The organism is Nocardia sp. CC227C (genome assembly GCF_030767025.1).
Lineage (GTDB): Bacteria > Actinomycetota > Actinomycetes > Mycobacteriales > Mycobacteriaceae > Nocardia.
Map to the genome: position 1 here is coordinate 1 of NZ_JASITE010000021.1, position 105,803 is coordinate 105,803.

The 105,803-nt window shown below is 69.7% G+C and carries 100 protein-coding genes, 2 pseudogenes and 1 riboswitch; of the genes and pseudogenes, 57 read left to right on the forward strand and 45 right to left on the reverse strand.

What is annotated here, in order from left to right:
* Window positions 1–29: 29 nt before the first annotated feature.
* Genes QMO76_RS30840 through QMO76_RS30905 form a run of 14 tightly spaced genes read right to left on the reverse strand, consistent with a single transcriptional unit; the run spans window position 30 to window position 13,554 of the window.
* A complete protein-coding gene (locus QMO76_RS30840; protein WP_306364968.1) occupies window positions 30–998 on the reverse strand; it encodes a carbohydrate kinase family protein in 969 nt (322 codons plus the stop codon).
* 35 nt (window positions 999–1,033) lie between these two features.
* Entirely contained in the window at window positions 1,034–2,248 is a 1,215-nt protein-coding gene (gene metK, locus QMO76_RS30845) for a methionine adenosyltransferase (protein ID WP_306364878.1), read from the reverse strand.
* Window positions 2,249–2,257: 9 nt separating this feature from the next.
* Window positions 2,258–3,346: a 3-oxoacyl-ACP synthase III family protein gene (locus QMO76_RS30850; protein ID WP_306364879.1), complete on the reverse strand. Its 1,089-nt coding sequence runs from the start codon at window positions 3,344–3,346 to the stop codon at window positions 2,258–2,260.
* On the reverse strand, window positions 3,343–5,682 hold the full coding sequence (locus tag QMO76_RS30855) for a beta-ketoacyl-[acyl-carrier-protein] synthase family protein (protein WP_306364880.1): 2,340 nt from the start codon (window positions 5,680–5,682) through the stop codon (window positions 3,343–3,345). Before QMO76_RS30855 ends, QMO76_RS30850 begins: the two co-directional genes overlap by 4 nt.
* Complete coding sequence (locus QMO76_RS30860; protein ID WP_306364881.1) at window positions 5,679–6,974, reverse strand: beta-ketoacyl synthase; 1,296 nt, start codon at window positions 6,972–6,974, stop codon at window positions 5,679–5,681. The genes QMO76_RS30855 and QMO76_RS30860 overlap by 4 nt, the downstream gene beginning before the upstream one ends.
* Entirely contained in the window at window positions 6,967–7,368 is a 402-nt protein-coding gene (locus QMO76_RS30865; protein WP_306364882.1) for a hypothetical protein, read from the reverse strand. Before QMO76_RS30865 ends, QMO76_RS30860 begins: the two co-directional genes overlap by 8 nt.
* On the reverse strand, window positions 7,365–8,624 hold the full coding sequence (locus tag QMO76_RS30870) for a beta-ketoacyl synthase (protein ID WP_306364883.1): 1,260 nt from the start codon (window positions 8,622–8,624) through the stop codon (window positions 7,365–7,367). Before QMO76_RS30870 ends, QMO76_RS30865 begins: the two co-directional genes overlap by 4 nt.
* Window positions 8,621–9,076, reverse strand: a complete 456-nt coding sequence (locus QMO76_RS30875) for a 3-hydroxyacyl-ACP dehydratase FabZ family protein (protein WP_306364884.1) — start codon at window positions 9,074–9,076, stop codon at window positions 8,621–8,623. Before QMO76_RS30875 ends, QMO76_RS30870 begins: the two co-directional genes overlap by 4 nt.
* Window positions 9,077–9,100: 24 nt before the next feature.
* Window positions 9,101–9,871 (reverse strand): SDR family NAD(P)-dependent oxidoreductase, encoded by a 771-nt coding sequence (locus QMO76_RS30880; protein WP_306364885.1) that lies wholly within the window; start codon window positions 9,869–9,871, stop codon window positions 9,101–9,103.
* Complete coding sequence (locus QMO76_RS30885) at window positions 9,868–10,287, reverse strand: holo-ACP synthase (RefSeq protein WP_306364886.1); 420 nt, start codon at window positions 10,285–10,287, stop codon at window positions 9,868–9,870. The genes QMO76_RS30880 and QMO76_RS30885 overlap by 4 nt, the downstream gene beginning before the upstream one ends.
* Window positions 10,288–10,704 carry an acyl carrier protein gene (locus QMO76_RS30890; RefSeq protein WP_306364887.1) on the reverse strand — a complete coding sequence of 139 codons (417 nt, stop codon included), beginning with the start codon at window positions 10,702–10,704 and terminating at the stop codon, window positions 10,288–10,290.
* Window positions 10,701–11,702, reverse strand: a complete 1,002-nt coding sequence (fabD, locus tag QMO76_RS30895) for an ACP S-malonyltransferase (protein ID WP_306364888.1) — start codon at window positions 11,700–11,702, stop codon at window positions 10,701–10,703. The genes QMO76_RS30890 and fabD overlap by 4 nt, the downstream gene beginning before the upstream one ends.
* Window positions 11,699–11,953, reverse strand: coding sequence for an acyl-CoA carboxylase epsilon subunit (locus QMO76_RS30900; protein WP_306364889.1), 255 nt, complete (start codon window positions 11,951–11,953; stop codon window positions 11,699–11,701). The genes fabD and QMO76_RS30900 overlap by 4 nt, the downstream gene beginning before the upstream one ends.
* Window positions 11,950–13,554 (reverse strand): acyl-CoA carboxylase subunit beta, encoded by a 1,605-nt coding sequence (locus QMO76_RS30905; protein WP_306364890.1) that lies wholly within the window; start codon window positions 13,552–13,554, stop codon window positions 11,950–11,952. The genes QMO76_RS30900 and QMO76_RS30905 overlap by 4 nt, the downstream gene beginning before the upstream one ends.
* 280 nt (window positions 13,555–13,834) lie before the next feature.
* Between QMO76_RS30905 and QMO76_RS30910 the strand changes: the two genes are divergently transcribed.
* Window positions 13,835–15,847: a BTAD domain-containing putative transcriptional regulator gene (locus QMO76_RS30910; protein ID WP_306364891.1), complete on the forward strand. Its 2,013-nt coding sequence runs from the start codon at window positions 13,835–13,837 to the stop codon at window positions 15,845–15,847.
* A gap of 40 nt (window positions 15,848–15,887) precedes the next feature.
* On the opposite strand, the gene QMO76_RS30915 is transcribed toward QMO76_RS30910, so the two are convergent.
* Together QMO76_RS30915 and QMO76_RS30920 are read right to left on the reverse strand one after the other, a co-directional pair.
* Window positions 15,888–17,498 carry a GMC family oxidoreductase gene (locus QMO76_RS30915; RefSeq protein WP_306364892.1) on the reverse strand — a complete coding sequence of 537 codons (1,611 nt, stop codon included), beginning with the start codon at window positions 17,496–17,498 and terminating at the stop codon, window positions 15,888–15,890.
* A gap of 28 nt (window positions 17,499–17,526) precedes the next feature.
* Window positions 17,527–18,396 (reverse strand): NAD-dependent epimerase/dehydratase family protein, encoded by an 870-nt coding sequence (locus QMO76_RS30920; RefSeq protein WP_306364893.1) that lies wholly within the window; start codon window positions 18,394–18,396, stop codon window positions 17,527–17,529.
* Between the two features lie 113 nt (window positions 18,397–18,509).
* Here QMO76_RS30920 and QMO76_RS30925 point away from each other — a divergent pair, with 113 nt between their 5' ends.
* Window positions 18,510–19,163, forward strand: coding sequence for a TetR/AcrR family transcriptional regulator (locus QMO76_RS30925; RefSeq protein WP_306364894.1), 654 nt, complete (start codon window positions 18,510–18,512; stop codon window positions 19,161–19,163).
* On the opposite strand, the gene QMO76_RS30930 is transcribed toward QMO76_RS30925, so the two are convergent.
* Window positions 19,123–19,725: a TetR/AcrR family transcriptional regulator gene (locus QMO76_RS30930; protein WP_306364895.1), complete on the reverse strand. Its 603-nt coding sequence runs from the start codon at window positions 19,723–19,725 to the stop codon at window positions 19,123–19,125. The two genes, QMO76_RS30925 and QMO76_RS30930, sit on opposite strands and share 41 nt — an antisense overlap.
* A gap of 121 nt (window positions 19,726–19,846) precedes the next feature.
* Between QMO76_RS30930 and QMO76_RS30935 the strand changes: the two genes are divergently transcribed.
* The 4 genes from QMO76_RS30935 (at window position 19,847) to QMO76_RS30950 (ending at window position 23,481) form a co-directional block, all read left to right on the forward strand.
* Window positions 19,847–20,317, forward strand: coding sequence for a DUF1772 domain-containing protein (locus QMO76_RS30935; RefSeq protein WP_306364896.1), 471 nt, complete (start codon window positions 19,847–19,849; stop codon window positions 20,315–20,317).
* 62 nt (window positions 20,318–20,379) lie between these two features.
* On the forward strand, window positions 20,380–21,372 hold the full coding sequence (locus tag QMO76_RS30940) for an aldo/keto reductase (protein ID WP_306364897.1): 993 nt from the start codon (window positions 20,380–20,382) through the stop codon (window positions 21,370–21,372).
* A gap of 28 nt (window positions 21,373–21,400) precedes the next feature.
* Entirely contained in the window at window positions 21,401–22,834 is a 1,434-nt protein-coding gene (locus QMO76_RS30945; protein WP_306364898.1) for a carotenoid oxygenase family protein, read from the forward strand.
* The gene (locus QMO76_RS30950; RefSeq protein ID WP_306364899.1) at window positions 22,831–23,481 is read left to right on the forward strand and encodes an O-methyltransferase; all 651 of its coding nucleotides are present in this window, start codon (window positions 22,831–22,833) and stop codon (window positions 23,479–23,481) included. The genes QMO76_RS30945 and QMO76_RS30950 overlap by 4 nt, the downstream gene beginning before the upstream one ends.
* A 79-nt stretch (window positions 23,482–23,560) precedes the next feature.
* On the opposite strand, the gene QMO76_RS30955 is transcribed toward QMO76_RS30950, so the two are convergent.
* The gene (locus QMO76_RS30955) at window positions 23,561–24,034 is read right to left on the reverse strand and encodes a DUF1772 domain-containing protein (protein WP_306364900.1); all 474 of its coding nucleotides are present in this window, start codon (window positions 24,032–24,034) and stop codon (window positions 23,561–23,563) included.
* A 211-nt stretch (window positions 24,035–24,245) separates the two neighbouring features.
* Between QMO76_RS30955 and QMO76_RS30960 the strand changes: the two genes are divergently transcribed.
* A complete protein-coding gene (locus tag QMO76_RS30960) occupies window positions 24,246–25,472 on the forward strand; it encodes an FAD-dependent monooxygenase (RefSeq protein ID WP_306364901.1) in 1,227 nt (408 codons plus the stop codon).
* The gene (ubiG, locus tag QMO76_RS30965) at window positions 25,469–26,179 is read left to right on the forward strand and encodes a bifunctional 2-polyprenyl-6-hydroxyphenol methylase/3-demethylubiquinol 3-O-methyltransferase UbiG (RefSeq protein WP_306364902.1); all 711 of its coding nucleotides are present in this window, start codon (window positions 25,469–25,471) and stop codon (window positions 26,177–26,179) included. The genes QMO76_RS30960 and ubiG overlap by 4 nt, the downstream gene beginning before the upstream one ends.
* 64 nt (window positions 26,180–26,243) lie before the next feature.
* Here the strand turns inward: ubiG and QMO76_RS30970 are convergent, their stop codons facing one another.
* Window positions 26,244–27,038: an ester cyclase gene (locus QMO76_RS30970; RefSeq protein WP_306364903.1), complete on the reverse strand. Its 795-nt coding sequence runs from the start codon at window positions 27,036–27,038 to the stop codon at window positions 26,244–26,246.
* 128 nt (window positions 27,039–27,166) lie between these two features.
* A complete protein-coding gene (locus QMO76_RS30975; protein WP_306364904.1) occupies window positions 27,167–27,874 on the reverse strand; it encodes a hypothetical protein in 708 nt (235 codons plus the stop codon).
* 218 nt (window positions 27,875–28,092) lie between these two features.
* Between QMO76_RS30975 and QMO76_RS30980 the strand changes: the two genes are divergently transcribed.
* The 15 genes and pseudogenes from QMO76_RS30980 (at window position 28,093) to QMO76_RS31045 (ending at window position 43,575) form a co-directional block, all read left to right on the forward strand.
* Window positions 28,093–29,130: an iron ABC transporter permease gene (locus tag QMO76_RS30980; RefSeq protein WP_306364905.1), complete on the forward strand. Its 1,038-nt coding sequence runs from the start codon at window positions 28,093–28,095 to the stop codon at window positions 29,128–29,130.
* Window positions 29,127–30,230, forward strand: coding sequence for an iron chelate uptake ABC transporter family permease subunit (locus QMO76_RS30985; protein ID WP_306364906.1), 1,104 nt, complete (start codon window positions 29,127–29,129; stop codon window positions 30,228–30,230). The genes QMO76_RS30980 and QMO76_RS30985 overlap by 4 nt, the downstream gene beginning before the upstream one ends.
* Entirely contained in the window at window positions 30,227–31,060 is an 834-nt protein-coding gene (locus QMO76_RS30990; protein WP_306364907.1) for an ABC transporter ATP-binding protein, read from the forward strand. Before QMO76_RS30985 ends, QMO76_RS30990 begins: the two co-directional genes overlap by 4 nt.
* Window positions 31,061–31,138: 78 nt before the next feature.
* Window positions 31,139–31,546 (forward strand): BlaI/MecI/CopY family transcriptional regulator, encoded by a 408-nt coding sequence (locus tag QMO76_RS30995; protein ID WP_306364908.1) that lies wholly within the window; start codon window positions 31,139–31,141, stop codon window positions 31,544–31,546.
* A 51-nt stretch (window positions 31,547–31,597) separates the two neighbouring features.
* Window positions 31,598–32,539, forward strand: coding sequence for a M56 family metallopeptidase (locus tag QMO76_RS31000; protein WP_306364909.1), 942 nt, complete (start codon window positions 31,598–31,600; stop codon window positions 32,537–32,539).
* A 49-nt stretch (window positions 32,540–32,588) separates the two neighbouring features.
* Window positions 32,589–33,320: pseudogene (locus tag QMO76_RS35465) on the forward strand (DEAD/DEAH box helicase); the annotation flags it as partial.
* A gap of 567 nt (window positions 33,321–33,887) precedes the next feature.
* On the forward strand, window positions 33,888–34,463 hold the full coding sequence (locus QMO76_RS35470) for a helicase-related protein (protein ID WP_372342126.1): 576 nt from the start codon (window positions 33,888–33,890) through the stop codon (window positions 34,461–34,463).
* A 359-nt stretch (window positions 34,464–34,822) separates the two neighbouring features.
* A complete protein-coding gene (locus tag QMO76_RS31010) occupies window positions 34,823–36,259 on the forward strand; it encodes a GuaB1 family IMP dehydrogenase-related protein (protein ID WP_306364910.1) in 1,437 nt (478 codons plus the stop codon).
* 295 nt (window positions 36,260–36,554) lie between these two features.
* Window positions 36,555–37,925, forward strand: a complete 1,371-nt coding sequence (locus tag QMO76_RS31015; protein ID WP_306364911.1) for a hemolysin family protein — start codon at window positions 36,555–36,557, stop codon at window positions 37,923–37,925.
* Entirely contained in the window at window positions 37,918–38,982 is a 1,065-nt protein-coding gene (locus QMO76_RS31020) for a hemolysin family protein (RefSeq protein WP_306364912.1), read from the forward strand. The genes QMO76_RS31015 and QMO76_RS31020 overlap by 8 nt, the downstream gene beginning before the upstream one ends.
* On the forward strand, window positions 38,979–39,899 hold the full coding sequence (locus tag QMO76_RS31025) for a 3-methyladenine DNA glycosylase (RefSeq protein ID WP_306364913.1): 921 nt from the start codon (window positions 38,979–38,981) through the stop codon (window positions 39,897–39,899). Before QMO76_RS31020 ends, QMO76_RS31025 begins: the two co-directional genes overlap by 4 nt.
* A 213-nt stretch (window positions 39,900–40,112) precedes the next feature.
* Window positions 40,113–41,690 (forward strand): LVIVD repeat-containing protein, encoded by a 1,578-nt coding sequence (locus tag QMO76_RS31030; protein ID WP_306364970.1) that lies wholly within the window; start codon window positions 40,113–40,115, stop codon window positions 41,688–41,690.
* 56 nt (window positions 41,691–41,746) lie between these two features.
* Complete coding sequence (locus QMO76_RS31035; RefSeq protein WP_306364971.1) at window positions 41,747–42,340, forward strand: DUF305 domain-containing protein; 594 nt, start codon at window positions 41,747–41,749, stop codon at window positions 42,338–42,340.
* A 78-nt stretch (window positions 42,341–42,418) separates the two neighbouring features.
* Window positions 42,419–43,141 carry a hypothetical protein gene (locus QMO76_RS31040; RefSeq protein ID WP_306364914.1) on the forward strand — a complete coding sequence of 241 codons (723 nt, stop codon included), beginning with the start codon at window positions 42,419–42,421 and terminating at the stop codon, window positions 43,139–43,141.
* 170 nt (window positions 43,142–43,311) lie between these two features.
* Window positions 43,312–43,575 carry a helix-turn-helix domain-containing protein gene (locus QMO76_RS31045; RefSeq protein ID WP_306364915.1) on the forward strand — a complete coding sequence of 88 codons (264 nt, stop codon included), beginning with the start codon at window positions 43,312–43,314 and terminating at the stop codon, window positions 43,573–43,575.
* Here QMO76_RS31045 and QMO76_RS31050 read toward each other — a convergent pair.
* Together QMO76_RS31050 and QMO76_RS31055 are read right to left on the reverse strand one after the other, a co-directional pair.
* Entirely contained in the window at window positions 43,572–44,108 is a 537-nt protein-coding gene (locus QMO76_RS31050) for a DM13 domain-containing protein (protein WP_306364916.1), read from the reverse strand. The genes QMO76_RS31045 and QMO76_RS31050 overlap by 4 nt on opposite strands.
* Before the next feature lie 140 nt (window positions 44,109–44,248).
* Window positions 44,249–44,800, reverse strand: coding sequence for a hypothetical protein (locus tag QMO76_RS31055; RefSeq protein ID WP_306364917.1), 552 nt, complete (start codon window positions 44,798–44,800; stop codon window positions 44,249–44,251).
* Between the two features lie 236 nt (window positions 44,801–45,036).
* Here QMO76_RS31055 and QMO76_RS31060 point away from each other — a divergent pair, with 236 nt between their 5' ends.
* The 4 genes from QMO76_RS31060 to QMO76_RS31075 all read left to right on the forward strand — a co-directional run bounded on the left by QMO76_RS31060 (window position 45,037) and on the right by QMO76_RS31075 (window position 47,370).
* Window positions 45,037–45,186, forward strand: coding sequence for a hypothetical protein (locus QMO76_RS31060; RefSeq protein WP_306364918.1), 150 nt, complete (start codon window positions 45,037–45,039; stop codon window positions 45,184–45,186).
* Window positions 45,187–45,220: 34 nt separating this feature from the next.
* A complete protein-coding gene (locus tag QMO76_RS31065) occupies window positions 45,221–45,679 on the forward strand; it encodes a MerR family transcriptional regulator (protein WP_306364919.1) in 459 nt (152 codons plus the stop codon).
* Between the two features lie 11 nt (window positions 45,680–45,690).
* Window positions 45,691–45,852: a tryptophan-rich sensory protein gene (locus QMO76_RS31070; RefSeq protein WP_372342125.1), complete on the forward strand. Its 162-nt coding sequence runs from the start codon at window positions 45,691–45,693 to the stop codon at window positions 45,850–45,852.
* A gap of 63 nt (window positions 45,853–45,915) precedes the next feature.
* Entirely contained in the window at window positions 45,916–47,370 is a 1,455-nt protein-coding gene (locus tag QMO76_RS31075) for an SDR family oxidoreductase (protein ID WP_306364920.1), read from the forward strand.
* A 112-nt stretch (window positions 47,371–47,482) separates the two neighbouring features.
* Here the strand turns inward: QMO76_RS31075 and QMO76_RS31080 are convergent, their stop codons facing one another.
* From QMO76_RS31080 to QMO76_RS31090, 3 genes are read right to left on the reverse strand one after another with little or no spacing between them, the layout of a single operon-like run.
* Window positions 47,483–48,772: an acyl-CoA dehydrogenase family protein gene (locus tag QMO76_RS31080; protein WP_306364921.1), complete on the reverse strand. Its 1,290-nt coding sequence runs from the start codon at window positions 48,770–48,772 to the stop codon at window positions 47,483–47,485.
* A gap of 10 nt (window positions 48,773–48,782) precedes the next feature.
* A complete protein-coding gene (locus QMO76_RS31085) occupies window positions 48,783–49,415 on the reverse strand; it encodes a TetR/AcrR family transcriptional regulator (protein WP_306364922.1) in 633 nt (210 codons plus the stop codon).
* Window positions 49,412–50,158 (reverse strand): SDR family NAD(P)-dependent oxidoreductase, encoded by a 747-nt coding sequence (locus QMO76_RS31090; protein ID WP_306364923.1) that lies wholly within the window; start codon window positions 50,156–50,158, stop codon window positions 49,412–49,414. Before QMO76_RS31090 ends, QMO76_RS31085 begins: the two co-directional genes overlap by 4 nt.
* A 182-nt stretch (window positions 50,159–50,340) precedes the next feature.
* On the opposite strand from QMO76_RS31090, the gene QMO76_RS31095 reads away from it, so the two are divergent.
* From QMO76_RS31095 to QMO76_RS31105, 3 genes are all read left to right on the forward strand, one after another.
* A complete protein-coding gene (locus tag QMO76_RS31095) occupies window positions 50,341–52,554 on the forward strand; it encodes a malate synthase G (RefSeq protein WP_306364924.1) in 2,214 nt (737 codons plus the stop codon).
* A gap of 378 nt (window positions 52,555–52,932) precedes the next feature.
* Entirely contained in the window at window positions 52,933–53,589 is a 657-nt protein-coding gene (gene sigK, locus QMO76_RS31100) for an ECF RNA polymerase sigma factor SigK (protein WP_306364925.1), read from the forward strand.
* Window positions 53,582–54,301 (forward strand): anti-sigma factor, encoded by a 720-nt coding sequence (locus tag QMO76_RS31105; RefSeq protein ID WP_306364926.1) that lies wholly within the window; start codon window positions 53,582–53,584, stop codon window positions 54,299–54,301. The genes sigK and QMO76_RS31105 overlap by 8 nt, the downstream gene beginning before the upstream one ends.
* Before the next feature lie 194 nt (window positions 54,302–54,495).
* Here the strand turns inward: QMO76_RS31105 and QMO76_RS31110 are convergent, their stop codons facing one another.
* Window positions 54,496–55,509: a fused (3R)-hydroxyacyl-ACP dehydratase subunits HadA/HadB gene (locus QMO76_RS31110; protein WP_306364927.1), complete on the reverse strand. Its 1,014-nt coding sequence runs from the start codon at window positions 55,507–55,509 to the stop codon at window positions 54,496–54,498.
* A gap of 289 nt (window positions 55,510–55,798) precedes the next feature.
* On the opposite strand from QMO76_RS31110, the gene QMO76_RS31115 reads away from it, so the two are divergent.
* The 5 genes from QMO76_RS31115 (at window position 55,799) to QMO76_RS31135 (ending at window position 59,205) form a co-directional block, all read left to right on the forward strand.
* Window positions 55,799–55,945 carry a hypothetical protein gene (locus tag QMO76_RS31115; RefSeq protein WP_306364928.1) on the forward strand — a complete coding sequence of 49 codons (147 nt, stop codon included), beginning with the start codon at window positions 55,799–55,801 and terminating at the stop codon, window positions 55,943–55,945.
* Window positions 55,946–55,997: 52 nt separating this feature from the next.
* Window positions 55,998–56,543, forward strand: coding sequence for an HNH endonuclease (locus QMO76_RS31120; protein WP_306364929.1), 546 nt, complete (start codon window positions 55,998–56,000; stop codon window positions 56,541–56,543).
* A 33-nt stretch (window positions 56,544–56,576) separates the two neighbouring features.
* Entirely contained in the window at window positions 56,577–56,843 is a 267-nt protein-coding gene (locus QMO76_RS31125) for a WhiB family transcriptional regulator (protein WP_306364930.1), read from the forward strand.
* Window positions 56,844–57,024: 181 nt separating this feature from the next.
* Window positions 57,025–58,701, forward strand: a complete 1,677-nt coding sequence (locus QMO76_RS31130; RefSeq protein ID WP_306364931.1) for a substrate-binding domain-containing protein — start codon at window positions 57,025–57,027, stop codon at window positions 58,699–58,701.
* Window positions 58,702–58,791: 90 nt separating this feature from the next.
* Window positions 58,792–59,205: a hypothetical protein gene (locus tag QMO76_RS31135; protein WP_306364932.1), complete on the forward strand. Its 414-nt coding sequence runs from the start codon at window positions 58,792–58,794 to the stop codon at window positions 59,203–59,205.
* A gap of 132 nt (window positions 59,206–59,337) precedes the next feature.
* Here the strand turns inward: QMO76_RS31135 and gcvP are convergent, their stop codons facing one another.
* The 7 genes from gcvP to QMO76_RS31170 form a co-directional block, all read right to left on the reverse strand.
* Window positions 59,338–62,175 (reverse strand): aminomethyl-transferring glycine dehydrogenase, encoded by a 2,838-nt coding sequence (gene gcvP, locus QMO76_RS31140; protein ID WP_306364933.1) that lies wholly within the window; start codon window positions 62,173–62,175, stop codon window positions 59,338–59,340.
* Between the two features lie 153 nt (window positions 62,176–62,328).
* Window positions 62,329–62,421, reverse strand: a riboswitch (glycine riboswitch).
* Window positions 62,422–62,628: 207 nt separating this feature from the next.
* The gene (locus tag QMO76_RS31145; RefSeq protein WP_306364934.1) at window positions 62,629–63,192 is read right to left on the reverse strand and encodes a MerR family transcriptional regulator; all 564 of its coding nucleotides are present in this window, start codon (window positions 63,190–63,192) and stop codon (window positions 62,629–62,631) included.
* A gap of 181 nt (window positions 63,193–63,373) precedes the next feature.
* Window positions 63,374–63,847 (reverse strand): bifunctional nuclease family protein, encoded by a 474-nt coding sequence (locus QMO76_RS31150; RefSeq protein WP_306364935.1) that lies wholly within the window; start codon window positions 63,845–63,847, stop codon window positions 63,374–63,376.
* Window positions 63,848–64,153: 306 nt separating this feature from the next.
* Complete coding sequence (locus QMO76_RS31155) at window positions 64,154–64,915, reverse strand: MerR family transcriptional regulator (RefSeq protein WP_306364936.1); 762 nt, start codon at window positions 64,913–64,915, stop codon at window positions 64,154–64,156.
* A gap of 44 nt (window positions 64,916–64,959) precedes the next feature.
* A complete protein-coding gene (locus QMO76_RS31160) occupies window positions 64,960–65,424 on the reverse strand; it encodes an FHA domain-containing protein (protein WP_029930637.1) in 465 nt (154 codons plus the stop codon).
* Window positions 65,425–65,614: 190 nt separating this feature from the next.
* A complete protein-coding gene (gene gcvH / locus QMO76_RS31165) occupies window positions 65,615–66,013 on the reverse strand; it encodes a glycine cleavage system protein GcvH (protein WP_306364937.1) in 399 nt (132 codons plus the stop codon).
* A gap of 59 nt (window positions 66,014–66,072) precedes the next feature.
* Complete coding sequence (locus QMO76_RS31170; RefSeq protein WP_306364938.1) at window positions 66,073–66,684, reverse strand: CDP-alcohol phosphatidyltransferase family protein; 612 nt, start codon at window positions 66,682–66,684, stop codon at window positions 66,073–66,075.
* A gap of 156 nt (window positions 66,685–66,840) precedes the next feature.
* Here QMO76_RS31170 and QMO76_RS31175 point away from each other — a divergent pair, with 156 nt between their 5' ends.
* From QMO76_RS31175 to QMO76_RS31185, 3 genes and pseudogenes are all read left to right on the forward strand, one after another.
* Window positions 66,841–68,535, forward strand: a complete 1,695-nt coding sequence (locus QMO76_RS31175; protein ID WP_306364939.1) for a GMC oxidoreductase — start codon at window positions 66,841–66,843, stop codon at window positions 68,533–68,535.
* Between the two features lie 147 nt (window positions 68,536–68,682).
* A pseudogene (locus QMO76_RS31180) lies at window positions 68,683–69,219 on the forward strand (DUF2252 family protein); the annotation flags it as partial.
* 134 nt (window positions 69,220–69,353) lie between these two features.
* Window positions 69,354–70,241 (forward strand): NERD domain-containing protein, encoded by an 888-nt coding sequence (locus tag QMO76_RS31185; protein WP_306364940.1) that lies wholly within the window; start codon window positions 69,354–69,356, stop codon window positions 70,239–70,241.
* On the opposite strand, the gene QMO76_RS31190 is transcribed toward QMO76_RS31185, so the two are convergent.
* Window positions 70,216–70,896, reverse strand: a complete 681-nt coding sequence (locus tag QMO76_RS31190; protein ID WP_306364941.1) for a phosphatase PAP2 family protein — start codon at window positions 70,894–70,896, stop codon at window positions 70,216–70,218. The two genes, QMO76_RS31185 and QMO76_RS31190, sit on opposite strands and share 26 nt — an antisense overlap.
* A 134-nt stretch (window positions 70,897–71,030) precedes the next feature.
* Window positions 71,031–72,959 carry an acyl-CoA dehydrogenase gene (locus QMO76_RS31195; protein WP_306364942.1) on the reverse strand — a complete coding sequence of 643 codons (1,929 nt, stop codon included), beginning with the start codon at window positions 72,957–72,959 and terminating at the stop codon, window positions 71,031–71,033.
* A 68-nt stretch (window positions 72,960–73,027) separates the two neighbouring features.
* Here QMO76_RS31195 and QMO76_RS31200 point away from each other — a divergent pair, with 68 nt between their 5' ends.
* A complete protein-coding gene (locus QMO76_RS31200) occupies window positions 73,028–74,494 on the forward strand; it encodes a threonine/serine exporter ThrE family protein (RefSeq protein ID WP_306364943.1) in 1,467 nt (488 codons plus the stop codon).
* 119 nt (window positions 74,495–74,613) lie between these two features.
* Here the strand turns inward: QMO76_RS31200 and QMO76_RS31205 are convergent, their stop codons facing one another.
* On the reverse strand, window positions 74,614–74,799 hold the full coding sequence (locus QMO76_RS31205) for a hypothetical protein (RefSeq protein ID WP_306364944.1): 186 nt from the start codon (window positions 74,797–74,799) through the stop codon (window positions 74,614–74,616).
* A 180-nt stretch (window positions 74,800–74,979) separates the two neighbouring features.
* On the opposite strand from QMO76_RS31205, the gene QMO76_RS31210 reads away from it, so the two are divergent.
* Together QMO76_RS31210 and QMO76_RS31215 are read left to right on the forward strand one after the other, a co-directional pair.
* Window positions 74,980–75,867 carry a helix-turn-helix transcriptional regulator gene (locus QMO76_RS31210; protein WP_306364945.1) on the forward strand — a complete coding sequence of 296 codons (888 nt, stop codon included), beginning with the start codon at window positions 74,980–74,982 and terminating at the stop codon, window positions 75,865–75,867.
* Window positions 75,857–76,063 (forward strand): DUF397 domain-containing protein, encoded by a 207-nt coding sequence (locus QMO76_RS31215; RefSeq protein ID WP_306364946.1) that lies wholly within the window; start codon window positions 75,857–75,859, stop codon window positions 76,061–76,063. The genes QMO76_RS31210 and QMO76_RS31215 overlap by 11 nt, the downstream gene beginning before the upstream one ends.
* A 64-nt stretch (window positions 76,064–76,127) precedes the next feature.
* Here QMO76_RS31215 and QMO76_RS31220 read toward each other — a convergent pair whose 3' ends face one another.
* The 3 genes from QMO76_RS31220 to QMO76_RS31230 all read right to left on the reverse strand — a co-directional run bounded on the left by QMO76_RS31220 (window position 76,128) and on the right by QMO76_RS31230 (window position 79,727).
* Complete coding sequence (locus QMO76_RS31220) at window positions 76,128–76,856, reverse strand: TetR/AcrR family transcriptional regulator (protein WP_306364947.1); 729 nt, start codon at window positions 76,854–76,856, stop codon at window positions 76,128–76,130.
* Window positions 76,857–76,902: 46 nt separating this feature from the next.
* Window positions 76,903–78,129 carry a cytochrome P450 gene (locus QMO76_RS31225; RefSeq protein WP_306364948.1) on the reverse strand — a complete coding sequence of 409 codons (1,227 nt, stop codon included), beginning with the start codon at window positions 78,127–78,129 and terminating at the stop codon, window positions 76,903–76,905.
* Window positions 78,130–78,218: 89 nt separating this feature from the next.
* Complete coding sequence (locus tag QMO76_RS31230) at window positions 78,219–79,727, reverse strand: sugar transferase (protein ID WP_306364949.1); 1,509 nt, start codon at window positions 79,725–79,727, stop codon at window positions 78,219–78,221.
* 514 nt (window positions 79,728–80,241) lie between these two features.
* Between QMO76_RS31230 and QMO76_RS31235 the strand changes: the two genes are divergently transcribed.
* Genes QMO76_RS31235 through QMO76_RS31250 form a run of 4 tightly spaced genes read left to right on the forward strand, consistent with a single transcriptional unit; the run spans window position 80,242 to window position 83,952 of the window.
* The gene (locus QMO76_RS31235; protein WP_306364950.1) at window positions 80,242–81,486 is read left to right on the forward strand and encodes a class I SAM-dependent methyltransferase; all 1,245 of its coding nucleotides are present in this window, start codon (window positions 80,242–80,244) and stop codon (window positions 81,484–81,486) included.
* A 5-nt stretch (window positions 81,487–81,491) separates the two neighbouring features.
* On the forward strand, window positions 81,492–82,274 hold the full coding sequence (locus tag QMO76_RS31240; RefSeq protein ID WP_306364951.1) for a glucose-1-phosphate cytidylyltransferase: 783 nt from the start codon (window positions 81,492–81,494) through the stop codon (window positions 82,272–82,274).
* Complete coding sequence (locus QMO76_RS31245) at window positions 82,271–82,915, forward strand: PIG-L deacetylase family protein (RefSeq protein ID WP_306364972.1); 645 nt, start codon at window positions 82,271–82,273, stop codon at window positions 82,913–82,915. Before QMO76_RS31240 ends, QMO76_RS31245 begins: the two co-directional genes overlap by 4 nt.
* Window positions 82,915–83,952 carry an NAD(P)-dependent oxidoreductase gene (locus tag QMO76_RS31250; protein WP_306364952.1) on the forward strand — a complete coding sequence of 346 codons (1,038 nt, stop codon included), beginning with the start codon at window positions 82,915–82,917 and terminating at the stop codon, window positions 83,950–83,952. Before QMO76_RS31245 ends, QMO76_RS31250 begins: the two co-directional genes overlap by 1 nt.
* On the opposite strand, the gene QMO76_RS31255 is transcribed toward QMO76_RS31250, so the two are convergent.
* Complete coding sequence (locus QMO76_RS31255) at window positions 83,927–84,490, reverse strand: dTDP-4-dehydrorhamnose 3,5-epimerase family protein (RefSeq protein ID WP_306364953.1); 564 nt, start codon at window positions 84,488–84,490, stop codon at window positions 83,927–83,929. The two genes, QMO76_RS31250 and QMO76_RS31255, sit on opposite strands and share 26 nt — an antisense overlap.
* Before the next feature lie 14 nt (window positions 84,491–84,504).
* Here QMO76_RS31255 and QMO76_RS31260 point away from each other — a divergent pair, with 14 nt between their 5' ends.
* Together QMO76_RS31260 and QMO76_RS31265 are read left to right on the forward strand one after the other, a co-directional pair.
* On the forward strand, window positions 84,505–85,599 hold the full coding sequence (locus tag QMO76_RS31260) for a class I SAM-dependent methyltransferase (protein WP_306364954.1): 1,095 nt from the start codon (window positions 84,505–84,507) through the stop codon (window positions 85,597–85,599).
* Between the two features lie 80 nt (window positions 85,600–85,679).
* Complete coding sequence (locus QMO76_RS31265) at window positions 85,680–86,303, forward strand: MspA family porin (RefSeq protein ID WP_306364955.1); 624 nt, start codon at window positions 85,680–85,682, stop codon at window positions 86,301–86,303.
* 128 nt (window positions 86,304–86,431) lie between these two features.
* Here the strand turns inward: QMO76_RS31265 and QMO76_RS31270 are convergent, their stop codons facing one another.
* From QMO76_RS31270 to QMO76_RS31290, 5 genes are all read right to left on the reverse strand, one after another.
* The gene (locus QMO76_RS31270) at window positions 86,432–87,271 is read right to left on the reverse strand and encodes a glycosyltransferase family 2 protein (RefSeq protein WP_306364956.1); all 840 of its coding nucleotides are present in this window, start codon (window positions 87,269–87,271) and stop codon (window positions 86,432–86,434) included.
* Window positions 87,272–87,346: 75 nt separating this feature from the next.
* A complete protein-coding gene (locus QMO76_RS31275; protein ID WP_306364957.1) occupies window positions 87,347–88,672 on the reverse strand; it encodes a polysaccharide pyruvyl transferase family protein in 1,326 nt (441 codons plus the stop codon).
* Window positions 88,673–88,883: 211 nt separating this feature from the next.
* On the reverse strand, window positions 88,884–90,089 hold the full coding sequence (locus QMO76_RS31280; protein ID WP_306364958.1) for a serine hydrolase: 1,206 nt from the start codon (window positions 90,087–90,089) through the stop codon (window positions 88,884–88,886).
* Between the two features lie 76 nt (window positions 90,090–90,165).
* Window positions 90,166–91,644: a serine/threonine-protein kinase gene (locus tag QMO76_RS31285; protein WP_306364959.1), complete on the reverse strand. Its 1,479-nt coding sequence runs from the start codon at window positions 91,642–91,644 to the stop codon at window positions 90,166–90,168.
* A gap of 161 nt (window positions 91,645–91,805) precedes the next feature.
* Window positions 91,806–92,600 carry an SGNH/GDSL hydrolase family protein gene (locus QMO76_RS31290; protein WP_306364960.1) on the reverse strand — a complete coding sequence of 265 codons (795 nt, stop codon included), beginning with the start codon at window positions 92,598–92,600 and terminating at the stop codon, window positions 91,806–91,808.
* 331 nt (window positions 92,601–92,931) lie between these two features.
* On the opposite strand from QMO76_RS31290, the gene QMO76_RS31295 reads away from it, so the two are divergent.
* The 10 genes from QMO76_RS31295 to QMO76_RS31340 all read left to right on the forward strand — a co-directional run bounded on the left by QMO76_RS31295 (window position 92,932) and on the right by QMO76_RS31340 (window position 105,739).
* Entirely contained in the window at window positions 92,932–93,990 is a 1,059-nt protein-coding gene (locus tag QMO76_RS31295; protein ID WP_306364973.1) for a glycosyltransferase family 4 protein, read from the forward strand.
* Entirely contained in the window at window positions 93,987–95,144 is a 1,158-nt protein-coding gene (locus QMO76_RS31300) for a glycosyltransferase family 4 protein (protein WP_306364961.1), read from the forward strand. The genes QMO76_RS31295 and QMO76_RS31300 overlap by 4 nt, the downstream gene beginning before the upstream one ends.
* A 466-nt stretch (window positions 95,145–95,610) precedes the next feature.
* Window positions 95,611–96,876 carry a lipopolysaccharide biosynthesis protein gene (locus QMO76_RS31305; protein ID WP_306364974.1) on the forward strand — a complete coding sequence of 422 codons (1,266 nt, stop codon included), beginning with the start codon at window positions 95,611–95,613 and terminating at the stop codon, window positions 96,874–96,876.
* The gene (locus QMO76_RS31310) at window positions 96,873–97,910 is read left to right on the forward strand and encodes a glycosyltransferase (RefSeq protein ID WP_306364962.1); all 1,038 of its coding nucleotides are present in this window, start codon (window positions 96,873–96,875) and stop codon (window positions 97,908–97,910) included. Before QMO76_RS31305 ends, QMO76_RS31310 begins: the two co-directional genes overlap by 4 nt.
* A 51-nt stretch (window positions 97,911–97,961) precedes the next feature.
* The gene (locus tag QMO76_RS31315; RefSeq protein WP_306364963.1) at window positions 97,962–99,341 is read left to right on the forward strand and encodes a hypothetical protein; all 1,380 of its coding nucleotides are present in this window, start codon (window positions 97,962–97,964) and stop codon (window positions 99,339–99,341) included.
* Complete coding sequence (locus tag QMO76_RS31320) at window positions 99,332–100,633, forward strand: Wzz/FepE/Etk N-terminal domain-containing protein (RefSeq protein ID WP_306364964.1); 1,302 nt, start codon at window positions 99,332–99,334, stop codon at window positions 100,631–100,633. Before QMO76_RS31315 ends, QMO76_RS31320 begins: the two co-directional genes overlap by 10 nt.
* Window positions 100,634–100,636: 3 nt before the next feature.
* The gene (locus tag QMO76_RS31325) at window positions 100,637–101,995 is read left to right on the forward strand and encodes a glycosyl hydrolase family 28-related protein (RefSeq protein ID WP_306364965.1); all 1,359 of its coding nucleotides are present in this window, start codon (window positions 100,637–100,639) and stop codon (window positions 101,993–101,995) included.
* Window positions 101,992–103,266 (forward strand): GNAT family N-acetyltransferase, encoded by a 1,275-nt coding sequence (locus QMO76_RS31330; RefSeq protein ID WP_306364966.1) that lies wholly within the window; start codon window positions 101,992–101,994, stop codon window positions 103,264–103,266. Before QMO76_RS31325 ends, QMO76_RS31330 begins: the two co-directional genes overlap by 4 nt.
* On the forward strand, window positions 103,266–104,597 hold the full coding sequence (locus tag QMO76_RS31335) for a glutamate-1-semialdehyde 2,1-aminomutase (RefSeq protein ID WP_306364975.1): 1,332 nt from the start codon (window positions 103,266–103,268) through the stop codon (window positions 104,595–104,597). The genes QMO76_RS31330 and QMO76_RS31335 overlap by 1 nt, the downstream gene beginning before the upstream one ends.
* Window positions 104,594–105,739 carry a glycosyltransferase gene (locus QMO76_RS31340; protein WP_306364967.1) on the forward strand — a complete coding sequence of 382 codons (1,146 nt, stop codon included), beginning with the start codon at window positions 104,594–104,596 and terminating at the stop codon, window positions 105,737–105,739. Before QMO76_RS31335 ends, QMO76_RS31340 begins: the two co-directional genes overlap by 4 nt.
* The last annotated feature ends 64 nt before the right edge of the window (window positions 105,740–105,803 follow it).

Below are 105,803 nucleotides of genomic sequence, written 5' to 3' on the forward strand. Positions count from 1 at the left end.
CGCGGTCTCGCGCACTCCCTCGGCAGTCGTCACGACGGTACCTTTCGTTCTCGGTCGGCGGCGGTATCGATCAGCAGTGCGGCGAGGTCATCGGCGGCTTCCGGCCCGTAGGCGGCGGCGAGGCGCTCCAAGGCGGCATCGGTGCGCCACGACCAGCCCTGCGGCCCCGACGATTCCAGGACGAGAACGGCGACGAGGCACCCGAGTTGGGCAGCCCGCTCCACCGTCGCCCCGCGACCGCGCGCGAAGACGAATCCCGCGCGGAAGCCGTCCCCTACCCCGGTGGGATCCACCTCGGCGATCGGCGGCACCGCCGGCACCCGCACTCGCGCACCGCCGGAATCGACGACCTCCACGCCGCGCTCGGCCAGCGTGGTGACCCGCGTGCGCACCACGGCCGCGATATCGGCCTCGGACAGGCCGGTTTTCGTGCGCAGCAGGCCCCATTCGTATTCATTGGTGAACAGCAGGTCCGCGCCGTCCAGCAGGCCGCGAATCCGCGCGGCGTCCAGATAGGCGAGCTGCTGGGACGGGTCGGCGGCGAAGGGCAGGCCGTACTCGCGGCATTCCTCGGTGTGCCGCAGCATGGCCGCCGGGTCGTCGGCTCCGATGAGGACCAGGTCGGGCCGGCCGTGGCGGGCCGACAGCTGGGCAACCGAGATCCGCGCGGCCCGTGCCATGGCCCCGGGGTACATGCTGGCGAGCTGCGCCATATCGGTATCGGTGGTGCAGACGAAACGCGCGGTGTGCAGATCGGCGTGGGTGTGCACCCCGCCCAGATCGACACCGGCCGCCGCCAGCGCGCGGCCGTACTCGTCGAAGTCGCCACCCACCGCTCCGATCAGCAGCGGCCGGTCGCCCAGCCGGCCGAGCGCACAGCAGATGTTCCCGGCGACGCCGCCGTGCCGGATGACGAGGTCGTCCACCAGGAAGCTCAGCGAGACATGCGAAAGGTGTTCGGGCAGCAGCTGTTCGGCGAATCGCCCCGGGAACCGCATCAGGTGGTCGGTGGCGATGGAACCGCATACGAAGATCACGCCACCGCCTCCTTCAGCTCGGCCACCCGATCGGTGCGTTCCCACGGCAGATCCACATCGACGCGCCCGAAATGCCCATACGCGGCGGTGCGGCGGTAGATCGGGCGGAGCAGGTCCAGATCCTGGATGATCGCCGCCGGGCGCAGGTCGAACACCGACTCGATGGCCGCCTGGATGCGCGCCGGATCGTAGTTCTCGGTGCCGAAGGTCTCGACGAACAGGCCGACCGGCGCGGCCTTGCCGATGGCGTAGGCGACCTGTACCTCGAGCCGATCGGCCAGACCCGCCGCCACGGCGTTCTTGGCCACTCGGCGCAGCGCGTACGCGGCGCTGCGGTCCACTTTGGACGGGTCCTTGCCGGAGAACGCGCCGCCGCCGTGGCGGGCCATACCGCCGTAGGTGTCGACGATGATCTTCCGGCCGGTCAGGCCCGCGTCGCCCATCGGACCGCCCAGCACGAAGGTGCCGGTCGGGTTGACCAACAGCCGGACCTCCCCGGTGTCCAGGCCGGCCACGCCCAGACCGGCCAGCACGTGGTCGAGCACGTGGGCACGCAGATCGGCGGCCAGCTCCCCCTCGGGGTCGACGCCCGGATCGTGCTGCGCCGAGATCACCACGGTGTCCAGTCGCACCGGCCGGTCCCCGGCGTACTCGATGGTGACCTGGGTCTTGCCGTCGGGCCGCAGATAGGACACCACGCCCGTCTTGCGGACATCGGCGAGCCGACGGGAGAGCCGGTGCGCCAAGGCGATCGGCAGCGGCATCAATTCCGGGGTGTCGGAGCTGGCGTAGCCGAACATCAGGCCCTGATCACCCGCCCCCTGCCGGTCGACGGGATCATCGCGCCCATCCACCCGCGCCTCGTAGGCGCGGTCCACGCCCTGCGCGATATCCGGCGACTGGGAACCGATGGACACGTTCACCCCGCAGGTCGCCCCGTCGAATCCTCGTGCGGAACTGTCGTATCCGATATCGAGGACGGTGTCGCGCACGATGCGCGGCACATCCACCACGGCGGTCGTCGTCACCTCCCCCGCCACGTGCACCTGTCCGGTGGTGACCATCGTCTCCACCGCCACCCGCGCGCCGGGATCGTCGGCGAGCAGCGCGTCGAGAACCGCGTCGCTGATGGCGTCGCACATCTTGTCCGGATGGCCCTCGGTCACCGATTCGCTGGTGAACAGGCGGCGGGCCGCGGTCGATCGCACCATGATGTTCTCCTACTTCCCGACGGTTTCCGGCCAGCGCAGCGCCAAGCCCGCGTACACGTACCGGCTGGCCTCGATGGCCAGCAGCATCACGTTCTCGCCGGGACGCACCCGACCGCCGCGCAGACCGTCGTCCAGGGCCAGCAGCACCGCGGGCGATCCGGTCGCGCCGACGTCGGCGAGGTTCTCGACGACCAGGGTTTGCAGCAGGGCGAAATCCGCCTCTGACAGCCCGGCGTCGGCGAATTCGCGCGTGAAGTACTCCGCGTTGCCCTCCGGCAGCACGCACGCGCCGATCTGCTCCAGCCGCAGGCCGGAGCGGTCCAGCAGTTCGCGCAGCGCGGTGACGAAAACGCGCGGACCGTATTCGGCCACGCCGTTGGCGTCCAGCGCGATATCGATGAGCCGCTTGCGATTTCGCTGCTCGTGCAGCGGAATGTCGGTACCGCCGCCGATCACCCGCATGCCCGGCGCGCGGTGTCCGCCCAGGCAGGCGTTGACATAGCCGTACCGGTGGGTCCCGGTGTCGCTCCCGCCGCGCAGCACCACGGCCGCGGCCCCGTCACCGAAATTGAAGAGTGTCAACCGATCCCGCATCCGCACGGCATCGGGATCGCGGCCCAGGAACATGGGGGCGAGCAGCGGTGAGATGGCCTCCGCACCGATCACCACGGCGGTGCGGTGGGTGCCGTCGGCCAGCTGCCGGAAGGCGATGTCCAGGGCCTGCACCGCACCGACGCAGCCGGCGCGCACCTCGATCAGTGCGCACCGCTCCAGGCCCAGGTGCTCCTGCACGTAGCTGGCGGCGGTCGGGAGGTGGAATTCCGGACTGGCCGTGGACAGCACGATGAGGTCCACCTCCTCCGGCTCGATTCCCGCGTGCGCCAAGGCGCGTCGCGCGGCCGCCTCGGCCATCCGGCTGTTGCTGGTCAGGTGGGCGCCGTCGACCGGGTCGATCATCCAGTGCCGGCGGCGCACCTGTATGCCGTCGAGCACCTCGGCGGGCAGAGTGCCGACGAGCTTCTCGAGTCGATCGTTGTCGATGGGGTCGCCGGGCAGGTACGAACCCGTGCCCGCGATGGTGACCTGTACGTCGGTCATGACGATTGCTCCGTTCCCGGGGTGAAGACCAGACTGAGATGGGCGCCGCCCAGCGACGAGCTGTTGACCAGCACCGGGCCGTCGAAACGCGTGGGCTCCGCCAAGGCCAGGGTGGCGCACAGCTGGGCTCCCGCGCCGACCGGTTCGCCAAGTACGCGTTTGGGCTGCTCGACGCGGGTGGTCTCGGAGCGGAACCGCTCGATGGCGGCCAGCTCCGGGTCGTCGACCGTGGGCAGGCCGCTGGCGTTGGCCCAGATGGCTCGGACCGCACCGGTTTCCAACCCGCATTCGGCGGTGGCGGCGCGCATGGCCCGCTCGACCCCGCCGCCACTCGGGTCCCAGCGTCCGATGCCCGCGCCGTCGAAGGCGGTGCCGTAGCCCGCGAAGGTCGCCAGCACCCGCGCCCCGCGATCGCGGGCGAACGACTCCCGCTCCAGCAGCAGGGTCACCGCCCCCTCGGTCAGCAGGTAACCCGACGGTCCGGCGGTGGCGAAGAGCGGTATGCGCCCATAGGCCCGCCGCGCGAAGTCGCCGAGCGCGTCGGCGGCCGGGCACAGCAGGGCGTCCGCGGCGCCGGAGCGCAACAGGTCGAAACCGACGCCCAGCGCGCTCGCCCCCGCCGCGTGCGCGGCGGTGAGCGTCGAGGTCGGGCCGCGCACGCCCAACAGCATGGACACCTGCCCCGCGGCGGCGTTGTAGACGGTATTCGGGAAGACCGCCGGATTCCCCGCGGTCACACCGGATTCCAGTACCGGAACGGTGAACCGCTCCAGGCTCTCCACCGGGCCGAGCCCGGTACCGAGCACCACGCCCACCCGGTCGGGATCATGGGCGGCCGGATCGAGTCCGGCGTGCGCCAGCGCCATCGCGCTGGCGGCCACCGCGAACACGCCCAGCCGGTCCATCCGCCGCCGCTGCTTCGCCGTCAGATACGGCGAGGCGTCGAAGTCCAGGGGCGCGACCGCGAAATCCGCGTCGCCGGATCGCGGTCCCGATCCGGACCGGTACGTCCGCACCAAATCCTCGGGTGCGGTCGCACCGGGCAGGACCACACCGATCCCGGTGACGACGATACGGTCGGTCCCGGTCCGGGGCGGCGCCGCGACCCGACCCTCCCGCCCGTACACCACCGTGGCATTGGCCCCGGCGAAGGCGAAGTTGTTCGACATCGCCACATCCATGGGCAGCGGCCGCGCCTCATTGGGCACCGCCTCCAGCCCGCATTTGGGGTCGGGTCCGGTGAACCCCGCCGTGGGCGGGGCGATCTGGTCGCGCAGCGCGAGCACGGTCGCGATCGCCTCCACCGCACCCGCCGCGCCGAGCAGATGGCCGACCATGGATTTGACGCTGCTCAGCGCCACCTTCTCCGCGGCGGGGCCGAAGGCCCGGCGCACGGCGTTGCTCTCGGCCGAATCGTTCTTCGGGGTGCCCGTGCCGTGGCCGTTGACGTAGCGCACGTCGGCGGGCGTGACGCCGCTGGCCGCGAAGGCCGCGGTGAGCGCCCGCGCCGCCCCCTCGCCCTCCGGATGCGGGGCGGTGGGGTGGTGGCCGTCGGCGGACAGCCCGTAGCCGAGCACCTCGGCCAGCACGGGCAGGCCGTGCCGCACCGCCACCGCATGGTCGGCCAACACCAGCATGCCGCTGCCCTCACCGAGCGAAAGCCCTTGCCGATCCTTGGAATACGGTGACGCGGGCACCGGCGAGAGCGCTTCCAGACTGTGGAAGCCCGCGAATACGGTCTCGTTGAACGCATCGCTGCCGCCCACCACCATCACATCGGCGCGGCCGGCGCGGATGAGTTCCACGGCGTGGGCGACGGCATGCGCGCCGGCCGCGCAGGCGGTGTTGACCGACAGCACCGGTCCGAGCATTCCGAACGCCGCCCCGACCGCCTCCGCGATGGTCTGCGGCTGAATCATCAGGTACCGCCACCACGGCGGGACGCGCCCGTCCCTTTCCGCCCGCCAGGCCTGCTCCAGGCTGCGCAGGCCGCCGTTGCAGGTGCCGACCACCGCGCCCCAGCGGGTGGCCGGGACGCCGGTGGGGTCGGACCCGGACCGCCGCGGCCGCAGACCGGCGTTGCCGATCGCCTCGGCGGCCGCCGCCAGTGCGAATTCCACCGCCGGATCCAGATTCTCGTCCGGGTCCCGGTCCCCGTCGGACCGCGGGGGCACCTCACCCCCGAGCCGGGTGCGGCAACCGGTCAGATCGACGCCGCGCACCGGGCGGATCGCCACCGCTGCGGCCCGGAATCCACGCCACATGGTCTCGGCGCCCCGTCCCTGCGCGGTGACCGCACCGACACCGCAGACGACGATTCGCTTGGGAGCGTTCATGATCGATTCACCTCGCTACTGAGGGCCAGGGCGACCGCCTGCCCTTCGAAACCGCGGGCCAGCGCGAGCGCACCGGTGAGTTCTCGTTCTCGGGGACCGCCGGGGACGTAGTCCAGGTCGCAGCCGGGATCGGGATCGTCGAGATGGGCGGTGCCCGGTATCACGCCGTGGTGGAGCGCGAGGGCGGCCACGGCGGCGTTCACCGCGCCCGCACCACCCACCAGATGTCCGGTCTGCGGCTTGACGCTGCTCACCGCCGTCGTTCGGGCGTGCGCGCCCAGGGCGGTGTGCAGGGCGCGGGTCTCGCTGGTGTCGCCGTCGCGGGTGGCGCAGCCGTGCGCCGCGACATAGGAGACATCGGCGGGCTCGACGCGCCCGTCGCGCAGGGCGTGGGTCACCGCGCGGGCCAATCCGCGTCCGCTCGGATGGGGTGCGGGCGGCCGGTGGCATTCGTTGCCCGCGCCGAACCCGGTGAGCTCGGCGTAGATCCGTGCGCCCCGCGCCCGCGCCGTCGCCAGTTCCTCCAGGACCAGCACCGCCGCGCCCTCGCCCAGGATCGAACCCGAACGCTGCCGATCGAACGGGCGGAACGCGGCCGCGCCGCGGTCGTTCTCGGTGGACAACACGCCGACGCCGTCCAGTTTGGACATCGGCCACCAGTTGGTGGCGTCGTCATAGCCGCCCGCCAGCGCCAGATCGGCTTCGCCCCGGCGGATCGCCCGCAGGGCTCGGCCGATCGCGGTGGCACCGCTGTCGGCGGTACCGGCGTAGAACGAGTTCGGGCCGCGGATGCCGAAGCGCTGCGAGACATGGAACACGGCCGCCGGTTGCAGTCCCTCGACGAAGAACAGCGGGGCCATGATGGATCCGCCCTCGCGGCCCAGCCGCTCCAGATCCGGTTCTCCGTCCGGACGGCGAATGCGGGTGATGTTCGCGATGAGGTCGTCGAGCCGCGAGATCTCCTTGTTCCCACCGAGATACAGCCCGGCGCGCGGTCCAAGCTCGGTCTCGGTGTCCAGTCCGGCGTCCGCCAGGGCCAGGCTCGCGCCCGCCAAGCCCAGCTGATCACCGCGGTTGAGCATGCGCAGCGCCTTGCGTGACACGTAGCGCAGTGGTTCGAAGCCGTCGATCTCGGCGCCGAGCCGAGTGCGCAGCGGACTCGGATCGTAAGCGGACAGGACGCGAATTCCGCTGCGCCCGTCCAGCAGTCCGCGCCAGGTGCCGGCAACGTCCGGCCCCAAGGCGGTGAGCAGCCCGATGCCGGTCACCACCACCCGTCGTCGTTCAGTCATGAGGATCCCCTGTACTCGGGCCGAGGCGCAGCAGCGCGACGGTGGCGGCGCGGCGGCCGTCCACCTCCGCCAGCGCCCGGCAGTCGAAGCGATCCGCGTGCGCCTCGGCCGACGCGACGTCCGCCACGGCCTCGACGGTGATGCGGATCTGGTCGCCGGGTTCGATGTAGCGGCGGAACCGCGCACCCCGCAGCAGGACCGGCCGCACCAGTCCGGGCGGCGCGATGAGCGCGGCGACCGCGTGGACGCGGTCGAGCAGCAGCACACCGGGCAGCACCGGAAAGCGCGGGAAGTGACTCTGGAAGACCGGCAGCGTCATGGGCACGTTCACCAGGGCGATCGCGCGGCGTCCGGGTTCTGTCGCCAACACCCGGTCCAGCAACGCCGGCGTCACGGCGCACCGCCGATCACCAGGCTGGTGTTGGTGCCCCCGAAGGCGAAGGCGTTGATCAGCGCCGCCCGCACGGCCGCGGGGCGCGCGGTGCGGGGCACGTAGTCCAGATCCAGTCCCCGACCGGGTGTTTCGTGATTGATGGTGGGCGGCACCAGCGAATTCCGGATCGCTCCTACCGCGGCCAGGACATTCAGGGCCGCACCCGCGGCGGTGAGGTGACCCGCCATGGACTTGGGTGAACTCACCAGCAGCCGGTAGGCGTCGTCGCCGAAGACCTTCTTGATGGCCACGGTCTCGGACTCGTCGTTGCCGGGGGTGCTGGTGCCGTGCGCCACCACGTAGTCGATGCCGTCCGCGCCCACGCCGGATTCGGCGATGGCGCCCTCCATCACCTGAACCGCACCATTGCCGTCCGGTGGGGAGTCGGTGATGCGCCAGGCATTGAGAGTGGCGGCGTAACCCAGGATCTCGGCGAGGATGGGGGCGTCGCGACGGCGGGCGGACTCCAGCTCCTCCAGGACGAAGGCCACCGCGCCCTCGCCGAGGACGAATCCGGATCGAGTGGAGTCGAAGGGCCGCGAGGCCCGGGTCGGATCGTCTTCGTAACCGGTGGCGAGCGCACCCAGCAGGCTGAATCCGAGCACGTCGAGCCAGCTGGTGAGGGAGTCGTAGCCGCCGGCCAGCATCAGATCGGCATCTCCCTCCTGGATCAATCGGTACGCCTCGCCGATGGCATGGCCCGAGCCGGAGCAGGCGGTGCTGATGCCGACCATCGGGCCCGTCGCGCCGAGAATCCGGGCCATGGCGGCGACCGGCAGATTCTGGTTGCCGGTCAGGGTGAGGCTGGGCGCCTGTCGTTCGAAAACGTCCGCGCGGCCGGTGGTTTCGCGAGCCCGGCCGATATCGACCAGCAGCCGCAGGTCGGGGCGGCCCACACTGCCGCCCATGGCCACTCCGCACGCGTCGCCCGGCGGACCGGAGGCGACAGCGCCCGCCGCGGCCAGCGCCTCGGCCGCGGCGGCCACGCCGAACTGTCCCGCCCGCGACAGGTGCCGCCACTTGGCGGTGGCCGGCAGCCGCCGCGCGGGGTCGAAGTCCCGGACCTGCCCGGCGATACGGACCGGGAACCCGGTGCAGTCGAAGACGGTCAGCGGGCCGACGCCGCTGTTCCCGGCGGCCAGATTGCTCCAGGTGGTGGCGGCGTCCAGCCCCAGCGGCGTCACCGCCCCGATGCCGGTGATCACGACCCGCCTCATGCCACCGGCTCCCGTCCGCGCAGCAGCCTGGCCATGCGTTCGGTGTCCTCCGCGTATTCCAGGGCGTCGGCATCGGTGACGCCGCACAGGATGCCGGAAGCGGTGAGCACCGGCCGCTCGTCCACCCCGGCGGCGCCGTCGATCACGGCGGCGGCATCGGCGGTGGACCGCACGCTCACCGTGAGGTGCAGCACGTCGCCCGGTACCACCTCACCGTGCCACGCCACCTCGTCCACCCCGAGCAGGGTGGCACGGCGACGCAGTCCGCTGCTGAGCAGCACGAGCCAGCTCGCGGTCTGGCACACCGCCTCCATCACCAGGGTGGGCGGCATCGTCAGGCGTCCGGAATCGTCGCGCAGCCAGTGGTTCTCGGTGACGGAGGTGAGTTTGCGGGCACTGGCGCGGGTGTCGCCGACCCAGTCGTCGATCCGGTCTATCAGATGGAATCGCATTGTCGTGCTTTGCCTTTCGCATTCTCAAGCCATCCGGCCGAGGCCGAGTTGTGCGCCGAATCCGCCATCGGCGCGCACCAGCGCACCGGTCATGTAGCCGGCCCCCGGACCGGCCAGGAAGACGATCACCTCCGCGATCTGCTCGATCTCGGCCAGTGAGCGCAACGGAATCTGGCGTTTCAGCTTCTCGAGTCCGCCGCCCTCCACCAGGCCGCCGATCAGGTCGGTCGGTGAGAAGCCCGGCAGCACGGCATTGACCCGGACCCCGAAGCGCGCGAGTTCGACCGCGCTGCAATAGGTGAAGGCGTTGATGGCCCCCTTGGACGCGGAGTAGTTGGACTGGCCGACCCAGCCTCGCTCGCCCATGACCGAGGAGACGTTCACGATGACGCCGTCGCGTTGGCCCATCAGATGCGCCATCGCGGCCCGGGTGCAGTTGAACACCCCGCCGAAGTTGACCCGCATGACATCCAGCCACGCGTCCGCGTCCATATCGAATATCAGCCCGTCCCTGGCGATTCCGGCATTGTTCACCAGGATGTGCAGGCCACCGAGGCTGTCGACGCACCGCGCCACCAGCTCCTGCGCCTGCTCCGGGTCGGCGACGTCCGCGGCCAGCGCGACCGCCCGGCCGCCCGCCGACACGATCTCCTCGACCACCTCCTTCGCCGCCTCGTCGGCGCTGCGGTAATTCACCGCTACCGCGGCACCCCGCCGGGCGAGCAGCCGGGCGGTGGCCCGGCCGATACCCCGTGAACCACCCGTGACCAGGGCGACTCGGTCGGTCAGCGTCATGTCGACTCCTCCTCGGAAATGGTGAACACCACCACGGCGATGGCGAAACCGCCGCTGTGGGACAGCGAGACGTCCATGGCCTCGACGCCGCGCGCGGCGGCCGCCGTCGCCGCCACCCCGGACAGCCGCAGACGCGGTCGACCGCTGGTGGAGTTGACGACTTCGATGTCGCGCCAAGGCATTCCGGCACCGAACGCCTTCACCACCGCTTCCTTGGCGGCGAATCGCGCGGCCAGGTGCTCCGCGCGGCGGCGACGCCCGTGCGCGTAGGCGAGTTCGCGTTCGGTGAAGATCTCCACCGCCAGCGCGGGCTGGTCGGACAACAGCGTCCGCACCCGCTCCACCGCGGCGATATCCACCCCGACGCTGACCCGGGAGCGGGATCCCGGGATCGTCTCCACCCGCCCCGCGGTCATCTAGCTCACATCCGCGGCGAGCGCCGCGCGCGCGGTGGTCATCTCGGCCAGGTTGCGCACGGTGAACAGGGTCATCACCTGGTCGGCGGTGATCTTGCCCGCCAGCTCCGTCGGGTCGATCTGCGGCAGGACGGTGGCCAGCTGCGCCAATCCGGCGGGAGTGAGCACGCCGTCGGCGTCCTCCCACTCCTCGTCGGTCAGCTCGCCCTGCAGCAGCTCGGCGATCTCGGCGGCCTGGATCTTCACCCCGACCTTGCGCTCGATCCGGAACAGGATGTCGAGCAGGTCGATGGATTCGGCTCCGAGCTCGCCCAGCACGGTGGCGTCGGGCTCCACCTCGTCGATATCGAGGCCGACCGCCTCGGCGACGGACTGCTGGACGGCCGCGAGGGTCTGCGCGGAGGTCTCGGTGGTCATGGCAGGGTTCCTTCCTGATCGCGAATCTCACGGATCGCCGCGTCGATGCGGCGGGCGTCGCCGGTGCTGAGCACCGTGCGGTTTTCGACTGTGCGCTTGGCGAAACCGGTGAGGACCCGCCCGGGCCCCACCTCCAGATAGGCTGTGGCGCCGTACCGTTCGGCGGCGGCGAGTACGTCTGTCCAGCGCACCGGACAGGCCAGCTGCCGGCGCAGCAGTCCGCGGGCATCGGCGCCGGAGGCGAGCGCCGCACCGGTGACCGAGCTGATCACCGGCAGGCGGGCGGGTCCGAAGGTGTGCCGGGCCAGCTCGTCGGCGAACTCCGCCTCGATCTCGGCCATCAACGAACAGTGGAAGGGCGCACCGACTTCCAGCAGCACGACCTTCTCCGCGCCGGCCGTGCGGACCGCCTCGGCCACCTCGTCCAGGGCGGCGCGGTGACCCGACACCACGGTCTGGCGGGCGTCGTTGTAGTTGGCCACCTCGGCGACACCCGCGCCCCCGCGCTCGGCGCAAGCGCGCTCCACCGCCGCGGCGGGCAGGCCGATCACCGCCAGCATGCCGCCGTCGGTCCGCTCGGCCACCCGGGCCATCAATTCACCGCGCCGGCGCACCAGGGCGAAAGCCGATTCCAGCGTCAGCACCCCGGCCGCCACCAGCGCGGTGAACTCCCCGAGGCTGTGCCCGGCCACGGCAGCGGGCCGAAATCCCGCGGTGCGCAGCACCTCCCAGGTGGCGAGACTGGTCGCCAGCACCGCCGGCTGCGTGATGTCGGTGCGGGTCAGATCGCCCTTGACGCCGGTGACACACAGGCGGCTGAGTTCGATTCCGGCCGCGGCGTCGGCGGCACGGAAGATCGGCTCGGCCGCGCCCGGATGGTGCTCGAGCAGATGGGCCGCCATCCCGGCCCGCTGTGATCCCTGCCCGGGGAACATGGCCAGACTCGCCGCGCCGGGCGCGGGCGGCGGCACGGTGGCGCTCGTCATGGTCGATGTCATCGCTGCTCCTCTGCCCACCGCGGGGCGGCGCGGTCGGGATGCCGGTGGATACGGGCGGCCGTGCCCCACGCCGCCGGGGCCTTGTGGTAGCGGAAGCCGTGACCGGACCGCCAGGCGCTCGGGGGCAGCCGGTGCTCGCGGCGTACCGGCGCGGCGCCGCCCGCCGCCAGCGCCGCGAGCACCGTGACGACGGCTGCGATGTCGACGTCATCGGGATTGCCCCGCGTGATCACGATGTCCGGCGCGTTCACAGCGGAATGTTCCCGTGCTTGCGGATGGGGGTGGCGGCGCGCTTGGCGGCGAGCATGTCCAGCGCGCCGATGAGGACGCGGCGGGTGTCGGCCGGATCGATCACGTCGTCGACGTGGCCGCGTCGCGCGGCCACCAGCGGGTGCATGAGTTCGTCCCGATAGTCCTCGATCAGGGTGCGGCGCATGGCATCCGGATCCGGCGCGGCGGCGATGCGCTTGCGGAAGACGATATTGGCGGCGGCCTCCGCGCCCATGACCGCGGTCTGGTTGGTCGGCCAGGCGAAGGAGAGGTCGGCTCCGATGGACTTGGAGTCCATCACGATGTAGGCCCCGCCGAACGCCTTGCGCAGGATGACCTGGATCCGCGGCACCGTCGCCTCGCAGTAGGCGTACAGCAGTTTCGCGCCCCGCCGGATGATGGCGTCGTGCTCCTGGCCCACGCCGGGCAGGAAGCCGGGCACGTCGACGAGGGTGACCAGCGGGATGTTGAACGCGTCGCACATGCGCACGAAACGCGCCGCCTTCTCCGAGGCGTCGATGTCGATCACCCCGGCCAGCACGGCGGGCTGGTTGCCGACGATGCCGACCACTTTGCCGTCGAGCCGGGCGAGCGCGCAGATGATATTGCGTGCCCACCGCTCGTGGACCTCCAGATACTCGCCGTCGTCGACGATATCGGCGATCACCAGACGCATGTCGTAGGGCGCGCGGTCGTCGGCTGGCACGATGGCGGCCAGTTCCGCACAGCGACGATCGGCGGGGTCGGGCGTCCACGCCTCCGGTGGCGTTTCCTGGTTGTTGGCGGGGAGATAGCCCAGCAGGGTGCGCACGTCCTCGAAGCAGCTGCGCTCGTCCGGCGCCACGAACGAGGCCACCCCGGTGGTTTCGGCGTGCACCGTGGCCCCGCCCAACTGCTCCTGGCTGACCTGCTCGCCGGTCACCTCGCGCACCACGTCCGGACCCGTGATGAACATGGTGCCGGTGCCCTCCACCATGAAGGTGAAGTCGGTGAGCGCCGGGGAGTACACCGCCCCGCCCGCACACGACCCGAGGATCACGCTGATCTGGGGCACCACTCCCGAGGCACGCACATTGCGGGCGAACAGGCCGCCGAAACCGGCCAGGGCGTCGATACCCTCCTGAATGCGCGCTCCCCCACCGTCGTTCAGCCCGATGATGGGTGCGCCGCAGGCATCGGCGAGGTCGAACAGCTGATGCAGCTTGCGGGCGAACACGGCGCCCAACGCCCCGCCCCGCACCCGGGCGTCGTGGGCGAAGACGAAGACCCGGCGGCCGTCGATCCGGCCCCACCCGACGACCACGCCGTCACCGGGGGGATGGGATTCCTCCATACCGAAGCCGACAGCCCGGTGCTCGGCGAAAACCCCTATCTCGCTGAATGTTCCGTCATCGAGCAGGGTCTCGATGCGGGTGCGGGCGTCGAGTTTGCCGCGCTCCCGGTGGCGGCGGTCGGCCGCTTCGTCCGCGGGGGCGTACGCCGCGGCACGCGCGGCGGACAGGGTGACCGCCGCCGCGCTCATTCCATCCACCACGGGCGACGGTTCGCGCAGTGGTGCTCGGATCTCTTCGTACAGGAACATAACCCCTACCTGACCCAGCTCTTTTCGATCGCTGTCGATGGTGGCCGGGTGACCTTGAATTTTTCTGGGAGGGGGTCTCGAGCACGACCGCACGGGACGTCGCACGGGGTTCGCAATCCGGATATTCGGTCCATTACCCGCATGAATGATCCGACAACTAATTCTCGCGAGCTTTCAGCAATCCTCACCATGCAATCGCGAGCGATTTCGGGTACTGTGACCCAATTCACTGATCCGCCCCCGATCCAGGAGTGCGGGTACACTCGCGGGAGAATCGACAATGCCCCATAATTCGGGGTATCGAATCCCCGCTGCTATTCAACGTAGAATGCTTATCATCGTATTTATCCAGTGTTCAACAGGTGGTAACAATTCGCAGAGCTTCAACCCATTGATCGAGAATCTTCACCGAATCGGGAATTTGCCACCAGCACCTGGGGGAAGCGCGTTGTTCAGCATTCTCGGACCGATAGACCTGCGTGTCGAGGGAAAGACGATAAAGCTCGGACCGGCCAAACAGCGGGCCATCCTCGCCGCACTCCTCATCGACCTGGACCGGCCCGTACCACTCGACGTCCTGGTCGAGCGAGTATGGGGCGACCGGCCACCAGCCGACGTCAGAAACCTGATCTATACGTATATCGCGCGCCTGCGCCGCACGCTCGCCTCCGCAGGAGACGACGAGTCGGCGCCCCGGCTCGAGCGGGTAGCCGGCGGGTACTGCCTGCAGGCTCGGCCCGAGCAGGTCGACCTCTACCTCTTCCGCAAACTGCTGCACCAGGCCCGCCAGCCCGAGCATTCCGAGGCCGAGCGCAGCGCGCTCATGGCCCGAGCGAACACGCTGTGGCACGGCGTCCCGCTGTCCGGGATCGGGGGCCGCTGGGCCGCGGCCATGCGGCACAGCCTGCAACAACTGCGCCACGAGGCCCTGGTCGAGTGGGCCGACCTGGAAGTGCGGCTGGGTCGCCCACGGGCGGTCATCGACCCGCTCCGCCAAGCGTACGTGGAGAATCCACTGTCGGAATCGGTGGTCGCGCACCTGATGATCGCACTGTACGCGGACGGCCGCAGCGCCGAGGCCCTGCAGCTGTTCGAGCGGATCCGCCAGCATCTGTCCGTCGAGATCGGCGCCGATCCCGGCATGCAACTGCGGGTCGCCCACCGCGACATCCTGCAGGGCCGCGCCATCGGGCCGCGCGCCGACGGCCCGACGGCCGCCGGGCAACCGACACTGCCCGGCGCGGCCCCGACCGCAACCAGATTTCGCAGCGCCAACCTGCTGACCATCGACCTGCCCGATTTCGTGGGACGCGAACAGCACCTTTCCCGATTGCGCGCCGCATTGACACCCGGCGACGGACCACTGCTGCCTTCGGTGTCGGTTCTCTACGGGCCCGCAGGATACGGAAAGACGACCATCGCGATTCGAGCGGCTTATCAACTGCGTCCCTCCTTTCCGTCCGGGCAATTATTCGTCGACCTCGCCGGAACCAGTGCCACGCCCCTGGCCCCGGCCACCGTGCTGGAAAGATTCCTGCGCGCACTCGGCGTATCCCGCTCGGAGATTCCGGACGACTTCGACGAACGCGCGGAAATGTATCGGGCATTGCTCGCCGATTCCCGCACCCTCGTCGTCCTGGACAATGCCGCCAATGAATCCCAGGTGGCGCCGCTACTGCCCGGCACCGGGAACTGCGGCGTTATCGTCACCTGCCGCCGCCGACCCTCCGTGCCCACCGGAGTTCCCGTAATTCGTGTCGGCGCGATGTCGCCCGAGGAATCCGTCACCATGTTGCGCCGCCTGGTGGGTGCACGGCTGGATCGAGAACCGGAGGCGGCGGCGCAGCTGCTCGAGTTCTGTGCCGGCTCGCCGCTGCTGCTGCGCATCGTCGGCGGGCGTCTCATCATGCGGCAGCACTGGACCGTGTCGCGGCTGGTGTCCCGGCTGCGCGACGACGACCGACTGCTGGGTGAGCTCGCCGACGGCCAGCACAACGCCGGTGCGCGGATAGCGGAGACCTTCGAAGCCATGGATCACGAAACCTGTTCGTTCTACCTGAAACTCGCCGACCTACCGGACCGGCCGATGGACGTCTCGACCGTCGCCGCCTCCCTCCGCCTGAGCGAAGCCGAGACCGAAGTGCGCCTCGAATACCTGTCCGACATCCACCTGGTGGAGGCCGTGCCCGGCACCGACCGCTATGTCGTGCCGAAGCTCAACCGCCTCTACGCCCGGACGATGTCGCCACGGCCGGAGGTGATCCGGCTGCCGAGCGGGGTGATCGGACTCTGACCATCCGTCCCGCCGGGCGGGTGCGCGGGGTGGTCGCGCCTCACCGGCTCACCACCCCGTCTTCGGCGTCACGGCGCTCCCGGTCGCCGACCAGCAGCGCCGCCGCCCGTTCGCCGATCATCAGCGCGTTCGCGTTGGTGTGCCCGCGAGGAATTCGCGGGATCACCGAGGCGTCGGCCACCCGCAGTCCGGCCACTCCGTGGACCAGCAGAGTCGGCCCCACCACCGCGAGCGGATCGTCCGGCAGGCCCATCCGACAGGTGCCGACCGGGTGGAACACCGTCGTCGCGGTGGCCCGCACGAAGTCGGCGATTCCGTCATCGGTGACCGGCAGCGGCGTCAACGGCGCGCCGACCGCGGCCAGCAGCGGCTCGGTCGCCATGACCGCATCGGCGAAGCGGTAGCCCCGGATCAGCCCGTCCATATCGGCGGACGCGCTCAGATAGGCCGGATCCACCCGGGGCATCCGCTCGGGATCGGCGTCGACGATATCCAGCCGCCCCCGGCTCTCCGGTTGCAGCAGCACCACGCTCACCGTGCGGCCCGAGACGAAACCCCGTTCACCGAAGGCGATCGGCGACCAGATCAGCTCCAGGTCGGGAGCGGCCGAATCGCCGAAGAACGCTACGGCCTCACCGATATTCGAGGTGAGCGGCCCGCGCCGCTCCCGCTCGAACGCCAGTCGCGCCCGCGCGGTGTCGGCGTCGGCGAAACGGTCGGCACCGCGCACCGCGTAGGGCAGGTTCAGGATCAGGTGGTCGTGCAGATTCGCGCCCACACCCGGCAGTTCGACGCGCGGGCGGACCCCGGCTGCGACCAGCCGCTCCCCCGCGCCTATCCCGGACAGCTGGAGCAGTTGCGCCGATCCGATCACGCCCGCGCACAGCACTATCTCCCGCCGCGCCGCGATCAGCCGCCCGTCCACCTCGACCGCGACGGCCCGGTCGCGCTCGTCGAGGTGGATCCGCCGCACCCGTGCTCCGGTGCGGACCACCAGGTTGGCGCGCTCGCGTGCCGGGTGCAGATAGGCGTCGGCGGCGCTGAAACGCCGGCCCCGGCGCTGCGTCACCGGGGTGAGGGCGCATCCGGCGGCGGTGAGATGCCCGAGCCCGCCCACGATTTCGGGCAGCCCCACCGCCACGCAACCGGCGAGGAATGCGCGGGTACTCGGGTCCGGGTCGGCCGGGGGCGAGATCCACTGCGGGCCGGAATCGCCGTAGGTGATGCCGTCCGCGGGCGGGCCGGCCCACCGCTCCGCACGGCGTAGGTAGGGTGCGACCCGCTGCCAGGACCACAGCGGTCCGGCCACCTCGGCCCAATGGGTGAAGTCCCGCGGTTGACCGGGCACCCACATTTGGAAGTTCATGGTCGACGAACCGCCCAGCACCTTGCCGCGCGGCCAGTCGACGGAACGCCCGGCCAATCCGGCCTGCGGTGTGGTCCGCGGCCCCCAGTCGACCTCGGAGCCGAACTGGCGCACCGAGTGCAGCGGTACCCGCAGGTCCGGATCGTCGTCCGGGCCGCCCGCCTCGAGCAGCAGCACCCGCAGCCGCCGCTGTTCGCTGAGGCGGGCGGCGAGTACACATCCGGCCGTGCCCGCACCCACCACTATGAAGTCGAATTCGTCTGCGACGCTGTCGATCTCACGCATCATGTCCTCCGGGCGCGGGAGCGGCCGGTCAGTTGGCCGCGAGTTCCGCCAGCAGCGTCGGCTGCGTGGGCGTCCAGCCCAGCTCCTTGGCGGCCTTGGCCGAGGTGGCGACCTGATCCAGCAGGAAGGCGTCCACCATGACGCTCCAGTACTGGCGCGCCTCCTCGGGATCCCAGTCCCGCACGGCCGCGCCGCTCTTCTCGGCGACCACCCGCGCGGCGTCGCGGACCCGCACGGACTCGTCCAGGGTGCCCAGGTACACGGCGCCGGCCGGAGCGGATTCGGTGGCCAGCGCGTACAGCTCACCGAGATCGTCGGCGTGGATGACCGACCAGCGGTTGGAGCCGTCGCCGAAGTGCCGGACCACCTGCCCCTCGGCGCTGTCCTGCGGGCTCAGCAGCATGGGCACGTAGCCGCGGCCGCCGCCGTAGACGAGCCCCGGACGGATGCGCACGGTGCGCACCCCCCGTTCGGCCGCGGCCCGCTCCAGCAGTTCCTCCACCGCCGGACGCCAGGCGACCACCATGGGCGGGTCGAACGGCGACTGCTCGGTCACCGGCGTGTCGCCGGTATTGCCGTGCAGCCAGAGCCCGCTGGTGTAGACGAACCCCTTCCCGGTGCCCTCGAAGGCCGCGAGCACCGCCGTGACCACCGTGTTGTCCAGTTCGGCGGAGCGCTCGTCATTGCTGGAGGCGGTGTGCACCGCGGCGTCGACGCCGGAGAGCGCCACCGTCAGCGCCCGCGGGTCGAACAGGTCGGCCACCAGGGGTTCGACATCGTCGGGCACCGGCCGATCGGTGCCGGTGACGGTGCCGACCACGGTATGGCCGCGACCGGTGAGGGCGCGCGCCACGGCACTGCCGATTGTTCCTGAGACACCGGTTACCAACACTCGCATCGGATTACTCCTTGTCCTGTCACTGCTAGTTTCTATCAACGTTAGAAATTGACTGTAGAGGGCCGTGCGATGATTGTCTACCGTTGTTAGAAATCCGACGAGGAGAGCTGCCAGTGCCACGCGACGGCAAACGAATCAAGGGCACCGCGGACCAGCGCGCCGAAGCACGCGAACGGCTGCGGTCCGAACTGCTCGCGGCGGCCCGCGAGCTCGCACGCGAGGCCGACGGCTACGACAGCGTGACCGTGCGCTCGGTCGCCGACCGGGTCGGCTACACGGTGCCGATCGTCTACCAGTTCTTCGCCGGCAAACGCGCCCTGCTGGTCGAACTGGTGGACGTGGGATTCACCGAGCTCGCGCACCGGCTCGGCCGCGCACGCTGCCCGGACATCCAGCAGACCCAGGGCGGCCCCCTGCTCGCGGTGGCCGTGGCCTACTGGGAGTTCGCCCTCGACGACCCGCACCTGTACCGGCTCATGCACAGCCTGCCCGACGTGCCGTTCGGCACGCCCGACGCGCCGGAATCGGCCCGCGCCTGCTTCGAGATCCTGCGTGAGACCGCCGCCGCGGGCATCCCCCACCTCTGCGCCAACACCCACGACGCCGACGCCGGCGCGGATCTGCTCTGGGCGCACCTGCACGGCCTGGTCAGCCTGGTGCTCGACGGCCGGGTCAAGGGCGGCGCCGAGCGCGGCCGCGAACTGCTGGTCGACCTGACCCGCTGGCTCAACCTGCCGGAGCGGTACGCGGATCCCACAGCCGGGTGAAGCGGTCCAGCAGCACGCCCAGGTGCAGTCCCTGGGCATCGGTGCGCAGCCGCTGACTGCGCGCCAGCGTGACCAGTCCGTGCAGCGCCGCCCAGAACACCTCGGTATCGGACTCGGCGTCGTCCTCCCCCGCCAATTCCGCGACGACGGAACGTAATTCACCGAATGCGCGGCGCAACGGCTCCGGCGTCTCCGCACTCCCGAACGCCAGGTCCGTGGTCCGCACGAACATGGCGTCGTACAGCGCGCGCTGCCGCAGACCGAAGTCCACGTAGGCATGGGCGACTGCCCGCAACCGCTCCTCCGGCCGATCGGCGCCGCCCCGGGCCGCGCGCAATCCCTCCGCCAGATCGGCGAAGCCCTGCACGGCCACGGCCTGCACGATGGCCTCCATGCTGGGGAAGTGGCTGTACAGCACGGGTTGGCTGTACTCGATGCAGTCCGCGAGCCGGCGCGAGGTGACCGCGCCCCACCCTTCGTCCTCGGCGAGTTGGCGCGCCGTATCGATGATCAGCTGCCGTCGGCTCGCCCGCTCCCGTTCCCGCCGCTCCCTAACCGTCATACCCGCATCCTATCGGTAGCAATCAACTCTAGCGTCGCCTCTAGACTTGTCATTGACACAAGTCCTATCATTGCTAGCAGTCAGATCCGTACTAGAACGATGTTCAGATGAGGGAGCCGTCGTGGCACATCAGGTGCTGGCCGGAATAGCCGTTCTCACCGTCGGGGTCATCTACGGAACCGATGTGTTCTGCGCACTGGTGCAGCGCTCGGCCATGGCCCGGGTCGACGACCGAGTACTCACCGCCGCAATGGGTTACATCCATCTCTACGGCGATCGCCGTCTCAAGTTCCCGGGTGCGATCGGGCTGCTGGCCACCATCGCCACCGCGGTGACCGCCGTCCTCACCGGCGCGGGCGCCGTCTCCATCGCGGCCGGGTGCACGGCCGTGGCCGCCCTCGTGGTGTGGTTCGTCATCTACGGGCGGATCAGCGCACCGGTCAACGCCGCGCTGACCGCGGCCGCCGAAGCCGGCAGCACACCGCCCGACGCCCGCGCCCTCCAGCGGACCTGGGATTCCGTCATCAACCCGCGCTCGGCGCTACAGGGCATCGCCCTGGCCGGACTGTTCATCAGTGCGGTCACTGCCTGACGACAACGACTCCGGAGAACGAAACCTCCTGAGCCACAACGAATCAGTAGGAGCAGACACCGATGCGAACAACCGCGCTGGGCAACCAGGGACTCACCGTCTCCGCTCTCGGCCTCGGCTGCATGGGCATGAGCGTCGCCTACGGGCGGGCCGACGAGACCGAGAGCATCGCCACCATCCGGCAGGCGCTCGACAGCGGCATCACCATGCTCGACACCGCCGATATGTACGGCCCGCACCACAACGAGTCACTGATCGCCAAGGCGATCGCCGGGCGGCGCGCGGACGTGACGCTGGCCTCGAAGTTCGGCAACGAGATCGACCGGGACGGCAATCTCACCTGGCAGATCAACGGCCACCCCGACTACCTGCGCCGGTGCATCGAGGGCTCGCTGACCCGGCTCGGCACCGACCACCTCGACCTCTACTACCAGCACCGTGTGGACCCCCGGGTGCCGACCGAGGAGACCTTCGGTGCGCTGGCCGAACTGGTGCACGCGGGCAAGGTCCGCTACCTGGGTATCTCCGAGGCCAGCCCCGACACCATCCGACGCGCGCACGCGGTCCATCCACTCACCGCCGTGCAGACCGAGTTCTCCCTGTTCACCAGGGATGTCGAGGACAACGGCGTGCTGGCCACGGTCCGCGAACTCGGTATCGGCTTCGTCGCCTACAGCCCGCTCGGGCGCGGCTTCCTCTCCGGCGACATCCGCAGCCTCGACGATCTGGCCGACGACGACTTCCGCCGCATATCCCCGCGCTTCCAGGGGGAGAACTTCGCCATGAACCTCGCCGTGGTCGACAAGGTGCGCGAACTCGCGGCCGAGAAGGGCATCACTCCAGCGCAATTGGCGCTGGCCTGGGTGCTCGCGCAGGGCACGGACATCGTCGCCATCCCGGGCACCACCACGCGCGCGCACCTCGCGCAGAACATCGCCGCCGCCGACATCGTCCTGGAGCCCGCCGAACTGGCGGCCATCGAACGACTGGCGCCCAAGGGCGGCGCCGCCGGGGACCGCTACCCCGCGCCTGCCATGGCGCAACTCGATCTCTGACACCCCCTGTCCCGGAAAGGGATCGGCCATGAACAACCCCTATCTCGAAGGAAACTTCGCCCCCGTCACCGCGGAGCTCACGGTCACCGAACTCGAGGTGACCGGCACCATTCCCGATCACCTCGACGGCCGCTACGTGCGCAACGGCCCCAATCCCGTGTCCGAGCTGGACCCCGAGACCTACCACTGGTTCATGGGCGACGGCATGGTGCACGGGGTCCGACTGCGCGACGGTCGCGCGCAGTGGTACCGCAACCGGCGCGTCCGCACCGCGCCGCCGGGCGCGCCGCAGCACCGCGCCGGCATCGAACTGCTCGGCGCGAACACCAATGTCATCCAGCACGGCGGGCGCACCCTCGCGCTCATCGAGGGCGGCATGGCCAACTACGAACTCGACGAGGAACTGAATACGCTGGGCGCGTGCGATTTCGACGGCACCCTCCCGGGTGGTTACACCGCACACCCCAAGGTGGATCCGAAAACCGGTGAGCTGCACGCCGTCACGCACTTCTTCGGCCGCGGGGACATCGTGCAGTACTCGGTAGTGGACGTCGGCGGCCGAGCCCGACGCATCGTCGACATCCCCGTCCGCGGCGTGCCCATGATGCACGACTTCTCGCTGACCGAGAACTACGTGGTGCTCTACGACCTGCCGGTGACCTTCGATCCGCACCACGCGGCCGCCATGGTCATGCCCGCGCCGCTGCGCTACCCGACAGCGCTGCTGCTGTCGGCACTGATCGGCCGGGTGCGGGTGCCGGACCCGGTCACCGCCATGATCGGCGCGCGGATGCGCCCCAACGACCGGCTCCCCGCCCGCTGGAATCCCGCGCACCCGGCACGGGTGGGGCTGCTGCCGCGCGAGAGCGGCCCCGAAACGATCCGCTGGTTCGACGTGGCGCCCTGCTATGTCTTCCACCCGCTCAACGCCTACGAGGACGGCGACACGGTGGTACTCGACGTGGTGCGGCACCCGCGCATGTTCGTGACCGATCGCAACGGCCCCGACGAGGGAGCCACCACCCTGGACCGCTGGGTGGTCGACACGGCGGCGGGCACGGTACGCGAATCCCGGCTCGACGACCGCTCCCAGGAATTCCCGCGCATCGACGAGCGACTGGTCGGCCGCCGGCACCGCTACGGCTACACCATGGCCGCCACCGGCGGCGGGGCACCCGCGGGCGCGCTCTACAAACATGACCTCGAACGCGGCACCACCATCGTGAAGGAGCTCGGAAAAGGCCGCCAAGGCAGTGAATTCGTCTTCGTGCCCACCGCACCCGACGCCGACGAGGACGACGGCGTGTTGATGGGCTACTCCTACGACGCCGCGAGCGATCGCAGCTCCCTGCTGATCCTCGACGCCCGCACCATGGAGACGGCGGCCACCGTCGCGCTGCCCGCGCGGGTGCCCAACGGCTTCCACGGCAACTGGCTGCCCACCGAGACGAGCCGCCCGTGAAGACCGTGCGCATGACCGAGGAACTGATGGCCTATGTCACCGGGCACACCTCGCTCTACGACGATGCGCAGCGACGCCTGGTGGCGGAGACCGAGCGGCTCGGCGGAGCGGCGATCATGCAGGTGGCTCCGGACCAGGGCGCGTTCCTGACCCTGATCACCCAGCTCATCCGGGCCCGCCGGGTGGTCGAGGTCGGCACGTTCACCGGCTATTCCGCACTGTGCATGGCACGCGGGCTGCCTGCCGACGGCCGTCTGATCACCTGCGAGATAAATCCGGACTGGGTGCCCACCGCCACTGCCGCCTGGGAGCGCGCCGGGGTCGCCGACCGGATCGAACTGCGGCTGGGTCCGGCCCTCGACACGCTCCGGGACCTCGATCCGGATTTCGCCATCGACCTCGCCTTCATCGACGCCGACAAGTCCGGTTACATCGCCTACTACGAGGAGTTGGTGCCCCGGATGCGGCCGGGCGGGGTGATTCTCGCCGACAACGTGCTGTGGTTCGGCACGGTGGCCGTTCCGCCGTTCGACGAATCCGCGGAGCTGATCCGGGAATTCAACGCACACGTGCTCGCCGATCCGCGGGTGGACTCGGTGGTGCTCACCATCGGCGACGGGGTCAATCTCATCCGCCGCAAGTCCTGACCACCGTCCCGCTCGAAGCGCCCGGCCGGCTGATCCGGCCGGGCGCTTCGTCGTTCGCGGGCGGTGGACCCGATACCCCTCAGGGCAGGAACAGCTGCGCGCACAACGCGGTCAGCGCCACGACCTGGATGCCGACCCGCAGATTGATCACGCTGTCCCAGCGCGCCTGCAATTCCCGCGCCCGCTCCAGTGTCCGCCCGTCCAGCGCCGCCGCGCTGAATGCCTCGTTCACCGGTTTGGCCACGCGCAGGTAGATCACCATCCACACGGCCAGCATGGCGACCGCGATCCCGCCCGCGACGGCGGCCTCGGCACGCCCGGCGGCGATGCTGGCCGCCAGCGCGACCGCGGCGGCGGCCATGCCGAATCCGCCCGGAATCGGGAGTCTGCGGTCGCCGTAGTAGTGCACGTAGCCCACCAGGTGGGTCAACGCGCGCTCGTCGAGGTGCCGCAAGGACGTCCGCCACACCACGGCGGCGAAGGTATCGGTGCCGTACGTCACGGCGCATCCGATGACGGCCAATGTCGCGGCCACATAGCTGAGGGTGTGCACGATTGTCTCCCGGGGGTGCGAAAATTCTTCGGAGTGCGGCGAATACGCATCACCGCAGCACGATTGTGGGGTCGCGACCTGTCACGGAGCTGGACCGAAAACAACGTGGAGTCGGCCCCGGTCAGCTCGAATCATGCTGTGCTCGAGGTTCTTTCCGGCCGCACGCGGGATCCTGGAGCCGTCATTCCGCAGTGGCGACAGGAGTTCGACCATGACCAGAGGGATCCGACGGGCCCTCATCGCCGGGGGCGGCATCGGCGGCCTGTCGGCCGCGCTCGCGCTGCGCCGCCACGGCATCGAGACGACGGTCTTCGAAAGCGCCACCCGGCTGCGCGACGGCGGTGCCGGGCTGCACATCTGGACCAACGGCATGATCGGGCTGGACTGCCTCGGCGTCGCCGACCGAGTGCTCGATATCGCCCCGGCGCAACGGGTGTGCGAGTTCCGCACGCATCGCGACCGGCGGCTGGGTGCGTGGCCGGTCGGCCGCTTCCCGCGCCGCTACGGTTTGCCCACGGTGGCCATCGGCCGCTCGGATCTGCACGCGATCCTACGCGACGCGCTGTCGGACACCGAGATCCGGACCGGCGCGGAGGTCGCCGGCTTCAGCCGGGACGACACCGGGGTGACCGTCGAATTCACCGACGGCCGCACCGAGCGCGGCGATGTGCTGATCGGCGCCGACGGCGTCCACTCCGCGGTGCGGCGGAAGCTGGTCGGTGACCGTCCGCCACGGTTCACGGGATACGTCGCCTGGCGCGGCACCGCCGCGGTGGGACCGGATGTGGTTCCACCCGGCACCTTTCGCGCCTACTTCGGCCACGGCACCCGCTTCACCTACTACGACACCGCGCCCGGCCGCACCTACTGGATGAGCGTCGCGAATGGCGCTCCCGGAGGCCGCGACGAGGACGACCCGACCACGAAACTGATACGCCGCCATCGAGATTGGCCGGACCCCGTCGCCCGCCTGGTGGCCGCCACCCCGGCCGGGGACATCCTGCGCCACGATGTGGTCGACCGGCCGCCGCTGCGCCGGTGGGGCGAGGGCCGGGTGAGCCTGCTCGGCGACGCCGCCCATCCCATCACCTTCAATATCGGTCAGGGCGCATGCCAGGCCATCGAGGACGCTCTGGTCCTCGCCGAGCGGCTGGCCGATGCGACCGACGCCGTGGCGGCACTGCGCGCCTACGAGCGCGAACGGATCCCGCGCACCGCCGCCATGCAGCGGCTGGCCTGGCGGATCGGACGGATGGGCGCGTGGGAGCACCCGCTGGCCATCCGGGCGCGCGAGGAGTTCATGGCGGCCGGATGGGATCTGTTCGCGTTCCGCGCCGCCGAACAGGACCAGGTCGCCTACGCCCTGCGCTACCCCCCGGTGCACGCCCACACCCACGAACCCTCGGCACACCACGACACTCGACAGGAGCTGCAATGACCGACAGCCTGAAATCCGACCCGCACTTCTTCTCGGCGTGGGCGGACAGCTGGTGGGACACCGACTCCAAGATGAATCCGCTGAAGTCGTTCAATCCGCTCCGCTTCGCGTACTTCGATCCCTACGCCGCCGACGGTTGGGAGGGGGTGCGGGTTCTCGATGTCGGCTGCGGCGGCGGCTACACCACCGAGTTCCTGCACGCCCGCGGTTCGGTGGTCTCGGGCGTGGACGTCTCGCCCAAACTGGTCGCGGCCGCGCGGCGACACGCCGAGCAGACCGGCAAGGACATCGACTACCGGGTGGGCGCGGCCGAGGCACTGCCCTTCGACGACGCCGCCTTCGACATCGTCACCTGCGTCGACGTCCTCGAGCACGTGCAGAGCCCGCGAGCGGCGGTGGCCGAGATCCATCGGGTGCTGCGGCCCGGCGGCCTGTTCATGTACGACACCATCAATCGGACGTTCATGTCGCGCGTCATGATGATCTGGCTGCCGGAACGGGTGCTGGGCATCGTGCCCAAGGGCGCGCACGACTGGAACGACTTCATCACCCCGGCCGAGATGAACGCCCATCTGACCTCGGCCGGGTTCACCCCGATCGGCGCGGCCAAGGGCATCGCCATCCGCGGGCAGAACAAGGACGGCAGCCTGAAGGCCAAGCTCACCTCCGATATCTCCTCGCTGTACCTGGGCGTCGCCCGCAGGTAGCGCCCGCGCGACCGCCGGTGCCGTCGCGGCACCGGCGGTCGCGCACGTTCGGACCGAGCGTGGCTCAGCGCTGCCAACCGTGCCCGAGCTCGCCGACCGCCACACCGTCACCATCGCGGTAGGGATCGCGGCCGTGGATCTCCGTCAGGGTGGTGCGCAGCCAGATGTCGAACGGGGCCGACGAACCGGCCAGCACCCGCAACGCCTGGCTCGGATCGGCCGCCTCCAGGTGGTAGATCGCCAGCTCACCCTGCCCGGTGCCGGTGCACCACATCAATTCCCGCGAGATCCCCGCGGCCTTGCGCGACGCCCGATACTGGGTGGCGCGATCGCCGCCCAGTTCCCGCTGCACCTCGCGCCACCGGTCGAGCCGGCCGGGCAGGATCGGGCAGGTCCGCACCGCGGGCACGTCCACCGCCCGCACCCGCGCCTTGGACCGCGGTCCCAGCGAACCCACGCCGAGCTGCGCCAGCATATTGCCGTCGACGCCGATGCCCCAACGCTCCGCGATGCGCCCGTCCTCGAGCCGCCACACCACCACGCCCTTGGACGCGATGCGCTTGCCAGTGGGGGCCAGGCCGAGGAATTCGCCCCGGTGCGTGCCCCGCCAGGTGTTGTGGATGACGACATGGTCGGCGTGCGCGCTCATCTCCTCGATGGTGACCTGTAGGTCGGGGAAGCCCCGGCGCAGTCCGGCGATGGTGTAACGCACTCCCTCCAGCCCGTCCGGCGCTCCCGGAAGTGGCTGGTGGTCGATGATGTCGTCGCGGTAGATCTCATCGAGTATGGAGAAATCCCCCTGGTTGACGAATTCGTCGAAAACCCTTCTGATGACTGCCTTGTTGTCCTCTGGCGACACCCGTTCGCTCCTTCGTTCCGGTACCGGGAGCCGTCGCTCCCCACACCTGGCTCAGTGTCGCCAGCCGACACCGCATCGGCCTCGAGGAAATCTGACCGCGGTCTTGCGCGGTGCGCGGCCCTCGGCGGCTAGCGCACGAAACAGGTCTTGCGGACGGGCAGTCCACGCTCCTCGAGGGCGGCCAGCAGCTGTTGGCCGCGGCGGGCGCCGTCGGCCGAGGAGGTGCCCGCGAGGGCCGGGACGTAGGTGGCCGCGCCGCAGATGGATTCGCCGACCAGGCTCCAGAAGCGGCGGGCGGGCAGGGCGGCGCAGCGGGCCATGGCCTGTTGGACGAGGCCGAGCGCGGGCTCCAGGCGGTGTGCGAGCCAGACGTACATGGCACGCTCGCAGGGAAGCGTGACCACGCCGGGCTCGCCGCCCAGGCGGTCGCCGTCGACGACGCGAATCGTGGTGTCGGCCAAGCCCGCCCAGTCGATGCCGCCGTCGTTGTCGGTGTGTATCCACACGTTCTCCAGGCCCGGGTCCCAGGCGCGCCCCTCGGCCACCAGCAGGGCCACCACCCGTCCGACCACGGCGTGGATGAGGGCGGTGGCGACGACCTCGGCGGCGATGTCGGCATTGGCCATCTCGGCGGCGTGACGGCGGTACATGAGTTCGATACGGCCCTCGCGGACGCCGTCGGTCAGGCGCCACCAGCGCCGCTTGCCCTGATCGGCCATGGCCGCCACGGCGTAGACGCGCGGGTGATCCGGTTGCAGCGCGCGCAGCCGAGCGCAGGTCCGCTCGAAGACGAGCTGGGAATCACGCAGCGGGCATACGGTCATGGGTTCGGGCACGCGAACCTCCTCCTCCGTGAACAATCGGGCCGTATCGACAAGATAGGTTAGGCTTACCTAGCTCAAGAATGCAATGTTCGAGCCGCAATGCCTGTAGTTCGGCGCCGCCCGGACCTCGGGTGCGAATCCGGCACGATCGACCGCACCGGCCCCCCGATTCAGGTCAGGTTAGGCTTACCAGACGTTGAGAGTCGTGAGGTCAGGAGTACATCGCCGCCGTGCCCGCAGCAGCAACCAGTAGATCGCGTCGGCTGACCGGACTGCTGATCCTCGCCGCGCTGCTCGCCGTCGCCGCCCTCGCCGGACTCGTCCTCGGCTCCCGCGATCTGCCCCTCGGCACCGTCTACGACGCCCTCACCTGCCCGGGTGACTGGCCGCTGACCTGCCCGGCCGTCGGCACCGACGCGGAGATCGTGCGGCAGCTGCGACTGCCGCGCACCGGACTGGCCCTCGCCACCGGGCTGGCGCTGGGCATGGCGGGTGCGCTCATTCAGGGCTATACGCGCAACCCCCTCGCAGATGCCGGACTGCTGGGACTGAACGCGGGCGCGGCCTTCCTCGCGGCGCTCGGCATCTACCTGTTCGGCCTCACCGCGCCCGCGCAGTACATCTGGTTCGCCTTCGCCGGGGCGCTGCTGACCGGACTCGTCGTCTTCGGGGTGGCGTCCCTCGGCGGCGGCCGGGCCGGACCGCTGAGCCTGGTGCTGGCGGGCGCTGCCATGGCGGCCCTGCTCACCGCCCTCACCAACGCCATCGTGCTGCTGGACGCCAGCGCGCTGGACACCTACCGGCACTGGGTGGTGGGCACCGTGGCCGGGCACGATGCCTCGGTACTCGCGCAGGTGCTGCCGTTCCTGCTGGTCGGCGCGGCGCTGGCGGTGGCGGCCACCCCCGGGCTGAACGTGCTGAGCCTGGGCGACGACGTGGCGCGCGGTCTGGGCGTTCACCTCGCCCGCAGCCGCACACTGGGTTTGGCGGCGGTGGTGCTGCTGGTCGGCGCGGCGACCGCGGCGGTCGGACCCATCGCCTTCATCGGGCTGATCGTCCCGCATATCGCGCGCGTGTTCACCGGCCCCGACCAGCGCTGGCTGGTTCCGTACTCCGGGCTGCTCGGCGCCCTCGCGCTGCTGGTCGCCGACGTCATCGGACGTGTGGTCGCCCGTCCCGGTGAAGTACAGGCCGGGGTGATGGTCGCGGCACTCGGCGCACCGTTCTTCGTGCTGCTGGTGCGCCGCCGAAAGCTGGTGAGCCTGTGACCCTCTCCCCCACCCCGGTCCACCGCGCCGCGCTGCGCCGGGCCCGGCCACCGCTGCGGGTCGCCGGTTACTCGGCGGTGCTGCGCATTCGCATGGTGCTCGTCGCGGCGGCACTGCTGGCGCTGCTGCTGGTGCTGTTCGCCGTGCACATCTCGACCGGCGACTATGCCATCCCGCTCGACCGGGTGCTCGAGGTGTTCTCCGGAAGCGGTTCGCGCGCACAGCGATTCATCATCCTGGAGAACCGGTTGCCGCGGGCGCTGACCGCCGTGGTGGTCGGGGCGGCGCTGGGCCTCGCGGGCGCGATCACCCAATCCGTCCTGCGCAATCCACTGGCCGGCCCGGACATCCTGGGCATCACCTCGGGAGCGAGCGTGGCGGCGGTCGCGCTCATCACGCTGACCGGGACCGCCGGAGCCGCCCGCACCGTCGGCGTACCCCTCGCCGCGCTGATCGGCGGGCTGCTCACCGCGATCCTCATCTATCTGCTGGCCTGGGGCCGCACCGCCGACAGCGGCGACAGCGGTGTGCCGGGGCTGCGCCTGGTACTCATCGGCATCGGGGTGAACGCCGCGTTGCTGGCGGCGGTCAGCTGGCTGCTCGCCCGCGCCAGTCTCGACGACGCCGCGCACGCGCAGCGCTGGCTCACCGGCTCGCTCAACGAATCCGAGTGGGCCACCCTGATTCCCGCCGCGCTCGGCCTGACGTCGGCACTGCTCGTCACACTCGCCGACGCGCGCGGTCTAGCCGCCCTGCGCTTCGGTTCCGACACCACCCGCGTGCTCGGCGTCCGGGTCCAGGCCCAGCAGACCCTGCTGCTCGCCGCCGCCGTCGGCACGACGGCGCTGGCCACCGCGGCGGCCGGACCGCTCGCGTTCGTCGGCCTGGCGGCACCGCAGATCGCGCGGCGGTTGCTGCGTTCCCCCGGCGAACCCGTCATCGCGTCGGCGCTGTTCGGCGCGGTGCTGGTGCTCGGCGCGGATCTGGCCGCGCGCACCGTCCTGCCCGTCGACCTGCCGGTGGGCGTGGTGACCGCGGCCTGCGGCGGCCCGTTCCTGCTCTATCTGCTCGTGCGCACCAACCGGAAGGCGACCCTGTGACCACCGCTGCCGACCACCGCCTGCGCGCCGACGGCGTCACCCTCGGCTACGGCGACCGCGTGGTCGTCGACGGGCTGTCGGTCGAGATCGCCCCCGGCGTGGTCACGACCGTCATCGGCCCCAACGGTTGCGGCAAATCCACCCTGCTGCGCTCCCTAGGCCGCCTGCTGCGACCGCGCGCCGGACAGGTGCTGCTGGACGGAAAGGCCATCGCCACCATGAAGACTCGCGATGTGGCCCGGGTGGTGGGCATGCTGCCGCAGACCCCGGTCGCCCCCGAGGGGCTCACCGTGGCCGATCTGGTGGCGCGCGGCCGCCATCCGCATCAGTCCTGGCTGCGCCAGTGGTCGGCCGACGACGAGACCGAGGTCGCCGCCGCCCTGGCCCGGACCGGCATCGCCGATCTGGCCGACCGCGCCCTCGACGAGCTCTCCGGCGGCCAGCGGCAGCGGGCCTGGATCTCCATGGCGCTCGCCCAGGGCACCGACATCCTGCTGCTGGACGAACCCACCACCTATCTGGATCTGGCCCACGCCCTCGAGGTGCTGGATCTGGTGGATCACCTGCACGCCGATCTCGGGCGGACGGTGGTGATGGTGCTGCACGATCTCAATCTTGCCTGCCGCTACAGCGACCGTTTGGTCGTCATGCGCGCGGGACGCATTGTGGCGCAGGGCACTCCGTCGGATATCATGACGGTCGAACTGCTGCGAGAGGTCTTCGGCCTCCAGGCGACGGTGCTCGAGGATCCGGTCTCCGGGCGGCCCCTGATCATTCCGATCGGTGCCCGGCACGTGCGCGGCCGCGACATTCCGGCCGGCTCGGTATGACCAATACCACACCAGCTATCACCCCGTTACGACAACCTGTAGTACGCATGCGCGTCGTTGACTCCGTAGAATCGGGGAATGGCAGGTCTTGGTGAACTCGAGAAAGCGGTCATGGACCAACTGTGGTCGGCCGATGAACCACAAACGGTGCGGCAAGTCCACGAGGCCCTCGCGCAGCGCCGCGAACTCGCGTACACCACGGTGATGACGGTGCTCCAGCGATTGGCGAAGAAAAGCCTGGTGGTGCAGCAGCGCGACGACCGCGCGCACCGCTACGCCCCCGTGCATACTCGCGACGAACTCGTGGCGTCGCTCATGGTGGACGCGTTGCAACAGGCGGACGAGGTGGGCAGCCGCCGCGCGGCTCTCGTACACTTCGTCGAACAGGTCGGGAAGGATGAGGCTGCCGCATTGCGGGACGCACTCGCTAAGCTCGAAGCGAACGAGGCAGCGCGCAGGAAGCCGACCGACGAGACGGGAGTCTGACCGCCGCACCTGCCTCGGCGCCCTAGCCCCCACAACGTAGTGAGCTGAGGAATGGATGTAACCGCGCCGGTTTTCGCCGGTCTCGCGTTGTTTCTGGCGGGACCGGCTCCGGCGCTGCTCAGCAGAGCCTCCTGGCCGTATCGCAATCCCCGTGCGGCACTGGTGCTCTGGCAGGCCATAGCGTTGGCCGCCGTGCTGAGCGCCTTCGGTTCCGGGCTGGCCATCGCCAGCCGACTCCTGGTGCCCGGCCCGGACGGGCGGCCGACCACGTCGCCCTATGCCGAGATCGATGTGCTGGGGCTGCCGCTGTGGCTGGCCTATGTCACGGTCTTCGCGCTCACCCTCATGATCGGCGGGCGGCTCATCTGGTCGGTGATCCGCGTCGGCATCCACACCCGCCGCCGCCGTGCCCGCCATCGCATGCTCGTCGACCTGCTCGATCAGCCCAGTGTGCAGCGCAAGGCCGCGGACATCCGGGTGCTGGCCGCCGCCGAACCGATCGCCTACTGTCTGCCGGGCATCCGCCAGCGCGTGGTGCTCTCGCAGGGCACCGTCACCAATCTCTCCGATGAGGAGCTCACCGCCATCGTCAGCCATGAGCGCTCGCACCTGCGCGCCCGCCACGACCTCGTACTGGAGGCGTTCACCGCCGCGCACGAGGCGTTCCCGCGGGTGGTGCGCTCCAAATCCGCGCTCGATTCGGTGAAGCTGCTCATCGAACTGCTGGCCGACGACTCCGCCGTCAAGGCCACCGGGGCGACGCCGCTGGCGCGGGCGCTGGTGGCCTGCTCGAATTCGGTTGCCCCGCAAGGCGCGATGGCCGTCGGCGGACCCACCACACTGATCCGCATCCAGCGCCTCGCCGGACCCATCGGCAGTGTGCGCGAGGCCGCCGCCGCCTACCTGGCCGCCGCCGCCATCCTGGTGGTGCCCACCCTCGCGGTCGCCATCCCCTGGCTCACCGAACTGCACAGGCTGCTGATCAGTGCCTGACCCCACCGCCCGCGATCGGAATCCGGGTTTCGCGCGCGCCGAGGAGACCGTGCGCTATGCGGTCGTCTCACGGCCGCTGACCTTCGCCGATCTGGGTCTGCCGCCGGTGCTCGTGCACGCGCTGCGGCGGGACGGAATCGAGCGGCCGTTCCCCATCCAGGGCGCGGTGATCCCCGATGTGCTGGCGGGACGTGATGTGCTGGGCCGCGCCGCCACCGGTTCCGGCAAGACCCTCGCGTTCGGGGTGCCGATGCTGGTCCGGCTGGCCGGGGCACCAGCCAAGCCCGGCCGCCCGCGCGGTGTGATCCTCGCGCCCACACGGGAATTGGCGCAGCAGATCGAGGCGGCGCTGGACGAGCCCGCGCTGTCGCAGGGCATCCGCCTCGCCTCCGCCGTGGGCGGGCTGCCGATCAAGCGCCAGGAGGAACGCCTCGCCCGCGGCGTCGACCTGCTCATCGCCACCCCCGGCCGCCTCACCGACCTCGTCGGCCGCCGCAAGGTGGACCTCTCCGAGGTGCGCGCCATCACCGTCGACGAGGCCGACCACATGGCAGAACTCGGCTTCCTGCCCCAACTCACGGCCGTCCTGAACCGTATTCCCGAGGCCGCGCAGAAACTGCTGTTCTCCGCCACCCTGGACGCGGCCGTGGACGGCCTGGTCGAGCGCTACCTACGAGATCCCGTGCGGCACACGATCTCCGGGCAACCCGGAGAAGCCGTGTACGGCGACCGTTCCCCACACGCCCGCCCGGACACCTCCGGCCGGGCCGCTCACGCGGGCGATGCCTCCGAGACACCGAATCCCGTTGGCGGCGAAGCGGATTCCTCGACCGCCGTTCCCGGCGCGGCCCCCGATGCCACGGGCGGTGACCGAACGCCACCGGAAAACCCGTCCGGGGCGGGTGCGGATAGGACGCCGACAGCGCGCCCGCGCACCGCCGGTGACGACCGGACACCTACGGAGTACCCGAGATTCGCGGACGACGAGAACCGCGGGGGACCCCAGCGACCGACGGACGACACCACCCGAACAGAACACCCACGAGCGACCGACGACACCACCCGAACGGGACACCCACGAGCCGCCGACGACACCACCCGAGCTGGACACCCACGAGCAACAGACGACACCACCCCGACCGGGCATCCACGGGCAACAGACGACACCACCCGGGGGGAACACCCGCGAGCGACGGACGACAGTCCGGTGCCGACCGGCCGTCCCGGCGAGCGTGCGGTCAGCGACCCGGGCCGGGCGGTCGGGCATTACGCCGTGCGGGTGCGCCGCGCCGACAAGTACGCGGTCGTGGCGGAGATCGCGGCGCGTGCGGGGCGCACGCTGCTGTTCGTGCGCACTCAGCACGGTGTCGACAAACTCGCCCGCCGCCTGCGTGAGGTGGGTGTCGCGGCGGCCGCGCTGCACGGCGGCAAGGCGCAGAACCGGCGCACCCGCACCCTGGCCGCCTTCGCCGACGGCACCGCGCCCGTCCTCGTCGCCACCGATGTGGCCGCGCGCGGCATCCACGTCGACGGCATCGATCTGGTCGTGCATGTCGATCCGCCCGCCGATCCCAAGGATTACGTGCACCGCGCGGGCCGCACCGCCCGCGCGGGCGCGACCGGCACCGTGGTCACCATCCTCACCCCCGCCGACCAGGAGCCGTGGGCCGCGATCGTGGCCGCGGCGGACGTTTCCGTCACCGATATCGACACCCGCCCCGGCGACCGCCGCCTGGCCGAACTCGTCGGCGCGCGCCGCCCGTCCGGCAACCCGGTTCCGGACCCGGCCACCCCCGCCGCACCCGAACCCACCGCCCCCCAACAGGTTCCGCCCCGCGAGCAGCGCCGCCCCCGCCCCGCCTCCCGCTCCGGCAGCCGCGTCCACAACAAGAAGCGCAAGCCCGGAGCGCGCCGCGCACGGTGACGCCGCTGTGTCGCGCACGGTGACGCCGCCACGCCGCACACGATGGCCTCCACACCACGCACGGCGGCTCCGCACCGCCACGCACGTCCCGCCACGCCATGTCACGCCACCGCGCCGCCCACAGCCCCGCACGCCCCGCACGGTGACGCCCCGTCGCCCCGATCCGCCCCCCAGGCCAGACAGTTGCTGACGTGTCACATGGCACACCCGGAATCGGTGCCGACACCCGGTACACTGGACCGCTGCATGTGTGACATCAGGTTGAAGCACCGCCCCAGTGAATTCGTGCCCGAAACCTGCCTCCGTAGCATGGCCACGACCGCAAATCCCGACGTCAAACCTATGAGGCGAACATAACCGTGCAGTTCCTCCCCGGGCACAATCCGCCCTACGACCTGACCTACGACGATGTCTTCCTCGTCCCCAGCCGGACGGATGTGACGTCGCGATTCGATGTCGACCTGTCCACCAGCGACGGGACCGGCACCACCATTCCGATCGTCGTCGCGAATATGACGGCCGTCGCCGGTAAGCGCATGGCCGAGACGGTCGCGCGCCGCGGCGGACTGGTGGTGCTGCCGCAGGATCTGCCGATTCCGGCCGCCGCCGAGACCATCGGTTTCGTGAAGAGCCGCTCGCTCACCGCCGACACGCCGGTGGTGCTGAGCCCGGAGCATTCGGTGTCCGACGCGCTCGGGCTCATTCACAAGCGCGCGCACGGCGCGGTCGTGGTGGTCGAGGACGGCAAGCCGGTCGGTGTGGTCACCGAGGGCTCCTGCGCCGACGTGGACCGGTTCGCGCGGCTGCGCACGGTCGCGGACGCCGATTTCGTCACCGCCGACGCCGCCACCTCGCCGCGCGACATCTTCGATCTGCTCGAGCACAACCACTCGGGTATCGCCGTGCTGGTCAACGGCGACGGCAGCCTGGCGGGCGTCATGACCCGCACCGGCGCCGTCCGCACCGGCATCTACCAGCCCGCGGTCGACGCGCACGGCAAGCTGCGCGTCGCCGCCGCGGTCGGCATCAACGGCGATATCCCGGCCAAGGCCAAGGCCCTGGTCGACGCCGGCGCCGACGTGCTGGTCATGGATACCGCGCACGGCCATCAGGGCAAGATGCTGGAGGCGCTGCGCTCGGTCTCCGGACTGGGCCTGGGCGTGCCGATCGTGGCGGGCAACGTGGTCTCCGCGGCGGGCACCCGCGATCTCATCGAGGCGGGCGCGGACATCATCAAGGTCGGGGTCGGCCCCGGCGCCATGTGCACCACCCGCATGATGACCGGCGTGGGCCGCCCGCAGCTGTCCGCGGTGGCCGAATGCGCCGCCGCCGCCAAGGAATTCGGCAAGCACGTATGGGCCGACGGCGGTGTCCGGCACCCGCGTGACGTGGCCTTGGCGCTGGCGGTGGGCGCGGCCAACGTGATGGTCGGCTCCTGGTTCGCGGGCACCTACGAATCGCCCGGTGATCTGCGCATCGACCGCGACGGCAACCGCTACAAGGAGAGCTTCGGCATGGCGTCCAAGCGCGCCGTCGCCGCCCGCACCGCCTCGGACTCCGCCTTCGACCGCGCCCGCAAGGCGCTGTTCGAGGAGGGCATCTCGTCCTCGCGCATGCGGCTGGATCCCGAACGCCCCGGCGTGGAGGATCTGCTCGACCACATCACCTCCGGTGTGCGCAGCTCCTGCACCTACGCGGGCGCGAGCAACCTGGCGGAATTCCACGAGCGCGCCATCCTGGGCGTGCAGTCGGCGGCCGGATTCGCCGAGGGCCGCCCGCTGCCGTCCGGCTGGTGACATCGCGACCCACCGCCTGAACCGGGCGGTCGCCGGGGCCAATCCCGGGACCGCCCGGTTTCGCGCGTCCGGCACGCTCACCGGGCAGCGCTGCCGGTAGCATGAGGGCGGCCGGGGTCGCCGCGGCGGCGATCTCGCATATCCGCACCGGCCCCAGCACCCCGTATTCGATCTGCGAAAGGAACCAGTTGTCACCCGCGTCCGAGGGCGCCGCTCAGGAGGGCTCGTCTACCGAGCCGGGTGACAAACCCGGCGCCATCGCTCTCCCAGCACCGACGGCTCGGTGGTGCTGACCGTGTCCACCGTGTTCACCATTCTCGCTCTGCTCGGCTTCCTGGCGTTGACCGCCGGGACGGCGTTGTTCGTGGCCGCCGAGTTCTCGCTCACCGCCCTGGAACGCTCCACCGTGGACGCGCACGCCCGCCAGGGCGACCGCCCGGCCCGGCAGGTGCGCCAAGCGCATCGCACACTGTCGTTCCAGCTCTCCGGCGCACAGCTGGGCATCACCATCACCACACTGATCACCGGCTATATCGCCGAACCGGTGCTGGCGCGGCTGCTGGAACCGCCGTTCACCGCCGCCGGCCTGAGTTCAGGTGTCTCGCACGGTATTTCGCTGGCGCTGGCGCTGATCCTGGCCACCTCGCTGTCCATGATCTACGGCGAGCTGGTGCCCAAGAACATCGCCATCGCCGCACCGCTGGCGACCGCGCGGTTCACCGCCGGGCCCATGGTGGCGTTCTCGGCCGTCTTCCGGTGGATGATCAATTTCCTGAACGGCACCGCGAACTGGGCGGTGCGCCGGATGGGCATCGAACCGGCCGAGGAGCTGCGGTCGGCGCGCTCACCGCAGGAGCTCGGGTCGCTGGTGCGCACCTCGGCCCTGCACGGCGCGATCGACCAGCGCACCGCGCAGGTGGTGGACCGGTCGCTGCGCTTCGGTGAACGTTCCGCCGAGGAACTCATGACCCCGCGCGTGAAGATCGAAACCCTGGACCAGGACGACACCATCGCCGACCTCATCGCCGCCGCGGGCCGCACCGGCTACTCGCGGTTCCCGGTGATCGACGGCGATCTGGACAACACCCTCGGCATCGTGCACATCAAACAGGCGTTCCTGCACCCGGTGCGCGCCCGGCGCAGCATCCGGCTGAAGTCCATCGCCCAGCCGGTGCCCATCGTGCCCGCCTCCCTCGACGGCGACGAGGTGCTCGAACGCGTGCGCGCCGACGGCATGCAGGTGACCCTGGTGGTGGACGAGTACGGCGGCACCGCGGGCATCGTCACCATGGAGGATCTGATCGAGGAGATCCTCGGCGATGTGCGCGACGAGCACGACGAGGAGGAACTCGACGTGCGCCGCACCGCGGCGGGCTGGAACTGCTCGGGCCTGCTGCGCGTCGACGAGGTGTCGGCCACCACCGGATACCACGCGCCCGAAGGCGAATACGAGACCCTGGGTGGTCTGGTGCTGACCCAGCTGGGCCGGATCCCGGCGGCCGGGGACGAGGTGCTGCTCCCGCACTCCGACAATGCCTTCGAACCGCACACCCGCGGCGGCTGGATCGCCAAGGTGGAGCGGATGGACGGCCACCGCATCGACCGCGTGCTGCTGTGCCCGGTCGACGCCGAGGCCCGCGCGACCTGGGAGCAGCGGCATGGGTGATTGGCTCGCGGTACTGCTCACCGTCTTCCTGCTGCTCGGCAACGCCTTCTTCGTCGGCGCCGAGTTCGCACTCATCTCCGCTCGCCGAGACCGACTGGAAGCCCTTGCGGCACAGGGCAAGCGCAGCGCCACCACGGTGATCGAAGCGGCCCAGAATCTGTCCATGATGCTGGCGGCGGCGCAGCTGGGCATCACCATCTGCTCCATCCTGCTGGGCCGGGTGGGTGAGCCCGCGGTCGCGCATCTGCTGGAGCGGCCCTTCCACCTGCTCGGCGTCCCCGATCAGCTGCTGCACCCCATCGCCTTCGCGGTGGCGCTCACCGTCGTGGTGGTGCTGCACATTCTGCTCGGCGAGATGATCCCGAAGAACATCGCCCTGGCCGGGCCGGAACGGATGGCGCTGCTGCTGGTGCCGGCACACCTGATGTGGCTGCGGCTGGCGCGCCCGCTCATCGCGCTCTACAACCTGGCCGCGAATCTGACGCTGCGGGCGCTGCGCATCGAACCCAAGGACGAGCTGGACGCCACCGTCTCCTCGGTGGAGTTGGCGGAGATGTTCGGCGAATCGCACTCCGAGGGACTGCTGGACGAGGAGGAGCATCGCCGCCTCACCCAGGCGCTCGGTTCCAGTGACCGCATGGTCTCCGACGTGATGGTGCCGCTGGACAAGGTGCGGTCGGCCCCGCTGCGCGGGGACGGCACCACGCTCGGCGATATCGAATCCGCCGTGGCCGAGACCGGCTACTCCCGCTACCCGGTGCGCGCCACCGACGGGTCCCTGGTCGGCTATCTGCACGTCAAGGATGTGCTGGACCTGGTCGCCGACGACACGGCCGGACCCGGCACCCCGATCCCGCGCACCGATATCCGGCCGTTGCCCACCCTGAGCGGCGGAGCCACCCTGTTCGAGGCGCTGGCCCGGTTGCGGCGCACCAACTCCCACCTCGGCCGGGTGGTGGACGGGCACGGCAATACGGTCGGCATCGTGGCCCTGGAGGATCTGGTGGAGGAGTTCGTCGGCACCGTCCGCGACGCCACCCATCGCCTGGCGGAATGAGCATGTCGGACAGCGAACTACGAGCGCTCGGGCCGCGGATCCTGCCGCGGTCCGAGTGGAACGCCCGCGCGGCCGCCCACCGGGACCGGGTCGACGCGCTGATCGGACCGTACCTGCGGCAGCGGGCGGCCGGTTCCACCCATCCGGTGATCGACTTCCTCTTCACCTATTACGGGCACAAGCCCGCGCAGCTGAAGCGGTGGCATCCGGGATACGGGGTGGCGCTCGCCGATGCCGCCGAGTACGCGGATTACCGCGGCTACCAAGGAATTCCACTATCGGCGAGCGACGGTGACGGCACCGCGTGGACCGCGGCCCCCGCCTTTCTCGCCAAGCGCCGCGACACCATCGCCTTCGTCGCCGACCTGCTGGCCGCGACCGCCACCCGGCCCGCCCAGCTGTCCTGCTTCGGGCTGCACGAATGGGCCATGGTCTACCGCACCGACGACATCCGCCATCAGCAGGTCCCGCTGCGACTCGGCTCCGCGGGCACCGACGCGGTCGTCGAATCCATGCGGCTGCGCTGCACCCACTTCGACGCTTACCGCTTCTTCACCCCGGACGCCGTCCCCCGCAACGACGAACACCTCACCCGCGCCGACCAGATCGCCCGCGAGCAGCCCGGGTGCCTGCACGCCAATATGGACCTCTACAAGTGGGGCTTCAAACTCACCCCCCTCATCGACTCCGACCTCCTCTTCGACTGCTTCGACCTGGCCTGCACCGCCCGCGAACTCGACATGCGGGCCAGCCCCTACGACCTCGCCGCCTACGGCTACACCCCGATCACCATCGAAACCCCCTCCGGCCGTGCCGAATACGTCCGCGCCCAGGCCATGATCGCCGATCGTGCCACGGCGCTGCGCTCCCGGCTGCTCGACCGCTGCCAGGCCCTGCTGTCACTCACCTCGACGTAGTCGAAGCACCGATCGGGTAAGCCGATCCCGGTCGCAGCGTGAACGGCACCGGGTGTACGGCGTTGGGCTGACCGGAGCCGCCAATCCGGGCCAGAACCCTACCGGTCGGTCAGATTATCCATTAACTTATGACGGTATCCGGGGCCACAGTCCGCGCTTGTGTGTGCCCCGGATCACTGACACTGATGTCCGGGAGAAGGTCGGGTGACCGCAATGTCGCGGTGGACGAATCTGCGTCGGTCCAAGCCTGTCGTCGTGGTGGCGGCGGCGCTGCTGGCGGCGGCCGTGCTGCCGATCGGGGGTGCGTCGGCGGATCTGCAATCCGACATTCAGAATGCGGTGCGGGAATTCCTGGATGTGGGGCGGACGGCCGTACCGCGTGCCGACTGTGGGCCGGGGGCCATGCCGGAGCCCGGATTGCAGGGCGACGTCCCGGCCGCCGATCGCAGCAGCGGGCGCAGCACACAGGGGTATCGGTGCAATATGACCTTCGTCGGGGGGCATGTCGGGCGCGGGGCGGGGATCACCTCGGCCACCTTCGAGCACTGCTCCTACACCGGGTCGTTCTTCCCCGGCAATATCCTCGGGCCGTCGCAGGGTGTGCAGGTGCTCGACGTCTCCGACCCGACGAATCCGGTGGTGACCGCCACCCTCACCGAACCGGCCATGCTGGCCGGCACATGGGAGTCGCTCAAGGTCAATGCCGAACGAAAACTGCTGGTGGGCACCGGAGTTCCGATCGGCGAGGGTGCGGGGTACCTGTCGGTCTACGACATCTCCGACTGCGCGCATCCGCGGCTGTTGAATCCGGGACCGGGCACCAATCTGCTCATGCCGCTGCCGATCACCACCCACGAGGGCGGATTCTCCCCCGATGGGCGCACCTACTGGGCCTCCGGCATCGCGCCCGGCTTCGTGAGCGCCGTCGATCTCACCGATCCCGCGAATCCGCACGTCGTCTGGCAGGGCTTGACCGGTATCGAGGCGCACGGGTTCGGGATCAGCCCGGACGGCAATCGCATGTACCTGTCCGCGCTCGGCGGCTTCACCGTGCTCGACATCAGTGCGGTGCAGCGACGCGACCCGAATCCACAGGTGCCGCATCTGGGCCGGGTGTTCTGGACCGACGGCTGGGCGACCCAGCACAGCGTGCCGGTCACCTATGACGGACGCCCGTACCTGTTCACCGTCGACGAAGGCGGTTCCGGCGGTGTCAAACTCATCGATATCGCCGACGAGACCGCGCCGACCGTGGCCGCCAAGATCAAGCTGGAGATCAACCTGCCGCAGCACCAGGACTCCCTCATCGCCTCGTCGATGGGCGGATCGGTGTTCTCCTACGACGCCCACTACTGCGCCGCCGACCGCCCCGTGAACCCCACCGCTCTGGCCTGCGGGTGGGAGTCCTCCGGCATCCGCGTCTTCGACGTGCGCGATCCGTTCGCCATCCGGGAGATCGCCTACTTCAATCCGCCCGCACGCACCGGCCGCAATCTGGAGCTGTGGAACTCCCCGCACGCGCTGGCCTCGCTGATCGGCGTGCCCGCCATGGAGTTCCCTTCGGCGGCCCGCGCCATCCTGGAGGGGCAGTTCGATATCGGACAGGCGCTGTCGCAGCGTTCGGGCATGCTGGCCTTCGGCGATCTGTCCACCGACTGGTGCTTCGCGCCGCCGGAATGGCACGGCAGCCAACTGTGGACCAGCTGCAACGACAACGGATTCATGGTGTTGCAGCTCGATGAGAGCGTCTACACCCCGCCAGCCGATCAGCAGTCCGTGGTCGGCTCGTGAACCGGCTGCGTGTCGTCGCCTACCTGGCGGCGGCGCTGCTGCTGGTCGCGATCGGTATGGCGTTGCGCCCCAGCCTGATCCCCGACAATCGGAGCGCACCCCCGGTACTGGACGCGGTCGAGATCGGGTTCACCCGGGACATGCTGGCCCACCATGAACAGGCGCTGCTCATGGTGCAGCGGCTCGATCCCGCCGCCGATCCCGCGATTCGGAAACTGGCACAGCAGATCTCCGACACCCAGCGGGTGGAGATCGGCACCATGCTGGGCTGGCTGCGGCTCGCCGGCGTCTCCCCCACCACACGCGAGCCGATGGCCTGGATGCGTGCGAGCGAAGCCGCTGCCGCACACGGACACTCGGCTCCGACCAGCACCACCGCCGCGAATTCCGGCCAGCGCATGCCCGGTATGGCGAGCTACGCCGAACTCGACGCCTTGGCATCCGCCCGCGGAGCCGACGCCGAAACGCTGTTCCTGCAACTCATGCTGCGCCACCATCTGGGCGGCGTCACCATGGCGAAGGCCGCCGACGAACTGCTCACCTCGGGGCCGGTGAAGGAGGCGGCGCGCGCGATGATGACGGCGCAGAACCAGGAGGCGGGCATCATGACCATCGTGCTGGCCCAGCGCGGCGCACAACCGCTGCCCTGACGCGGCGCGCCACCTGCCCGTCGGTATCGTCGATAGCGTTCGACGGCCCGCCGGGGCCGGGAGAGGTTGATCGAGAGCATGGCCCAGCCGGAGACCCTCACCATTCCGGAACACATCCACGGCTACCCGCGGGTGGCGTTCGGCGGCTATGTCGCGGGTATGCTCGCCCGGCACTGCGGGGCCGAGACGGTCCGGGTCGACTTCCGCCGCGCGGTACCGGTCGGCGCACCCGTCACCATCAGCACCGACTGCGCGCACACCAGCCTGACCGGTGCCGACGGCCAGCTGCTGGCCGAGGCCGCGCCCGCCGCGCTCACCTGCGCGCCGCCGCCCGCGCCCTCCTGGTCGGAGGCCAAGCGCGCCACCGAAGCGGCGCTCTCCTCCCCCGATCGCCAGGTCACCGACTGCTACGGCTGCGGCGTGCTGTGCGAGCCCGGCCGCGGTCTGCGCCTGTTCCCGTGGGCCACCCCCGACCGCCGGGTCATGGCCGCCGCCTGGACCCCCGATCCGGGTCTGGCCGACGAACACGGGGAACTCCCGCCCGAGGTCGTCTGGTCCACCCTGGACTGCCCCGGCGGCATCGCGGCCTGGGTGTTCCAGGGCATGGGCCGGCGGGCGGTCACCGCCGCCCTGACCGCCACCACGTCGCAACCCGTACTCGCCGGTGCGGAGTACATCGCCTATGCCTGGGCGCTGCACCGGGACGGCCGCAAACACACCGTCGGCGTGGCGCTCTCGACGCCGGACGGGCAGCCGTGCGCGGTCGCCGAGGCGCTCTGGATCGCCCCGCGCACCGCCTGATCACTCCGGCCAGTCCGAGCCCTCGATCACCGTGACGAAGTTCGTCAACGCCCGGGCGGGCAATCCCAGTTCTCGGTGGCCGCGCGGCTGCCGCGCCGCGCCACGACCCGCTGCGCGCCCTGCTCGACGACATCCTCGCCGATCCCGCCGCCGACCATTCCCTGCCCGCCATGGCCGCCCGCGCCGCCCTCAGCATCCGCCACCTCACCCGGCTGTTCCGCGAACACCTCGACACCACCCCCGCCGCCTTCGTGGAGTCGGTGCGCCTGGAGGCGGCGCAGAGTCTGCTGGAATCGGGTGAATCCGTGGCCCGCACCGCCCACCGCTGCGGCCTGGGCAGCGAGGAATCGCTGCGCCGCGCGTTCCTGCGCCGGCTGGGCGTCACCCCGTCGGCCTACCGCGCCCGCTTCCGCACGGCCCTGCACCGCGCCTAAGCGCCGCGCAGCTCCGCCGCGCCGAAGGACACATCGAACCGGTCGCACCAGATCGACACGCTGCGCAGCGTGGACAGGTCGGCGTCGGCGGGAATCTCGTAGTTCTGACTGCCCTTGTTGCCCTTGAGCTTTCCGAGACTGACGAAGGCGCCGTCGTCGAAGACGCCCCACCCGTCGCGGCCGGGCAGCACCGGGGCGTCGCTGAGCCAGACGAACAGGGCCGGTCCGTCCGAGGTGTCGAGGTCCTCCAACCGCAGTACGCGCTGACCGCCACCGACGTCGAGCACCCGCAGCGTCCCGGTGGTGGCGTGCTCGTGGGAGATGAACTCACCGGTGTAGAGCGTGCGCGGCGCGGCGGGTGTCGCCCCCGGGGTGACCGGAGCGTCCACCGTGGGCGCGGCCTCCACGACCGTCGTGTTGGTGAACAGCCGCCAGGGCTGGAACAGCGCCAGCCCGATACCGAGCGCGATCACCAAGACCGCCGCCACCGCCCAGGTGATCGGCGATCGGCCGATTCTGCGTACCGACACCATGTCACAACCTCCGTTTTCCCCGTTCGCGCATTCGCTGCCTCGATTCAACCGCGTCGGCACGGCCGCAGCGTCACCCCGAAGCAGTTCGTCACACCTTCGTCATACCTCGGTGCGGGCCGCGCCCGTCCCGATAGAAACGCTTACGTAGCTACGCTAAAGTATCTACGTCTCGAAGACGTTCCCCCCGAAAGGATTCCGGCCATGGCCGGATCGAGGAAATGCCAGAAGTATTCCGGATCCTGCGTCACCGGACTCAGCGAAAGCCCGACGAATTTCATTTCCGGGTCGAGTTCCCGCAGTCGTTCCACCACCGCGTCGTAGAGGCGGGTGTACATCTGCGGTGACAACCGGTGACCGATGTCGGGTTCGCAGAGCACCTCCCAGTAGGCGAAGCGGTGCCGCCGCCCGGAGTCGTGGTGTACCCCGAACTGGTCGGTGAACCCGCCGGCCAGATACCAGCGGCCGATGCGCTCGAAGTGCTGGGCGACCTCGGTGAGGGTGGGATCGCGAAATTCGTTGACCTGCTCGTAATCCCAATGTATCGCCGCCGGATCATCGTGGAGCGCGACGGGTTGCGTGGTGTGGAACATCCAGGTGGGGATGGTGGCGAAATTCGCCACCACGGGCCTTCCCGCAGTGGCCACCAGGCAGTCGTCCATGAACGAGATCGGTTCCTTCGCGCCGGATGTCATGAATCCCGAACCCGATATCCCGCACGACTACTGGACACTCGGCGGCGCAGTGATCGCCTACCTGTGGTCGCGGCTGACCGAACTCGGCATCGATATCGTCGGCGTGGCCGAATTCATCGACTATCCGGGCATGATCGCGGGAACCTGTCTTCGAACCGGCGGGCGGCCGCTTCACCAGCACGGTCCTGCATCATTACGCGGCGCTCGGGCGCATCGATCCGCGGCGGCTGACACCCGTGGTCATCGACATCGGCGAGGCACTGGTGCTCGAGATCGCCTTCGATTCCGGCACCCGCCCCGACGAGCGGACCCTCACCGATATCGTCGACCAGGCCATCCTGCCCGCCGTGGGCGTCACCGCGCCCAGCGCTCCGGAGGGGACTTGACTTCAGGTGGGCCTGAAGTCGCATGCTGTTCGGTGTGACCGCCTCCTCGACCATCGGTGATCTGGCCGCGCGCTTCGGCTTGGCCACCCATGTGCTGCGGCATTGGGAGGATCTGGGACTGCTTGCGCCGGAGCGGGATTCGGCTGGTCGACGGCGGTATCGGGAGGTCGACGCCGAGACGGTCACCATGATTCTGCTGGGCAAGGAGATCGGGTTGTCGCTCGCCGACATCCGGGCGCTGTTCACCGAGGCGCCGGATCGGGAGTCGCGGCGGGCGCTGTTGCGCGCGCATCGTGATCGGCTGGCCGAGCGGTTGGCGCGCACGCGCGCCGCGCTGGATTCGCTCGATCACGCCCTCGAATGCGGTACCGAGGACTTCCGCACCTGCCCGAAATTCCGCGCGCAGGTGGCGGCGGCCCTCACCCTCACGTCCGGGTCGCCGGATCGGTCGCGGCATCGCAATGCACACGCGGAGAGTGGATTACGGCGGTGAGAACCAGGTAGGTGGCCTTCGCGGAGATTCTCGTGCTGCTGGCCGCCCTCGTCGCCACCATCGCGCTGTTCGCGCGCCGCCGTCGCTGGGCCGCCGGATTGCTCGTACCCTGTCTGCTGTGGACCGTCTTCGCGGCGGCGCTGGATCTCGCCGTCCGGCAGCTGAACACCTGACGGCGCACACCTGAGCGGGACAACCGAGCGTACGGGGTACGACCGACCGGAAGAGGTGAGCGCGTGCGTTGTGTGATCTTCGGGGCGACCGGCTACATCGGCGGCCGACTGGTGCCGGAACTGCTGCGCCGCGGCCATACCGTGCGGGTGCTGGTCCGCAGTCCGGAGAAGCTCGCCGAGGTGCCCTGGCGCGACCGGGTGGAGGTGCGCACCGGCGACGTCACCGATCCCGAGGCGGTGGACAGCGCGCTCGCGGATCAGGACGTCCTCTACTACCTCATCCACTCGCTGAACCGCACCGACTTCGAGGAGGTGGACCGGCGCGCCGCCGAACTCGCCGCCGCCGGTGCCGGGCGCGCCGGGCTGCGGCGCATCGTCTATCTCGGCGGCATCACCCCCGACGGCCAGCGGCTGTCGCGGCATCTGCGCTCCCGCGCCGAGGTGGGGGATATCCTGCTGGCCGGGCCGACGCCCACCCTGGTGCTGCGCGCCGGGGTGATCATCGGATCGGGTTCGGCCAGCTTCGAGATGCTGCGGTATCTGACCGAGCGGCTGCCGGTCATGGTCACCCCGCGCTGGGCGCGCAATCGCATCCAGCCGATCGCGGTCCGCGACGTCCTGCACTATCTGGTGGCGGCCGCCGAGCTGCCGGACACGGTGTCGGGCGCTTTCGATATCGGCGGGCCCGATGTGCTGACCTACGTGGACATGATGCACGGCTACGCCGCCGTCGCCGGACTCGCCCGCCGGGTGATCGTGCCGGTGCCGGTGCTGACCCCCTGGCTGTCGGCGCAGTGGGTGAACCTGGTGACCCCGGTCCCCCGCTCCATCGCCGTGCCGCTGATGGAATCGCTGATCAACGACGTGGTGTGCCGCGACGCCGCCGTCGACGACCACATTCCCCCGCCGCCGGAGGGGCCGACCGGCTATCGCCGCGCGGTCGAGCTGGCGCTGGCCCGCATCAAGGATCTCGACGTGCCCACCCGCTGGTCGGACGCGGGTGCGCCCTCCGATCCGCTGCCCACCGATCCGGACTGGTCCGGCGGCACCGTCTACACGGATGTGCGCGAACTGGCCACCACCGCCGACCCCGACCGGCTCTGGGCGGTGATCGAGGCGATCGGCGGGGAGAACGGGTGGTACTCGTTTCCCCTGGCGTGGTCGCTGCGCGGCTGGATCGACCGGCTCGCCGGCGGCGTGGGGCTGCGGCGCGGCCGCCGCGACCCACACCGCCTGCGCCCCGGCGAGGCCCTGGACTGGTGGCGCGTCGAGCACATCGAGCGGCCGCACCTGCTGCGCCTGCGCGCCGAGATGCGGGTGCCCGGACGCGCCTGGCTGGAACTGTCCGTCGAACCCGGGGCCGGGGGCGGCGCCGTGTACCGGCAACGCGCCGTCTTCGAACCGCACGGGTTCGCCGGACAGCTGTACTGGAAGTCCATCGCACCGTTCCACGCCGTGATCTTCGGCGGCATGGCCCGCAATATCACCGGGACCGCCGAACGCGCACCGGTGGCCTGACCGGCCCCGCCGACGAGAACCCCTATCGGCCAGCGGTTCCACTGGCCAAGGAGATGTCGACGAGATCCGGTCGACGGGATTCGGTCAGCGAGATCCGATCAGCGGAATCCGGTCACAGGTTTCCGACCGTGTGCTCGAGCCGCTGGGCGACCAGCTCCCGCGCTTTCTCACGCAGCGCCGGACGGTAGCCGCTCGGGTACACCGGATCGCCGGGCTCGTAGGTCTTCAGGATCTCCTTGGCCAGGGTGATCTTGTGCACCTCGGTGGGACCGTCCGCGATCGCCATGACCTGGGCGTAGTTCATCATGTCCACGAACGGCAGATCGGTGCTGACGCCGATGGCCCCGTGCAGGTGCATGGCGCGCTGGGCGATGTCGTGCATGACCTTCGGCATGGCCACCTTGATGGCGGCGATATCGTGGCGAACCTTGCGGTAGTCCTGTTCGGAGTCGATCCGCCAGGCGGTGCGCAGCACCAGCAGCCGGAACTGCTCCATCTCGATCCACGCTTCGGCGATCTTCTCCTGCGTCATCTGCATGCCGCCGAGCACGCCCTTGCGCATGGGCCGGGAGACGGCGCGCTCGCACATCATGTCGAAGGCCTTGCGCACCATGGCGACCGTGCGCATGGCGTGGTGCACGCGACCGCCGCCCAAGCGGGTCTGGGCCACGATGAAGCCGAGACCCTCCTCGCCGAGCAGTGCGTCGGCGGGCACGCGCACATCGGTGAAGCGCAGGTGTCCCTCGTTCTCGCTGAAGCCGGGGACGGTGAAGTTCTTCACGATCTCCAGACCGGGGGCGTCGGCGGGGACGATGAACATGGACAGCCGCCGGTGCGGTTCGGCGTCCGGATCGGTGACCGCCATGACGATGTGGAAGGTGGCGAATTCGGCGGCGGAGTTGAACCACTTCTCGCCGTTGATGACCCAGTCGTCGCCGTCGCGCACCGCACGGGTCTTGAAGGCCGTGGGATCGGAGCCGCCGGTGGGCTCGGTCATCACATAGCAGGAGCCGATCTCACCGTCGAGCAGCGGTCGCAGGTACCGGGCCTGCTGCTCGGGCGTGCCGAAGTGGGCGAGGATCTCGGCATTGCCGGAATCCGGTGCCTGACAGCCGAATACCAGCGGAGCCCACTTGGAGGTGCCGATGACCTCGTTGAGCAGGGCCAGTTTGAGCTGGCCGTAGCCGGGGCCGCCGAGTTCGGGGCCGAGGTGGCAGGCCCACAGGCCCTGCTCCTTCACCTTCTCCTGCAACGGTTTCATCAGCGCCCGGATCTCGGGGTTGGCGCGGTCGTAGGGTTCCGGGTAGAGCAGGTCGAGCGGCTCGACCTCGTTCCGCACGAAATCGGCCACCCAGTCCAGCTTCCGCTGGTACTCCGGGTCGGTCTCGAAATCCCAAGCCATGGTCAGCCTTTCACTTGTTCGCGGCCGGTGCCGCGACACCGTCGAGGATGGTGGTGATGAGAATGTCGGCGATCTCGTCGGGGGTGCGCGCGCCGTCGGGGCGATACCAGCGGCTGACCATGTTCAGCATGGCCACCACGCTGTTGGTGACGACGTGATCGTTGGTGCCCAGCGCTCCGGCGCGGTGGCCCTCGTCGAAGACGCGCTGCCAGCAGCCCTGAATGGCCTCGCGCAGCCGCTGGAGGTCGGCCTCGCGTTCGGCGGTGAGCGCCCCGGCGTCGCGCAGGGCGATGGTCACCTCGTGCTGGTGCTCGATGATCAGGCGCACGTGGTCGCGAATCAGGGTGCGCAGCTTGTCGACCGGCGCGGCGTCACGCTCGGCGACGGCCGCGGCGGCGTCCAGCATGAGCTGGGTGTAGGTGCGCCGGATCTGGAAGAGCAGTTCCTCCTTGGAGCCGATGTGGTAGTACAGCGCGCCGCGCTGGATCCCGGCCCGGTCGCCGATCTCGCCGACCCCGGTGGCATGGAATCCCTTCTCCGCGAACAGCTCCACGGCCGCGCGCATGATCCGCTCCCGGGTCTCCCCCGGGCTCGCCTCCGAGGCGGGGGGTCGTCCGCGCCGCCGCGCCGGCGCCGCGGTCATCGCCAGCCGCCGTCGAGGGACAAGGTCGCCCCGGTGCAGAACGCGGAGGCGTCGGAGGCGAAGAACAGTGCGGCCCCGACGATATCGCCCGGGACGCCGATCCGCCCGAGCGCGTTGTGCTGGGCGAGATGGTCGCGCATCTCCTGCGGCCACGCCTTGGCGATATCGGTGTCGAAGGCCCCGCAGCGAATGGTGTTGACCCGCACCGCCGGGCCGTAGGTCTGCGCCAGCCCGCCGGTGAGTGCCTCCAGTCCGGCCTTGGCCGCCGCGTAGGGCACCGCGAGGGGTTCGGGTTTCGCGGCCTCGATGGAGGAGATGTTGATGATCGAGCCGCCGCCCGCGGCCGCCATGCGCGGACCGATGAGCGCGGACAGCCGGAACGCACCCTTGAGGTTGGTGGCGATCACCTTGTCGAACATGGCCTCGGTGACCTGGTCCAGGCTCGGGTACAGCAGGGACATGCCCGCGTTGTTGACCAGCACGTCGACCGCGCCGAATTCCGCGTACACGGTGTCGACCAGAGTGTCGGACTGTTCCCAGACGCCGACATTGCAGGCCACCGGCAGTGCCCGCACGCCGTATTTCGCGCGGATCTCGGCGGCCAGGGTCTCGCACGCGTCGAGTTTGCGGCTGGCGATCACCACGTGGGCTCCGGCATCGGCGAAGGCGTGCACCATCTCCCGGCCCAGCCCGCGGCTGCCGCCGGTGACCACGGCGACCTTGTCCGACAAGGGCTTTCCCATACACCCACACCTTCGCGTCCGCGAACAACAGAAATGTTCTGCCCAGTACATTAAATGTACCGGCCGATACAATCAAGACCGGTGACACATCCGGAAGTGCGGGCCGCCGCCGCCCACCACATACCCGCGAGTAACATGACGGGCGTACTTTTTCCACCCGGCTTCTCGAAATGAGGCATTAGATGACAGAGCGGATTCAGGTCGGCGGGCTCCAGGTTGCCAAGGTGCTCCACGATTTCGTGGAGAACGAGGCCCTTCCCGGCACCGGCGTAGATTCCGCCGCGTTCTGGTCGGGTGCCGAGGCCGTCATCAACGACCTCGCTCCCCGTAACCGTGCTCTGCTCGCGGAACGCGACGACATCCAGGCCAAGATCGACGAGTGGCACCGTGCCGCAGCGTCTGATTCGCGGCCCGCCACGGCCGGCACCGGCTACGACAAGGCCGCCTACAAGCAGTTCCTCACCGAGATCGGCTACCTGCGTCCCGAACCGGCCGATTTCCGGATCGGCACCGAGAACGTGGACGCCGAAATCGCCACCACCGCGGGCCCGCAGCTCGTGGTGCCGGTGAGCAACGCCCGCTTCGCCATCAACGCCGCCAACGCGCGCTGGGGCTCGCTGTACGACGCCCTGTACGGCACCGACGCCATCTCCGAGGAGAACGGCGCGGAGAAGGGCACCGGCTACAACAAAGTCCGCGGTGACAAGGTCATCGAATGGGCCCGCAACTTCCTCGACGACGCGGTGCCGCTGATCACCGGCTCGCACGTCGGCTCCACCAAGTACTCCATCACCGACGGCGAACTCGTCGTGGGCCTCGAGGACGGCACCGACATCGGCCTGGCCGATGCCGACGCCCTGGTCGGCTACCTGGGTGATCCGGCCGCCCCGACCTCGGTGCTGCTCAAGCACAACGGCCTGCACATCGAGATCCAGATCGATCCGTCCTCGCCGATCGGCTCCACCGACACCGCCGGTGTCAAGGACGTGGTGCTCGAGTCCGCGATCACCACCATCATGGACTTCGAGGACTCCGTGGCCGCGGTGGACGCCGAGGACAAGGTGCTCTGCTACCACAACTGGCTGGGCCTGATGAAGGGCGACCTGGCCGAAGAGGTCAGCAAGGGCGGCAAGACCTTCACCCGCACCATGAACCCCGACCGCGTCTACACCGCGCTCGACGGTTCCGAACTGGTGCTGCACGGCCGCTCGCTGCTATTCGTCCGCAATGTCGGCCACCTCATGACCTCCGACGCCATCCTCGACGCCGAGGGCAACGAGGTCCCCGAGGGCATCATGGACGGCCTGCTCACCGTGCTCATCGCCAAGCACGCCCTGAACGGCGACACCAAGCTGAAGAACACCCGCACCGGCTCCGTCTACATCGTGAAACCGAAGATGCACGGTCCCGACGAGGTCGCCTTCACCAACGAGCTGTTCGGCCGGATCGAGGAGGTGGTGGGCCTGCCCGCCAACACCCTCAAGGTCGGCATCATGGACGAGGAGCGTCGCACCACCGTCAACCTGAAGGCGTGTATCCACGCCGCCAAGGACCGCGTGGTCTTCATCAACACCGGTTTCCTGGACCGCACCGGCGACGAGATCCACACCTCCATGGAGGCCGGGCCGATGGTCCGCAAGGCCGAGATGAAGGGCCAGCAGTGGATCCTGTCCTACGAGGACTTCAACGTCGACACCGGTATCGCCGCCGGTCTGCCCGGTAAGGCGCAGATCGGGAAGGGCATGTGGGCCATGCCGGACCTGATGGCCGACATGCTGGTCCAGAAGGTCGGCCACCCCAAGGCCGGTGCGAACACCGCGTGGGTGCCCTCGCCGACCGCCGCCACCCTGCACGCCACCCACTACCACCTGGTGGACGTGTTCAAACGCCAAGCAGAGATCGCCAAGGGCGGCCCGCGCGCCAGCGTCGACGAGATCCTCGAGATCCCCCTCGCCACCGACACCAACTGGTCGGCCGAGGAAAAACAGCAGGAACTCGACAACAACTCCCAGGGCATCCTCGGCTACGTCGTGCGCTGGATCGACCAGGGCGTCGGCTGCTCCAAGGTGCCCGACATCTCCGATGTCGGCCTCATGGAGGACCGCGCCACCCTGCGCATCTCCTCCCAGCTGATGGCCAACTGGCTGCGCCACGGCGTCGTGACCGAGGACGAGGTCATCGCCTCCCTCGAGCGCATGGCCCCGGTCGTCGACCGCCAGAACGCCGGTGACCCGGGCTACCGCCCGATGGCCCCCGACTTCGCCTCCAGCATCGCCTTCCAGGCCGCCAAGGAACTCGTGCTCGAGGGCACCAAGCAGCCCAACGGCTACACCGAGCCCATCCTGCACCGCCGCCGCCGCGAGGCCAAGGAGTACAACGCCAAGTTCTGCGCGTAGACGCGGACCGTGCGCACGAATACCCCGGTCGATCGAGATCGACCGGGGGGATTCGTGTCTCCGGAATGGGTAGGCTGCGCGGCGTCAGTCGTTCCCCAGCAGAGGAAAGATCCATGGGCAGTACCGTTCTCGATGTCGTCAATCTGATCATCGCCCGCGTGAACGCGGCGTGGTGGTGGGCCTCCAGCGGATCCTCCGGCCCGATGCCGCTCTAGGCCGTTCCCGGACCACTCGAACGGCCGTGACCGTGCGGTCGTCAGAGCCGATCGATTCGCCGGGCAGCCGCGGCGCGCGAGAATACGCGGCGTGCCGCGGCACCGGCCGCTAGGCTGCGAGGTACCCGTACCGGCGAGCTATCCGACCAGGAAGACACCGCATATGGCCGACGAAGGCCGCACCCTCTCCGCCGCCACCGGCGAAACCCGGGGTGAGCGGTCCGAGAGCTGTCCGGCCACCAGGCCGACGCCCGATCCGGAGCAGATGCGCCGCTTGGCGGCACTGCTGCGGGGCGTCGCAGCGGGCGATCGGGATGCCTTCACCGCCTTCTACCGTTCGACCCACGACCGCGTCTACGGTCTGGCGCTGCGGATTCTGCGCCGCCCCCCGGCCGCCGAGGAGGTCACCCAGGAGGTGTATCTGTACGTGTGGAACGCCGCCGACCAGTACGATCAGCGGCTCGCCAGTCCGATCGGCTGGCTCATGATGCTCACCCATCGGCGCGCGGTCGATCGCGCCCGACTCGAATACTCTCGCGGCCACCGCGATCTCGCCTACGGCCAGCGACATCTGGGCCGCGATCACGACATCGTCGCCGAGACGGTGGCGCAGCGCTCCGAGGAGCGCGCCGTCATCGACTGCCTCGACACCCTGACCGACATCCAGCGGGAGTCGGTGGCGCTCGCCTACTACGGCGGCCGGACCTACGCGGAGGTGGCCGATGATCTCGGCATCCCGCTGTCCACGGTCAAAACTCGCATTCGTGACGGATTGCGCCGACTGCGCAGCTGTTTGACAGGATCGGTGACCGATGCCTGACCACGCTCCCGAGACCGATCTGCTCGACCTCGCCTATCCGTACGCACTCGACGCGCTCGCCGAGCCCGAGCGTGCGGCGGTGGAGGAGCGGGTGCGCACCGCCGACCCCGCGGCGGCGGCCGCCTTCCGTGACTCCGTGCGTGAGATCCGCGAAACCCTCGCGGCGCTCACCGTGGTCGACGCGCATCCCGCGCCCGACCATGTCGAGGCATCCGTCCAGGCTGCCCTGGACCGCCAGCTGGCGGCCGCGACGCCGGTGGGCCGGACGTGGCCGATCCGGTGGCTGGCCGCAGCGGCGGTGCTGATCATCGCGATCGGCATCGGCGCGTTCGTGGCCGTCGACCGGACCCGGCAGGGCGAGGCGGGCGCGGTGACCGCCCAGCGGATCCTCGCCGAATCCGATGCGCGCGAGATACGCACCCCCGTCTCCGGCGGCGGCGATATCGTGGTCACCACCTCGGCGCGCTTGGACGCGGCGGCGGTGTCCTTCGACGCGGTGCCCGCCGCGCCCCTGCGGCACACCTATCAGCTGTGGCTCATCCCGGAAGGCGGCCAACCACTGTCGGCGGGTGTGCTCGACCCCTTGCCCGCACCGGACGATCCGACGGTGGTGCCGCTCGACGACGCCGCCCTGCTCGCCCTTTCGGTGGAGCCCGCCGGCGGCTCCCCCCAACCCACCACCGACCCGCTCGTGGCGGTCCCGCTCGACTGATCTCCCGCCTGATCGACCGGGCCGAACACTGCCTGATCGACCAGACCGACTCGCCCCACCGATCCGCCGGACCCACTCGCCCTACCGGTTCGCCCGACCGATCGACCAGACCGAACAGCCCACCGATCCCTCGGGCCGAATCGCCCCGCCGACAGCCGGGACGGGCGGACCCTCGAGTGCCGGAACGGTTCTCGTCAGGTGAGCGCTACGGTGGCGGTGGCCCCGCCGAATACGCGGCGGCCGTCGTGGGTGGCGGTGAGGGCGAGGGTGGCGGTTCGCGCCTCGGTGTCGACCTCGCTGACCCGGCCGCCGAATTCGATCTCCCCGACCGCGCCGGGCAGCACCCGCACCGGGTTGCACAGCCGCACCCGGTAGCGGCGCAGGGCGGTCGGATCGCCGGTCCAGGCGGTGAGATAGCCCGCACCCAGACTCATGGTGAGCATGCCGTGCGCGAGGACGCCGGGCCCCATACCGACGGCCTCGGCGCTGGCGGGATGCCAGTGGATCGGGTTCGGATCCCCGGCCACCCCGGCGTAGCGCACCAGATCGCCGAGGGTGAGCCGGTAGACGCGGGACGGCAGCCGGTCACCGACCGCCACCCCGGCCAGCGCGCGGCCGCCGGTCACCGGCCGCGGCGTGGGGAGGGCGGGCATGACGGCCGCGACCTCGTCGATGGCGGGCGGTTCAGCGTCGAGCAGCCCCTGGTGCAGGATGTTCTCGCCGATCGCCGCGAATCGCTCATCCGGTCCGCCGTCCGCCCGGGCCACCAGTCCGGTGGTCGCGGTCAGCACGGCGCCGCCGTGCGCGTCGACGATCTCGTTGCCCAGCACCATGAGATCCCCGCCGAACGCCTTGCGGCGCGACAGCAATCCGATGTGGCTGGTGAGCCGGTCGCCGACCAGGATGGGCCGATGGAAGTCGAAGGTCTGCTCGGTCTGCACCGTGGAGGTGAGGTCGCAGTCGGTGAGCAGCTGCCCCAGGGCCGCCTGCACCGAGCCGCCGAGCAGGGCCGCGAAGGTGGGCGGGGCGGGCAGTGCGGTACAGCCGTAGACGGCGGCGACCTCCTCGTGGAGGTGGGCCGGATGATCGTTCTGGACCGCGCGGGCGAATTCGCGCACCTGCTCGCGACCGACCTCGTAGTGGTCGCGCAGCCGGTAGGTGCGCCCGACCAGCGCGTGCGGATCGGCGAGGGTGGCATCTAGGACCACGAATTTCTCCTCCAGGACCGGAATGGGTTACCAACTAGTCGGTACCCGATCACGCACCGGATTGCTCCTGGCGCACTAATGTGATCTGCGACACAATTTGCACGGAACGCCCATGCGGCGTCCGCACCGAGTCCACGCGGGCGACCGCCGGGGTGACACAGGGAGTAGCGCTCGCCTCGTTGCCGTTCCGCAACCGGTTTCGGTGAAACAAATTCGGCCACTCCACCGTTGTAGAAGTACGGCGGGGGCCGGAAAATCCGCACGACAACGGCAGGTCCGTTGTGCCACCATGAGTTTCGACGATCAACCCGACCAAGCGGTCGGCGACACCGGGAAGGAGGAGGCGGCTTTGCATCCGGAGTACTCGCAGCACGGCGATATGGACAAGCGCGAACGGCTGGGCCGGAATATCGGCCGCCTCGCCGCGCGGGCCTGACCCGCCGCCTCCCTCATCTCGTTCCTTCCTTTCACGAAACATGGTGACACCCATGCTGTTCCGTCACGCCGACGAGCCGCCGGCGATAACCGCCGACAACTGGATACACACGGGAGTGCTGCTCCTCAACGCCTCCTACGAGGCTCTGACCGAGATCCGCGCCGAGCGCGCCGTGGTGCTGCTCATCACCGGTGCCGCCGAGCCGGTGGTGGATCGGGATCCGCACTTCCCCATTCGCTCGAAGAGCCTGGAGCTCGTACTGCCGGAGACCATCCGGCTGCTGCGTTACGTCTACCTCGAGCACAGCGTGACGGTCGCCGACGGCAGCCGGGCCACCCTGCCCGCCGTGCTGCGGCGCGACGACTACCGCTGCGGGTACTGCGCCGGATGGGCCCGCACCGTCGACCACATCCGGCCGCGCAGCCGAGGCGGCCCCAACACCTGGGACAACCTCATCGCCGCCTGCGGGCGGTGCAACGCCTACAAGGCGGACCGGACTCCCGAGGAGGCCGGCATGCGCCTGCTGTGGGAGCCCCGCGCTCCCAAGGACATGGAGAAGAAGCAGCGGCGGATCTGGAAGGAACTGGCCGCATCGTAACCGCGTGATCGGACATGAAAGGAGCGAGATCCGATGACGAAAACAGCAGTTCGGGAGCTGAGCCTGGCGGATCTGCTCCCCATCTCCGACTCGAAGGACTACTGGGCCCGCGCTGCCTGCAAGGGTGACCCCAACCACGACGCCTGGTTCCCCTACCCCTCGCAGGACTTCGACTACGCGCGAAGCATCTGCGCGGCCTGCCCCATCCGCCGCGAATGCGGCGATTTCGCCGCCCGCACCGGCCAGTCCGGCGTCTGGGGCGGCCACGAGTACGACCGCGGCACACTGATCCGCGATTGACTCACCCCGAGGCCGCCGCCGTGCCCCGCACGACGGCGGCCTCGTCGCGTACCGCCGATTCGTTTCCGGAGCCGGTTGCGGGCAAGATGGGAACCCGTGATCGCTTCGCCCGCGCCCCGGTGCCGCCGCAAACCCCGCCTGACCTGCAAGGCGAATTTCGCGTGAACATAGACTGACAATCGTGGGAACTCATCGCGCCCGAGGCCGGTCACGTGGTGTCAGCAAGGGACCGGTCATCGCTCTGGTGGCGGTGGTGGTGCTGGCGGTGGCGGTGGTCGGCTGGAGTTGGCTGGCCGAGCGGGCCGAGAATCGGGATGCGGCGGCGGCCGCCGCCTGTGCGGAGGGCACCACCACGCTGCATGTCACCGTCGATCCCGATATCGCGGACCCGGTGCGGGCGGCGGCGCAACGGTACAACGCCACCGAACCACGGGTGCGCGACCACTGCGCGCAGGTCGAGGTGACCGCGCGGGCCTCGGATGCCGTGGTCGCCGCGTTCACGGCCGACGCGCCGTGGAACCCGGAGTTGGGACCGCAGCCCGCGCTGTGGATTCCGGATTCGTCGCGGTCGGTGGCGCTGATGCGGGTGCCCGGGCTGGTGGAGGGCACGCCCGCGCCGGTCGCGGTGAGCCCGATCGCGCTGGCCGTCCCCGATCAACTCCGGCGGGCGCTGGAAGCGGCCCAGACCACCTGGGCGGATCTGCCCGGACTGCAACAGGGTTCGCTCGCCGATGTGGGGCTGGGCGGCTGGGGCGGGCTGCGCCTGGCCATGCCGCCGGGTGACGACAGCCTGGCCGCCGCGCTCGCGGTCGGGTCCGGGGTGTCGGGATCGGATCCGCTCACCGCGGAGGCCGCGGCGGCGGGCCAGGTGACCTCGGCCGTCTCGCGGCTCGCGGCGGGCGCGCCCGAGGCGTCCGATCTCGACCGGGCCTTGATGGACGCGGCGGGGGCCGCCGACCTGCCCGAGGCGACCGTGCACGCGGTCACCGCCACCGAACAGCGCATCAAGGCCGGTCGCGGCCTCACCGCCTTCCGTCCGCTGGGCGCGACCCCGGTGGCCGACTATCCGGCGGCGCTGCTCAACGGCGACTGGGTGGACCAGACCCAGAATCTGGCGGCGAGCCTGTTCGCCGATTATCTGCGCGCACCCGAACAGGCGAAGCTGTTCACCGACGACGGTTTCGGCGCGGCACCGCCCGCCGGGCCGCCGGTGCCGGAGCAGGCGGTGCTGACCCGCGTCCGGGAGGTGCTGGCGAATCCGGTGCTGGGGGTGCGCGCCACCGCGCTGGTGGACGTGTCGTCCTCGATGGCCGCCACCGAGGGGGCGGCCACCCGCCTGGCCAACACCCTCGCCGCCCTGCAATCGGTCATGAACGTGATGCCGCCCGATTTCGGGCTGGGCGTCTGGACCTTCGGCAAGAACCTGGACGGGGACCAGCCCTACCGGGTGATCTCACGGACCGGACCGCTCACCGACGCCCACCGCGGCGAACTGGTGCGGGAACTGTCCGATATCTCGGCGACCAGCACCCGGCCCGACCGCGCCTATCCCACCCTGGAAGCCGCCTACCGGGACGCCGTCGCGAACTACGAGACGGGACAGACCAATTCGATCCTGCTCGTCACCGACGGCCCCGACGACGACTCCCCCGTCACCGGCGACCAACTGCTGGCGAGTATCGCCGCCCTCGCCGATCCGGCCCGCCCGGTGCGCATCGACGTCATCGCGATCGGCGGACAGGACCAGCAGACGCTGCGCACCCTCACCGAGCAAACCGCCGGCACCTACACCTCGGTGCCCACCACCGACGAACTCGCCTTCGGCAGCGCCATGAATCAGGCCCTGACCACACCTTGACCACACCCCTTCGGCATGTCGCAGCACACTGTCGGCCAACTCGTGGGAGATTGCGGAGAAACACCGGTCTCTCCATCGAAGGGGTTGATCATGGCGCATACGACGAGCACCGACAGTTCCCTGAAGCAGGGCTTCGCGGCGGGCACCTCCATCGCGGCCGCCGTCCTGCTGCTGGTGGTCGGCGTGCTCTCGATCCTCGAGGGCATCTCGGCCGCGGCATCCGACGATCTGGTGATCGTGGATGTCAACGACTACGTCTACAAGCTCAACACCACCGGGTGGGGGTGGATCCACATCATCCTCGGCGCGATCGTGGTCGTCGCCGCCATCGGCCTGATGGCGGGCACCGCCTGGGGCCGCGCCGCCGCCATGGTCCTGGCGGCGCTGTCGATCATCGCCAACTTCCTGTGGCTGCCCTACTACCCGATCTGGTCGATCGTCATCATCGCCCTGGACGTGGTGATCATCTGGGCCGTCGCGACCTGGCGGCCCGACACCGTCTGAACCGGGTCCGACGAACGACGCCCCACCGGTCCGCGCGACCGATGGGGCGTCGCCGTAAGTGTCACGCTGCGCCGGTGGGAACCGGCGGTGTGAGGCCGCGCCAAGGCCGCACGGGAACCTGCGCGCACGATCTCATTCGGCGTAGGCGTCGAGCGGCGGGCAGGAGCACACCAGATTGCGGTCGCCGTAGGCCCCGTCGATGCGCCGCACCGACGGCCACACCTTGGCGCGAGCGTGCTTCACCCCGCGCGGATACACCGCGGTCTCCCGGCTGTACGGGTGATCCCATTCACCGACAAGGCATTCCGCGGTGTGCGGCGCCCCGCGCAGCGGGTTGTCGTCGGCGGGCCAGACCCCGGCGGCCACCTGGTCGATCTCGGCCTTGATGGCGATCATGGCGTCGACGAAGGCGTCCAACTCCTCCAGGTTCTCGCTCTCGGTGGGCTCCACCATGAGGGTGCCCGCCACCGGGAAGCTCATGGTGGGTGCGTGGAATCCGTAGTCCGCGAGGCGTTTGGCCACATCGTCGACGGTGACGCCGGTGCGCTTGGTGATCTCGCGCAGATCGAGGATGCACTCGTGGGCGACCATGTCGTTCTCGCCGGTGTAGAGCACCGGGAAGTGGTCGTTCAGGCGCTGGGCGATGTAGTTGGCCGAGGCGATGGCGGTCAGGGTGGCGCGGCGCAGCCCGTCGGCCCCCATCATGCGGATATAGGCCCAGGTGATGGGAAGGATGGAGGCCGAACCGAATTCGGCCGCCGACACCGCGTGCGAATCCCGCTCCAGCGGATCGCCGGGCAGGTACTTCGCCAGATGCTCGCGCACCGCGACCGGGCCGACGCCGGGGCCGCCGCCGCCGTGCGGGATGCAGAAGGTCTTGTGCAGGTTCAGGTGGCTGACATCGCCGCCGAACTTACCCGGACGGGCAAGGCCGACAAGGGCGTTGAGGTTCGCGCCGTCCACGTAGACCTGACCGCCCGCCTCGTGCACCAGACCGCACAGCTCGGCCACCTCGTGCTCGTACACGCCGTGCGTGGACGGGTAGGTGATCATGATGCAGGCCAGCCGCTCGGCGTGGTCGGCGATCTTGGCGCGCAGATCGTCCAGGTCGACGTCGCCGTTCGCCCGGCACTTCACCACCTCCACGCGCATGCCGACCATGGCGGCCGAGGCGGCGTTGGTGCCGTGCGCGCTGGACGGGATGAGGCAGGTGTCGCGGTGGGTGTCACCGCGGTCCAGGTGGTAGCGGCGGATGGCGAGCAGGCCCGCGTACTCGCCCTGGCTACCGGCGTTGGGCTGCAACGAGACCCGGTCGTAGCCGGTGACCGCGGTCAGCCACCCCTCCAGGTCCGCGATGAGACGGCGCAGGCCCGGGGCGTCGTCGACGGGCGCGTACGGGTGCACGCGATTGAAGCCCGGCCAGGTGATGGACTCCATCTCCGCGGTGGCGTTGAGCTTCATGGTGCAGGAGCCGAGCGGAATCATGCTGCGGTCCAGCGCGATGTCCTTGTCCGAGAGCGCGCGCAGATAGCGCAGCATGGCGGTTTCGGTGTGGTACTTGGTGAACGCGGGGGCGGTGAGGAACTCCGAGGTGCGGTTCTCGATGTGCGGGCGCTGCGCGCCATGCGGCAGCGCACCCTCCGGGCCGACCGGGATCTCCGCGCCGAAGCAGTCGAGCACCGCCACCACGTGCGCGTCCGTGGTGGCCTCGTCGCAGGCGATGCCGACATGGTCGGCGTCCACCAGGCGCAGGTTGATGCCCGCGCCCTTGGCCTTGGCGACGACGGCTTCCGCACCGCCGGGCGCCTTCACCAGCACGGTGTCGAAGAAGCGCTGGTGCACGACGGCGTCGCCGAGCCCGGCGGCCAGCCACTGCGCGTGCCCGTGCACCCGGCGGGCGATGGCGCGCAGGCCGTCGGCGCCGTGGTAGGAGGCGTACATGGCGGCCACGATGGCCAGCAGCACCTGGGCGGTGCAGATATTGGAGGTGGCCTTCTCGCGGCGGATGTGCTGTTCGCGGGTCTGTAGCGCGAGCCGGTAGGCGAGGCCGCCGTCTGCGTCGACGGAGACGCCGACCAGCCGGCCCGGCAGCTGCCGGGCGTGAGCGGAGTGCACCGCCAGATATCCGGCGTGCGGGCCGCCGAAGCCCAGGGGCACGCCGAAGCGCTGGGTGGTGCCGAAACAGGCGTCCGCGCCCTGTTCCCCGGGCGGGGTGAGCAGCGTCAGGGCCAGCAGGTCCGCGCCGATGCCCACCAGCGCGCCGCGCTCGTGGGCGGCATCGACGAGCGGCTGCCAGTCCACGATGCGGCCCGATGCGCCCGGCAGCTGCGCCAGCACGCCGAAGAAGTCCCCCTCGGGCAGTTCGCCCGCGGCCAGATCGGCCTCCACGATCTCGATCCCGAGCGGTTCGGCGCGGGTGTACAGCACGGTCCGGGTCTGCGGGAACAGATCGCTGTCGATGAGCAGCCGCGTGGACTTGGACTTGCGGTTGGCGCGCTGCAACAGCGTCATGGCCTCGGCGGCGGCGGTGGCCTCGTCCAGCATGGAGGCGTTCGCCACCTCCATGCCGGTCAGATCCGACACCATGGTCTGGAAGTTGAGCAGCGCCTCCAGGCGGCCCTGCGAGATCTCCGGCTGGTAGGGCGTGTAGGCGGTGTACCAGGCCGGGTTCTCGAGCAGATTGCGCACCAGCACCGGCGGGGTGAGGGTGTCGTAGTAGCCGAGGCCGATCATGCTGGTGGCGACGGTGTTGGACGCGGCGAGCGCGGCCAGTTCGGCCAGCGCCTCATGCTCGCTCACCGCGGGCGGCAGGGCGGCCAGACCGTTGGCGGCCGGGGCGTCGAGGATGCTGGCGGGCACGGCCCGTTCGGCCAGCTCGTCCAGGGATCCGATGCCGATGGCGGACAGGATGCGGTCGGTTTCGCCGCGATCGGGTCCGATATGGCGGTCGGCGAAGGATCGGTTCTGCACGGCAGCTCCAAGGTTCGGGCGGGTCGACCGACGGTCGACAGTCGGGTGCCCTCCCCCTCTGTCGTGGAGCCTGAGAGATTCGGGTCCGCCGGGTGAGCGGTGCCCTTTCCCCATGGGCGGGTGGTCGCGGACCACCGCTTTCCAGAGGCGTCGAAACTCCGTACGGTCCCTGGTGCCTGAGAGATTGACGGGGAGGTGCTGCTCCTTCGGCGTCCGGTGGTCCCGGAGCTCTCCCGCACGGCGGCGACGCACCGCCCAGTGTAGCTGTGCTCGATTTGCCCCTCCGCTGCGCTCCGGGGCGGGTTCGCGGCGCTGGAGGTCTCGGTTCTTCCCTTCCTCCGCTCCCCCGCTTCGCTCCTCCGCTCCGGTCGGTCCAGAACCGAGACGCGCCGCGAACCGGCGCGTACACCCTCTGAGTGACGGGACGCGCCGGTCCGGCGGGGTTGCGCGGAGCTAACCGGTCTTGGTGTTGAGGCGGGCCTTGCGCCGGAAGGCGAGTTCGTCTTCCGGGCGGTCGGTGGCATTGCCCTCCTCGGCGCGTTCGGCCGGGAAATTGGCTATCGCACCGGTCAATTCGCGCATGGCGCCGCTGACCGCGATGCCGAACACACCCTGGCCGCCCTGGAGCAGGTCGACGACCTCCTCGGGGGAGGTGCACTCGTAGACGGTGGTGCCGTCGGAGAAGAGCGTGATACCCGCCAGATCCTCGACACCGCGGCTGCGCAGGTGGTCGACCGCGATGCGGATGTTCTGCAGCGAGATGCCCGCGTCGAGCAGTCGCTTCACGATCTTGAGGACCAGGATGTCCTTGAACGAGTACAGACGCTGGCTGCCGGATCCGGTGGCGGTGCGAATGGACGGCGCGACCAGTCCGGTGCGTGCCCAATAGTCGAGTTGGCGATAGGTGATTCCCGCCGCTTGGCACGCAGTGGGAACTCGGTAGCCAACCAGATCATCGGGCACCGTGTCATCGGGGAACAGCCCTGGCTGCACCACGTCTTGCGGTTGATCTCCCACTGACTACTCCCTCACTACCGTGGCCTATCAGGGCTCGTCATCAATACTGGAGCGAATGGCCTAACTATCGAGGCTACTCTCCCGATTGTCCCGGCAGTATCGGCACCGACCAAGCCTGCTCGACCGCGTGTTTCTCACCCTAAACCTGAGGTCGAGACACATTTCCGTAGCGAGCGGCCACTCAGCTGTCGGTCGCCTTGAAGTCGTCCGGCGAGACCGATTCGAGGAATTCCTTGAACTTCTCGACCTCGTCCTCGCGCTCGTCCGGCATGACCAGCCCGGCCTCCTCGAGGACCGCCTCCTCGGCATAGATCGGGCAGCCCACCCGCAGGGCGATGGCGACCGAGTCCGACGGCCGCGCGGAGATGCGCGGACCGTTCTCGAAGACCAGATCGGCGTAGAAGGTGCCCTCCTGCAGATCCACGATCCGGACCTCCTTCAAGGTGTGACCCAACTCCTTGATGAGGATCTTGATCAGATCGTGGGTCAGCGGGCGGATGGGCGTGACACCCTCCTGTTCGAGCACGATCGCCGTCGCCTCGGCCTGTCCGATCCAGATGGGTAGGTACCGGTCGCCCGATACCTCGCGGAGCAACAGCACGGGCTGGTTCTGTGGCTGCTCGACACGGATGCCGATCACACGCATTTCGCTCATGGCACGCCTCCCATAAACTCGCCCGGCTGCCGCCCTGCCGCTCGGTGCCGTATCACCGAGTCTAAAGCGCGTCGGCCAATTTCCTCCGACACCACCCTCCTCGGGTGTCCCCACACCGAATCGGTGCGGGTTCCTGCTTCGCCGAGTCCGGTTCCACCAGTCCCCGTTGGGAACTGGCCAGCGCCCGACTCTCCACAGGCATTGATGACCCGGCCACCTGCTGGGCGGTCCGGAACGCCATTGCTGACGTAAGAGCCACAATACGCGTCGGCACCGATACCCTGCCCGACACACAGAGCGATGATTTCAGCCTCCGAGGGAAGCGCGCACGGCGGTCTTCACCAGGCAGGTGTGCAGGGTCAGCGACAATGCCGCCAACTCTCGCACCGTCTCCTCCGCACGGGCGCGCGCGTCCTCGTCCCGACTCTTGGCGATCGGGGCCGCGATCTGGGCCACCAGCGCCGCCTCCCGATCCGCCGCCAGTTTGAAGGCGCGCAGATGCCGTGCCTCCAAACCGAATTCACTCAATGCCTGCGCGGTGCGGGCCAGCGTCACCGCGTCGGTATCGAAGAAACCGGCCGCGCCCGGGGTGATCAGTCCGGCGCGGATCAGCTCCTGGAGGAACTTCTCGTCGATACCGGCCTGGTCGATCAGGTCCGCCCGAGTAACCCGGATCTCGTGATCGAACCGGAGTTCCTCGGGCGACACCTCACCGGGCACGACACCGAGCCGCCGCAGGCGGCCCGGACCGTCGGTGGGCGCGGATCCGTTCACCGCGTCGCTTCCCCCGCCGCCCGCTCGGGCGCGGGCTTCCCGCACCCCGAGCGTGGCGGCTCCCTTGTCGATCGCCTCGAGCTGTTCCTTGATCACCTTCAGGGGCAGGTACTGGTCCCGCTGCGCGGTCAGCACGAACCGGAGCCGCTCGACGTCGTGTACCGCGAATCTGCGGTAACCCGACGGCGTGCGCTCCGGGCTGATCAGTCCCTCCGATTCCAGGAATCGGATCTTCGAGATGGTGATGTCCGGAAAGTCCGGACGCAGGAGATCCAGCACGGAGCCGATCGACATACCTCCGCGCGTCCACTGCGCTGCGCCTGTCATTCCGCTCGGTCCTATAGTGCGCCCGCGTCACTCGATTGCGGACGCGGGCCGGTCAGGAACACCAGCCGGAACTTGCCGATCTGCACCTCGTCGCCGTTCTGCAGCTCCGAGGAGTCCACCGGCTCCCGGTTCACATACGTGCCGTTCAAGCTGCCCACATCGACCACCTGGAAGGTGTCGTCGTCCTGCCGGAACTCCGCGTGGCGGCGGCTGACGGTGACATCGTCGAGAAAGATGTCGCTGTCGGGGTGGCGCCCCGCGGACGTGGTGGGCTGATCCAGCAGAAACCGCGAACCGGCGTTCGGGCCGCGCTTCACAACCAGCAGGGCCGCCCCCGCGGGCAGGCCCTCGACCCCTACCGGCTGCTCGCCGGTCTGCTCGGTGCGAGGTTCGACCTCGTTCAGGAAATCAGCGCGGAACACCGATGTGGTCTCGGCCGCGCTCTCCCCGTAAACCGGGTCTTTGTGCTCGCTCACCCTTGCTCTCCTCCTCGAACCGAATAATCCATGCAAGCAGTTGATGCCTTCAGCTACTCGGCCACCGGCCCGCTCTCGCCCTCGGACGGGTGAGGTGCGAATACTCCGAGCACCGGCTGCCGGATCATCTGTTGGCATTGACCGTACCCTGCCGGGGCGTGCCCGTGCAGGTAGAACTGTGAAGGCTCCTTCAGCCCCCGATAACTCCTTGATAACCCGCGGCATCCAGCAGCTCGCCGAGCACCGCGTCCACACCCTCGGCATCATCGAGCTCGAGCTCGAACATCCAGCCGTCGCCGTAGGGATCGGAATTGATCGTCTCGGGCGAGGACACCAGATCTTCGTTCACGGCAACGACTTTGGCGGCCAGCGGCGCGTAGATGTCGCTCACGCTCTTGGTCGACTCCACCTCCGCGATGCTGTCCCCGGCTGCCACATCCTTGTCCACCTCCGGCAGCTGCACGAATACGACGTCACCGAGCTGTGACTGCGCGTAGTCGGTGATGCCCACCCGCACCCGGGTCGGGCCGACCTTGGCCACCCATTCATGTTCCTCGGTGTAGCGCAGATCCTGGGGTAGGTCGGTCACAGGCGTCCTTTCAACAGATGTACTCCCGAGTTGTCGTTGTGTCGGCAACACCCTAGCCGCTACGGGGTGACCCGTGGCACGGCCGGTACGGCGCGGGCCACGGCAACCGCCTTGCCGACGTAGAGGATGCCTGTCCACACGTAGACCACCGTGCCCCAGACCAATAGTGCCCCGCCGAAGGCCGCCCCGAAACCCGCGGCCGCCCAGTCCATCTGACCGGCCAGCAGCCAGGGCAGCGCCGACATGAGCGCGAAGGTGGCGGCTTTGCCCAGGTAGATGACCTCGGGCGGGGGCAGGTCGCGGCGTTTGTACACCCCGAGCGTGACCATCAAGATCACATCGCGGCCGATGAGTATCGCCACCACCCACCACGGCAGGATGCCGCGAACCAGGAAGCCGCCCAGTGTGGCCAGCAGGTAGAGCCGGTCCACCAGCGGATCCAGCAGCGCACCCAGCCGCGAGGACTGGTCGAGCAGCCGCGCCAGCTTGCCGTCCAGGAAGTCGGTGACCCCGCTGACCACCAGCAGCGCGAACGCCCAGCCGTCGGCCTCCCGCACCAGCAGCAGCCACAGGAAGACCGGAACGCCGACCAGCCGGATGACGCTGAGCACGTTCGGCACGGTCAGAATGCGGTCGCCGAGTACCGATTCGGCGTTCCGTTCGGATGTCACAGGCCGTGCATACCTCAATCACGGTGTTATCGCCATCCGGGCACGCCGACCACCGGGCGTGGTTGGATCACAGTATGGTCGCTGCCATAGTCTTGTGATGAGAGAATGAGTTTAGATTCGTCTCATTTCCACTGGGTGCTGCGCGAGAGGAAGAGCATGCCCGACTTCGACTACGACGTCGTCGTGATCGGTTCCGGATTCGGCGGCAGCGTGAGTGCGCTGCGGCTGACCGAGAAGGGATACCGGGTGGCGGTGCTGGAATCCGGCCGCCGCTGGACCCCGGAGAACCTGCCCGATACGAACTGGAATGTGCGTAAATCCATCTGGGCGCCGCGGCTGGGGATGACCGGAACCCAGCGCATCAGCGTGCTCGGCAAGTGCGCGGTGTTCTCCGCCTCGGGGGTGGGCGGCGGCTCGCTGATCTACGGCAACACGCTCTACGAGCCACTGCCGGACTTCTACGCCGACCGGCAGTGGGCGCACATCACCGACTGGCGAGCCGAGCTCGCGCCCTACTACGACCAGGCGCAGCGCATGCTCGGGGTGGAGCCGAATCCGCGCATGACCCCCGCCGACGACGTGATCCGTTCCGTGGCCGAGGATCTCGGGGTCGCCGACACCTTCCACCCCACCCGGGTGGGCGTGTTCTTCAACGAGGAGAATCCGGGCGCGGAGGTGGACGACCCGTACTTCGGCGGTGTCGGACCGCGCCGCAGCGGCTGTGTGCACTGCGCGCGCTGTTTCACCGGCTGCCCGCACAATGCCAAGAACACCACCGTGAAGAACTACCTCTACCTGGCCGAACAGGCGGGGGCGCACGTCTTCGAACTCACCACCGCCACCAAGGTGCGGCCCATGGCGGGCGGCGGGTACGCCATCGAGACCCAGCGCTCCGACCGCTGGATCCGCAAGGGGCGCAAGGTCTTCACCGCCGAACAGGTGGTGTTCGCGGCGGCGGCGCTCGGCACCCAGAAGCTGCTGCACCAGATGCGCGACGAAGGGGTGCTGCCCCGGCTGTCGCCGCGGCTGGGTGAGCTGACCCGGTCCAATTCCGAGGCAATTCTCAATGTGGTGAGCCGCTCGCGCGACGACTTCGCCCAGGGCATCGCCATCACCTCGTCCATCCATCCCGAGCCCAACACCCATATCGAGGTGTGCCACTACGGCAAGGGGCAGAACGGGCTGTTCCCGCTGTCGGTGCCCATCGTGGACGGCGGGGCCTTCCGCTTCCTGCGCTTCCTGCTGGCCGTCCTGCTGCACCCGATCGTCTTCGCCCGCAGCCTCAATGCCCACCGGGCGTCGGAGAAGTCGGTGATCCTGCTGGTCATGCAGTCGCTGGACAATTCGCTGACCTCCTTCCGCAAATGGGGACAGCTCAAGACCCGCCAGGGCACCGGGCAGCCCAATCCGACCTGGATACCGCTGGCCCACGACGTGGGCCGCCGCTTCGGCGAGAAGGTCGACGGCGACGTGCACTCGCTGATCATGGACGTGTTCAACATCCCGGCGACCGCCCACTACATCGGCGGCTGCGTCATCGGCACCGATCCGGACACCGGCGTGGTCGACCCGTATCAGCGCGTGTTCGGGCATCCGGGTCTGCACATCGCCGACGGTTCGGCGGTGACCGCGAATCTGGGCGTCAACCCCTCGCTCACCATCACCGCGCAGGCGGAGCGGGCCATGGCGTTCTGGCCCAACCGCGGCGAACCCGATCCGCGGCCGGAACTGGGACAGCCGTACCGGCGCATCGCCCCGGTCGCGCCCCGGCGTCCGACGGTGCCGGATACCGCGCCCGGCGCGCTGCGGCTGCCGATCTTCCCGACCGATACGCCGGTCTCCAGGCACTGAGGCCCCGCGCCACGCGGCCACCCCGGCGGCAGGTATCACCGGGGTGGCGTCGGCAACGCGGCCCGGCATCCCGGGGTCGCGCCGACACCGCGGCGCACGGATATCCCGGGGTTCGTCCGCGGCGCGTCCCCCGGGCGGCCGGGATGACGCGGTGCCGAGCCACGGGTAGGTTGGCATCTCGTGTGCGCCAACATGATCGGCTTCCGCTCCCCCGTCGCACCCGACGAGGTGCTGGTGCTCCAGCTCGAGCACGCCGCGCCCGCGGCGCTCGCGCCGTATCTGCCCGCCGTCCCGGCGCGCCACGAGGGTGAACGAATCGTGCAGGGGGCCAGGGCGGTTCAGGCCGAGACCGATATCCTGCTGGGCTGGACCACGCTCATGCTGGACGGCCGCGAACTGCCGTTCGTCGTGCGGCAGTTCCGAAATCTCGAGGGCGGTATCGACCGGTCGGCGCTGGAACCGGATCATCTCGACGACTACGGCCGTCTGGCCGGGGCGCTGCTGGCCCGCGCGCATTCGCGCTCGGTCGATCCGCGGCTGCTGGCGGGCTGTCTCGCGGACGGGGAGGAGTTCGATGACGCGGCGGCCGCCTTCGCGGTGCGGTACGCGGACCGGACCGAGGCCGATCACGCCGAATCGGCGGCCGCGGTGCGGACCGGCCGGATCGCCGCGGAGACCTCCTGACACCCGTTCCGACACCGTCTGACCTGCCGCTCGGCGACACACGGCCACGGCAAAATCCGTCCGGGAGGGTCCGCCCCTCCGTACCATTTCGACTATCGATCGACGAGAAGGGTGCGAAGCCGATGCTCGTTCGAGTGCAGAACACCGCCGGCACCCATGCCGAGAAGGTGCTGATCGACTGGTTGCGCACCTGGAAGGGCCGCGACGATCCGCACGGCGTTGCCACCGTGAATTGCAGCCTCTTCCACGGGGATCGGCTCTATCCCTTCGACGCGGTGGTGTGGACGCCGACCAGCTGCGTGGTGATCGAGGCCGAGGCGCTGGTGGAGCGACTGGAGGGTGAGCTGGAGGTGCCGCTGAGCGGTCCCTGGCGCGGCGCCGACAAGATCATCAACTTCGAGGGCGGCGATCGCCGCACCCCGCTGGACAAATCGCGCGATCACACCTTCGCCCTGCAGAACTGGTTCGCCGAACGCGGGCTGGGACAGCGCGTGGTGCACGGGGCGGTGCTGGTGGTGCCGCCGCCCGGTTCCAAGGTGCGGGTGCGGCAGCTGTGGAACGATCCCAGTTTCGAGGTGCTGCTCGGCGACGATCAGGCACGGTTGCGCGAATACTTCGACTCGATCGCCTCGCGCGGCCGCCCGCAGTGGTCGGCCAACGACGTGGCGTGGGCGTTCCGCGGGCTCGGCATCCTGCCGTATCTGCCCGCCCCGCAGGATCTGCTGAACGAGGGCTTCCTCGGCCCGGTGGACGTCACGCTGTGGCACGGCGGTCCGCAGCAGGCGCAGGCCGAGGCCTACGCCGAGGAGCAGGCCCGGTTGGAGCGCGAGGCCGAGCAGCCGCACCGCCGGATCATGTCGGTGCCCGCGCCGTGGTACAGCCCGTGGAAGCTGTATCCGCGCCGGTCCGGCGAACTCGATGTCGGCGGCGGCGTCATGCGGGTGCTGCTGACCATCGGCATGGCGGTGGCGGTGCTGTGGGTGATCTGGTTCGTGCTCACGGCGCTGCTGACCTACGGCTGACGGCCGGGTCGCCGGGCTCGCGTGGCGCACCGGAGCCCGCGCGCACCGGCATGCGGCGCACCGGGATGTAGAGGACAGCCACCAGCGCGACGGCCGCGGCGGCACCGCCGACCACATCGGTGGCGTAGTGGTACCCGAGTCCGACCATGCCGACCGTCACCCCGGCCAGCACCACCGCGGTGACCCCCACCGCCGCGATGCGGAGGCCGCGGTGCTCGGCGGCGAGTGCGATCGCCGTGACCGCGGCGACCAGATGCACGGTATGCCCGCTGGGATAGGCGAGATAGTCGTGCAGCGGCCTGTCCCACAGCGGTTTCAGCACCCAGGTGTTCAGGACGACCGCGAATTCCGGTGCGAGCAGCACGAATCCGGCCCGCCACCACAACCGCCGTCGCGCGAACCACAGCGCCGCCGCGACCATGAGCGAGAGCACCGCGGCGGCGGTGCCGGGAAATGCCAGCGCCTCGTACAGGGCGGCCCGGCCGGGCAGCCGCTCCGACAGCCAGCTGTCAAGACCGGTCGGCCCCTTTCCGGCGGGGAAGGTCAGCGGCACGGCCACGGCGAACAGCGCCGCGCCCAGCGTCAGCAGGGACAGCGCCGCCCCGCCCGCCGTGGGAACGACGGGCGCGGCGGCGGGTCGAGACTCAGCGGACACGAAGCGGCACCCTAGCGCCGGTACTCGCGGCCACGAGATCGGCCCGGCCGCGTTCGGCGCGACCGGTGCACCCGCGGCGCGCGATCCGTCCTCGGCGCGGGAACCGACCGCAGCGCGTGCACCGCGATCCGGCCCTAGGGCGACACCGCCGCTGGATCGGTCAGCATGGCGGCGCGCAGCATGTACTCCGGCACGCCGAGGCCGCCCACCAGGGTGGCCGCGTGCGGCCGCAACCGGTCGACCAGTTCGTTCACCCCGCGGCGCACCGCCTTGGCCCGCTCCACCGACATGAAGCGGTGCATGATGTACCACGCCTGGTTCTCCTCCAGCACGGTGTACACGAACAGATCGCACACCGTTTCGGCCAGCGCTCGGGCGTCCTCGTCCTCGATGGCGGCGATGCCCTCGATGAACGCCTCCAGCACGATGCGGTCGATATGCGCGGTGCCCGCCGACAGAATGTGGTCCTGGGCGTTGTTGAACGCCTCGAACGGTCCGGTCTCCTCCGCACGGGCGCGCAGCCGATGGGCGGCCGTGCGGGTCAGGTAGTCCTCGCGATCGGCGAACAGCTGCAGCTGGACGTCGCGGCGGGCCAGATCGCCGTCGTCGACGCCCTGGTCGGAGCGGTCGCGCAGGCGCTGGATGAGCTGGCGCACGCCGGTCACATCGCGTACCACATCGCGGGTCATGGTGGCGGCGAAGCGAACCCAGCCCAGCGCGTCGAGATCGCGCACCTCGTCGGAGTAAGCGGTGAGCAACTCCTTGGCCACCAGTTGGGTGAGCACCACGTTGTCACCTTCGAAGGTGGTGAACACGTCGGTGTCGGCCTTGAGAGTGACCAGTCGGTTCTCGGTCAGGTAGCCCGCGCCGCCGCACGCCTCGCGGCACTCCTGGATGGCGCGGGTGGCGTGCCGGGTCTGCGCGACCTTGAGTCCGGCCGCGCGCTTCTCCAGTGCGCGCTGCGCCCCCGGATCGACATCCTGGCCGGTCTGCACCAGGTGCATGCGGCGCACCAGATCGTTCTGCGCGAAGGCCAGCGCGTAGGACCGCGCCACCAGCGGCAGCAGGCGGCGCTGATGGCTGCGGTAATCCAGCAGCAGGGTCTCCTCGCCGGTATCCGGATCGTCGAACTGGCGACGCCGTTCGGCGTAGCGCACCGCGATGCTCAACGCCACCCGCGCACCGGCCGCCGCCGCGCCGCCCACACTCACCCGGCCGCGCACCAGCGTGCCCAGGGTGGTGAAGAAGCGACGGCTCGGATTCTCGATCTCGGAGTGGTAGCTGCCGTCCGGCTCGACGTCGGCATACCGGTTGAGCAGGTTCTCGCGCGGAATCCGGACCTGGTCGAACATGATCCGGCCGTTGTCGACACCGGGCAGGCCGCCCTTGAGGCCGCAGTCGGAGGTGGTGACGCCGGGCAGGTCGTTGCCCTGCTCATCGCGGATCGGCACCAGGAAGCAGTGCACGCCCCGGCCCTCGCCGCCGGTGATCAGCTGCGCGAACACCGCCGCCATGCGGGCGTGTTCGGCGGCGCCGCCGATGTAGTCCTTGCGGGCGGCGGGCGTCGGGCTGTGCACCACGAACTCCCGCGTCGCCGGATCGTAGGTGGCGGTGGTGAGCAGATTGGCCACATCGCTGCCGTGACCGGTTTCGGTCATGGCGAAACAGCCGAGCAGGTCCAGGGTGATGAGCTGTTCGACATAGGGCTTGTGCCGCTCGGTGCCCAGATTCTCCACCGCGCCGCCGAAAAGCCCCCACTGCACACCGCATTTCACCCACAGCGACAGGTCGGTGTAGGCCAGCATCTCCAGGGCCGTGACCGCCCCGCCGGGATCGTTGCCGCCGCCGTGGTCGAGCCGGAAGCCCTTCTCGGCCCAGCCGAAGGTCGAGACCAGGCGCATCTGGTCCAGCACCCGGGCGCGGGCGGCTCCCGTGTCGAGGGAGGGATCGCCGTAGAGCCGATCGTCGTCGAGGTGTTCGCGTGCCTTCTCGCGGATCTCTCGCCAGGGGCCGTCCAGGGCCGCGCGTAGTTCGTCCACTGTCCGATCGTCGTCGGTCGCCATGTTCGCCACCCTACTGTGGCGGTTACGCTCGACTGGGTGATCTACCGCACCGTGTACTTTCCTCCATCATGAGCAACGATCTGGCAACCAAGGCGGAGGACGCTCCCGTGCGCACCGGCTGGTGGCAGCGCCGGTTCGCGCGGACGATCGACCGCCTGCTCGCCGACCGGATCGCCACCGTCGACGCCGTGGTCGAGGCGCCCTCGCCGCTGCAACCGATCGATCTCACCGACGACGCCAGCGTCACCGAGGTGCTCGACCTGGCCGAGCGCGTCGGCGAGGTCGTGCTCGCCGCGGGCACCTCCGTCATGGACACCACGACGCAGGTCGAGTTCATCGCCGCCACCTACGGCCTGGCACAGATCGATGTGGACGTCACATACAACTCCATCCGCATCTCCGTCGATCGCGGGCCGAAACTGCCGCCCGCCAGCACCATGCGGGTGGTGCACTACCGGTCGTTGGACTTCACCCGGCTCGCGGCCGTGGACCGGCTGACCCGGCGCATCCGCCGGGAATTGGTGCCGCCCCACGAGGCCCTGGCCGCACTGGAGACCATCACCACCGCGCCGCACCCCTACCAGCGGTGGGTCGCCACCTTCGGCTGGGCGCTCATGGCGGCGGCGATCGGCCTGCTGCTGGGCGGCAGCTGGCTGGTCTGCGTGCTGAGCTTCGCCGCCACCGCCGCCATCGACCGCACCAACCGGATCCTCAACCGCAAGGGTCTGCCCTTCTTCTTCCAGCACATGGTGGGCGGCTTCATCGCGACGATTCCCGCGATAGCCATCGCCACCTACGCCGGTCATTTGCGGATGGATCCGTCGCTCATCATCGCCGCGGGGATCGCGGTGCTGCTGGCCGGTCTCCAGTTGGTCGGCTCGGTCGAGGACGCGATCACCGGCGCGCCCATCACCGCGGCGGCCCGCATGCTCGAGGTCATCATGATGACCTGCGGCATCATCGGCGGCATCGTGCTGGCGCTGCGGCTGGCCGAAATGGTGGGGGCTACCGTTCCGGCGATCGACACCACCACCACTCGCGATATCACCAACTGGCCGCTCAAGCTGGCGGCGGGCGCGATCGCCGCCGTGGCGTTCTCGCTGGCGTGCTACGCCGAACGCCGGGCGCTCACCGCGGCCGCCTTCAGTGGTGCCGCCGCGACCATCTGCTTCCTCATCGTCCAGAACGCGGGTTTCGGGCCGATCATCTCGTCGGGGGCCGCGGCCACCGTGGTGGGCCTGGCCGGTGGCCTGGTCGCCCGCCGAGCCCTGACCCCACCCCTGGTCGTCGCGGTAGCCGGCATCACACCACTGTTGCCGGGCATGAAGGTCTACCGCGGCCTGCACTCGCTGCTCAACGATCAGCACCTGTTCGGCCTGAACCAGTTGTTCACCGCCTTCGCGGTGGGCGGCGCCCTCGCGGCCGGTGTCACCCTCGGTGAATGGTTCGCCCGTTCGCTGCGGCAACCGCGAATCCTGCAGCGTTTCGGCACCATTCGCCGCCCGCGCATCCGGCCGCGACATCCGGCGACCTGACGCGGAAAACCCCCGGAGCCGTACGACCGATCCGACGACGGGATCGTGCTCCGGGGGTGTTTCCTTGCCCACCCGGCCTTGTCACATCGACCGCGGCCGGAGTGGGAGGTTCGGGCGGATCAGGCGGGCGTGGACGGCGCACCCGCCGGTATCAGGTGTTTCGCCTCCACCAAACGGGACTTGGCCTGGCGTTTGACCGGGCAGGCCAGGCTGGGGCAGTCGATATGGGTCTGCATGACGAGGTGGGCGTAACGCACGGTCATGACGGGCACGGCGCTGTGGTCGGTCGGCGGAATGCCGTACATCCTTGTCGCCCCTTCCCTTTCGTGTCTGACGGGTTGCCGGTCCGTGGGCACACTTCCAGTAGACACCCCGGTGCCGCGTGCTGGAAGATTTCGGTGTCGGACATTGGCGAAGACTTGCGCGGTCTTCCAATCCCGCTTCGAAAATCATTCCAAAATCGCATACCCTCATGAGGTTCGCTAATGACCGAAGGCGGTTCCGGCTCCACAGTTCCCCGCCGCATGCTGGGCCGACAGCTGCGCCGGTTGCGCGAGGACGCGGGGGTCTCGGTGGCCGCGGCCTGCCGCACGATCGAGGTGTCCGCGCAGACGATGTGGCGGCTCGAGGGCGGACAGTCCGTGAAGCTCAAGGACATCTACATCCGGGCCCTGTGCGTGCTCTACGGGGCCTCCGACGACGACACGGCGGCGTTGCTGGGACTCGTAGCGGAAACCAAGCGAACCGGATGGTGGCATTCCTACGGTGACGCCGTGCCCGGCCACTTCGACCTGTACATGGGCCTGGAGGAAGCGGCCAAGCGCCTCACCATGTTTCAGCTCACTCTGCTGCCCGGCATGGTGCAGACCGCCGACTACCGGCGCGCCATGGTGTGGACCGTCCATCCGCAGATGCCGACGGCGGAGGTGGAGCGACGCGTCGAGCTCATGACCAAACGACAACAGCGCCTGCACGATTCGGGGTTCGAGCTGAACGTGCTGCTGTCGGAGTCCGCGCTGCACCATCAGGTGGGCGGCCCGGGGGTCATGGCCGACCAGCTCGCGCACTTGCTGGAGATTGGCAGGCGTCGAAACGTATCGATTCGGGTAATCCCCTACCGCGTCGACAGCTGGATCGGGCTACAAGTGGGCCACTTCGTATTCCTGGAGTTCCCACTGCATCGGGAGACCAAGTGGACCGAACCCCCGGTTGTCTACGTGGAGGGATACACCGGCGCTCTATACCTGGACCGCGACAACGAGATTCAGCAGTACAGAGCGGCTGTTGCAGAGATACGACGCGTCGCGTTGGATGAGAGCGACACCAGAGATCTGGTAACCCACATAGCAAGGAGCAAGCAGCGTGAGCAATGACCTGTCCGCAGCACGGTGGTTCAAGAGTTCCCGCTCAGCGAACCAGGAAGCATGCGTCGAAACCGCACACCTGGCAAACGGCGCGGTCGGCGTCCGAGACTCCAAAGACCCGGCCGGCCCCGCCCTGACCTTCGCCCCGATCGCCTGGGATGCCTTCGTCACCGGCGTCCGTTCCGGCGAATTCGACCGTCCGTAACCCCGTCGCGAGAGGTACTCGGAAATCGCTTGCCCCGGGTACCTCTCCTCCCCGTTCGGTGGCCCTACCCGTTCAGCAGGCCGATGCTGCGGCCGATATCGGCGAGGGTGGCATCGAAGAGCACGTCCGGGTGGGTGACGTGGATGGGGTAGTTGCCGAAGGCTTCCAGGGTGACGTGGCCGTACAGGCGGGCCCAGAACTGGATCATCACGTAGCTGACCCCGAGGTCGAGCTTCTCGGCGGGGAACTTCTGGCCCGATTCGGCGAGTACGGCGAGCAGATCGGTCTGGAAGCGGATCAGATCCTCGCGCAGTTCGGCCGGAATGGCCTCGAGGGGCGGGGTGACCACCTCGTAGTCGGCGAGCAGGCGACCCGCCGCCTCCAGAAACAGACGACCGACCGGTTCGCCGAATTGCCGCATGGCACTGGGCGCCCCGGCTCCGGCGGGCGAGGCGAAGACCAGCGTGAACTCCCGCGGATGGGTGAGGGCCCACCGGCGGAATCCGCGGCAGACGCCGAAGAACCGGACCATGGCGTCGTCGGGTTGCCCCTCCAGCGCCCCGGCGATATCGCGGGCCAGATCGGCGCACACGTCCACCCGCACCGCCGTGATCAGATCGTCGCGGCTCTCGTAGTAGCGGTAGAGCGCGGGAGCCGTGATGCCCAGCTCCCGCGCGATCGCCCGCAGGGTCACCGCGTCCGGGCCCTGATCGACCAGCAGCGACCGTGCGACGCGGCGGATGTCGGCGTCGCTGACCGCGGGCACCCGGCCGCGTCGTCGCGTGTCGGTCATGCTGTCTCCCAATCGAACCGGGTGGCCGGGTGCGCGGTCCGACCGCTCACTCGTAGGCGACCTGCCAGCTCTTGATGCCGTTGAGCCAGCCCGAGCGCAGGCGGACCGGCTCGGAGATCTGGCGCAGGTTCGGCATCACATCGGCGATGGCGTTGAACATGAGGTCGATCTCCAACCGGGCCAGGTTGGCACCTACACAGTAATGCGTCCCGGTGCCGCCGAAACCGACATGCGGGTTGTTCTTGCGCAGCACGTCGAACCGGAAGGGGTCGTCGAAATGGTCCTCGTCGAAGTTGGCGGCGGAGTAGAACAGTCCGACGCGCTGGCCCTTCTCGATCTCGATACCGCTCAGCACGGTGTCCTCCAGGGCGGTGCGCTGGAAGGACACCACCGGGGTGGCCCAGCGCACGATCTCGTCGGGCGCGGTGCGCGGCCGCTGTTCCCGATAGATCTCCCACTGGTCCGGATGGTCGACGAACGCCTTCATGCCGTGGGTGATGGCATTGCGGGTGGTCTCGTTGCCCGCGACCGCGAGCAGGATGACGAACCAGGCGAATTCGTCGGAGGCCAGCGACTCACCCTCGACATCGGCCTGCAGCAGCGTGGTCACGATGTCGTCCATCGGACATTTCTTCTTCTCCTCGGCCAGGTTCCACGCGTAACCCATGACCTCGGCGGTGGCCATCTTGTGATCGCCCTCGAAGTCGGGATCGTCGTAGGAGATCATCTGGTTGGTCCACTGGAAGATCTTGCCGCGGTCCTCCTGCGGCACGCCGATGAGTTCGGCGATGGCCTGCAGCGGGAGTTCACAGGCGACCTGCTCGACGAAATCACCGCCGCCGGTCTTCTTGGCCTCGTGCACGATGCGCTCGGCGCGCTCGCGCAGGGCGGCGCGCAGCGATTCCACCGCGCGCGGGGTGAAGCCCTTGGAGATGATCCGGCGCAGCTTGGTGTGGCGCGGCGGATCCTGGTTCAGCAGCAGATGCCGCTGGATCTCGATCTCGTCGCGGGTGATGTCGGAGTTGAAGCGGATGACGGCGGTGTTCTCCTCCGAGGAGAAGATGTCGGAGCGCTTCGAGATCTCCTTGATGTCGTCGAGCTTGGTGACCACCCAGTAGCCACCGGTGTCGAACCCGCTGACACCGTCGGGCTGCGGGTTCCACCAGATGGGCGCGGTCTTGCGGAGTTCGGCGAACTCCTCGATGGGCAGTCGCCGGGCGAACAGCTCGGGGTCGGTGAAATCGAAGCCTGCGGGGATGGACGGCGCGGACACGGAACCTCCTCTGGAACACGTTCCCAAGGAGTGAACCACACCACACCCGATTTGTGAACAGGTATTAGTAAATGCCGTTCACCGAATCCTCAGTACGCGCCCTCTCCCCTGGTCACCGCGCCGATCGTCTTGGCGACCAGCAGCAGATCCAGCAGCATGGACCAGTTCTCGACATAGGAGAGGTCGAGCCGCATGGCGTCCTCGGGGGCCAGATCGGACCGGCCGCTGACCTGCCACAGGCCGGTGACCCCCGGCTTGACCAGCAACCGTCGCCGCATGACCCCGTCGTAGGAGTCCACCTCCCGCCGCACCTGCGGGCGCGGCCCCACGATGCTCATCTCACCGCTGAGCACATTGAAGAACTGCGGCAGTTCGTCGAGGGAGTACTTGCGGATGATCCGCCCGACGGGCGTGACCCGAGGGTCGTCGCGCATCTTGAAGAACACCGGATTGCCGCCGCGCGATGCGATGAGCGCATGGATGTGCGCGTCGGCGTCGACGTACATGCTGCGGAACTTGATCATCCGAAACGGCCGCCCGTCCCGCCCGATCCGCTCGGACAGGTAGAACACCGGCCCGCGGCTGCCCACCTTGACGGCCACCGCGATCGCCACCAGCACCGGGGCGATGAGCACCACGGCCACCAGCGCGAAGCAGAAGTCGAAGACCGCTTTGCGAATCGATTTGGCGCGGTCGTAGCGCGGCTTCTCCACGTGCAGCATGGGCATGTCGGCGACCAGCCGGTGGGTGAGCCGGGTGCCCGCCATATCCACCAGGCCGGGTGTGACGATCAGCTCCACGCCCAGCGGATCCAGCTCCCAGGCCATGCGACGGAAGTCGGCGGGGCCGAGTTTGTCGGTGGCGGTGACGGCGACGGTGTCCGCGCCGGTGCGCTGCACCGCGTCCAGCACCGACCGGTCGTCACCGACGACCGGTATGTCCAACTCGCCGACTTCCAATGCGGGATCGGGCAATTCGCCCTCGTACGGCGTGCAGACGCCGATCACGTTGTAGCCCGAGCTGGCATCGCGGGAGAAGGCGGTCACCATGGCCCGCGCCGCGTCCCGGCTGCCGACCACGAGCACACCGATCCGGTACCCGCCGCGGGCGCGCCGACCGGCCACCCAGCGCCGCCACAGCCGCCGTTGCAGCATCAGCCCGAGCACCCCGAGCGGCAGCGCGATGGCGAGATAGCCGCGCGCGATATCCACGCGCAGCACCAGCGATGCGATGGCGACGGCCCCGAACAGCCGCAGCGTCGCCGAGATCAGCCGCCGGTATTCCTCTGTGCCGGAACCGATTACGCGCGGCGAACGGGCTCCGCTCAAACCCAGCGCGGCATACCACGCCAAGGCGAGCACCACCGACACCACGGTGTAGCGAACCTCGAGCGGCAGCGTGGCGGCGAGCGGTGGATCGGCGGGCCCGCCGAACCGAATCACCTGAGCCACACCGACGGCCAGGCATACGCATAGCAAATCGGTGAATCGCAGTCTGCGGACATAGTCGTCCTGCCACCGCTCTCTGTCCGAGCGTGGCAGGGGCCGCGGCGGCCGGGCCGTACGCAGCGCACGCCCGGCGGAAACCTCGAAACTCATGAAACGAACGCACCTCCCCCACGGGAGAACTCGGTCCCGATCCCCACTGATCAGTTCCACACGGACTGACGCCGGTTCCCCAAGGGCTTTCACTGCATGACAACCGATGAGGCCACCGGTTGTTTCGGCGGCCAGAAGCCGAATGTTACACACCCCACCCACGGCGGCCCCCCGAAACCGCATGAGCACCAATGTATCCGAAAATTTGCGGGAACCGGCGCGACCGGTTTCCTGAAATTCCCCTACTGTTCCCCTAACGAGAGAACAAGCAGGTCAGACCCGACAAATACCCCGAAGATCAGTGCGAAACACTTGATTTGCACGACTCATGCGATTGCCGACCGAACGCTCGGTTCTGTGGGCCGCAGAAATTCACTCCCTAATAACCCCCAAGCCCTCTGAACAAACCCTCGGGAGACTTCGATCCTGTTGTAACGTAACGACGGATCGAGCCGACCCTCTGGTCAGATCGGGCGTAGCCGGTCGCCGGTCCCGGTGAAAGTGGGGAATCTGCGTGCAATGCCGTTTGTGTGACTCCGAACGATTGGTCAGTGTGCTCGACCTCGGAGCCACGCCGCCGTGCGAGAAGTTCCTGACGGCGGCTGAACTCGATCTTCCCGAGCCCACCTTCCCACTGCATCTGCGGCTCTGCGAAGACTGTCTGCTGCTACAGATCCCGGCGCTCATCACGCCGGAGGACACCTTCACCGAGTACGCGTACTACTCCTCGTACTCCGACAGCTGGGTGCGGCACGCCCGTGACTTCGTCGCGACCGCGACCGAGCGGCTCGGACTCGGACCGGATTCCTTCGTGGTCGAGGTGGCCTCCAACGATGGCTACCTGCTCCAGCACGCCGTGGCGGCCGGAATCGACTGCCTCGGGATCGAGCCGTCGGTGAACGTCGGCGCGGCCGCCCGCGACAGGGGTGTGCCGACCCACACCGGCTTCCTCGACGAGGAGCTGGCGGCCAAGGTGCGCGCGGAGCACGGTCCGGCGAATCTCGTTGTGGCCAACAATGTCTACGCGCACATTCCGGATCTGCGTGGGTTCACCCGGGCCCTGCGCGAGCTGCTCGCCGACGACGGCTGGCTGTCCATCGAAGTCCATCACGCGCTCGAGCTGGTCACTCACGGTCAATTCGACACCGTCTATCACGAACACTTCCAGTACTACACCGTGCTGTCCGCGCAGCGCGCCCTGGCTACCGCCGGGCTCACCGTCGTGGACGTGGAACTGCTTGCCACCCATGGTGGTTCATTGCGGCTCTGGGCGCGACCCGAAGCGGTGGCCCGACCGGGTGAACGGGTCGCCGAGGTGCTGCGGCGCGAGGCCGACGCGGGCCTGCACACCGTCGCGGGCTACCTCGACCTGCGACCGCGCACCGAACGGGTGCGCCAGGATCTGCTGCGCTTCCTGCTCGACTGCCGCGCCGCGGGCAAGCGGGTGGTGGGCTACGGCGCTCCCGGCAAGGGCAACACGCTGCTCAACTACTGCGGCATCCGCACCGATCTGCTGGCCTACACGGTGGATCGCAATCCCTACAAGCACGGGCGGTTCACGCCCGGCACCCGCATTCCCATCCATCCCCCCGAGCGCATCGACGCCGATCGCCCGGACGTGGTGCTGGTGCTGCCCTGGAATCTGGAAACCGAGATCACCGCGCAACTGCGCCATGTCACCGACCGGGGCGGACAGCTCGTCTACCCGCTGCCGGAGCTGCACACGAGCGTGGCCGCGCTGGATCAGTCCGAGAGGTAAGCGAGATGAAGGTTGTGCTCTTCTGCGGCGGCTACGGCATGCGCATGCGCAACGGCTCCGAGGACGCGCTGCCCAAGCCCATGCAGATGGTGGGTCCGCGCCCGCTGATCTGGCACGTGATGCGCTATTACGCGCATTTCGGACACAAGGACTTCATCCTGTGCCTGGGTTACGGCGCGACCCACATCAAGAACTTCTTCCTGACCTATCAGGAGTCGGTGTCCAACGACTTCGTCATCCGCGGCGGCCGGGTGGAGTTGCTCCAGTCCGACATCAGCGACTGGTCCATCACCTTCGTCGACACCGGGGTGGAGTCACCCATCGGCGAACGCCTGCGGCGGGTGCGCAAGCACCTCGAGGGCGAGCACTACTTCCTGGCAAACTACGCCGACGTGCTCACCGACGCGCCGCTGGACGAGGTGATCACGAAGTTCCAGCAGTCCGGCGCCGCGGCGTCGATGATGATCGTGCCCCCGCAGTCCTCCTTCCACTGCGTGGACGTGAACTCCGCGGGCGAGGTCAAGAACATCACCCCGGTCTCGCACCTGCCCATCTGGGAGAACGGCGGCTACTTCGTGCTCACCCAGGAGGTGTTCGAGCATCTGCCGCGCAACGGCGACCTGGTGGAGGACGCCTGCGGGGCGCTGGCCGCGCAGGGCCGGCTGTTCGGGTATCAGCATCACGGCTTCTGGAAACCGGCCGACACCTTCAAGGAGCGCGCCGAACTCGACGCCGGATACCACCAGGGCGACCGCCCGTGGATGCTGTGGGAGCGGCCCGCCTCATGATCCGGCTCGACACCGGGTCGATCCGTGAGATCGCATTGCTGGCCGCGCACTGCGACGACTTGGCGATCGGGCTGGGCGGCACCCTGCTGACGCTGGCCCGGCGCGGGCTGCGGGTGCGCGCGCTGGTCCTGAGCGGGGCCGGTACCGACCGGGCCCGCGAAGAACGGGCTGCCCTCGAATCATTTTGTCCCGAAACCGATCTCGAACTGGAGGTGCTCGACGTTCCGGACGGGCGCGCCCCCGCGCACTGGGAGCGGGTCAAGGATGCGGTGGCCCGGCTGCGGCGGGGCGGCGATCCCGACGTGGTCTTCGCCCCGCAGCGCGAGGACGCCCATCAGGACCATCGACTGCTGGCCGAGCTGGCCCCCACCGAGTTCCGCGACCATCTGGTACTCGGCTACGAGATCCTCAAGTGGGAGACCGACACTCCCAAACCCACCGTCTTCCATCCGCTCTCGGCCGAGGTGGCCGAACGGAAGGCGGCGCTGCTCATGAAACATTATCCGTCCCAGCGGGATCGGGACTGGTTCGACGAACTGTCCTTTCTCGGGCTGTCCCGGCTGCGGGGCGTGCAGTGCCGCGCCCCGCACGCGGAGGCGTTCGTGCTGGAGAAGGCGGCCATCACTTTCGGAGGTGCGTAATGCGTGTACTCGTCACCGGCCATCAGGGCTACCTGGGCACCGTCATGGTGCCCGTGCTGCGGGCGGAGGGGCACGAGGTGGTGGGCCTGGACAGCGGCTTCTTCGCCGACTGCGTACTCGGCGACGCCCCGCAGGACCCGCCGGGGCTGGCGGTCGACCTACGCGACGTGACGGCGGCGCAGCTGGCCGGCTTCGACGCGGTCGTCCATCTGGCCGCGCTGTCCAACGATCCGCTCGGCGCGCTGGCCCCGCGTATCACCTACGACATCAACCATCACGCCTCGGTGCGGTTGGCGGAGTCTGCGAAACAGGCCGGGGTGCGCCGTTTCCTGTACGCCTCCACCTGTTCGGTGTACGGCGCCGCCGGTGACGGCCTGGTGGCCGAGACCGCGCCCCTGCGCCCGATCACCCCGTACGCCGAATCCAAGGTCCGGGTCGAGGACGACGTGGCGGCGCTGGCCGATTCCGGCTTCGCGCCGGTCTTCCTGCGCAACGCGACCGCCTTCGGCTTCTCGCCGCGCCTGCGCGCCGATATCGTGCTCAACAATCTGGTCGGTTACGCGGTGCTCACCGGCGAGGTGAAGGTGCTCTCCGACGGCACGCCGTGGCGTCCGCTGGTCCACGCCCAGGACATCGCGCGCGCCTTCGCCACCTGCCTGACCGCGCCCGTCGAGGCCATCCACTGCCGGGCCTACAACGTGGGTTCCGAGGCCAACAACCGCACGGTCGCCGAGATCGCCCGGGCGGTGGTGGAGGTGGTGCCCGGATCGCGGCTGGTCGTCACCGGCGAGAACGGCGGCGATCCGCGCTCGTACCGCGTCGACTTCTCCTACGCCCGTAAGGAATTGGGATTCGAGGCGGAGTGGAGCATTCCCGACGGCGCGGCCGAGCTCTACACCGAGTACCTGCGCCGCGGCCTCACCGAGGAGCGGTTCTTCGCCACCTTCACCCGGCTGGCGCGGCTGAAGTCGCTCATCGCGGCCGGCGCGCTCGACGACGACCTGCGCCGGATCAGGATCGGGGCGGCAGATGGGTGAGCAGGTCCCGCCAGGATCCCGCGGCGGCGTCCCGGCCGGAGACCACCGTCACCGGCCGCGGCCACGCGATGGCCAGTTCCGGGTCGTGGTAGGCGACGCCGAGATCCTCGCTCGGATCGTGCGGCCGGTCGATGCGGTAGCAGACGTCGGCCACCGCGGTGAGCGCCTGGAAGCCGTGCAGGAAGCCGGGCGGAATGTAGAGGTGCCGAAACTCATTGTCGTCCAGGAGGAATGCCTGTTGTCGCCCGAACGTCGGCGAGTCCGGCCGGATATCCACGAGCACGTCGTGCACGGCCCCGTGCGCACAGCGCACCAGTTTGGCCTCGCCGCGCCCGGATCGCCCATGCATGCCGCGCACCACGCCGAGCACCGAGCGGGACTGCGAGTCCTGCACGAACGCCGCCGCCGAACCGGGTACGCCCAGGTAAGCATCGAATTCCGCGGCGTCGAAGGTGCGGGTGAAAAGTCCCCGGTCGTCCCGGTGGGGCTGCGGGGTCAGCACCAGCACGTCGGCGAGTTCGGTCGGTTCGATGCGCACCGGGCCATGGTGCCATGAGGACGGCGACGACGCGCGGGTGTCGCGGCTGCGGAGGCACGGAGTTGGCCCGAGTGCTCGATCTCGGGAAAATGCCCGCCGCGGACGACTTTCCGATGCTGGAGGCGACACCGGAGGCCGACGAGTCCGGCCATCCGCTGGCCATGGACCTGTGCGCGGCCTGCGGGCTGGCCCAGCTGGCCGAGGACGACACCCACACCGCCGAACCGCGCGGCGTGGAGCCACTGGCGCTGCGGGAGCAGGCCGCCGACGCCCTGGCCCGGGTGGCGGCATCGGGCTGGCTGGGCGGGCGCACGGTGCGGGAATTCGGCAGCCCGCACGGCGGCAGCTGGCTGCCGATGCTCGCCGAACGCGATTTCACCGAGACCGACGGCCCGGCCGATCTGGTGATCGACTGCTTCGGCATCATGCACGAGCCCGATCAGCTCATGGCCTTCGCCCAGCGCGCCGCGGCCACCGCGCCGAACGGTGTGCTGCTGCTGCAATTCCATTCGCTGCGCACCATTGTCGAGCAGGGGCAGTGGAACGCCTTGCGGCACGGGCACTTCGCGTACTACTCGCTGACCGCGCTGCGCCGTCTGCTCGACGCGGCCGGGATGAGCGTGGCGACCGCTTGGGAGTTCGATCTCTACGGAGGAACCATCCTGGTCGCGGCGGTGCACGCGCCGATCACGCCCGACGAGTCGGTGGCGGCGATACTGGCCGCCGAATCCGAACTCGACGACGCGGACACGGTGCGACACTTGCAACGTGACGCCGACCGCCAAGCGCGCGCGCTGCGCGTCTGGTTGGAACGCGAACACGCGCGCGGACACCGGGTTTACGCCTACGGCGCCGCTTCCCGGGCGGTCGCGCTGCTGCATCTGGCGGGTGTGCACCGCGGCCTGCTGGCCGCGGTGGCCGACGCCTCACCCGCCAAACAGGGGCGCCGGATGTCCGGTACCGATGTGCCGATCATCGCGCCCGCCGAACTCGTTGCCGCCCAACCGGATCAGGTTCTGCTGATGCTGCCGGACCTGCTGCCGGAAGTGGCGACGCTCTGGCCCGAACTGGATGGGAAGTGGGTGGTGGACATACCCGAACCGCATTGAGAGATACCGGAGTTCGTCTTGGCTTCAGTTGTGAGAGCGTCAGTTTCAGCCGCACCACCTGATGAGGGAATTGGGGAAAGATGAAGGTAAAGCACCGCGCCACCGTGCGCACCATGGCCGTCGCGGCCGCTGTCACCATCGGTCTGGCGCTGGGCTCCGGCACCGGTCTCGCCGGTATCGACAGCAGCAGCTCCATTCTGGACCGGCAGGATCGCACCATCGAGGCGATCCAGTCCGATACGCGCATCGACTTCGTACCGCCACTGGACGGCAACCCCCTGACCCGGGAGTGGTTCCACCACGGCACGGCCAGCTACCGCATCAGCGGGCCGCACGCCGAGGACTGGGAGGGGCACATCACCATCGGCTACCAGGTCGGCTATCCGGCGACCCTGGACGGCAAGATCCGGTTCCAGTGGTGGACGCCCAGTCTCGGCGTCGAACTCGATGATTCGCCGGGGGTCAGCCTCGGCGGGTTGATCCCGCAGGCGGGGATCGAACTCGCGGTGGGCTTCGGGCCCGGTATCCAGACGGTCGAGGCGGCCGGCGGCGATGTCCACGGTTCCGAGGGCTTCATCCGCATGTCCGGCATGCACGCGACGGTGAGCGGCGTGGTCGGGCAGGTCACCATCCGGCCGTGGGTGCGGGTCGTCAGCGCCAACGGCGATGCGGTGATCACCTACGGGCCGCTGTGGACGATCTGAGCCCGTCGGATCCGAGCTCGATCACGGCGTGAGCTCAGCGTGTCCCGGCCGTCCGCGGCCGGGACGCGCTCACGCCGGGGGCGACCGAGCACCTTTCGGCATCCGAATACATTGCCGCCCTGCGGCATTCAGCGCAGCATATCCGGCCGATTGCGCACCGTCGCCACCGCGCGGATGCGCAGCCGCTCGAAGGCCGCCCGCGCCAGGCGCAGATCTCCGGCCAGCACATCCCCGCGCTTCACCAGGTGGGGGTACTCCGCCCCGATCCGATGGTGGAACCGCAGCATCTCGGTCAGCTTGCTGACCGTCGAGGTACTGCTGCACAGATTGAAGCTCGAATTGCGCCAGGCAGCGGTGAGCTGCGGCATCCCGTAGAACTCCCCGAACGCGCTCACCCGAGCGAACAGGTCCACGTCCATCGGGAAGACGAGGTCACCGCGGAAGCCGCCCACCCGGTCGAAGTCGGCGCGCCGGAAAGTGGCGGCGGCCGTCGGCCCGAATTCGGCGGGGCCCTTGCGCACGATCACGCGCGCCAGGGTGCGGGCGCTGTGCTCCCCGAGCAGCCCGGGCAGGCCGAGATCGGTCTCCTCCACTCCCCCGCTCTCGTCGATGACCTGGAATTTCGACGAGCAGATGGCAATGCTGTTGTCGGCCATGACCGCCTGCTGGGCCGCCAGCGCGCCGGGCAGCAGGACATCGTCGGCGCACACCACCTTCACCAGTTTCCCGGTGGACAGCGACACCACCCTGTTCCAGTTCTCGCCGATGGGCAGCGCCTGCTCGTTGCGGTGCAGGCGGACCCGCGCGTCGTCGAACGACGCGGCGATGGTGGAGGTGTCGTCGGTACTGGCATTGTCCAGCACGACCACCTCCATCTCGACATCCTGGTCGAGTATCGACCGCAGGGTCGTCCCGAGGGTGCGTGCGGAGTTGTAGGCCGGTACGCACACCGAAAGCTGAACCACCATTCCCCCTGAGCAGTAGTGACCGATGCCGTGGTGACCGGGCCGCGATGGCCGCGCCGGTTACCCCTCGACGAGGCGCTACTCCTCGACGAGACGGAAGACGCGTTCGAGTCCCGCTCGGCTGGCGTCGATCTGCTCGACGGCCTTGTGCCGCAGGGTGTCGCGCAACTCCGGTGCGGCCTCCCACAGCTCCCGCACCTGCTGGGTCAGTTCCCGTTCCAGATCGGTGGAATCCAGGTGCACGACCCGCAGTCCGGCACCGAACAAATCGGCCAGTCCGTAGAACTTGTCGTCATAATACTGCGACGCCGTTACGCCGATGGCCGGAATTCCCTGGGAGAGCGCAAAAACCGCCAGGTGGTAGGCACTGGTCACCAGTACCCGGCACCGCGACACCTGGCGGGCCACGTCGGCGGCCGTCCCGGCGCGGCCGATGACCGGTCGGGTGCGCTGCGCACCGGACAGCAGCGGCAGCGTGGACCGGCGGTCCTCGGAGTCGTATTCGGAGATGATGAGCGGCGCGAGCGCGGCGTCGAGTTCCCGGGCGCAGGAGCGCACCACCACGCCCAGGGTGTCCCGGGCGGAGTCGCTGACCTTGGAGTAGTCGGCGACCCGCAGACACAGGCCGAGGTCGGCGCCGATCTCGGGCCGCCGCATGCGGTAGGCGAATTCGACGGCATCGTCACCGGTGACCAGCACCCGGTCCGAGGCCACCCCGAGTTCGGTGAGCAGCCGCGGTCCGCGCACGCCTTCGCGCAGCGCGATCACATCCACGTCGGGCAGGATCGCCGCGGCGCGCCGGAGCAGGCGCGGATCGCCCATGGGGCCGAGGCCCTGTCCGAGCATGGCGGTCGGAATCCCGAGGGCGCGTGCGCGTTCCAGCAGATTCAGCGTGCGGTGCGCCTGATACAGGTCGACATCGGTCATATAGCCGCCGCCCTGGGCGATCACCAGGGCGGCCTGTTCGACGGCGGCGGGCACGGGCGGTTCCGGGGCCGTGTCCGACGCCGAGCCGGTTTCCCGCCCCAGGACGCCGCGCGCACCACGCACCGCCCACGCCTTCACCCCGCGCAGATGCGATTTCGGCAGATCGGTCGACGCTCGCCAGGCCACGGCGGCCGGACCGGTCAGATGCGCGCCCACGGTGCGCTCCAGCCGCCCCGCGAGTCCCCCTCTGCCCCAATGCCCGCCGCCCCGGGCGTGAATCGGCTCCGCCGCGGGCAGCAGCCCACGCAGAATGACCGGTTGGTCGGTCAACACCCCGATCCGGGCGTGCGGCCAGCGCTGGCGCAGCCGTTCCACGGTCATCACCATCATGGCGATATCGCCCCGATTGCGCAGCCAGTACTCACCGTTGTCGATGAGCACCCGGAAGTCACCGGCCCCCGCGCCAGAGTTCCCCACTGTGGTCGTCCTTCCGCGAGTCCGGCTCCGCGCCGGCATTGACGTAGGGAGGGGCAGCTCTGCCGCATGTGCCCGGCCGCCCCTGGCGGGTCCCCTCTGCCGAGCATAAGTCCGCAGCGAATGTAGCGCACCGCGGACGGTTCGCGCCACATACGCTCGCAATGGTGAAATCGGTTCTTCCACAAGATCATCCGTCCGGCATCGTGGCAGGTCACGGCGTGCACAGCGCGGCGTCGACGACATCGTTCGGATCGATGCCCGCACCGTGAAGACTCAGAATGTCGGGTAGCTGGTTCATGCTCACGGTCACCGCCCGCTCCGGGGTGGCCGCCCCGTAGACGAAGAAGCCGTGCATGGCCCCGCCGTGTCCCCACACCTCGGTGCCGCAGGAGGTGGTGCGGCGGAACAGTCCCAGCCCGAAATCGTCGGACCGGCGCGGATCGCCGCTCGGCACGGTGGCGCGCATCTGCTCGAGCTGCGCGGGCCCGAGAATCCGGCCCGCGAGCAGCGCCTGGAAGAACCGGTTCAGGTCCGCTCCCGTGGACACCATGGCACCGTCCGGCAGGCCCCAGCCGGGATCGATATCGGTGATGTCGACCAGGCTGTCGCCGAATTGGTGGTACCCGCGCGGGTGGGGGCCGCGGATGACGTTCTCCACCGGGTGGAGCGGCCAGTAGGTGCCGCGCAGTTCCAGGGGGATCAGGATCCGCCGTGCCACCTCGACCCCGACCGCGACACCCGTCACCGCCTCGACCAGACGGCCCGCCAGCAGATAGTTGGTATTCGAGTACTCCGCCCGCGCACCGGGTTCGAAGGCGGCCGGTTGGTCCAGTCCGAGCCGGATCAGGGCGTCGGCGGTGTGGGAGCGCCGCAGCGCGTCCGCCGACCCCAGGTCGATCCGGGTGAGGTAGTCCGGGATTCCACTGGTGTGCTGGAGCAGATCGCGTACCGTGATCCGGTTTCCGTCCCCACCGGGACCCGAGACGACCCCCGGCAGATAGCGCTCCACGGGCGCGTCCAGGTCGATCCGCCCCTCACCCACCAGCAACAGCACCACGGTGGCGACGAACGCCTTGGTATTGCTCGCGATCCGCACGGCCGCGCCATCCGGGAAGGCCGCGCCGGTGCCGAGATCGCCGACGCCGCTGGCGATCTGGGTATCACGGCCGCCGACGGTCTCGACGAGCTGCGCGCCGGGCACGTCGGCGGCCCGGACCAGAGCGTCCAGACCGGTCCGCACCTCGGCGGCGTCGGTGCCCGTGCGGTCGCCGTGAGCGGGTGCGGTGGAGGGGACGGTGGTGGCGGGGACGGTGGTGGCGGGGGCGGTGTCCGAGCGGGCGGTGGTGATTCCGCCGGTGAGCACGGCGAGGGCGACCACGGTGACCGTGGCCAGGGCGATATGTCGCATCGGCTGCATTTCGTCGAGGGGATCCGGCCTGCCCGGTGATACGCGCGGGCGGCGCGATCCGTTCGAGCGGATCCGCTCGCGGAAATCAGTTGGGCAGCACGTCGGTCGACCACATGCTGCACAGCCAGCGGCCGTCCACGTAGTCCATGGCCATGGCGATGCCGCGGGTCTCGGTGATCTCCGGTTCGCCCTCCGCCCGGTGGATCTCGGTGACATTCGCGGTGATCTCGTAGTGGGTACCGTTGCCGGAGGTCGCCGTGCAGTCGGCGCCACCGGCGCGGGTCTTCTCCGGATCGGCCGCCATGATCAGCCGCAATGCCGGGAGCAATTGCGCCGCCTGGACTTTCCAGGTGCCGGTCGCGCCCTCGTGCACCCGGGTCTCCCAGGCGGACGGATTGTCGTAGTCGTAGGTCGTCATGAGCTGGGCGTAGTCGCACGCGGCCCGTTCGGCGTCGGCGCGGGTGGCTTCGGTGGGGCCGCCGGTGGGGCCGCCCGCCGCACCGAAGGTGAAAGTCAGTGCGCCGGTGGCGAATCCCACCCCGATGCCGAAGGCGACCAGTAGCGCCAGCAGCGCCGCCAGCAGCACCGCCGGACGGGTACGACGGGAGCGGACCGCGACCGGATCGGTGCGCCGCGCGGCGAATTCGGTGGGCGCGTACGCGTTCGACGCCGCGGCGTACCCGGCGGCGGGCTGGGCCGGGGAGGGGTGTCGCGGCTCCGAGCTCGGCGTCCCCGTGAGCGCATGCTGGGCCGCGGCGGCCAATTCCGCGCAGCTGCCGTAGCGCCGGTCCGGATCCTTCGCCAGGGCGTGGGCGACGACCTCGTCGAACGCCGTCGGCACGGCGGGATTGCGGAGGCTGGGCCGGGGTACCTGCATATTCAGGTGCCCGTTGATCACCTGCGCGGTGCTCGCCCCCGGATACGGCAGTTCCCCGGTGAGCATGTGGAACAGCGTGCAGCCCAACGCGTACACGTCGGCGCGGTGATCCACCGGGCCGAATTCGAACTGCTCCGGGGCCGCGTACTGGAAGCTGGCGTACATCTCGCCGGTCCGGGTGAGTCCGCTGGTGTGGTCGAGGGCCTTGGCGATGCCGAAGTCGGCCAGGTACACCTGCTGGTGCGGCCCCCAGGCCAGCAGGATGTTGGCGGGCTTGACATCCCGGTGCAGCACACCGGCGCGGTGGGCATGGTCGAGAGCCTTGGCGGTCTCGCCGAGAATCCGGACCGCGTGGTCGGGCCGCAGCGGTCCCTCGCGCAGCACCGCCGCGACATCGGTGCCCTCGACGTACTGCATGGCCATCCAGAGCCGGTGCTCGTCGCGACCGCGCGCGTACACCGCGACGATATTCGGATGCGACAGCCGCGCGGCGGTATCGGCTTCGCGCAGGAATCGCTCACGGACCTCGGGATCATCGGCGACGGCCGCGCCGAGCAGCTTGAGTGCGACGGGCCTGGGCAGGTCGCGGTCCTGGGCGAGGTACACCTCGCCCATTCCCCCCACGCCGAGCAGCCGCTCGATCCGGTAGCCCGCGAACGTCTGTCCCCGCGCCAGCGTCCGTCCCACCGTATAGCCTCCGACCACCCGCCGTACCGCCGATCACCATAACGCACCCGCGACCCGAGCAGAGGCCCCGAAGATCGACGGCACGGCCATCGGTCCGTGCCCCGTGCACCGGCCCGCGCTCGCGCCGCGGCTCCCGGATTCGCGGCGGGCCCGCTCCGCGGTCAGCGCACGGGAGCCGGGTCCGGGCGCTTGGGGGCCAGACCGTCGCCGGACGACCGTCCGGTCAGCCGCCGCTGAATCCACGGCAGCAGGAACTCCCGGGCCCAGTGCAGGTCCTCCTGACGCGCCGTCGGCCAGGGCTTGGGTTCCTCCGGGCCCCACGGTGCGCGCCAGTCGGCGGCCACGGGCAGCCCGAGCACCTCGCAGGCCCGCAGCGCCAGCCGCTCGTGTCCCGCGGCGGACAGGTGCAGCCGGTCCCAGCTCCAGGCCCGGTGGTCCTGCAAGGTCCGCATCCCCCACAGATCGAGGACGGGGCAGTCGAATTCGTCGGCGATGGCCCGCAGGTGCATGTTGTAGGTGGCGATCTTGCCACGCAGATGCCGCATGACCGGCTGGAAGCCGGTGTCCATACCCGTCACCACCACGACCGTGGCGCCGGTGCCGCGCAAACGGATCAGTGCGTCGCGATAGATCTCGGCCAACTGGTCGGCATCACCGCCGGGGCGGATCAGATCGTTGCCGCCGGCGCAGAAGGTGATGAGATCGGGGCGCAGGTCCAGTGCGCGCGGCAGCTGATCGTCCACGATCTGGCGAATGAGCTTGCCGCGCACCGCCAGGTTGGCGTAGCGCACCTCGGTCCGCTCGGCGAGACGCTCCGCCAGCCGATCCGCCCAGCCCCGGTAGCGACCGTTCGGTGTCGCGTCGCTGTCGGGGTACGGGTCGTCGAGCCCTTCGGTGAAACTGTCGCCCAGGGCGACGAAGGTCAACAGGTCGCTATCGAGATTCAGTTCCGGCACAGCGTGCGATTGTGCGCCGCTATCTTCGGGTTACGCGACCGTCGGTTATCCTGCCCGACGGCATCCACCCAGGTGATTCGGTGTATTCCCCACCGCTACCCGCATTTTCTCTCATAGTCCGGTGGTGCCGCATGCGATCCGGATCACGGTGTGGCGCAGCGGTCGTCCGCGTTTCCGAACCGACCGGCCGATCCCTTCGATTGCCTCGTAATAGCCGACCTACCTGCACGGATTGACCTACACTGGCCCTGAGAGGGCGCGCGGATCGCGACCGCGATTCGTGACGGAGTGAACTGACCCGGGGGTGACGGTGTTGGTGGGGTCCCTGCGGGTGCATATGACCGGGTCGGAATGGTTCGCCGCCGCCCCGGGCGGATTGAACCGGTACTTCACCGATCTGTACCGGGCGCTACACGAATGCCCGGACATCGCGGTCACCGCAACGGCTTTCGGGGAGGCCCCGGCCGGGCCGGGAGCCGGTTCGTGGGGGCCCACCGGCGGGTCCACCCTGCGACGCGCCCGCACGGCGTACCTGGACCGCGCGGACCTGCTGCCCGGTACGGTGCTGGACCGGCACTTCTGCCTCTACGGTCCGTCCACGCGCGGGCGCAATCCGCTGGTCGTGCACTTCCACGGCCCCTGGGCGGCGGAAAGCCGGATGTCCGGCGAGAGCGACCGCGCGGTGCGCGCCAAGTACCTGGTGGAGCGGTTGCGCTACACCGGGGCCGATCGATTCGTGGTGCTGTCCCAGCACTTTCGCCGACTGCTGGTCACCGACTACCGCGTCCCGGCGGACAGGGTCCGGGTGATCGCGCCCGGGGTTGACCTCACCCGTTTCGCGGCGTCCTCGACCAACCAACCGACCGGCACGGTGCTGTGCGTGCGGCGGCTGGAACGGCGCATGGGCATCGACGTCCTCATCCGGTGCTGGCCCGAGGTCAACGCGGTGCACCCCGATGCCCGGCTGGTCGTCGTCGGAACCGGCACGGCCGAAACGGAACTCCGGGACCTGGCGCGGACTCAGGACTCGATCCGCTTCACCGGCAATGTCACCGACGTCGAACTGACCGACCTGTACGCACGCGCGGACCTCACCGTGGTGCCGTCCCTGGCACTGGAGGGTTTCGGTCTCATCGCGCTGGAATCGCTGGCCGCCGGACGCGCCCCGATCGTGGCAGACTGTGGCGGACTGCCGGATTCGGTGCGGGACCTCGATCCCACCCTCATCGTGCCCCCCGGCGACGGCGACGCCCTCGCCGCCCGCATCATCCGCGCCCTCTCCGGCGCACGGCCCGACCCGTCGCAGTGCCGGGCGCACGCCGAGACGTTCTCCTGGTCGGCGGCCGCCCGCCGCCACCTGGACCTGTATCGGGAGCTGGTCACCGCATGACAGCGGTTTTCCTCGCGCATACCGCCGCCCCCTCCGGGGCGGAACTCGCGACCCTGCGGCTGGTCTCGGCGCTGCCCGCCGGAACCGCCGCGGTGGTGTACACCGAGGACGGGCCGATGCTGCGCCACATGCGTGAGCGCGGCATCGAGACCCGGTCGGTCGGCAATGATTTCGACTCCCGTGCCCTCACCATCGACAAGGCCCACGCGCGGGCGCTGCTCGCCGGTGCGCTGGGTCTGATCCGACTCGGCTGGCGGCTCGGCGACACCATGCGGGAACTGGGGGCCACCGTCGTGGTGGCCGGGAGTTCCAAGGCGCTGCTCATGGGCGCGGTGGCGGCCCGGCGCGCCCGCGTGCCGCTCGTCTGGCATGTGCACGACCGGGTGTCCGCGGACTACTTCGGCCGCTGGCTGGCACCGGCGCTGCGGTTGCTGGGCTGGCTGGTGGCGCAGGGGGTCATCGCCAACAGCCGGGGCACCCTCGCCTCGCTGTACACCTGGCGGCGACCCGCCGTCGTCGCCTATCCCGGTGTGGAATTCCGCCACGGCGATGCCGAGCCCGACCGCGAGGAGCAGCGCGACCCGGCGGAAACGGTGGTGGCGGTGGTCGGCCGCCTCGCCCCCTGGAAGGGCCAGGACGTCTTCCTGCGCGCCCTGGCCGACGTGCGGGTGCTGCCGCGCGAGGTCTTCCTGATCGGCGGCACCTTCTTCGACGAGGAGCACTACCGCACCGAACTGGAGAATCTCGCCACCGCGCTGGATCTGCCGGTCACCTTCACCGGACACGTGGACGATCCGGAGCCCTATCTGCGCTGCGCCGACGTCCTGGTGCACTGCTCGGTGCTGCCCGAACCGTTCGGGCAGGTGGTGGTCGAGGGCATGCGGGCGGGCTGCGCCGTCATCGCCAGCCGCCCCGGCGGCCCCGAGGAGATCATCGAGACCGGCCGCGACGGCCTGCTCGTGGACGGCGGCGACCGCCATCAGCTGACCCGCGCCCTGGACAGCCTGCTCGGGGATCGGGAGCTGCGGGTGAAACTCGCGGCCGCGGCCCGGCTGCGCGCCCGCGACTTCGATATCGCCGAATCCGCGCGCGCGGTCGAGCGGTTCCTCGCCGCCGTCGCCGAACGCCGCCGGAAGTGGTGGCGTCGTGGATGACTCCAACGATCCGCTACCCGGCGCGGACCCACCCACGCTGCCGCTGCGGCCGGTGCGCCGCCGCGCCGCCGGACGGCCGCGCGAACCCGACCGGCTCTCCGATGCCGACCGGATGTCGATGCGCCGCTTCGGAGTTCCCCTGCGGGCGCGCTATCGCCGCTTCGACGCCGATGCCACGCCGCCGGAGTCCCCGTACGCGGAGCTGGAACAACGCAGCATTCCGCAGTGGGACGGCCGGGCCGACCACTATCCGGCCTCCTGGTCGCCGCACCGCGCCGCGGACGGCTCCTACGCGCGCGGCGGCGAAACCCTCGCGCGCGGCGGCGAGCACGCGCCATACGGCGACGAACACGCCGCGCATGCTGCCGACCACGGTGCCCGCGACGAGAGCGCCGCGCACCCGCCGCCCGACACCGGCCGCGGCCGCCACCGCAAACCGGCCGCGCCCAAACACGGACTCGCCGCCGTGCTCCGCGATATCGTGCTGGTCACCTTCGGCAAGTACGGCCAGTACGCCATCACGATCATCACCCTGCCGCTCATCGCGCGCATCCTCGGTCCGCACGGGGTGGGCCTGCTCGCCATCGGCATGAGTTCGTACTTCATCGGTTCGCTCGTGGTCGATCTCGGCGTCACCCAGTTCCTGGCCGCCCGCGTGCACGAGGCCGAGACCGGTCGGGGCGAGGTGAACCGGCTGCGCGGCACCTATGCCGCGCTGCGCGTCACCACGGTGACCGTCATCGGCGCGGCGCTGCTGGCGAGCCTGCTGGTGGGCGTGCCCCCGGCCCTGCACATGGTGCTGCTCGGGCTGTTCACGGGCGGGTTCTGGTCGCTGTCGGAGGACTGGCTGCTCATCGGTCAGGGCCGCTTCGGGTCCTCCACCATCTACCAGGGCGTCGGCCGGATCGGCTACCTCGTGCTGCTGCTGATGCTGCTGCCCCAGTTCCCCACCGCGTCCACGGCCATCCTGTGCCTGCTCATCTCGTCCGTTCCGACGGTGGCGCTCACCTGGTGGGATTCGGTGCGCCACTTCGGTCGGCCCGCGCGGCCGGGCGGGCTGCGCGGCATGCTGCGGCTGGCCGCGCCGGTCTTCACCTCCCGGCTGCTGGTCACCGGTTACGGACAGGGTTCGGCCGCCGTCTACGGCGCGGTCCTCTCCGCGGCCTCCCTGGGCCTCTACTCGGCGGGCGACCGGTTGGTCCGCGCCATCCAATCCACCCTGGACCCCATCGGTTTCGCCCTGCTGCCGCGCATGGCCCGGCGCGGCGACCGCGAGGACTTCTGGCGCACCTCGATCCAGGCACTGGCGGGCTGTGTCGCCATCGCCACCCTCGCGGCGGCGGCGGTCTGGCTCAGCGCGCCCTGGCTCATCCACGTGGTGTTCGGCCAGGAGTTCGCCGACGCGGTTCCGCTGCTGCGCTTCGAGGTGCTCATCCTGCCCGCCACCACGGTCAGCTCCTATGTCACGACCGCGGTGCTGACGGTGCGCCAGGACACCACCGGCGTGCTGCTGGGCGCGATCGTGGGAACCTGCGTCGCGGTGGTGGCGCTGGCGGTGGCGACCCGCACCCAATCGGTGTGGACCCTGGTCTACGGAACCGTTTGCGCGGAAATCTCGGTCGCGCTGTGGTACATCATCCGCATGCGGTGGCTCATCGTCCGCGAACGGGCGATGCGACGGGGGGCCGTCGGTCCGGCCACCGTCCTGATGCGCAAGGGGGAAACAGCGTGAGGATCCTCTTCGTCGGCGACGACTGGGTGGGCAGCAACGCCCGTTCGCTGGCCGACGGCTTCCGGCAGGCGGGCCACGACGTGGTGGTGGTCGACACCACCGCGGTCACCCTGCCCGCGCGGCTGTCACCGCCCTGGGTGTACAGCAAGGCGGCGCGCCGCCGCGCGCCGTGGACGGTGGACCGGCTGCACCGCGAGATCGACTCCGCCGCCGCGGAATTCGTACCCGACGTCTTGTTCGTCTTCAAGGGCGTGCACCTCGACCAGCGGCGACTGCTGAGCACATCGGCCGGGCTGCGGGTGCACTACAGCGCCGACGACGTGTCGAATCCGTACAACACCACGCCGGACTATCTGGCGCACGAATCGGAATGGGATCTCGTCGTCACCACGAAATCGCACAATGTCACCGAACTGCGCGATCGGGGCGTGCGGAACGTGAAATTCGTTCGCAGCGCTTACGATCCGGCCTGGCACCATCCGTGCGCGCGACGCGGTGCGCGGGAGTTCCTGGTCGGTTTCATCGGCGCGGTGCGCCCCGACCGCCGCGATCTCCTCATCGAGCTGGCACGGGAGTACGGCCCCCGCATGCTGCTGCGCGGTCCGGGCTGGCGGCGGGTGCCACCGTTGTGGCGCACCGGCGCGGCGGTGCGCGGCCCGGCCTACGGCGAGCAATTCTCCACGGCCGTGGCCGCGGTGACCGCGAATCTGGTCCTGCTCAATTCCGACAATCGCGATACACACACCTGCCGCACCTTCGAAATACCGGCTGCCGGAGGACTTTTCGTCGGTCAACGCACCGACGAACACGCCGCCCTGCTCGACGACGGGACGGAATGCTTCCTGTTCTCCGATCCGGCGGAGCTGCGTGATGTGCTGGACCGCTGCGCCCGCCATCCGGACGAGGCCGCCAAGGTCGCCGACGCGGGCCGTCGCCGCATTGTCGGCGGGCGGCACCGCTATGTGGACCGGGCACGCGAGATCATCGACGCGCTCGCCGGACAATGGCCGAAATGCACTGCGGAAAAGGGGTAACGGCGAGCGGGTCCGCGAGGACATAGGGGTGATGGTGAAGGACATTCGCTGATGGGGGCCGCACAGACCGAGGTATTCCTCGTTGCCGGGGCGCTGGCGACGATTGTCGGCGCTGCCCTGTTCCTGCCCGGTGTGGTACGGATATTTCTCATCGCGCAGGTGGCGCATTGGTCGCTGTCCTATGTCGCGCGACCGGTGGTGCTGCTGTGGACCCGGCCCATGCCGCACTACGGCGACAATGTGCCCGACCCCCGGCTGGCCGAATTCGGATACGACGACGGCATCGCACTGGTGCTGGAGCCGGTCGTCTTCGGACTCTGGTTCTACGCCGCGCTGGTGGTCGCCTACACGGTCTGGGCCCGGTATCGCGGCAGCGAGACAGCGACGGGCACACCGCCACTGGTCGACAACCCGGTGGTCGTCCCCACCCTCGTGGCGCTCTACGCCCTGGGCACGCTGGGCCGCCTGGCGGCCGTCGCCACCGGCACCACCGGCAAGGCCGGAGAGCTGGAGAGCCCGAACCCGATCATCAACCTGATCACCATTCTCGCCACGCTCGGCGCGGTCGGGCTCATCGTCTACTTCCGCTCCGACAACTCGCGCACGGTGCTGTTGGTGCTCGGCGCACTGTGTTTCGGCGAACTGCTCTGGTCGACCACCGTGCAGTCCAAGACGCCGATCATGGGCGCGGCGCTGGCCATCGCGGTCCGCTGCGCCATGACGGGCTGGACGCGCGCCAAGGTGGTCGGCATACTCGCGCTCGCGGCGCTGGCGGTGATGGCCTTCGGCTGGTTGCAGTCGTTCAAGACCACCCCGGCGGCCAAGGCCGAGGCGGAGAGCGTCGACGCCAACTATCCGCCGGTGGTGCGTCCGTTCCTGAGCCTGCTCCGGCGCTTCGACCTGCTCGAGGCCGCCACCGACGCCCACTGGGCCGGGCCCGGGTCCTGGCTCACGCCCGCGGAGGTGCTGCGGCACGCGTTCGAGAGCCTGATCCCGACGCAGCTGCTGGGACAGGAGAAGTTCCGGGCGGGGGCGGCCTGGGCCGAGCAGGTGCGCGGCGCGTCGGTGGACATGTCGACGGTGTCGGTGTCGCTGGCCGAGGGCAATATCAACGAGGGCTACGTCCTCGGCGGCTACACCGGTGTGGCCGTCGGCGTTTCGTTCACCTTCATCTTGCTGCTGCTCTGGCGGCAGGCTCTCTACAGCCGGTACCTGGCCTTCGCCGTGCTGGGGCTGGCGCTCATCGAGGTACCGGTGCTGTTCGAGCGGGGCATTCTCGGCAGCATCGAGACACTCGGCAAATACCTCCAGGCGGTGGTGCTGGCCTGGATGGTCTATCTGGTCGTCGGGGAATATCGCAGACGGGTGACGGAGCTGGCGGGGTACACCGCCGCGCCGCCCGGGAAAAAGAGGACAGCGCAATGGGTTTGATCGACTACCTGCATCTGATTCGGCGGCGCTGGCCGATCATCGTGGCCGCGGTGGCGCTGTGCGTGGCCGCGGCGGCCGGGTACGCGCGCAGCCAGCCGACCACCTATTCGGCGTCGAGTTCGGTGTACGTCTCGATGGCCACCGGCACCTCGGTCAACGATTCGTACCAGGGCGGGCTCGCGGCGCAGCAGCGGGTGCGCTCCTATATCGACCTGGCCACCAGCGCCACCGTCGCACAGTACGTGAAGAATCAACTGGGCCTTCCCGATTCGGTGAACGACCTGCGCGGCCGCATCACCGCGGCGGCCCCGCCCGCCACCACCATCATCGTCGTGTCGGTCACCGACGACACCGCCGACGGGGCGCGCATCCTGGCCGACGAGGTGGTCTCGCAGCTCCGGGCGCTCATCTCCCGGCTGGAGTCCATCCAGCAGGACGCCGCCCCCGCGGCGCGGGCGGTGGTCATCGACACGGCCCAGACTCCCACCCAGGCGGACGGGCCGCAGACCACCCGCATGCTGGCGCTCGGCATGATCGCCGGACTGCTCCTGGGCCTGGGCGGGGCGCTGGCCCGGGACCGCCTCGACAAGCGGCTGCGCACCTCCAATGATCTGGAAGCCGTACTGCCGGTGCCGATTCTGGGCATCATCGACGACGGACGGCCCGGTGCGGCCGGGGAGACCCGCCGCCTGCGGACCCGGCTCACCACCGACCCCGAACGCACGAGCGTGCTGTTCACCGCGCTGTCCCCGCGCTCGGAACCGGAGGTGGCGCTCGGCTTGGCGCGCAGCCTCGCCGATACCGGCGCGCGGGTGGTGCTGGTGGACGCCGACACCAGCGGCCGCGGCTCCTCCCGCCGCATTCCGGTGGGCGCGGCTCCGGGCCTGGCGGAACTGCTGCGCAACAGCACCTCCACCGCCGAGGCGGTGGTGCCGTGGCCGGAGGTGGGGATCAGCGTGCTGCCGCTGGGCGTGGTCGATCTGCGCACCCCGGATCTGCTGGCCTCGGAACGCTTCGCGGAGATCATGTCCAAGCTGCGCGCCGAATACGACCACATCATCGTGGAGGCGGCCCCGGTCACCGCCGCCGCGGACGCCATCGCGCTGGCACGGCGCTGCGACGCCACCGTCGGCGTTGTCGAACTCGGGCGCACCACCTCGGACCAGGTGCGCGGCGCACTGGCCACCTTCGGCGCGGACGATCCGCGCTTGGCGGGCGTGGTGGTGTTCTCCCGGCCGGGCGGTCGCCTGCAACGGCTGCTGCGGCGGACGCCGATCTCGGAAAAGGGGTAGCCGATGACGGATGATCCGGTTCGGCGGCGTCGCCTGCTCGCCGCCTCACTCGGCGCGGCCGCCTTCCTGCCGCTGACGTCGGCCTGCGCGTCCGGGGACGACAATCCGGGGACCGAATTCCGGTCCCCGCACGTCACCGATCAGCCCGCCGCCCGCAATGTCCGGGACTTCGGGGCCGTGGGCGACGGGAACGCCGATGACACCGCCGCCTTCGCCGCCGCGGCCGATGTCGGCGACCGACCGTTCGTGTTGTACATCCCGGCCGGGACCTACCGGCTGACCGCCTTCCCCGCACTGCCCGACTACGCCACCGTGCTCGGCGACGGCGGCGATGCCACCACCATCGGGTACGAGGGCGACGACACCCTCATCGCGCTGCACCGTAAACACCGGGTTCGGTTCTCGCGCTTGGGTTTCTACCTGTCCGGCCCCAGGTCCACGGCGGTGCGGCTGTCGGAGTGCTTCCGCTGCTCCTTCGACGGCGTGGTGCTGCGCGGCAACCATCTGTCCGACAACTTTCCGCGCTATGTGGAACAGCGCGGGGTGGTGCTGGACAGCAATACCGGCGGCACCGCCTTCGTGAACTGCGATATCAACAATTTCGGGTACGGCATCGTCACCTCGTGCATCCAGAACTACGTGACCTCCTCCAAGCTCACCAACAATCGGGTGGGTGTGCTCGGCACCGGTGACAATCACAATGCCGGACTGGCGATCACCAATGTCGAGTTCGTCTCCGACTCCGATCCGCGCACCACCGACCGGCACATCTTCGTCGACGGCGCGGCCAATGACTGGTGGCTGACCAATGTGTGGTTCGAGGGTTCGGAGATCGCGCTGGCCATCGGTGTGCCGGGCGGGGGTCCGGCACAGTTCGGCATGGTGAACTGCAAGGTGGCCGCCCGCGCGGTATGCCTGGACCTGGTGCACTGCCGGCAGCCGTATCTGGCCAATGTGCAGTTCGATCCGGATCTGCGCACCCCACCGGTGGAGCTGCGCATCGACGGCGACGGCTGCCCGGAGGGCACCGCCGTCAATCTCATCTCGGGCAGCTACGACGACGTGGATCCGCGCGCCTTCCCCGACGGCTGGCATGTGATCGGGCGCGGGCGGATTCACGGTGCGCGCTTCTCCGGCACCATGGTCGCGCAGGCCGGGAAGCCCGACACCGACATCTTCCAGGCCCAGGACCGCGACGGCGACATTGTCGCGGCCGTCCTGCCCAGTGGCGCACTGCTGTCCGACCGCGCGGCGGGCGGGGTGGTGCTGCGCGACGAGCAGGGCGGCTACTGGCGGCTGTCGGTGGACGCGACCGGTGCGGTCAAGACCTCGTCGCTGGGTCGACAGCGGCCCAGCACGTGAACGCCGGGACGGCGCGGGTGCGGCTCGGACCCGTGCACCTGCTCGGCAGCACCCTGCGGCTGCGGCCGCCGCGCTTCGCGGACTTCCCGGAATGGCGGCGCATCCGGCTGCGCGACCGGGACCTGATCGAACCGTTCTGGCACACCTCCCCACTGCCCTGGGAGCGGCGGCACACCGCGGCCCACTGGGTGCGGGAATGCCTGGAGGCCGCCACCCACGCCCGCGCCGGTCTCGCCGTATCCACCGTGATCGAGCTCGACGGCCGCTTCGCCGGGCAGGTGGAGATCGGCGGTATCGACCGGCGCGCGCGCCACGGCGAGATGGGCATCTGGATCGACGCGCGCCAGGCGCGCAACGGTTTCGGCGGACTGGCGGCGTCGGTGCTGCTCGATTACGGCTTCGACGTACTCGGGCTGGAACGCATCGTCGCGCCGATCTCGGTGGGCAACAAGGCCGCCGCCCACGGTGCCCGGCAGGTGGGTTACCTCTGCGAGGCGCGCATGGCGGCAATGTTCGACGTCGGCGGCGGCCGCGCCGATCACGACCTCTGGGCGATCACCGCCGATCGGCGGCCCGCCGCCGGATTCACCCGATCCTGGATCGACCATGTCAGCGCCCGCCAGGGCGACGCGTCGGCGGCGGCGCGACACCGCGAACCCACCGCGTCACCGTCCGCGACGGCCGGTCCCGGCGCGGCCACCGTGCTCGCGGTCTCGGCCCGCTACCGGGCCGGGCAGCTGCGCCGCACCCTGCGCCGGGTACAGCCCGCCGCCGCGATCACCGTGCCGGTCCCCGGGTACCGGACGGTCGTACTGCGCAGCCCCCGGCTCGCCGACGCCCGCGCGTGGCGGGCCGCGCACCACGGTAACGAAAGCGCCTGGGTTCGCGAATTCATCAGCAGCAGAACCGGTTTCCACGCATCGGCCGGTCTGCTGCTGATCCTCGACGTCGGCGGCGAGTACGCCGGTGAGTGTCGGCTCTTCGATGTCGACCTGTTCGGACGCAACGCGCGGTTGCGGCTCCGGGCAGACCCCGCCCACGCCGACGACGGTGTCCGCGCGGCGGCCATCCGAGCGCTGGTGGACTACGCCTTCACCCGCCTCGGCCTGTACCGGGTGTCCACGGAGATCCCTGTCGAGGACACCGAATCCGCCGCGGTCGCCGCGCATGCGGGACTGCTCGAGGAGGGCACCATGCGCGCTTTCACCGGACCCACCGGGGTCCGCGCCGACCACACGCTGTGGGCCAGCACCCAGAGGAGCCGGGGATGATGCGAAACTTCCAGCTCAGCAATGCGATCCAGCACCGCCTGCACGACCTCGTCCCCGGTGGGGCGCACACCTACGCGCGCGGCGCGGACCAGTACCCCGAGTTCATGACCCCGGTCCTGGTGCGCGGCAGCGGCTGCCGGGTCTGGGACTGCGACGCCAACGAATACGTCGAATACGGCATGGGGCTGCGCTCGGTCACCCTCGGACACGGCTACCGCCCGGTGGTCGACGCCGTCACCCGCACCATTGCCGAGGGCGTCAACTTCTCCCGCCCGACCGAACTGGAACTCCTTGCCGCCCAAGACTTCCTGAATCTGGTGCCGGGCGCGGACATGGTGAAGTTCGCCAAGAACGGCTCCGACGCCACCACCGCCGCGGTCCGCCTGGCCCGCGCGGCGACCGGGCGGGAGACGATCGCCATCAGCGACCACCCCTTCTTCTCCGTGGACGACTGGTTCATCGGCACCACGCCCATGAACGCCGGTATCCCGGAGACCGATACGGTGCGCTTCCGCTACAACGACCTGCCGTCCCTCGCGGCGGCGCTGGAGTCCCGTCCGGTCGCCTGTGTCTTCCTGGAAGCGGCGACCGCCCTGCACTCCCCCGCGCCCGGATTCCTGGAAGGCGTGCGCGCCCTGTGCGATCGGCACGGCGCGCTACTGGTCTTCGACGAGATGATCACCGGCTTCCGCTGGTCCGCCGGCGGCGCGCAGAGCGTCTACGGCGTCACCCCCGACCTGTCGTGCTGGGGCAAGGCCATGGGCAACGGCTTCCCCATCTCCGCGCTGGCCGGGAAACGCGAATACATGGAACTCGGCGGCCTGCGCACCGACGCCGAACGCGTCTTCCTGCTGTCCACCACGCACGGCCCCGAGACCGGCTCCCTCGCCGCCTTCCGCGCGGTGGTCCGCGCCTACGCCACCACCGACCCCATCGGCCGCATGGAGGCGGCGGGCCGCCGCCTCGCCGACGGCGTCAACGCCATCGCCGCCGAACTGGGTATCACCGAACACCTCCGGGTGGCCGGGCGGCCGTCGTGCCTGGTGTTCCTCACCAAGGACCCCGACGGCAACCCGTGCCAGTCCTACCGCACCCTGTTCCTCCAGGAACTGCTGGACCGCGGCGTTCTGGGCCAGTCCTTCGTCACCTCGGCGGCGCACACCGACGCCGATATCGACCGCACCATCGAAGCGTGCCGCGACGCGGCCACGATCTATCGCAAGGCACTCGAGAACGGCAGCGTCGACGGCCTGCTGAACGGACGCCCGGTGGCGCCCGCCCTCCGCCGGTACGCCGCGCCCCGCCGCATCGCGACCAGGACGGAACCATGAAGGCGCGCATCGCGATCGTGCACGAACGCTTCACCGAATACGGCGGCTCCGAGGCGGTGGTCGCGGAGTTCATGAGAACCTGGCCCGGAGCGCCGGTCTTCGCGCCCATCACGCAGGCCGAATGTGTCCGGGCGGTCGCCGACGCCGCGGGCACCTCACCCCCCGCCGCGAATATCCGTGCCAGCGCCTGGCTTTCGCGGCTGCACGCGGCGACGGGACGACGTTCGCACGCCCCCCTGCTGCCCCTGGTCCCCCGCGCCCTGCGCGGCCTGCCGCTGCGCGACGAGTACGACGCGGTCGTGGTGAGCCACCACGCCTTCGCCAGCTCGGCCGCCCTGGCCACCTCCGCCCCCGTGATCGCGTACGTACACAGTCCGGCCCGGTGGGCCTGGGACAGGGCATTCCGGAGCCGGGAGGCCGGAGGCTGGGCCGGACAGCTGGCATTGACCGCCCTGGGCGGCCTGGCACGACGAGCGGAATTGCGTGCCGCACCCCATATCTCACATGTCGTCGCGAATTCCTCGGCCGTGGCACAGCGGGTGCGGGAATGGTGGGACCTGCCCGCCACCGTCGTGAATCCACCGGTGCGCGTGGACAGCTTCTCGCTGGACCCCACGGTGGAGCGCGAGGATTTCTTCCTTTTCGCCGGACGGTTGGTCCCCTACAAACGAGCCGATCTGGCGATTCGCGCGGCACAGCGGGCCGGGGTGCGGTTGGTGATCCTCGGAGACGGACGCGCGCGCCGTCACCTGGAAAGCATCGCCGGACCCGAGACACTGTTCCTCGGCCCCGCCGACGATGCGGTGCTGCTGGACATGTACCGGCGCTGCCGCGCTCTCCTGATGCCCGGTGTCGAGGATTTCGGCATCGTACCCGTGGAGGCAATGGCGTGCGGTGCTCCCGTCATCGCGGTCGGAACCGGCGGCGCGGTGGATACCGTACTGCCGGATATCACCGGTGTGCATATCGAATTCGGCTCCGACGATGATGTGGTTCGGTCCTTCGCCCGTGTTATGGAAGATTTCCAGCATCGAACATTCGACGGAGTCCAGATCAGAAAGCACGCATTGGACTTTTCGCCCACCGTATTTCGAGAGCGAATGTCCACTGTCGTCGACAACTGCTTGCAGAGCTTGACATAACTTATTTCCCCTTCTGTCGCAATGGAATTCGCGGTAGAATTGGTGCATGATGACGGTGGGGGAG

Coding starts and splice junctions, on each gene's coding strand:
- QMO76_RS30840 (WP_306364968.1), bottom strand. CDS start 998: ATGCGGTTCCCGGGGCGATTCGCCGAACAGCTGCTGCCCGAACACCTT.
- metK (WP_306364878.1), bottom strand. CDS start 2,248: ATGGTGCGATCGACCGCGGCCCGCCGCCTGTTCACCAGCGAATCGGTG.
- QMO76_RS30850 (WP_306364879.1), bottom strand. CDS start 3,346: ATGACCGACGTACAGGTCACCATCGCGGGCACGGGTTCGTACCTGCCC.
- QMO76_RS30855 (WP_306364880.1), bottom strand. CDS start 5,682: ATGAACGCTCCCAAGCGAATCGTCGTCTGCGGTGTCGGTGCGGTCACC.
- QMO76_RS30860 (WP_306364881.1), bottom strand. CDS start 6,974: ATGACTGAACGACGACGGGTGGTGGTGACCGGCATCGGGCTGCTCACC.
- QMO76_RS30870 (WP_306364883.1), bottom strand. CDS start 8,624: ATGAGGCGGGTCGTGATCACCGGCATCGGGGCGGTGACGCCGCTGGGG.
- QMO76_RS30875 (WP_306364884.1), bottom strand. CDS start 9,076: ATGCGATTCCATCTGATAGACCGGATCGACGACTGGGTCGGCGACACC.
- QMO76_RS30880 (WP_306364885.1), bottom strand. CDS start 9,871: ATGACGCTGACCGACCGAGTCGCCCTGGTCACGGGTGGTTCACGGGGT.
- QMO76_RS30885 (WP_306364886.1), bottom strand. CDS start 10,287: ATGACCGCGGGGCGGGTGGAGACGATCCCGGGATCCCGCTCCCGGGTC.
- QMO76_RS30890 (WP_306364887.1), bottom strand. CDS start 10,704: ATGACCACCGAGACCTCCGCGCAGACCCTCGCGGCCGTCCAGCAGTCC.
- fabD (WP_306364888.1), bottom strand. CDS start 11,702: ATGACATCGACCATGACGAGCGCCACCGTGCCGCCGCCCGCGCCCGGC.
- QMO76_RS30905 (WP_306364890.1), bottom strand. CDS start 13,554: ATGTTCCTGTACGAAGAGATCCGAGCACCACTGCGCGAACCGTCGCCC.
- QMO76_RS30910 (WP_306364891.1), top strand. CDS start 13,835: ATGCCCCATAATTCGGGGTATCGAATCCCCGCTGCTATTCAACGTAGA.
- QMO76_RS30915 (WP_306364892.1), bottom strand. CDS start 17,498: ATGCGTGAGATCGACAGCGTCGCAGACGAATTCGACTTCATAGTGGTG.
- QMO76_RS30920 (WP_306364893.1), bottom strand. CDS start 18,396: ATGCGAGTGTTGGTAACCGGTGTCTCAGGAACAATCGGCAGTGCCGTG.
- QMO76_RS30930 (WP_306364895.1), bottom strand. CDS start 19,725: ATGACGGTTAGGGAGCGGCGGGAACGGGAGCGGGCGAGCCGACGGCAG.
- QMO76_RS30940 (WP_306364897.1), top strand. CDS start 20,380: ATGCGAACAACCGCGCTGGGCAACCAGGGACTCACCGTCTCCGCTCTC.
- QMO76_RS30945 (WP_306364898.1), top strand. CDS start 21,401: ATGAACAACCCCTATCTCGAAGGAAACTTCGCCCCCGTCACCGCGGAG.
- QMO76_RS30960 (WP_306364901.1), top strand. CDS start 24,246: ATGACCAGAGGGATCCGACGGGCCCTCATCGCCGGGGGCGGCATCGGC.
- ubiG (WP_306364902.1), top strand. CDS start 25,469: ATGACCGACAGCCTGAAATCCGACCCGCACTTCTTCTCGGCGTGGGCG.
- QMO76_RS30995 (WP_306364908.1), top strand. CDS start 31,139: ATGGCAGGTCTTGGTGAACTCGAGAAAGCGGTCATGGACCAACTGTGG.
- QMO76_RS31000 (WP_306364909.1), top strand. CDS start 31,598: ATGGATGTAACCGCGCCGGTTTTCGCCGGTCTCGCGTTGTTTCTGGCG.
- QMO76_RS31020 (WP_306364912.1), top strand. CDS start 37,918: ATGGGTGATTGGCTCGCGGTACTGCTCACCGTCTTCCTGCTGCTCGGC.
- QMO76_RS31025 (WP_306364913.1), top strand. CDS start 38,979: ATGAGCATGTCGGACAGCGAACTACGAGCGCTCGGGCCGCGGATCCTG.
- QMO76_RS31030 (WP_306364970.1), top strand. CDS start 40,113: ATGTCGCGGTGGACGAATCTGCGTCGGTCCAAGCCTGTCGTCGTGGTG.
- QMO76_RS31035 (WP_306364971.1), top strand. CDS start 41,747: ATGGCGTTGCGCCCCAGCCTGATCCCCGACAATCGGAGCGCACCCCCG.
- QMO76_RS31040 (WP_306364914.1), top strand. CDS start 42,419: ATGGCCCAGCCGGAGACCCTCACCATTCCGGAACACATCCACGGCTAC.
- QMO76_RS31045 (WP_306364915.1), top strand. CDS start 43,312: ATGGCCGCCCGCGCCGCCCTCAGCATCCGCCACCTCACCCGGCTGTTC.
- QMO76_RS31050 (WP_306364916.1), bottom strand. CDS start 44,108: ATGGTGTCGGTACGCAGAATCGGCCGATCGCCGATCACCTGGGCGGTG.
- QMO76_RS31055 (WP_306364917.1), bottom strand. CDS start 44,800: ATGACATCCGGCGCGAAGGAACCGATCTCGTTCATGGACGACTGCCTG.
- QMO76_RS31080 (WP_306364921.1), bottom strand. CDS start 48,772: ATGGCTTGGGATTTCGAGACCGACCCGGAGTACCAGCGGAAGCTGGAC.
- QMO76_RS31085 (WP_306364922.1), bottom strand. CDS start 49,415: ATGACCGCGGCGCCGGCGCGGCGGCGCGGACGACCCCCCGCCTCGGAG.
- QMO76_RS31090 (WP_306364923.1), bottom strand. CDS start 50,158: ATGGGAAAGCCCTTGTCGGACAAGGTCGCCGTGGTCACCGGCGGCAGC.
- QMO76_RS31095 (WP_306364924.1), top strand. CDS start 50,341: ATGACAGAGCGGATTCAGGTCGGCGGGCTCCAGGTTGCCAAGGTGCTC.
- sigK (WP_306364925.1), top strand. CDS start 52,933: ATGGCCGACGAAGGCCGCACCCTCTCCGCCGCCACCGGCGAAACCCGG.
- QMO76_RS31105 (WP_306364926.1), top strand. CDS start 53,582: ATGCCTGACCACGCTCCCGAGACCGATCTGCTCGACCTCGCCTATCCG.
- QMO76_RS31115 (WP_306364928.1), top strand. CDS start 55,799: ATGAGTTTCGACGATCAACCCGACCAAGCGGTCGGCGACACCGGGAAG.
- QMO76_RS31120 (WP_306364929.1), top strand. CDS start 55,998: ATGCTGTTCCGTCACGCCGACGAGCCGCCGGCGATAACCGCCGACAAC.
- QMO76_RS31125 (WP_306364930.1), top strand. CDS start 56,577: ATGACGAAAACAGCAGTTCGGGAGCTGAGCCTGGCGGATCTGCTCCCC.
- QMO76_RS31135 (WP_306364932.1), top strand. CDS start 58,792: ATGGCGCATACGACGAGCACCGACAGTTCCCTGAAGCAGGGCTTCGCG.
- QMO76_RS31150 (WP_306364935.1), bottom strand. CDS start 63,847: ATGAGCGAAATGCGTGTGATCGGCATCCGTGTCGAGCAGCCACAGAAC.
- QMO76_RS31155 (WP_306364936.1), bottom strand. CDS start 64,915: ATGTCGATCGGCTCCGTGCTGGATCTCCTGCGTCCGGACTTTCCGGAC.
- QMO76_RS31175 (WP_306364939.1), top strand. CDS start 66,841: ATGCCCGACTTCGACTACGACGTCGTCGTGATCGGTTCCGGATTCGGC.
- QMO76_RS31195 (WP_306364942.1), bottom strand. CDS start 72,959: ATGGCGACCGACGACGATCGGACAGTGGACGAACTACGCGCGGCCCTG.
- QMO76_RS31200 (WP_306364943.1), top strand. CDS start 73,028: ATGAGCAACGATCTGGCAACCAAGGCGGAGGACGCTCCCGTGCGCACC.
- QMO76_RS31205 (WP_306364944.1), bottom strand. CDS start 74,799: ATGTACGGCATTCCGCCGACCGACCACAGCGCCGTGCCCGTCATGACC.
- QMO76_RS31210 (WP_306364945.1), top strand. CDS start 74,980: ATGACCGAAGGCGGTTCCGGCTCCACAGTTCCCCGCCGCATGCTGGGC.
- QMO76_RS31220 (WP_306364947.1), bottom strand. CDS start 76,856: ATGACCGACACGCGACGACGCGGCCGGGTGCCCGCGGTCAGCGACGCC.
- QMO76_RS31230 (WP_306364949.1), bottom strand. CDS start 79,727: ATGAGTTTCGAGGTTTCCGCCGGGCGTGCGCTGCGTACGGCCCGGCCG.
- QMO76_RS31240 (WP_306364951.1), top strand. CDS start 81,492: ATGAAGGTTGTGCTCTTCTGCGGCGGCTACGGCATGCGCATGCGCAAC.
- QMO76_RS31245 (WP_306364972.1), top strand. CDS start 82,271: ATGATCCGGCTCGACACCGGGTCGATCCGTGAGATCGCATTGCTGGCC.
- QMO76_RS31250 (WP_306364952.1), top strand. CDS start 82,915: ATGCGTGTACTCGTCACCGGCCATCAGGGCTACCTGGGCACCGTCATG.
- QMO76_RS31260 (WP_306364954.1), top strand. CDS start 84,505: ATGAGGACGGCGACGACGCGCGGGTGTCGCGGCTGCGGAGGCACGGAG.
- QMO76_RS31265 (WP_306364955.1), top strand. CDS start 85,680: ATGAAGGTAAAGCACCGCGCCACCGTGCGCACCATGGCCGTCGCGGCC.
- QMO76_RS31270 (WP_306364956.1), bottom strand. CDS start 87,271: ATGGTGGTTCAGCTTTCGGTGTGCGTACCGGCCTACAACTCCGCACGC.
- QMO76_RS31280 (WP_306364958.1), bottom strand. CDS start 90,089: ATGCAGCCGATGCGACATATCGCCCTGGCCACGGTCACCGTGGTCGCC.
- QMO76_RS31300 (WP_306364961.1), top strand. CDS start 93,987: ATGACAGCGGTTTTCCTCGCGCATACCGCCGCCCCCTCCGGGGCGGAA.
- QMO76_RS31315 (WP_306364963.1), top strand. CDS start 97,962: ATGGGGGCCGCACAGACCGAGGTATTCCTCGTTGCCGGGGCGCTGGCG.
- QMO76_RS31320 (WP_306364964.1), top strand. CDS start 99,332: ATGGGTTTGATCGACTACCTGCATCTGATTCGGCGGCGCTGGCCGATC.
- QMO76_RS31325 (WP_306364965.1), top strand. CDS start 100,637: ATGACGGATGATCCGGTTCGGCGGCGTCGCCTGCTCGCCGCCTCACTC.
- QMO76_RS31335 (WP_306364975.1), top strand. CDS start 103,266: ATGCGAAACTTCCAGCTCAGCAATGCGATCCAGCACCGCCTGCACGAC.
- QMO76_RS31340 (WP_306364967.1), top strand. CDS start 104,594: ATGAAGGCGCGCATCGCGATCGTGCACGAACGCTTCACCGAATACGGC.